Consider the following 113,428-nt stretch of genomic DNA (forward strand, 5'->3'; position numbering starts at 1 on the left):
CTGGGGCGTCAGCGAACCGGAACCGCCACTGCCGAGATCGGGCAATTGCTGCGCGGCGATCGGCGCGCGCCAGCCGTCGCCGGTGTGGCTGCCGGCACCACCGCCGCCGGTCGAGAAGCGGCTTTGCGCGCCGCCGTAGGTGCCGAACACGCCGCGCGCGATGTCGGGTGGCAGCACCGGATCGGCGTAGCTGTCGGCCGGGCCGCTGACCAGCGGCGACTCGGCGGACGGCAGGTTCGGCCCGAATCCGGTCACGCTTCCCGCTTGCGCGAACGCACCCGGCGGCGCCATCAGCGCGACGGACAACAACGCAGCGAGAAACCGTTTTGCAAGCATCACGGGGCCAGTCTGACGAAGTCGAAAAACGCCGCGTGCCGGCCGGACTAACATAGCGGACATGGGCGTCGCGGGAGATGCAGCGGGCGAAGCTCGGGTACAGCTGACGGCAATTGTAGCCAGTCGTCGTGGCGGTTCGGAAGCGGCGTGCGGGCTGTCGCGAGGCTGCGGCGAAAGCGTGGCAAAACGTCGGCGAGCGCTTTGCCGACGCGACGCCGCGCGGCTATCGCACGACCACCATAGCGGCGCTAACGCACTGCTATGATAGGCGCCCTCTGAAGGAGCCAACCATGCCAGAACTCACTCATTTCGATGCGACCGGCCACGCGCATATGGTGGACGTCGGCGGCAAGCAGGAGACCAAGCGCATCGCGGTCGCGCGCGGTTCGATCCGGATGCTGCCCGACACGTTCGCGCTGATCCGCGACGGCAACGCCAAAAAGGGCGACGTGATCGGCATCGCGCGGATCGCGGCGATCCAGGCTTCGAAGCGCACCGCCGATCTGATTCCGCTGTGCCATCCGCTCGCGCTCACGCGCGTGAAAGTCGATTTCGAACTCGATGACGCGCTGCCCGGCGTGCACTGTACGGTGCAGGTGGAAACACTCGGGCGGACCGGCGTGGAGATGGAGGCGCTGACCGCGGTGCAGATCGGACTGCTGACCGTGTACGACATGTGCAAGGCGGTCGATCGCGGGATGGTCATCACCGATGTGAAGGTGATGGAGAAGCATGGAGGGAAGTCGGGGGATTGGGTCGCGGGGAGCTAAGACATTGTTTCTTAAGTCTTAGCTTGACGCTCCACCTATCATCGCCATCTCTCGACCACCCGACGAAATCACTACAAATCTGACTTCTAGCATACGAAAGTTCGATCTTGTCCAAATTCTGTCCAAGTCGGAGACAGGAATGGCATCGATTCGAAAGAGAGGTAGCAAGTGGCAAGCACATGTGTGCCGTGCGGGATACCCGCCTGAAACCAAGTCGTTCAACATCCGCGCTGACGCGGAACGATGGGCGCGCTCCGTCGAAACCGAGATGGATCGTGGCAGCTTCATCAGTCGCAGTGAAGCCGAAGCGAACACGCCCGAAGACATCATCAACCGCTACATCACTGACGTATGTCCGACGCAACGAAGTGGCGCTGACGCAATAATTCGGCTACGTGCCACCTGTCGCAAGACACTGGCAAAACTCAGCATGGCGGCACTAACACCAAGGGTTGTAGCGGCCTACCGTGATGAGCGACTGAAGGAAGTGAAGCCCGCCACGGTGATTCGAGAACTGGCGTTCCTGTCTTCCATCATCAACCACGCCCGCCGTGAATGGGACATCAACATCACCAATCCCGTCGAGCTGATCCGAAAGCCGCCCACGCCCCAAGGCCGGGATCGGATACTCACGTCAGAGGAAGAGGCACGGCTTCTCCCGGCACTGGCCCCGACTGGTCGAACCAACGTGTGGCTGCTTCAGGCAACCGTTCTGAGCTTGGAGACGGGCATGCGACGCGGCGAACTGGTCGAACTTCGATGGTTGAACGTCAACCTCGAAGCCCAGACTGCACACTTACCCATGACCAAGAACGGGATGGCGCGGACAGTTCCGTTGTCCACGAAAGCTGTCGGCATCTTGGCTGCGCTTCCACGATCTATTGATGGTCGGGTCATCCCGGTCAAGCGTATAACGTTGCACGCGGCATTCAGGAAAGCGGGCAAGCGTGCGGGGATCCCGACTTCCACTGGCACGACCTACGGCATACGGCCATCACACGATTGGCCCAGAAGCTGCCGAACGTCATCGAACTGGCCACTGTCTCGGGCCACCGCAGCTTGGCGATGTTGAAGCGGTACTATCATCCGTCGGCAACCGAGTTGGCGCGAAAGCTAGGTTGAGACGGGTTCACGGCGGCAGCGACATAGTGCTGCCCGCACACCTTTCTGGAAATACAGGGCGCACCTCGTCAGGTCTGTCGCTTTCCAGATAGCACGTGCGCGCGGTTCATCGCATAGTCCAGCAACACGACACCATCGAAGGAAATCACGAACAGGTGCGAGAACACCCGGTCATCCACTGACCACGACGCCGATCCGCTGAATCCCTACAACACGATCAACAACCAGACCTCTTCAACACGTTTTCGGTACACCCTTGGGAAACTAGTGAGTATGGGTGTATGCTTGCACAGGCTGTTTATCCATACAGAGCTGAGAATGCAAGCAACGCTAGAAAAGCGGTTAATCAGATTCGATAATATCGAAGAAATGAGATTGCGTCCGGCCTTCCAAGATGAGATCGCCGCAGCGTCAGCGATTCTCAAAGAAGCATAGGGGTGTACCGGTTTCCGAAGGATGCGCAGGAGCAATGCGGTCTTTCAAACTGCCGAACGTCACACATGATGCCACACACGCTAAGAAGCAGTGGCGTGTGCTTTTATGACACAAGCCGCGTTGCGGCATTAAGAACAAGGGGCAGGGGTTGAGTACCGCTGACATCTTTCGGGGATTTCTTTCGAATCTTGCCGTAGATAATGCCGATCAGATAGCGTTGCGCTACGGAGAAATCACGGGTGCGCTGAATAGCGAGTTCCGGGACTTAGAGTCCAAGACCAGTAATAACCTGCAAGTCGGGTCTTATGGCCGGTGGACTGCGATTCGCGGCATCTCAGATTTAGATATGCTCTATGTCGTTCCAAGTTCCTTGTGGGACGACTACAACTGCACGGGCGGTCAGTCTCGTCTCCTGACGCGCACCAAGGACGCAATCAAAGCTCGCTACCCGCGTACCGATGTATTTGTTGACCGTCTTGTCGTCCGAGTCTTGTATAAGGATTTTCATGTCGAAGTTCAACCTGTCTTCGAGCAAAACGACGGTAGCTTCAAATACCCGGACACCTATGATGGCGGCAGTTGGAAGATAACCAAGCCTCGGGAAGAAATCAAAGCCATCAGAGAGTTTGACGAGCAAAAGAACAAAAACTTGCGACGCCTTTGCAAGATGGCCCGCGCATGGAAGAACAAGCATGGTGTTGGCATGGGCGGCTTACTCATAGACACCCTAGCCCACAATTTCTTAAAAGGCGTCACTGATTTCGACGAAAAAAGCTATCTGTACTACGACTGGCTGTGTCGTGACTTCTTCCTGTTTTTATCCGAACTGCCCGACCAAGAATATTTCGCTGCTCTTGGCAGCGGTCAACGAGTGAAGGTAAAGGATAAATTTCAGCGCAAGGCAAAGCTCGCCTACGATCTGTCGTTGAAAGCCATAGCAGAAGCGGACGAAGCAAAGCAGTGCGAGAAATGGCGGAAAATATTTGGCACACCATTCCCGGCAGCCGAAACCATTCAGAAAAGCGAAGCACGCAATATTGCCCTTGAATCGGCACGGAGCACGGAGCAGTTTATTGAACAACAATATCCGATAGACATTCGCAATGCATTGAAAATCGAATGCGATGTTTCACAAAACGGCTTCCGCGAAGCGCGGTTGAGAGAACTACTTCGCAGAGCAATGCCGCTTAGAATTAAGAAGAATTTACGCTTTTACGTCACAGACCACAACATTTCGGGTTCGTTTGAACTCCACTGGAAGGTCTTAAATCGCGGACCTGAAGCCGTAAGAAGAGATTGCATTCGCGGTCAAATCCGCCGAGACAATGGTGCGATGTCAATCAGTGAATCGACAGATTTTTCCGGTGATCACATCGTGGAATGTTATGCCGTTAAGAATGGCGTTGTGATTGCGAAGGACAGGATTCACGTACCGATCACATACTGAGACATAGAGTGCAAAAAGATAATCTTTTGAAAAATATCGCGACAACCGGCTATAACGTCGGATTTGGCGCAAAGAAGCACTTCGCGACGTATGACATAGTCGAAAAAACTCCCGGGTGGATTGGCTTTCTTTCGACGGCATTCGGTATATACGCCCTGATTTTCGACGGCTTATCAACAAAATTCTTGTCGGCCACGTTTGTCATTATCGGAATCGTGGGTCTTTATATTACATTTTACGACTCAAAAAAATCGGCATACGAAACCGCCGGAATCGAACTCACGAAGCAATTCAATAGCTTGCGCAACTTATATCGCACCGTACAGGGCAGCAACGAAACGGATTTAACACAATATATGCAACAATTGTCGGCCATTGAACAGGCTTACTTTGGTGCATGCATTAGTAAGCAGATTGCATTCAGCGACTGGTACGCGCATTACAAGTTTTTCTGGCAGCACCAGATAGATTGGATCGATGAGCAAAAGCAATTTAAGCTTTGGCGCGACAAGTTGCCACTAAGCTTCATTGCCTCCATCCTTTCAGTGATCGTGATAATTATCTACTTAGTCATGCATCCACAAGACATTTGCACATTAAAATGAAATATTCGGTACATGACCGAATATTTCCTGATTTTTACGTTGGCATGACTCGTCAGGAACATACCTAGATCACTGAATTTCTGCAATATTAGGCACGTTGCATCTTCGCCGTGCCCGCGTTGACATACACCGACAGGCCATCAAGATCAGGGAACAGGCACGAACGATCGATGCCGTAGTCCGCCAAGAGGTCCAGAATTTCGGTCTTCAACGTCGCGGGAATGTAAAGCTGCATCAAGTTCGTAAATTCACTACCAAAGCGAGACTGCTTGACATCAATCTTATGCGACGCATCGCAGTGAACCGTGAACAGCCCTTTCTGGTTGATGACGCGCGGAAAGGCAGCCTTCGGAAGATAGCCGAACACGCCGCGCTGCTCCTTCAACGTCTCTCGGGTGATCTCGTCCGTCATGATTGCGTCATCCATCTCGTACATCCAGACCGCGCCGTCCTTGCCAGCATGATCGGAACAGGCGAAATAGCACGCGACTAGCGGATTCATCGACCAATCGAGAAGCCGCGTCGCAAGGCCATGATGTTGCGCCAACGCCAGTTGTTCGAGATAGCTTGACGACAAGGACGTGTACGCGACAGCTTTCCTACCCCATGCATTGAGCCGCCCGAGGTCCCGGTTATCAGGCAGATAGAACTCGGGCCGACCAGCCTTCGGCAGCAAGTCCCAACATGCCTGACAGTATCACTGTCGTAACCGTAGCCCCGACCATTCGCGACAGTGTGACCTATAGTGACGCTACAGTGTTGCGGGCGCGACCATCTGTACAGTCTCCGGTCCTTCGGCAGCGGTGTTGTCGCGATACCGTCGCACCACCATTGCAGCGCTGCTACCATTGATCGAGCGTGTCTCTTTAGCCATACTGCTGGTCAACGACAGGCAACACAAGGCACCGGGAAATTCGCGAGATCGCCAAGCCAAGCACACGTCATTTGCCCCGGCTACCTAATTATGGGTTGGTCCGTATCGAATCATTTCGCGAGGATTCTGTGATTACGATTGACGTGACGTCACCGTCGAAGCTGTATCGATACTCAGAAAAATACTGGCTGGATAGATCACTCAATCTTGGGGAATTCCGCCTTCGCCCGGCGAGTGCTTATAAGAATGAGGAACATGATCTTGCACGAAACGACGATGAGCTAACTCGCATTCACAAATCACCTGCGAGCGATGTAACCATTACGACGGCTACTGGACTGCGAATCCAACCACGCGGCGAGGTGATCTATCGGTCGCAGGTAGGATCAAACTACCTGACCGTTTGCTTTTCGGACAGATGGGACGAAGCGCTCTTTGAGGATTTCCCCGGAACCGATGCATGTCTCGTTATTCACGACGTGAAAGAATTTAGTGAACGCTTTCATGCTGCGGCAAGTGCCCGCTTACCAACATGGATAGGGATCGACGGTCCGGTCTCATATGGTGGCCGCAGCGAGCTTGGGGCGGTTTTCTCCAAACCTCTACGCTTCATCACACAACACGAATGGCGTTTTGCTTGGCGTCCGCTGGTACCGAATGAACTGGTCGAAGCAGTGGTAGTACAACTAGGGAGCATCGCGAACATCGCCGAGATCGTCGAACGTCCGCATCATGCACCAAGCGCTTAACCCGGTTGTTGAGCGGCTGGTTCAAAGGCCGCATCTTGCTTCGTTCGTTTCACTTCACGGTAATGCGTCAACCTCGTAAAAAGATTGCGATTACCCCAAAACTCACCTAATCGCGTAAACTCGCGTCCGGCGAATGGTCCGAGATTACTGTCCAAGTCTGGTCCAAACGCTGTCGAAGTTCATTAACCAATTTGGACAGGATCGAACGCTTTGCAAACAGTAAGTCGTTGATTTGTAAGACCGTCAGCGGAAGGCTACGCACGGAAACCAGAATGTGCAAGGCGGTCGATCGCGGGATGGTCATCACCGATGTGAAGGTGATGGAGAAGCATGGGGGGAAGTCGGGGGATTGGGTCGCGCAGGGTTGAGAGCCGGTTCTATTTGCGCCGAATTAGCGCAGACTCCCGAACCATCCCGTGACGCTCAGGATAACGATATGACCCACTACGAACTGCTCGAACAGCTACTGGCGTTCCGCGAAGCGCGCGACTGGAAGCAGTTTCATACGCTGCGCAATCTGATCGTCTCGACCGGCATCGAAGCCGGCGAGCTGCTGGAGACGATTCAGTGGAAGACCGATGCGCAGATCGACACGATGCCAGGCGATCCGGAACAGATCACGAACCTGCGCCACGAATGCGCGGACGTCTTTATGTATCTGCTGCTGGTCGCGCATACCGCGGGCTTCGACCTCGTCGACGCGGCCGCGGAAAAGCTCAAGCTGAACGAGGTCCGCTATCCGGTGGATAAGGCGAAAGGGACGGCGACGAAGTATTCGGAGCTTTGATGCGGGGTTGAGGGCTGGCGGCGAAGGCCAGCCTTCCACGCTCACTCGTCGTCGCTATCCTCGTCGTCCGACTGCTCCGTGCCGGCCGCCGGCGTACCGTAACGCTTGACCAGCTCCTCCCTGAAGCCCGCGAGCGACTTCTGCTCGTCGACCAGTTGGTACAGGTAACCGAGCTGCGCCGGCCAGTCCTTCAGTTCCTCGGCAAAAATCCGCAGACGTTCGACCGTGTCGAGCGCCGCCGCGGTATCGCCGGTCAACGCCTGCAACACCGCGTAACGGCGCAGCACCGTTTCGCCCGGCAACAGCGCGATCGCGCGGCGATGCATTGCGAGCTTGCGTTGCAGGTTCAGCGGATTCATCGGCTGCAGCGTCGCGAGGCCGTAGTCGCCCCACGCGCCGAACAGGAACGACGGATCGGCGGCGTACTGCTCGGCCGGCCGCGAGCCGTAATACAGCACCTCGGCGCGCGCATAGTCGCGATACACCGGATACAGCGATGCCAGCCCGCCGAACACGACCACCGCAAACGCGCCGAGCGACACGTTCGCCGGCACCATCCGCAAGGGCCGCGTTTCGAGCAGACCGAACACGAACATCGCCGGCAGCAGGAAGAACATGTACTGCTGCGGATACTCGACCAGCGCATGCATCGTCAGCACGCCGATCAACGCGATGCCGAACACGCGAGCCGCGCTCTGCGGCGCGCGCACCACCCGCACGAGCCACGCGATCAGACCCAGCAGCACGATGCCCAGACCGATCAGACCGGTCTTCGCGAGCAGGTCGATAAAGATGTCGTGCGAGTTGTTGGCGATTTCGACGCCGCCAAGTTGCTTCACGAGTTCGAACTGATAGTTCGGGAATTCGCCCCAGCCGACGCCGATCAGCGGATGCGCCTTGAACATCGTCAGCCCGTATTTCCACAACGCGAGACGCGGCGCGATCTGGCCGGCGTCCTTGAAACGCTCGGCCGCCGACTGCCCCAGCTCGAGGTTGTAGTGCACATTGGCCCAGCGGATCAGCGCGTTGACCACGAAAAACAGCACCGCGAGCACGATCGGAATCAGCCATTCGCGGTTGCTGCGGCGCAGTTGCGCGTCGCTGCGCATCTGCGCAAACGCCATCCAGAAGCCGGCGACGACGATCACGCCCATCTGCAGCCACGGCCCGCGCGACACGGTCAGCGCGAGGCCCACCGAGAACAGCGTCGACACCAGCAGCCAGATCGGCAGCGCGATACGACGCGTTTGCACGAGATACAACGCGCCCGCCATCGCGAACGCGATATAGGTCGCGAGGTGGTTCGCCTGCGCCATGTTGCCGAACGGCCGGCGCTCGATCGTGATGTTGTACGCGACGACTAGCGGCGCGACCCGCGTCTCGAGATGAAACAGCTGGATCACCTGGCTGAACACCGCGAACAGACCGCCGACGATCAACGCCCCAGCCGCCCAGCGCAACGCGGTTTCATCGAGCTTCACGCGCGCGAAGCCGTAGCCCGCGTGCACCGCCATGAACGCGGCGAGCAGGAACCCGGCGCCGAGCCAGTTCATCGACGGCTGCTCGACCGGCAGCAAGAACGTCTGCACGACCAGCAGCAGACCGAACAGCAACGGCACCAGCGCGACCGTCGGCGACGCGAAGCTCACGCGCGGCCGCGTGGTCGCGACCAGCAGTACGACCGCGGCGCCGGTCAGCAGATACAGCGCGAGCGTGGTGAACTCGGCGTAGAAAGTCGGGATCGGGTAGGTATGGGCTGCGACCGCATAAGGCAGCACCAACGCGAGAGCCAGCAGAACGAGAGACAGGTAACGCGCGAAAGGGGTGGGCATCGAATCAACGGGTGGGCGTCAGGTAGGGTAGCCCCCCTTCCTTGCGGAAGAGGGGCCCCCTAAGAACCGTACGTGCGAGTTTCCCCGCATACGGCTCAAGCCTACATATTTCTTTTACAAAGCCCCGTCAGTGCAGCGACGGAGCCGGCTTAGTTACCACGAGTTTACCAACGTGTACCTGCCGGTGGCAGTCGGGGTGTAGCAAAACCCTGTTGGACAGAGCGTCGGTCCCACCATGCATCCGATATTCCAAATGATGGTCGTGCCAACTGGTCTCGTTCGTCAGAGCCCAGCCACAGTGCGCGCACAATCCGCCCTGTGACTTGTACAGCGCCACCCATTGCTTGCGATAGCGCATCGAGTACTCCATGCGATCTTGCCGCAATTGCTCGCTGTACTGCTCCCACAATGGATCAAATGGATTGAACTCCCCTTTGACCTTCCTGTGGCGCCTGATGTCCGTACCGCTGATCTGGTACAACTCAAGCAAACCCTTGCTGCCGTCCTCTTGAACTACGGGAACGGCGAACACCCAATGCCGATTACCAATCGAGTGAAAGTACTTCCGTCTCACCCACTCGGCGCTCTTGTGTGGATGCCTCCGTTTCGACCACCGCCAGAGTCGATAAAACACCAACGACTCCATACGGCTATATGCCTGCTTGGCAACCACGGGGCTGTGATATTGCGCCCAGCCTCGTAGCATCGGATTCAGCAATCGGATCAACTCCTCCTGCTTTACCGCCTTGTGACCGCTGATCGTATCCGCCACCTTGCGGTAGAACGTCTGCACGTTCTTCCTGCTCGGCTTGATGAGCAGCGTCCCCGAATACTTACGGAAATTCCACCCAAGGAAATCAAAGCCTTCGTCAATGTGAACGATACGGGTCTTCTCCTCCGATAGTTGCAGTCCCCGTACTTCAAGGAAGGCTTCTATCCAAGGCCGGACTTCGCGTTCCAGCATCTCTTTCGAGTCGCTGGTGATAACGAAGTCGTCCGCGTATCGCACCACATTTACTTTCAGCTTCTTCGCTTTCCCGATCCCAAATTTCGCACCAAGGTGCGCAATCAGTTCACGTTCCAGCCCGTTCAACGTCACGTTTGCCAGCGTCGGGGAGATGATGCCTCCCTGCGGCGTACCGGCCGCCGTCGCCTGTAGCTGCCCTTTGTAAATCAGGCCAGCCTTCAGCCATTTGCGGAGGATCACGCTGTCCATCGGGACATGGTTTTCCAGCCACTTATGGTTGATATGGTCAAAGCATCCCTTGATATCCGCCTCAAGTACCCATTGCGCTGAACTGCGACGGGCCATGACAACGAAAATTTGAGACATGGCATCAGCTGTCGAACGGTTGAGCCTGAACCCATAGGAGTTCGGGTCACTCGTCGACTCTGCTACCGGCTCCAAGCCCAGCAGATACAGGGCTTGCATCGCCCTGTCCCGCATGGTCGGAATGCCCAGAGGGCGCTCCTTCCCATTGGCTTTGGGGATAAAGACCCTCCGTAAAGGCAGAGGCTTATATCCATGCCGCTTCAACCTGCCGACAGCAAGCCATCGGCTTTCAGGCGAGTCCCATAGCTCGCGATCGACTCCAGCCGTTCGCGCACCCTGGTTCTGCGTAACACGTCGCACCGCATACAGCTTTGCGGACAACGTGCGGGTCAGCATCCGTTGCAAGGCTTTCACCCTGCGCCAGTTACCTTCCCGCGTCGCCTTCGCAATTCGAATCTGCATCCCTCTCACGTTCCGCTCAACTCGACGCCAATCGACGGCGTGCCAGTTGTCCGGCGCGTGGGAAAGCGCAGATCCAGTCTTCTGACCAGATACTTTCATGCTGCTCTCCTACCTTGGATTAGATCCCCGGCAGAAGGCGCATCTCCCCCAGCGGGGAAGACACACCCCGCTGGGGAACAACAGACACCTCAATATGAGCGCATGCACTCATATCTCGGACAAACTCCTCAATACGGGCGCATGCGCCCGCATCTAACCAAGTTACAGAGGGTAGTCAGCCGTCTTGCGACGGTAGACCAGACGGAAGTCTGCCCGCTTTCGCGTAGGGTGATGTTCCAACCCCTATCCGGACCGTTACAGCCCGACCTTCGCTTTTTCCGTCCTCCCATACCTGCACAATCAACAGCGTCCCTTGCGGTTCGCTTGCCAGCCTGACTGCGCTGGCAACCATACAGGCTTACCACGTTCCCGGCATGTCACACGACTGACGTAGGTTCCGCCTCTTCCCCGGTGGCTAAGTGACGACGTAATCCGACGGTTGAGCGAATTAACCAGCCACGTACCTTTTGGTTAGAGCCCAATGTTCAAGCAGCTTTGGCTCCTCAGTGCTTACGAGGTTTATCAGCAGTTCACTTACGTTAACCCTATCAGCCAGCCTAGCTCCTCAACCCCCATGCTGCTGGGAGTATCCAGATCGCTCCTCGCGGACTCGATCTGCCCGAAACATCCGAGGGCTACATTGTCAGAAGAGCTTCATACCCCACCGTTGCCAGTGACGCATGTCTTCCTAGGCTACTGCTGGTCGTACAGCAGGTTCACTTTCCTCGCCGTCCAACTGACGAGGCCAAACAATGACACACCGAGCTTTCGCTCGTATCGGTTCGCGAATCCATTGCCGCTGACGGCGCAGGAATTGCATACATCACTCCACCCTGTCGGCGGAGATGAAGCCGCTGACGGGGCGGAACCTGACGGTAATCAGGTCAATGCAATGCGAGCTCTCGGAGAATATGCTCTACCGAGACTCGTATGAACGAGACCCAGCAAACCTCTACCGGCTCTCGCTTCGCTAACAGAGATACCCCGCTTCTGAGCAGTTGCGTCGAAGGACTCGCGCCCCTTCCCGATGCTCCACGTGATATCTTCGCGACCGGTTAGGCTCATACTGACGCCTCCTTTGCCGCTAGTCGATGCCCCTTACGTTGGGGCTACCCGGACACGAGCGTGCGTGTCGCACCAACCGGCGCACTATACAAAAAATTCCTTGCGCTGTGCGCCGGCCCGGCCGAAATAGACGAAAAATCAGCCTATTAGGTGGCGGCTTCGCGTCGTTGAGTCCCCCGCTGTGCCGCCTATTGCGCGGCAGTTTCTTGCGCGTTACGCCGGCCCGTTCGTCGACTTACGAACGGCATTCGGGCGGCGCCAGATTGGCCGCGAGCGTCGGCGCTTCCGCGGGTGCGGGTCCCGCGCCTGGCGCAGGCAGCGACGACGCGCTCTTGCCGCTCACGAAGCATTCCCACGTCAGCGCGCCGCTGAGCACCGCGTCCCGGGCCAACGCAACGCGCGCAGTCGGCGCGTCCGCGCTGTCCGGCACCGACGGCACCAGCGCCAACGTGTTCGCCCCCGCCTGCGCGACGCGCGTCGTGTAGGTCACGGTGATCTGCCCGGTGTCTTCGTCGATCAGGATCGACTCGACATTGCGGGTGGCCGGCGGCGATGTGTAACCGCCGCCGAACGCATTGCCGCTCGCGGCGTTTTCGGCCACCGCAAGCCGCGCCGAGGCCGCCAGCGACAGCCCTTCGCCGACCCGGCTGCGCGCCAGATAGTCCTGGTACGCGGGAATCGCATAGGCGGCGATCACGCCGACGATCGCTAGCACGATCATCAGTTCGATCAGCGTGAAGCCGACGCCGCAGCGGCGGCACACGCGCAACAGGCGCCTTTGCCAGCCGGCGCGCCACCATGCGTGGCGCGGCGAATGCTTCGATTGGGAGTAAGGGGAATACGGCAGGGTCACGATCATCGGCAGCCTCCTGATACGAAAAACGCCTGCCCCGCGGATCGGGAACAGGCGTTTTAATCGTAGCGAGCGAGGCTCGCGCGGCACAGTCGGCCGGATGGCCAGGCTTGTGCTCGGGTGGCGTTACGAGGTAGGCGTGGAATCGATAGGCGCCGGCGCGCGATCAAACCGCCGCGCGTCGCGCATTCCGCCGCTTGAGCAGATACCCAACGAGCACCACGAACAACGCCCCCGCGACACTCATCCCATACTCGGCGACCGGCGAGTCGAGGACCGGCCAGCGATCGCCCGCCGGGTCGTTGACCATCAGCCCGCCGGCGATCCAGCCGAGCAGCGCCGCGCCGAACAGCACGACGACCGGGAAGCGATCGAGCAGCTTCAGGATCAGCTGACTGCCCCACACGATCAGCGGAATGCTGACGACGAGGCCGAAGATCACCAGCGCCAGCCGGTGCTCGTGCTCGGCGGCCTCGGCCGCGCCGGCGATCGCGATCACGTTGTCGACGCTCATCACCGCGTCCGCGACGATGATCGTCTTGATCGCCGAAATCAGCTTGTCGGCCGGCTTCACGTTGTCATGCCCGTCGTGCGCCGGCGCGAGCAGACGCACGCCGATCCACAGCAGCAGAATGCCGCCGGCGAATTTCAGGAACGGCACGTCGAGCAGCGCGACCGCGAACGCGATCAGCACCACCCGCAACAGGATCGCTCCGGCGGTGCCCCACAGCACGCCGCGCAGGCGCTGCTGCGGCGGCAGATTGCGGCATGCGAGCGCGATCACGACCGCGTTATCGCCGCCGAGCAGGATATCGATGACGATGATCTGGAACACCGCGCCCCAATGGAGCGTCGAGAAGAATTCGAGCATGAGAAACGCTTGGAAAAAGTCTGTCGGGGCGAGCGCAGCAGCGGGCGCATCCACGGCCAACCGTAGGGACGAAAAAAAGCGGGGGAGTCTGCACTCCCCCGCTTTTCGGGACCGCCCGCTCACGAAAGGACCTCGTAAGCGTATCAAAATCGCGTGCGCGGGGCACGCGAATTCGTTTTTACAGCATCGCCTTCAGAAGACGCGCCATTTCCGACGGGTTCTTCGTGACCTTGATACCGCATGCGTCCATGATTTCCAGCTTCGCGTCAGCGGTGTCAGCACCGCCCGAGATCAGCGCGCCGGCGTGGCCCATGCGCTTGCCCGGAGGCGCCGTGACGCCAGCGATGAAGCCGACCACCGGCTTCTTCATGTTGTCCTTGATCCAGTGCGCAGCGTTCGCTTCGTCCGGACCGCCGATCTCGCCGATCATGATGACGGCGTCCGTATCCGGATCGTCGTTGAACATCTTCATCACGTCGATGTGCTTCAGACCGTTGATCGGGTCGCCGCCGATACCGACTGCCGACGACTGGCCGAGGCCGATCGCGGTCAGCTGGCCGACTGCTTCATACGTCAGCGTGCCCGAACGCGACACGACGCCGATGCGGCCCTTGCGGTGGATGTGACCCGGCATGATGCCGATCTTCAGTTCGTCCGGCGTGATCGTGCCCGGGCAGTTCGGTCCGAGCAGCAGCGTCTTGCGGTTTTCGCGACGCATACGGTCCTTGATCTCGATCATGTCGCGGACGGGGATGCCTTCCGTGATACAGATTGCGAGATCCAGGTCGGCTTCGACTGCTTCCCAGATTGCAGCAGCAGCGCCTGCCGGCGGAACGTAAATCACCGACACGGTCGCGCCCGTTTCAGCCTTGGCTTCAGCGACGCTAGCGTAGATAGGAATGCCTTCGAAATCTTCGCCGGCGCGCTTCGGGTTCACGCCCGCGACGTACGCTTCGCGGCCGTTTGCGTATTCACGGCAAGCACGCGTGTGGAACTGACCGGTCTTGCCGGTGATGCCCTGCGTGATGACCTTGGTGTCTTTGTTGATCAGAATCGACATGTATTGACCTCTGTTCGTTTGGTGTCGCGCGGTGGCGCCGCGAGGCGTGCCGTTGCACGCCCGCGTCGCTCGCGCGCCACCATTCGTAGACCAGGCAAGTGAGCTGGCCGATGAGCTGGTAAACGCGCTGGGGGCTTAGGCTTACGCCTTGCCCGCTGCGGCCGCGACGACCTTCTGAGCCGCTTCTTCCATGCTGTCCGCCGAGATGATCGGCAGGCCGGATTCGGCGAGCATCTTCTTGCCCAGATCTTCGTTCGTGCCCTTCATGCGGACCACCAGCGGCACCTTCAGCGACACAGCCTTCGACGCTGCGATCACGCCTTCCGCGATCACGTCGCAGCGCATGATGCCGCCGAAGATGTTGACCAGAATCGCGGTCAGGTTCGGGTTCTTCAGCATGATCTTGAACGCTTCGGTGACCTTCTCGGTCGTCGCGCCACCGCCGACGTCGAGGAAGTTCGCCGGTTCGCCGCCGAACAGCTTGATGGTGTCCATCGTTGCCATTGCGAGGCCTGCGCCGTTCACGAGGCAGCCGATGTTGCCGTCGAGCGAGATGTACGCGAGGTCGAACTTCGAAGCTTCGACTTCAGCCGGATCTTCTTCGTCCAGATCGCGGTAAGCGACGATTTCCGGGTGACGGAACAGCGCGTTCGAGTCGAAGTTGAACTTCGCGTCGAGTGCGATGACCTTGCCGTCGCCGGTCAGGATCAGCGGGTTGATTTCCGCGAGCGATGCGTCGGTTTCCCAGAATGCCTTGTACAGGCCTTGCAGGATCGCGCGTGCTTGCGGGATCGAAGCGTCGGGCACGCCGATCTTCTTCGCGAGGTCGTCGGCTTCGGCGTCCTTCAGGCCGGTCGACGGATCGACTGCAACCTTGTGGATCAGCTCAGGCGTCTTTTCCGCGACTTCTTCGACGTCCATACCGCCTTCGCTCGATGCCATCACGACGATCTTCTGCGACACGCGATCGATCACGAGACCGACATACAGTTCCTTCTTGATGTCAGCGCCTTCTTCGATCAGCAGGCGATTCACCTTCTGGCCTTCCGGACCGGTCTGGTGCGTGACGAGCTGCATGCCGAGGATCTGGTTCGAGTATTCGCGAACCTGTTCCAGCGACTTGGCGACCTTCACGCCGCCGCCCTTGCCACGGCCACCCGCGTGGATCTGAGCCTTCACGACCCAAACCGGGCCGCCGAGCTCTTCCGCGGCCTTGACCGCATCATCCACCGAGAAGACCGGCTTGCCGCGCGGTACCGCGACGCCGAATTTCCGCAGGATTTCCTTACCCTGGTACTCGTGAATCTTCATGCGTGATTCCCTTCAGTCTGAGAGTTGGATTGAACTTCGATTCCGCCGCCGCCATTCAGGCCGACGCGCTGCCGCTTTCTTCACGAACCGGCGTCTCGCCCGACGAGGCCGCGCGTTCCGCCGGACGCGGTGCGTGGCCATACCAGCGCGGATAGAACTGTTTCACCGCCTCGCCGTCGAAACGCAGCGCATGGCAGCGTCCCAACTGGAATGGCGGTTTGTCGTTGGAATGTTCGCCTGTGCCGTCCGCCGCTGCATCCGCCGAATCCGCGTCCGCGCCCGGCTTGCTGTCACCGGTGTTCCACACGTCGCCGGCGAACGCCTGGATCGCGGCGGTCGGCAAGATTGCGCACAACTCGGTGAGATGCGTGCAACCGGCCGTGCCGGCCAGCAAACGGGCAGCATCGCGACGGAAGTTGTGGAACAGATTGAGCCCGATGAGGGCACGGTAGGCGGGATTGCTGGTCTGGCACAACCCCGGATAGGGAACCCAGTCGGACGACGCCTCGGCGTCGACGACATTGAGCTCTCGATCGATGGTGATGCGAAGCCAGAGTTCATGGATCGGCTGACCATTTGGCCGGACACCCGACGCAAGCGCCACGTCACGCGGCTTTTCGTCGGTCAGGCACGCTTCCACATCCCACAGGCCATCGGCTCGCTCAAAGGCTTCCGCTCGGATTGCGCGACGATGGCGCAACTGACGGGACACTGGCTGGGAGAGCGGCATGCGGGAAGGAAAGACCGGATTGGAAAACCTCTGGATTTTAGCATAACGGGTATTTGGGATACCCCGGATTGCGCACGACTGTGCGGCGATGCGCGGCGTGTGAATTGCCCGGCTCCTGCTGTTGCCGCAACCGCTGCGCTAGCCACCTTCCCAGAGGTCTTCGATGCCCTTCAGGATCTTGCCGATCGTCGCGCCGGAAAAGCCGCGCGACGCCAGAAAACGCGCCTGCTTAGCACGCTCGGCCGGGGTCTGGGGAAGCTGCCCGAACTTCCTGTTCCACACCGCATGCGCGCGCGTGAGTTCGGTTTCGCGCAGCTGCGCGGTGGCCTCTTCGACGAGCGTCGGGTTCAGCGCGTGTTGTTTGAGTTCGCCGAGAATGCGGCTGGTGCCGAGCCGCGATGCGCGCCGGTGGACGAGGCTTTCCGCGAAGCGTGAATCGGATAGCCAGTTTTCGGCCTCGAGTGAATCGAGCACCGTGTCGAGCGAGTCGGTTTCTTCGACGTAGGGCTTCAGCTTGCGCGCGAGTTCCGCGCGGCTGTATTCGCGGCGCGACAGATAGCCAAGTGCGCGGCCCTTCAGCGAACGGGTTGGGCGCTGGGATTTCGACGGTTCGTCGGCGGACTGGCCCGGCTTCGCTTCGCCGGGTTGGCGGCGCGAACGGGTGTAGGTGGTTTCGGCGGGAGCTTCGGAGAAATCCGCGCTTGCCGATGCGGGAGACGATCGCGAGGATGTCGACCGCGTACGCTGCGGACCACGGCCCGCGGCGCGATCGTGTGCGTCGAAAGATTCGAACGGGTCGAATGAGTCGAGGTGATCTGGCGGAGCGCCGGCGGATGAACCCCGGTCATGAGGTGATTCATCCGCCGGGTCGCGCGGGCCGCCCGGATAGCGTCCGGAACCGGACAACGGACGGCCTTTGCGTATCACGTGATGCTTACTCTTCTTCGCCCGCGATTTCTTCAGCGTCTGCGCCGTTCACGGCGTCCGCCATTGCGGTGACGCCCAGCGATTCGCGGATGCGGTTTTCGATTTCACGCGCGATCTCCGGATTTTCGCGCAGGAATTCACGCGCGTTGTCCTTGCCCTGACCGATCCGTTCGCCGTTGTAGCTGTACCATGCGCCAGCCTTGTCGACGATCTTCGCCTGCACGCCGAGGTCGATGATTTCGCCCTGACGCGAAATACCCTCGCCGTACAGGATGTCGAAAATCGCTTCGCGGAAAGGCGGCGACACCTTGTTCTTGACGACCTTCACGCGCGTTTCGTTGCCGATCACTTCGTCGTTCTTCTTGATCGAACCGATACGGCGAATGTCCAGACGCACTGATGCGTAGAACTTCAGCGCGTTACCGCCCGTGGTGGTTTCGGGGTTGCCGAACATCACGCCGATCTTCATACGGATCTGGTTGATGAAGATCACGAGGCAGTTCGTACGCTTGATCGTGCCGGTCAGCTTGCGCAGCGCCTGCGACATCAGACGTGCCTGCAGACCCGGCAGCGAGTCGCCCATTTCGCCTTCGATTTCAGCCTTCGGCACCAGCGCCGCGACCGAGTCGATCACGATCATGTCGATCGAGCCCGAGCGCACCAGCGCGTCGGCGATTTCGAGCGCCTGTTCACCGGTGTCCGGCTGCGAGACCAGCAGGTCGGCGACGTTCACGCCGAGCTTGCCCGCGTACTGGATGTCCAGCGCGTGTTCCGCGTCGATGAACGCCGCGGTGCCGCCGAGCTTCTGCATTTCGGCGATGACCTGCAGCGTCAGCGTGGTTTTACCGGACGATTCCGGACCGTAGATTTCGACCACACGGCCACGCGGCAAACCGCCGACGCCCAGTGCGATGTCGAGGCCGAGCGAACCAGTCGAGACGACCTGGATGTCTTCGACTGCCTCACCTGCGCCGAGCCGCATGACCGACCCTTTGCCGAACTGCTTTTCGATCTGCGCGAGCGCGGCGGCCAGTGCCTTGCTCTTTTCAGCAGTCAGTCCAGCCGAGCCTTTCTTGCTTTCTTCCATGAATCGTCCTTTGCTATGATGAACGGCGTCTGAGGCAGGTGTGCGCCCGGTTTTCAGCCAGATTTGGCGTGATTCTGAGGAACAGCACACGAAACGCAGACACTGTATAAAAAAACAGTAGTTTTGGCAAGCGGGATTGTCATGCGAACGCGCATTTTTGCTGTCGCGCCGCCCCAACTACTCACAATCATTGTTCGGAGACCGCTGCGCGCCGCGGCAAGCCCACGGTGCCGGCAAAGCCAGCTGGCGCATCATGCGAATTCTGATAGCCGAAGACGACAGCATACTCGCGGACGGTCTGGTTCGATCACTCCGCCAATCGGCCTATGCGGTCGATCACGTGAAAAGCGGCGTGGAAGCCGACACCGCGTTGTCAATGCAGACGTTCGACCTGCTGATCCTCGATCTGGGCCTGCCGCGCATGTCCGGACTCGAAGTGCTGCGGCGTCTGCGCGCGCGCAATTCGAACCTGCCGGTGCTGATCCTGACCGCCGCCGACAGCGTCGACGAACGCGTGAAAGGTCTCGACCTCGGCGCCGACGACTACATGGCCAAACCGTTCGCGCTGAACGAACTCGAAGCGCGCGTGCGGGCGCTAACCCGGCGCGGCGCGGGCGGCGGCCCGACCGTCACGCGGCACGGTTCGCTGTCGTTCGATCAGGTCGGCCGGATCGCGTACGTGAACGAGCAGGTGATCGATCTGTCGGCACGCGAACTCGGTCTGCTCGAAGTACTGCTGCAACGAATCGGCCGGCTGGTCTCGAAGGAGCAGCTCGTCGACCATCTGTGCGAATGGGGCGAGGAAGTCAGCAACAACGCGATCGAGGTGTACGTGCACCGGCTGCGCAAGAAAATCGAGCCGAGCGGCGTGCGCATCATCACCGTGCGGGGGCTCGGCTACTGCCTCGAAAAGGCCGCGCCGGCCTCCCCCGCCGCCGAGCCTCCTGCCACGCCGCCCGCGTCCGCCGCGATGCCGGCGAGCCACCACTATAAGTAGAGGGCCGCGATGTCCGCACGCGCAGATCGCGCCACGGCGCACGCGGCGGACCTCGACGAGGCGCGCGACGCCCGCTACGCGAACCCGTTCGCCCCACCCGACGAAACCGAAGCCGCCGCCGAGGCGCGCCCCCGCTCGCTGTTCGGCGAGATTCTCGACTGGATGCTCGCGCCGCTGCTGTTGCTGTGGCCGATGAGCCTCGCGGTCACCTATCTGGTCGCCAAATCGATCGCCAACGGGCCGTTCGACCGCGCGCTCGAAACCGATGCCTACGTGCTCGCGCGCCAGATCCATCCGGTCAACGGCGTCGCCGAGCTGACGCTGCCCGAGTCGACCCGCGACTTCCTGCGCGCGGACAACGTCGACAGCGTGTTTTTCCAGGTGCTCGGCACGCGCGGAGAGCTGGTCGCCGGCGAGCGCGACATGCCTCTGCCGCACGAGGAAGACCGGCCGCAGGCGGGGATCGTCGAATTTCGCGACGACGTGCTGCGCGGCAACGACATCCGCGTCGCGTATACGACCGTCGAGTTTCCGCAGACGCCCGGCGCGCAGCCGGTGCTGGTGCAGGTCGCCGAGACGCTCGACAAGCGCAGCGCGCTCGCCAACGACATCATCAAGGGCGTGATCCTGCCGCAGTTCGTGATCCTGCCGCTCGCGATCCTGCTGGTGTGGTTCGGCCTGTCGCGCGGGCTCGAGCCGCTGCACGCGCTGCAGGCGCACATCCGCGCGCGCCGCCCGGACGATCTGTCGCCGCTCGAAGCGCGCCGCGCGCCGCCGGAAATCGAGCCGCTGGTGACCTCATTCAACGACCTGCTCACGCGCCTCGAACAGAACATGGAGCTGCAGAAGCGCTTTATCGCCGACGCCGCGCATCAGATGAAAACTCCGCTCGCCGGCCTGCGCACCCAGGCCGAGCTGGCGCTGCGGCAGGATGCGTCGGCCGAGGTGCATCGCTCGCTCGAACAGATCGCGACCAGTTCGGAACACGCGGCGCGGCTCGTCACGCAGTTGCTCGCGCTGGCCCGCGCGGAGAACCGCCGCTCCGGGCATATCTTCACGCCGGTCGAGCTCGGCGAACTCGCGCGCAACGCGGTGCGCGAGTGGGTGCAGCCGGCGCTCGCCAAGCAGATGGACCTCGGCTACGAAGCGCCCGACGAGCCGGTCGAAGTCGACGGCAATCCGGTGATGCTGCGCGAGATGCTCGCGAATCTGATCGACAACGCGATCCGCTACACGCCCGCGGGCGGCCGCATCACCGTGCGGGTGCGGCACGATGCGCCCGCGCGACTCGTGCATCTCGAAGTCGAGGACACCGGCCTCGGCATTCCGGTTGCGGAGCGCTCGCGGGTGGTCGAGCGCTTCTACCGGATTCTCGGCCGCGAAGGTGACGGCAGCGGACTGGGTCTCGCGATCGTGCGCGAGATCGCCGCGATGCACGGCGGCGAGCTGACGATCGACGACAACGTCTACCAGGAAGCGCCGCGGCTCGCCGGCACGCTGGTGCGCGTCAGTCTGCACCAGCTCGAACGGGGACGGGACTTACCCTAACCCGGGCGGCTGTCAGTAATTCAGGACAGACAATTTTGAGATGCTTCGAAGCACGTTGCAGCACGTTCGCGGCGAATTTCGAGAAATTGTCGACCGGTTCGGCGGCATAGCGAACTACCCTGGGTCGCGCCACCGCGTCAGAACGCCGTAAGTTTCCGCTCCAATAATCGGTTGCACGGGAACGCCTGGACCGGCGTCCGTGTGCATATCAATATTGGAGACGACATATGGCTACCGTTGGCGGGCAAATCTCGCACGTGCCGATGACGCGCGATGAGAAGCGGGTGATCTTCGCATCGTCGCTGGGCACGGTTTTCGAGTGGTACGACTTTTATCTGGCCGGCTCGCTCGCGGCCTTCATCAGCAAAAGCTTCTTCTCCGGCGTGAACCCCACCGCGGGCTTCATCTTCACGCTGCTCAGCTTCGCCGCGGGCTTCGCGGTCCGGCCGTTCGGCGCGATCGTGTTCGGCCGGCTCGGCGACATGGTCGGGCGCAAGTACACGTTCCTGATCACGATCGTCATCATGGGTCTGTCGACGTTCCTCGTCGGCTTCCTGCCCGGCTATGCGACGATCGGCATCGCGGCGCCGGTGATCTTCATCGCGATGCGGCTGCTGCAGGGCCTCGCGCTCGGCGGCGAGTACGGCGGCGCCGCGACCTACGTGGCCGAACACGCGCCGGCGGGACGCCGCGGCTTCTACACCGCGTGGATCCAGACCACCGCGACGCTCGGCCTGTTCCTGTCGCTGCTGGTGATTCTCGGCGTGCGCACGGCGATGGGCGAAGACGCGTTCGGCGCATGGGGCTGGCGCATTCCGTTTATCGTGTCGATCCTGCTGCTGGCGGTGTCGGTGTGGATTCGTCTGCAACTGCATGAATCGCCGGTGTTCGAGCGTATCAAGGCCGAGGGCAAGACCTCGAAGGCGCCGCTGTCCGAAGCGTTCGGCCAGTGGAAGAACCTGAAGGTCGTGATTCTCGCGCTGATCGGCCTGACCGCCGGCCAGGCCGTGGTCTGGTACACGGGCCAGTTCTACACGCTGTTCTTCCTGACGCAGACGCTGAAGGTCGACGGCGCGAGCTCCAACATCATGATCGCGCTCGCGCTGCTGATCGGCACGCCGTTCTTCCTGTTCTTCGGCTCGCTGTCGGACCGGATCGGCCGCAAGCCGATCATCATGGCCGGCCTGCTGATCGCCGCGCTGACCTACTTCCCGCTGTTCAAGGCGCTCACGCACTACACGAACCCGGCGCTCGAAGCGGCAACCGCCAAGTCGCCGATCGTCGTGATCGCCGATCCGGCCGAGTGCTCGTTCCAGTTCAACCCGGTGGGCACCGCGAAGTTCACGAGCTCGTGCGATATCGCGAAGGGCGCGCTGTCGCGTGCCGGCCTGAACTATGACAACGTCGCGGCGCCGGCGGGCACGATGGCGCAGATTCGCGTCGGCGACACGGTGGTCAACACGTTCGACGGCCGCGCCGCCGATGCGAAGGAGCAGGGCAAGAAGTTCGAGGCGACGCTGGCCGCGACGCTGAAGGCCGCCGGCTACCCGCCGAAGGCCGATCCGGCGCAGATCAACTGGCCGATGACGATCGTGGTCCTGACGATCCTCGTGATCTACGTGACGATGGTCTATGGTCCGATCGCGGCGATGCTGGTCGAGATGTTCCCGACGCGGATCCGCTATACGTCGATGTCGCTGCCGTATCACATCGGCAACGGCTGGTTCGGCGGCTTCCTGCCGGCGACCGCGTTCGCGATCGTCGCAACGAAGGGCAACATCTACTCGGGGCTGTGGTATCCGATCGTGATCGCGCTGGTAACCTTCGTGATCGGCATGCTGTTCGTGCGGGAGACCAAGGACTCGGACATCTACGCGCAGGACTGAAACGCGGGCTGACCGAGGTGTCTTAAAAAAGATGTGCGACGGGGGTTGACAGCCCCCATCTTCACCAGCATAATCTCGCTTCTTTCGGCGAATTAGCTCAGTCGGTTAGAGCGACGGAATCATAATCCGCAGGTCCGGGGTTCGAGTCCCTGATTCGCCACCAGCATCAAGAAAAAGCCGCTGTCTCACAAGGACAGCGGCTTTTTTGTTTTTGCTCGCAGAAACGTAACTTCAAGGAGGTTCCCTGATGACGTTCCGCACCGCCGCGTTCGCCGCCACCGCTGCTGCGATCACGCTTGCCGGCACGACCGCCCTCACCGCTCAGGCCCAAACCCCGACCACCTCCAACGATCAGTGGCGCGCCGCCTCGACCACCCTCGCGACGCTGCTGCAGGACGGCTACAAGATCGTTGCTGTGGTGAACAACGGTGCGCACGGCAACGCCGCTCCCGCCGACACGATCTTCGTGCAGCGCGATCAAAGCGCGTTCAAATGCATCGACCCGCAGCAGCCCGATCCGAAAGCCAAAGCGCCGGCCTGTTACGAACTGGTGCCGCCGGGTGGCGCCGCACCGGCCTCGGAATCGAAGTAACGACCCGCAATCGAAGTAACGCGCCGCGTCAGCGATCCACCAGCCGGCTCAAATTCCCCCGCACCCGCTGCAGCATCGCGATCAACTGCGCGACCTCTTCATCGCTAAACCCGCTCAGCGCTTCGAACGCGACTTCGTCGCCGACCTTGCGCGCCTTGCCGAGCGTACGCTCCGCCTTCTCCGTCATCCGCACCTGGCGTTCGCGCCGGTCCTGCGGATTGGCGGTCCGTTCGATCCAGCCGCCCTCCTCCATCCGGTCGAGCAGCCGCCCCGCCGAGATCGGCGCGACTTCCAGCAGATCCGCGAGTCGCGCCTGATTGATGTCGCCGTAATGGCTGAGGTACGCGAGCACGCGGCACTGCGCGCGCGTCAGATCGACCGACGACTTCGCGAGATCGTCGAAACGCTTGCCCGACAGCCGGCCGACGTCGGAAATCAGGAAGCCGAAGCGTTCTTCGAATTGGGTTTTCATGCGCCGGATTATACGGAAGCACTTCGCGGAAGCACTCCGGCCTTCAACTCCACCGCACCGGCCTTAAAACCTCCGCACAACCCCCGATAGCGGAAACCCGTATCGTCGATATACTAAGCATGCTTACTATATCGACGATCCCCCGCCCTTCATGTCCTCCGCCTCCACGCCGGCCAGCGCAGCCACACCGCTCAACCGGCCGATGATCACGATCTCGATCATGCTCGCGACGCTGATCCAGACGCTCGACAGCACGATCGCCAACGTCGCGCTGCCGCACATGCAAGGCACGCTGTCCGCGTCGCAGGACGAAATCACCTGGGTGCTGACCTCCTACATCGTCGCCGCCGCGATCGCCACGCCGCTGACCGGCTGGCTGTCGGACCGGCTCAGCGTGAAGCGGCTGCTGATCATCGCGATCGGCGGCTTCACGGTGGCGTCGGCGTTGTGCGGTTTATCGGAGACGCTTACCCAGATCGTCGCGTCGCGGCTGCTGCAGGGGATCTTCGGCGCATCGCTGGTGCCGCTGTCGCAATCGATCCTGCTCGACATCAATCCGCGCGAGAAGCAAGGCCAGGCGATGGCCGTGTGGGGGATGGGCGTGATGGTCGGCCCGATCCTCGGCCCGACGCTCGGCGGCTGGCTCACCGACAGCTACAACTGGCGCTGGGTGTTCTTCATCAACGTGCCGATCGGCGCGTTCGCGCTGTTCGGCGTCGCGACCTTCCTGCCGACCCGCGAGCCGAAACACGACGTGAAGTTCGACGCGTTCGGCTTCATCTCGCTCGGTCTCGCGATCGGCGCGTTGCAGGCGATGCTCGATCGCGGCGAGCAGCTCGACTGGTTTTCATCGAACGAGATCGTGATTCAGGCGCTCGTCGCGGCGATCAGCTTCGCGTTCTTCCTCGTGCACACCGCGACGATCGGCAAGAATTCGTTCTTCAAATACCAGTTGCTGAAAGACCCGAACTTCGCGACCGGCACCTTCTTCATCTTCGTGATCGGCGCGGTCATGTATGCGACCCGCGCGCTGCTGCCGCCGATGCTGCAAAACCTGATGGGCTATCCGGTCGCCACGACCGGCCTTGTCACCGCGCCGAGCGGCGCCGGCACGATGGTCGCGATGCTGATCGCCGGGCGGCTGTTGAAGCGCGTCGATGCGCGGCTGCTGTTGCTGGCCGGCTTCCTGATTTCGGCGTTCTCGCTGTGGCAGATGATGCATTACACGATCGTGCTGTCGGCGGCGGACATCGTGTGGCCCGGCGTGATTCAGGGCTTCGGGCTCGGTCTGGTGTTCGTGCCGCTGTCCGCGCTGACCTTCTCGACGCTCGCGCCCGAACTGCGCGCGGACGGCACCGCGACGTACAGCCTGATGCGCAATATCGGCAGCAGTATCGGTATTTCGATCGTGCAGACGCTGATGACGCGCAACACGCAGATCTCGCACGCGGACCTCGCGGCAAACATCACCCCGTTCAATCCGGCGTTCCAGCCGATGCTCGCCAGCGGCTCGACCTACGACCTCGCGGCGCTGAATGCGTCGATCACGCAGCAGGCCTCGATGGTCGCGTATCTGAACGACTTCAAGCTGATGTTTCTGGCGACTCTGCTGGTGATTCCGCTGCTGCTGTTGATCCGGCCGTCGCGCAAATCGGCGGATTCGTCGGTCGCGCACGCGGCGATGGATTGAGCGCGCGGGCGCGTCAACTCGGCGCGCCGCGCCGGTTCGCCGCTGCCCAGGCTACCCCTCGATCCGCCCGCGCGTCACTCCGAGCAACGACGCCATCGCCGCATACGCGGCGTCGGCGTCGCGCGCGCTGATCGCGTCGAACACCGCGGTATGTTCGGCCAGCGATGCATTGAACACATCCGCGCGCTTCGCGTTGAGCCTCAATTGCGCCTCCAGCGTGCGCTCGATCAGCGCGCCGAGCGGAATCAGCAATTCGTTGCTGCACGCGCTCAGCACGCTCAGATGAAACTGCAGATCGGCGCGCACCCATTCATCGACATTGCGCGCCGCCACCATCGACGCATGCGCGGCCGTCAGCGCGCACAGCGTCTCCTCGGTGTACGCATCGGCCGCGAGACTGGCCGCATACGGCTCGATCATCTCGCGCATTTCCTGCAGCTTCAGCGCGAAGCCGACCGGCTCGGCGACCCGCGAGTACCAGTCGAGCAGATCGGCATCGAGCAGATTCCACGCGGACTTGCGCCGCACCCGCGTGCCGACGCGCGGCCGCGATTCGATCAAACCCTTCGACGTCAGCGTACGCAGCGCCTCGCGCAGCACCGTGCGGCTCACGCCATAGCTCTCCATCAACTCGGCTTCGCGCGGCAGGATCGATTCCGGCGCGTAATCGCCGCGCAGAATCGCGGTCGCGAGCAGTTGGGCGACTCGCCCATGCAGATCGTGCTGAATGGTTCTCTCCGGCGGGTAAGGGTGGCTATGGGGGGTGTCGGCGGGTTCGCAAAAGGGGCAGCGACCGCCGCCCTGGTCACTATGTGGCAAATAATACTATTAATAGTACTTTAAAGCCCTTTTGTTGTAGCATGTAAATCCCGAATTTTTCGCAGGCGCGCACGCCTGCTTCGCACGGATTCCGGAGCGGCCTCGAAAGCGCCAGTTCCGCCCTACCCAGGAGACGCACACCATGAAAATCACCAAGCTCGAAACCTTCATCGTCCCGCCGCGCTGGTGTTTCCTGAAGATCGAGACCGACGAGGGGATCGTCGGTTGGGGGGAGCCGGTGGTCGAAGGCCGCGCGCATACGGTCGCGGCGGCGGTCGAGGAACTGGCCGACTATCTGATCGGCAAGGATCCGCTGCTGATCGAGGACCACTGGCAGGTGATGTACCGCGCGGGCTTCTATCGCGGCGGCCCGATTACGATGAGCGCGATCGCCGGCGTCGACCAGGCGCTGTGGGACATCAAGGGCAAGCATCACGGCGTGCCGGTGCACGCGCTGCTCGGCGGCCAGGTGCGCGACAGGATCAAGGTCTATTCGTGGATCGGCGGCGACCGTCCGAGCGACGTCGCCAACAACGCGCGGGCGGTGGTCGAACGCGGCTTCAAGGCGGTCAAGATGAACGGCTCGGAAGAGCTGCAGATCATCGACACCTTCGACAAGGTCCAGGGCGTGATCAACAACGTCGCCGCGGTGCGCGAGGCGGTCGGACCGAACATCGGCATCGGCGTGGACTTCCACGGCCGCGTGCACAAGCCGATGGCCAAGGTGCTCGCGAAGGAACTCGATCCGTACAAGCTGCTGTTCATCGAAGAACCGGTGCTGTCGGAAAACGCGGAAGCGCTGCGCGACATCGTCAACCAGACCAATACGCCGATCGCGCTCGGCGAGCGCCTGTATTCGCGCTGGGACTTCAAGCACATCCTGTCGGGCGGCTACGTCGACATCATCCAGCCGGACGCGTCGCACGCGGGCGGCATCACCGAGTGCCGCAAGATCGCGTCGATGGCCGAAGCCTACGACGTCGCGCTCGCGCTGCACTGCCCGCTCGGCCCGATCGCGCTCGCAACCTGTCTGCAGATCGACGCGGTCAGCTACAACGCGTTCATCCAGGAACAGAGCCTGGGGATTCACTACAACCAGGGCAACGACCTGCTCGACTACATCAAGAACCCGGAAGTCTTCAAATACGAAGACGGCTTCGTGTCGATTCCGCAGGGCCCGGGTCTCGGCATCGAAGTGAACGAAGAGAAGGTGCGCGAGATGGCGAAGGTCGGCCATCGCTGGCGCAATCCGGTGTGGCGTCATGCGGACGGCAGCGTCGCCGAGTGGTGATCGCCAGCGTCTGAAACCACCCCGCCCGCGCGTTACGGCAACGTGACGCGTGGGGCGTCTCAGTAACGTAACATCCCGGACCGCGGCGGCTCGAACAGCCGTTCGGGCACCTCCCCGCAGCCCGGCTCATTTCCCGCCAAGCCTTGCCCAGCGCGGCTTGCGCGTCGTTTGTTCGGTATCGGACATACGCATGGCCCGCTCCTTGCTCAAATGCATGCAAAACACACATGCAACGGGGCACATGATGGGCGAATTCCTTCCCGACTATCTGATCCGCGAACAGGCGGCGGTCGGCGCGCTGGTCGCGTTCGGCGTGCTGCGCATCATCGGCGCGATGCTCGCGTACGAGCGCGGCTGGAGCATCTCGCTAGTCAGCAAGTGCTTTATCGCGGCCGCGGTGCTGTACTGCCTGCCGCAGGTGTTCGACCTGCTCACGCATATCGTCGGCTCGCGCGCGGCCGGCGCCGAACTCGAAGGCAAGGCGGCGGGCTGCGCTATCGCGCTGTTCTGCGCGCCGATTCTCGGCCACCGGCTCGGCTTCGAGTAACCCGGCCCGCTGCGCGATGCGACTGTCGATCCGCTCCCCGAAACCCGCCTTTCACGCCGGCGACGTGCTGCGACTGAAATCCGGCGGCCGCCCGATGACCGCGACATGGAGCGGCCCGGTGCTGTTCGCGCCGGGCAACTGGTTGATCTGTCAGTGGTTTAGCGATGCCGGCGAACTGCAGCAGGAGATGTTTCCCGAAGAGACCCTGATCCCGGCGCGCGACGCCGCTCTCGCCGCCTGAACCGAGCAGTAGCGGATGCGCTGGCCACCGCCAGGCGACCGTGTGTATTGCGCCGCACGTGCTTCGCAGTGCGGCGCTTTTTTATGCGGCGGGTCAGCAGCCAAGGTTGGCAAACCGGCCCGCGCCGCTCACCCCAGCGCCGCAAACGCCGGCACGCTATGCGACAGCGCCGCCGCGACGACGAACACTCCGACCATCACGAGCGCTTCCAGATACAGCACGTTGACGAAGGTATGCGCATCCATCGTCGACGCGGTGCGGCGCAGGCGCGGCAGCGCCGAGAACCGGTTCAGCCCGCCGAGCACCAGCGCGAGCGCGACCAGCACGAGCTTGAGCGTCAGCACATGACCCCAGGTGCTCACCTGAATCGCTTCGAGCGAGCCGCCCGAGCCGCGCACCGCGTTGAACACACCGGAGACCAGCACCAGCACGACCGCGACGAGCGACACGTTCGACAACTGGGTCGCGGTGCGAATCAGCATCCCGCGCGCGGTCGAGGCGCCGAGCGCCGGCAGCACCGCGAGGCCGGCGGCCACCGCGAGACCGCCCCACACGCTGGTCGCGAGCACGTGCAGCGTCTGCATGCCGAGCGCCGCCGACGCCACCCCGGCATCGGCCGCGTGACCGAGCGACGCCTTGCCGGCGGCGATCGCAAGCACCGCGAGCCACAGCAGCGCATTGCGCAGCATGCCGGTGCCGTTCGACAGCGCGGTGCCGAGCAGCACCAGCGCGCCGCCGAACGCGACGCTCCAGCCGACGCCGACATGCGTCTGCGTGAGCACGGTCGGAATCACGCTGAACGCGGCGGGCAGCGCGACGCCGCTCATCGACGCGCTCTGGTACAGCAGCCAGCCGAGATCGGCGAGCACCAGCACGACGGTGGCCGCGAGCATCGAGCGATGCGCGCGGATCCAGCCGGGCCGCGCCGGCGACACGCTTTGCCGCGCGTCCGGCGCGAGCCATGCGCCGAGCAGCGCCGAACCGACGGCGAAACCGAATGCGACATTCATGAGCGCGGCCATCGCGACCTGCCCGATCCACAATCCGTCGATGCTCATTTGACGTTGAACGCAAAGTCGCCCTGGGTTCGATGGCCGTCGGTGGCCACCGCGATCCAGTGCACCGCATAGCGGCCGCTGCTCAGCTGCGGCAGCGCGAGCCGCATCGTCTTCGGATCGCGGCCGTCCACCGTCGACGCGTCCGTGGTCGCCGGCTTACCGCTCGCATCGGTGAGCACGATCTTGCTGAACGCGGGTTCGAGCGGCTCGGTGAAATGGATCGTCAGTTCGGTCGGAGCGACGGCCTCGGCGTTCGCGGCCGGCTCGCTGGAGATCAGATGCGCATGCGCGAACGCGCCCGAGGACACCACCAGCGCCAGCGCGCCGGACATCAACGCACGCAGCGCCGAAGAGGAAAAGTCGAATAGCTTCATGTAAGGCTGATAGCGGATGAGAACGAACGGAGGGACTACCGGAACCGGGCCGCGCGGCGGCCGGCGAGCCCGGAAGTGTACGCTTCGATAGCGCGCGCGGGGATCGGTTCAACCGGGCTCGAACGAATCGGTAACAAAGCTTCCAGCCGTTGCGCGAGCAACGACCCGTCTCTGCCATCAAATTCGAGATAAAGCAAGCCAAGCGCGCAACAGATTCACCAACACACCCTGGCCCGGACTCGACGCGGCATACTGTCGCATGGCGGTCACAGCGGGAACGGTCTCTAATGCGGCAAATAGTCACCATTACCCTTCGATGATAGAATGCTGCGTCGCCGCAGCGACGGCTGTCCTTCACACCGAGCCGCTCGAAGTTCGGTCAGGTCCCCGATTCTGATGGAGTTACGCGTGTCTTCAAGACGCCTCTTCCGCCCGTTGCTTGCCCTTCTGCTGATCGGCTCCGCGGGTGTCTACAGCGCTGCGAAAGCGCAGACTCAACCGAAGGCCCCCGACACAATGGAAGCGCGCGTGCAAGGCTGCACGGCCTGCCACGGCTCGCATGGGCAAGGTACCGACAACGACTACTTCCCGCGCCTCGCGGGCAAACCGGCGGACTATCTGTACAACCAGCTGCAGAACTTCCGTGAAGGCCGTCGCAAGTACCCGCCGATGAACTACCTCGTCACGTATCTCTCGGACGACTACCTCCACAAGATCGCCACCTTCTTCTCGCAGCAGCGTCCGCCGTATCCGCCGCCGGCCAAGCCGACGGTGTCGGCCGCCACGCTCGCGCGCGGTGAGCAGATCGTGCTGCACGGCGACGCGAGCAAGCAGGTGCCGGCATGCGTGGCCTGCCACGGCAAGGCGCTGACCGGTATGGAACCGGCAATCCCGGGTCTGGTCGGTCTGCACGCGGACTACATCAGCGCGCAGCTCGGCGCATGGCGCTCGGGCACGCGTCACGCGATTGCGCCGGACTGCATGCACACGATCGCCACCCGTCTGACCGACGAAGACGTGAACGCCGCCGCGGCCTGGCTTTCCACCCAGCAGGCTCCGCAAAACCCCGTGCCGGCTCCGGCCCGCTCGTTGAAGACTCCGCTTGCCTGCGGCAGCGAACCGCAATAAGGCGCCGGGAGAGACATTCAAATGAAACGTAAGTCCCTGTTCGCCCTTTCGGCAGTCGTCGTAGCCGCGGCTGCCGCCCTCGTTCCCGTCCTGTGGTCGGGCGGCGACAATCTGCACAGCAGCGGCATGGCCGTCGCGGCCGCACCCGCCGACCACGCCGAACTGATCAAGAAGGGCGAGTATCTCGCCCGCGCCGGCGACTGTATCGCGTGCCACACGGTGCGCGGCGGCAAGCCGTTCGCCGGCGGCCTGCCGATGGCCACGCCGTTCGGCACGATGTTCACGCCGAACATCACGCCGGACGACCAGTACGGCATCGGCAAGTGGACCCAGGACGACTTCTATCGCGCGATGCACACCGGCCGCTCGAAAGACGGCAGCCTGCTGTATCCGGGCTTCCCGTTCACGAGCTACACGAAGGTCACGCGCGCCGACTCGGACGCGATCTACGCGTACCTGCGCTCGGTCGCGCCGGTCAACGTGCCGAGCCGTCCGCACGAACTGAAATTCCCGTTCAACCAGCGCAACATGCTGATCGGCTGGCGCACGCTGTTCTTCCGTGAAGGCGAGTTCAAGCCGGATCCGACCAAGTCGGTCGAGTGGAACCGCGGCGCGTATCTGGTCGAAGGTCTCGGCCACTGCGGGATGTGCCACACGTCGATCAACGCGATGGGCGGCCCGGTCAACTCGGCGGCCTTCGCCGGCGGCCTGATCCCGCTGCAGAACTGGTATGCGCCGTCGCTGACGTCGAACCGCGAAGCGGGTCTGGGCGACTGGGACCTGCAGGACATCGCCGATCTGCTGAAGACCGGCGTGTCGAACCGCGGCGCGGTGTTCGGCCCGATGGCCGAAGTCGTGCACAACAGCCTGCAGTATCTGTCGGACGAGGACATCAAGGCGATGGCCACGTACCTGAAGACGATCCCGCAGAAGAGCGAAGCACCGGAGCAGATGCAGCTGGAAACCTCGGAACAGTTCGGCGGCGAACTGTTGAAGCAGGGTCAGAAGATCTACGCTGACAACTGCGCGAAGTGCCACGCGGACAACGGTCTGGGCATGCCGCCGGCCTTCCCGCCGCTGGCGAACAACCAGTCGATCCAGATGCCGTCGGCGGTCAACCCGATCCGCATGGTGCTGAACGGCGGTTATCCGCCGAGCACGGAAGGCAACCCGCATCCGTACGGCATGCCGCCGTTCGCGCAGTCGCTGTCGAATCAGGAAGTCGCGGCGGTCGTCACGTACATCCGGATGTCCTGGGGCAACCACGGCACCGCCGTGTCGCCGCAGCAAGTGGCCAACCTGCGTTCGGCGCCGCTCGACTAAGCAGCGTCTGATGCACCCCGGGCGCGGCCAGCGAATTTCGCGGCCGCGCCCTTCGTTTTTTCAGGACCGGTATCATGTGGGCCCATTGGTGTGAATGGTCGCCCTCTCGGGACCGCGCAGGAGGATAGAGCCGTGCCCGTCGGCGAGCGTTTCAACAGCATTACCCATCTGGTCGGCGCCGTGCTGTCGGTGGTGGGGCTGGCGACGCTCGTGACGATGGGAGCCCTCGCCGGCGACGCGTACAAGGTGGTCAGCTTCAGCGTGTACGGAGCGATGCTGTTCGTGCTGTACGCGATCTCGACGCTTTATCACAGCGTGAGCCATCCGCGTCTGAAGGCGATTTTGCAGAAATGCGACCATTCGGCGATCTACCTGCTGATCGCCGGCAGCTATACGCCGTTCACGCTGGTCACGTTGCGTGGACCGTGGGGCTGGTCGCTGTTTGGCGTAAGCTGGGGGCTTGCCGCCCTCGGCATCGTGCAGGAACTGACGCTGGGGCGCCGCACCCGCAGCGTTTCGATGGTGCTGTATGTGCTGATGGGATGGCTCGCGCTCGTAGCCGTCCGCCCGCTGCTGCATGCGTTACCGGCGGCGGGTACCGCGTGGCTGGTGGCCGGCGGCGTCATTTATAGCGCCGGCATCTATTTCTTCATCAACGACGAGCGCATCCGCCATGGACACGGTATCTGGCACCTGTTCGTACTGGCGGGCAGTCTGTGCCAATTCGTCAGTGTCGCGCGCTACGTCGCATGACACGCCACGGCGGCGGATTGCAACTTAAGGCCAGTCGACGTGTCTGCATAGCGCGTTGAAACATTCGGCACCTCCTGGAGCGTGCCGCCGATTTCTCCGTGAACGGAACCGGGCTTCGGCCTCGCACATGCGCGAACGCGCATGTCGATGCCGCGCTGCTGTTGCCGCGCTGGGGTCCGCTGGGCCCCGCCGGTCACGTTCGCGAAACTGCATTGCATTGCAAAGAGCTTTTATGTCTTTTGATTCCCTCGGCTTGTCCGAACCGCTGGTCCGCGCTGTCAACGAACTGGGCTACACCAGCCCGACCCCGATCCAGACTCAGGCGATCCCCGCCGTGCTCAACGGCGGCGACCTGCTCGCCGGCGCGCAAACCGGCACCGGCAAGACCGCCGGCTTCACGCTGCCGATCCTGCAACGTCTGAACTCGATGGCGCCGGCCGCCGGCGGCAAGCGCGTGGTGCGCGCGCTGATCCTCACGCCGACCCGCGAACTCGCCGCCCAGGTCGAGGAAAGCGTGCGCCAGTACGGCAAGTATCTGAAGCTGAAGTCGACCGTGATGTTCGGCGGCGTCGGCATCAATCCGCAGATCGGCGCGCTGAGGAGCGGCGTGGATATCGTCGTCGCGACGCCGGGCCGTCTGCTCGACCACATGCAGCAGAAGACCATCGACCTGTCGCAGCTCGAAATCCTCGTGCTCGACGAAGCCGACCGCATGCTCGACATGGGCTTCATCCACGACATCAAGCGCGTGCTCGCGAAGCTGCCGCCGAAGCGCCAGAACCTGCTGTTCTCGGCGACCTTCTCGGATGAAATCAAGGCACTCGCCGACAACCTGCTCGACTCGCCGGCGCTGATCGAAGTCGCGCGTCGCAATACCACCGCCGAAACGGTTGCGCAGAAGATTCACCCGGTCGACCGCGACCGCAAGCGCGAACTGCTCACCCATCTGATCCGCCAGCACAACTGGTTCCAGGTGCTGGTGTTCACCCGCACCAAGCACGGCGCGAACCGTCTGGCCGAACAGCTGACCAAGGACGGCATCAGCGCGCTCGCGATTCACGGCAACAAGAGCCAGTCCGCGCGCACGCGTGCGCTCGCCGAGTTCAAGGACAACACGCTGCAGGTGCTGGTCGCGACCGATATCGCCGCGCGCGGCATCGATATCGATCAACTGCCGCACGTGGTCAACTTCGATCTGCCGAACGTGCCGGAAGACTACGTGCACCGCATCGGCCGCACTGGCCGCGCGGGGGCGACCGGCGAAGCGGTGTCGCTGGTGTGCGTCGATGAACTGCAGTTGCTCAAGGACATCGAGAAGCTGATCAAGCGGCCGGTTCCGCAGGAAGTGATCGCCGGTTTCGAGCCGGATCCGACCGCGAAGCCGGAGCCGATCCAGCGTCGCGGCCAGGGCGGTGGCGGCGGCGGCGGTCGTTCGCCGCGTCAGGGCCAAGGCGGCGGCCGCCGCGATGGCGCGGGCGCTGGTGCGGCGAAGCCGGCGCAAGGCGGCGGGCAACGCGCGCCGCAGGGCGCGGGCCAAGGTGCGGGTCAGCGCTCGGGGCAGCGTCCGTCGAATGGTCATGCGCCGCGCGCGCAAGGCGCGAAGCCGGCCGCGGGCAACGGCGGCCAGCCGCGCCGCGACGCGCAGCGTCACGACGACCGCCCGCGTAGCGCCGCGCATGACGGCGGCGCCGCGAATCACGCGCCGCGCAAGCCGCAGGGCAACCGCTCGCACAACGGCAATCCGGGCGCGCTGCTCGGCGGCGGCGCGAAGCCGCGCAACGATGCGCCGCGTGGCGCGCAGCCGTCGCGTAACGGCGAACGCAGCCGTTAAGCTGCTACGCTGAACTGCTTGGTCAAAGGCCCGCTGATCGCGGGCCTTTTGCTGTCTGGGGCGTTGCGTCTGCGGCCTCGCGGCCCACGGTATCGCTTCGAGTTCGCCGCCTTCTATCGCGAGCAAAACCGCGAACAACGCCGCGAGCTACAGCGCAAGCAAAACCGCGAGCCGTTCGCGGGTCGTCCCGCGAAAAACTACCGGCTGCTCGCCGCGACGGCCCGCTTCAACTGCTCCAGCTGCCGTTCCCAGCGCTCGAGCACCGCACTGCCCTCGCCCTCCAGTTCGAACGTGATGCCGCCCGTCAGGCGCGCATAACGCACGCTCTGCGCTTCCCCGGTGTCGATCGATGCAAGCAGATAGACGAGGCCCGTGTCGTCGCCGGCAGCGGCCGGCAGCGGCGCGACGCGCAACTGCACCTGATAGAACGCCGCGTCGCACACGAAGCTCAACGCGGCCCGGCCGCTTTGCGTGATCGCCCGCGTCGCGCGCGCCTGCGGCCATAACGCGATGCCGAGCGTGCGCGAATCGGGCGCGTAAAGCTCGCCGACACTGAGCAGCGACGTGCGCACGTGACCGTTCGCATCGACGCTCAGCAACGACGCGGTGAAGCCCGTCTTGTCCACGAGCGACGCGCCGTCGAACCACGCGCGCACGTTGGCCGGCCACTCGTCGAACACGTTCTGGTCGAGCGCACGCGCGGCGCCTGATGATGAAGCTGAAGAGTCGCTCATACGATGGATCCGGTTCGGGTCGGCAAAGCTCAATCATGTCTCGAAAAAAGCCAGAGCCCGCGGCGGCGGGCGCTGGCTTCAGCGTGGGGTCGAGGGTGGTTGCGCGCGCATCGAGCGGCCCCGGCGCCGCCTCAACGGAAGAACACGTGCTGGGCGATCTTCGCGAGCGGGTAATGCACGCCGGGTTGAATGCGCGCCGGCAGATCGAGCGGCTTGAGCAGCATCTTCACGCACATCTCGGCGGACAGATTGCGCCGCACCAGCTTGTTGATGCGCGCCGCGCGCTCGCCGTTATAGCCGGCATCGTTCACGCGCTCCGGATAGCGAACCGCGAACACATGCCGCAACGCGATCTCCGAGTCCTCGTTCTTGATCTCCATCACGCGGCGCAGCAGCGCGCCGAGCACCGCGAGCCGGCCGTTGCCCTCGATCTTGTTGTACTTCTTGAAGTACCTGAAAAAGTGCTTGTAGTGACGCACTTCGTCGGTGCGGATGTTGTCGGTGATCTGCTTGAGCACCGGCTCGTCCGAGCATTCGCCGATCGCGCGATACAGCGTCGCGGTACCGGTCTCGACCACGCAGCGCGCGACCATTTCGAGCGCGCGGGTCTTTTCGAAATCCTCGACCGAGCAGGTCAGCGAGTACTCGGCCATGAAGTTGGCAAACGCGGTGTCCCAGTCGAACTCCGGCCACACGTGCGCGATGTAGGTTTTCAGCGCGCGGCCATGCTGCATTTCCTCGGGCTCCCACTCGTTGTTGAGCCACGCCGAGACCTCGGGATCGCCGTTGAAAAATGTACTCAGATTGCTGGTGTACAGATCGGTGCCGCTTTCGATGAACGAAGACGCGCACAGCAACAACAGCAGGTCTTCGTTGGCGGCGGCCTTGCGCCGGTCGATCCGCGTGAGGTCGATGTCCTCGATCCGCCAGGGCATCACATGGTTCAGCTTTGTGTGCATCGTGTCTTGCTCCAATGCTGTACCGACCCGTGGAGCTGCTCGCCGCCGCCCCCGCGCTCGCGCGCCGTGATGTTTCTCCGTGCCGGATACAACGCCGTGATTAGAGTTGGGCTCTCGTACTCTGCAGGTTAGCGGGAGTTATCCGACCATGCAGATCATTGAGCACAGACCGTGCCGCTCTTGCGCAGTTCCAATTCCAAGATAGTCGAAATCTTCCAGCGTATTAAAACGGCGTGCCGACGGCAAAAAAAAGCCAGCTCGACGAGCTGGCTTGGATCCCGGTAAAGGCCGGTCGGACGAAGGCCCGGCGGCCCTGATGACGGCTACGCGGGCTGCACACGCGCTTGCGCGACCCGCCCCCGCCGCATCCGCACCGCGACGATGCTCAGCGACACGCCGGACAGCACCGCCGCAAGCAGCACGTAATAACTCGGTGCAAGTTTGTCGCCGGTCAAGTGAATGAAGGTTTCGACGATGGTCGGCGCAAAGCCGCCGAACAGCGTGACGCCCAGGCTGTACGCAATCGACAGACCGGTCGAGCGCACCTGGGTCGGGAAGATCTCCGACATCAGCGCGGGCATCGGCCCCGAGTACGCCGCCTTGAAGATGCCGGCGACGCCTTGCAGCACCAGCAGCCAGCCGATCGTCGGATGCGACTGCAGCCACGCGAACATCGGATAGATCAGCACGCCCATCAGCACCGACGTGGTCAGCATGATGCGAATCCGGCCGATCCGGTCGGACAGCGCGCCCATGATCGGCGAGAAGATGAACTGCATGCCGCCGTTGAGCACCACCACGCCGAACGACGCGGCCGCCGCCATATGCAGCTGCTTGACCGCGTACAGCGGCATATAAAGCTGCAGCACGTACACGCCGACGGTGGACTGCGCAACGATGCCCACCGCCAGCAGCAGATTGACCCACTGACTCGCGAACGACGCATCCTTCGTTTCGTCCACGGCCTTGTGCGCGCCGGCCGCTTCGCGCTGTTCACGCATCGCGACGAACTCGGGCGTCTCGTCCAGATGCGAGCGGATGTAGTAGCCGACCGGGCCGATCAGCAGACCGAACACGAACGGCACGCGCCAGCCCCAGCTGTTCAGGTGTTCGGCCGGCAGCCAGCCGGTCAGCAGCGAACCGAAGGCCGCCGCGGTGATCGCCGCAAGGCCCTGGCTCGCGAACTGCCAGCTCGCGTAATAGCCGCGTTGCGACGGGCTGTGCTCGACCATGAACGCGGTCGCGCTGCCGAACTCGCCGCCCACCGCGAAACCCTGCACGAGCCGCGCGAGCAGCACCAGCACCGGCGCGGCCAGACCGATCGACGAAAACGGCGGCATCATCGCCATCGTGAAGGTGCCGATCATCATCAGCGCGATCGCCAGCGTGAGCGCGGCTTTGCGGCCCTTGCGGTCGCCGTAGACGCCGAGCACGACCGCGCCGAGCGGGCGCATCAGGAACGAGATGCCGAAGGTCGCGATCGCGAGCAGCGTCGACAGCCATTCGTCCTGCATGGGGAAGAACTGTTTCGCGATGATCGTCGCGAAGAAGCCGTAGACGAGGAAGTCGAACCACTCGAGCGCGTTGCCGACCGACGACGAAAAAACGATCCGCCGTATCTTCGCTTTGGAAAGCGGCACGAACGGGGTATGAGGGGATGCGCTCGAGGAACTCGATGCGGGAATGGTCATGAGGGTCTCCTGCCTGTCTGATGCGTGATACGTGATTCGTGATTTCTGTGCTTAACGGCGATGCGAGGTCGCGATGCGGCGGCCGCGCGCCTGCATGGAAGCGCGGCCGCGGGCGGCGCGTGCTGCGCCGCGTGCGTCGGGTCTTGCCTGGATGCGAGCGCCGAGGGCGCCCGCCCGGAGGAACCTAGAAGCCGGCCGCGAGCCCGTCGCGGCGGCTGTCGCTTGCGGCCACATAGCCGCGCTCCGGCTCGTCGCGGTCGAGCTTCCAGATGAACTGGCCGGAGCCGAAGTCCATGTACGGATCGTCGACCGATTTGATCGTGTGGCCGAGCTTTTGCAGCGCGTCGGCGGTCTGCGGATCGAGCGTCGATTCGATGTCGATCGTGAAGTCGCGGTTGACCTTCCAGCGCGGCGCATCGCACGCGGCCTGCGGCTGCTGGCCGTAGTCGAGCATCCGCACCACGGTCTGCAGATGGCCTTGCGGCTGCATGTCGCCGCCCATCACGCCGAAGCTCATCACCGCTTCCTGCTGGCCGTTCACCTGCTGCGTGAGGAACGCCGGGATGATCGTGTGGAACGGCCGCTTGCCGCCTTCCACCACGTTCGGCGACTTCGGATCCATCGAGAAACCGCAGCCGCGGTTCTGCAGCGCGATGCCGCTGTCCGGCACCACGATGCCCGAGCCGAAGCCCATGTAGTTCGACTGGATGAAGCTGACCATCATGCCGTTCTCGTCGGCCGCCGACAGGTAGATCGTGCCGCCCGCCTTCGGCATCCCGAAGTCGAACTGCGTCGCGCGCTTCGGATCGATCAGCTTCGCGCGCGAGCTCAGGTACGCGTCGTCGAGCATCTGCTCCGGCGTGACTTCCATCGAACGCGGATCGGCGACGTAGCGGTACACGTCGGCGAACGCGAGCTTCATCGCTTCGATCTGCAGATGCTGCGATTCGACGCTGTCGATCTTCAGCGACTTCACGTCGAACTTCTCGAGAATGCCGAGCGCGATCAGCGCGGCGATCCCCTGGCCGCTCGGCGGAATCTCGTGCACGGTGTAGCCGCGATAGTCCTTGCCGATCGGCTCGACCCAGTCGGCGCGGTAGTTGCGCAGGTCGTCGGCGGTCAGCGCGGCGCCGCCTTCACGCGCGAACGCGGCGATGCGCTCGGCGATCTCGCCTTCGTAATACGCGCGCGGGCCCTGCTCGGCGAGCTGGCGCAGCGTCTTCGCGTGACCGGGGAAGCGCACCAGTTCGCTGACTTCCGGCGCGCGGCCGCGCGGCATGAAGGTCTGCGCGAAGCCCGGCTGATCCTTCAGCTCGGGCACCGCGGCCGCCCACTTGTACGCGACGATGCTCGCGACCGCGTGACCGCGCTCGGCGATCTCGATCGCCGGTTCCATCAGGTCGGCGAACGGCAGCTTGCCGAACTTCTGGTGCAGCGCTTCCCAGCCGGCGATCACGCCCGGCACCGTGACCGCGTCCCAGCCGCGCTTCGGCTGCTTCGCGAGACCGTTTTCCTCGCCGTACTTGCGCTTGAAGTAATCGACGTTCCACGCGGCCGGCGACACGCCCGACGCGTTCAGACCATGCAGCTTCTTGCCGTCCCACACCAGTGCGAACGCATCGCCGCCGAGGCCGCACGACACCGGCTCGACCACCGTAATCGCGGCGGCCGCCGCGATCGCCGCGTCGACCGCGTTGCCGCCCTTCCACAGCATGCGCAGACCGGCCTGCGCGGCGAGCGGATGGGAGGTCGAAACGATGTTGCGCGCGAATACGGGCAGACGTTGCGTCGGATAGGGGTTTTGCCAGTTGAAGCCAGTCATGTCGAACACTCTCGAAAGCGCGGTCCGGCACGAAATAGTCGCCGGACATCAAGGGAAAGGTTGTAAAGCAACTACAAAGCGGAACCCGCGATTGCAGCGCGAACCGGCATAAAAAACAAATTCATTTATCAAATGAATAAATGCGCGGCGCGCCTGAATGAGGCTTCGCGGATCGGCGGACCCCGCGCCGCGGACCGCGGCGGTTACGCGGAGCGCGGCGCCGATGGTCTTACAATAGCCGCAACCCGCGCGCCCCCCGGCCCGCGCCGGCACTGCCCCCACCCACGACAACACGAGACCCATGACACGACACCCCCGCCTGACTCTCAACGCCCGGCAACAGGAACTGCTGGAGTGGGTGCAACGCGACGGCTTCGTGACCGTGGACGACCTCGCGAGCCACTTCGACGTGACGCCGCAGACGATCCGCCGCGACGTCAACTGGCTCGCCGACATGAACCTGCTGCGCCGCTACCACGGCGGCGCGAGCCTGCCGACCAGTTCCGAGAACGTCTCCTACACCGCGCGCCAGCGGATGTTCCATGACGAGAAGCGGCGCATCGCGGCGCTAGTGGCCACTCACATTCCCGATCAGGCGTCGCTGTTCATCAACCTCGGCACCACCACCGAGGAAGTCGCGCGCGCGCTGAACCGCCATCGCGGGCTGCGCGTGATCACCAACAATCTGAACGTCGCGAGCATGATGAGCGGCTATCCGGATTGCGAGGTGCTGGTCACCGGCGGGATCGTGCGGCCGTGGGACAAGGGGATCGTCGGCGAACTGGCGATCGACTTCATCCGCCAGTTCAAGGTCGACTTCGCGATCATCGGCACGTCGAGCATCGAGACGGATGGCACGCTGCGCGATTTCGACACCCGCGAGGTGCGCGTCGCGGAAGCGATCATCGAGCACGCGCGCACCGTGTTCCTCGCCGCCGACCACTCGAAGTTCGGCCGTCCGGCGCTGGTCCGCCAGGGCCATCTCGAACAGATCGACGCGCTGTTCACCGACGCCGCCCCGCCCGCCGACATGGCCGAGATGCTGGGCGCGGTCAACTGTCAGGTCTACGTCGCCGACTAGCCGGGCGGCCGCGCCAGGCGTTCGCCGCCATGCTGCGGCGCACGCAAAACTTCGAGTGAAATCAAGGATCTGCGCGCGGCGCCAGACCGCCGCTTGGGCGGTCAATTGTCAAACGGAATATTTACGAGGGCTGGGTTGGCGTTTGATCGGTGCTCGCCTACACTCCAGTTCCCCGGCGTTGCGTGCGTGTCGCGCGCCGCGCCCGTTGTGTGAATCTGTCGTGTAAGCCGTACCTCCCGCCCCGATCCTTTAGCGGACCCCGCCCGGCCCAGCCGGCGCCTGCAAGGTTGTCCGCGATTGCCTGACATGGAGAGAACGATGCTGAGTCCGCATGAATTCGCCACGTTGTTGCTCGTCAAAGACGCCCCCAATCAGGTCGACATGGACCGCGAAGAACTCGATGCGTTGCTCGAACGCCAACTGGTGCAACTCGAACGCCTCGCATCGGGCAATGAACAGTGGAGCGTGACGGAAAGCGGCGACGATGCGCTGCGGGCCATAAAACGGTTCTCGTAACACCCCTTCTTGTTCGCTCACCTGCGTCGCCACCGGCTTGCAGGCGCTGTCCGCGCACCATGCCAGCGCGTGGCGACGAGCGTTGCGCCGCGCGCGCTTCCCCCAAGACGCTCTGCGCCGACGACATCCAGCAGTTTCGCGAAGCGATGCGGCGCGCTGCGGAAAACGCGTTCGCGACGCGCGGCGGGCAAGTAGCTCAACCGGCGCGCAACGTCGGATCGGCCGCCGCACGCCAGCCGATCGCCTTCGCGCGCTGCTGGTTGAAGAACTCGACCCACTGATTGCGCAGTTTCGGATCGCTGCTGTTCGCCTCGCTCGCGTGACGCTGCGCGATCCCCGCCTGAAACGCGCAGAAATCCTCCTTCGACAGCCGGCCGCGCCGGTTCGCCACGTACGCGTCGAAGAACGCCGTGTAGACGGCCTGCGCGTCGGGGCCGTAATCGACCGTCTGCGGCGAACACATCTGCTGCAGCGACTCGAACGACGTCGCCCCTCTCGTTCCTTCCAGACTCGGCGTGCTCACGCATCCCGCCAGCAGCGCCGCCGCGCCGATCATCAATAGTCCACGCATTCATCACCTCGAAATGGCTGCTGCCGTGAGTATCGTCCGCGGCCGCGGGTTGCGCCACTCCCGACCCGCTTCGCATCGTCCTAGTCACCGGCAAGCGAACTTTACTTTTTCGAATATGTTCATTAAAGTTCGAAAACGAACATCACTCGTTCGATTCGCTTTCCAACTTCCAGATTCGACCCAGAGGACTCAGCAGGTGACGCAAGGCTCGAAATACGATTTGCTCGTCGTCGGCGGCGGGATCAATGGCGCGGGCATCGCCCGCGACGCGGCCGGCCGCGGCCTGTCGGTGCTGCTGTGCGAGCAGGACGACCTTGCCGCGCATACGTCGTCGGCCAGCACCAAGCTGATCCACGGCGGCCTGCGCTACCTCGAATACCGCGAGTTCGGGCTGGTGCGCAAAGCGTTGCAGGAGCGCGAGACACTGCTGCGCGCGGCGCCCCACATCATGTGGCCGCTGCGTTTCGTGATGCCGCATATGCCCGACCTGCGCCCGGCGTGGCTGATCCGCGCGGGTCTGTTTCTGTACGACCACCTCGCCAAACGCGAGCTGCTGCCCGGTTCGCGCGGCATCACGATGGCCAGGCATCCGGCCGGCGCGCCGCTGGTCGATTCGATCAAACGCGGCTTCGTCTATTCGGACGGCTGGGTCAACGACGCGCGCCTCGTGGTGCTGAACGCGCTCGATGCGCACGAGCGCGGCGCGACGATCCTGACCCGCACGAAGCTCGCCGGTGCGCGCCGCGCGAACGGCGAATGGCACGCGCAACTGCGCCGCGCGGACGGCTCGACGCTCGAGGTGCGCGCCGCCGCGATCGCCAACGCGGCGGGCCCGTGGGTCGGCGAGCTGCTGAAAGGCGCGCTGGGCCGGCCGGCGACGCACAGCGTGCGGCTCGTCAAGGGCAGCCACATCGTCACGCGGCGGCTGTTCGAGCACGACCACGCGTACATCTTCCAGAACCCGGACAAGCGGATCATCTTCGCGATCCCGTACGAGCGCGACTACACGCTGATCGGCACGACCGACCTCGAATACCGCGGCGACCCGGCCAAGGTCGCGATCGACGCGAACGAAACCCAGTACCTGTGCGATTCGATCAACCGCTACTTCAAGCAGAAGATTTCGCCGGCCGACGTCCGCTGGACCTATTCGGGCGTGCGGCCGCTGCTCGAAGACGACAACGCCGATAACCCGTCGGCGGTCACGCGCGACTACTCGCTCGAACTCGACGCGCCCGCCGGCGAAGCGCCGCTGCTGTCGGTGTTCGGCGGCAAGATCACGACGTTTCGCAAGCTCGCCGAGCAGGCGGTCGATACGCTCACCCAGGCGCTGCGGCGCGACGTGTCCGCGTGGACCGTCGGCGCGCCGCTGCCGGGCGGCGATATCGCGGACGCGAACTTCGCGCGCTTTCTCGGCGAATTCGAGCGCGAGTATGCGTGGCTGCCGCCGGCGCTCGCACACCGGCTGGCGCGCGCCTATGGCACACGCGCGCGGCGCGTGATCGGCAACGCGCGTTCGCGCGCCGAGCTCGGCCACGAATTCGCACCGGGACTGTACGAAGCCGAACTGGTTTATCTGCGCGATACCGAATGGGCGCGCAGCGCGCACGACGTGCTGTGGCGGCGCTCGAAGCTCGGGCTGCACGTCGAGCCGGGCACGCTCGCGCAGGTCACGAGCGATATCGACGGCTGGTTCGCGCGCGAACCGGCGCGCCAGAGCGCGTAAGTCACACGCGACGCGCCGGCGCCCGCCGCCTCACCACCCCGCCCGCCGCGCTGGACGAGAGCCGCGCGCGCCATCACACTAGCGCGGCCCGCCGACAACAAGCCGCCGCGCCATCGCCGGCCCGCAGCCCGGCGATCCGTAACATGCATGGAGAAGAGACAATGCAGGATCAGTACATCCTGGCGCTTGACCAAGGCACCACCAGCTCGCGCGCGATGCTGTTCGACCGACGCGGCAACATCGTGTCGACCGCGCAGAAGGAATTCCAGCAGATCTATCCGCACCCGGGCTGGGTCGAGCACGACCCGCAGGAAATCTGGTCGACCCAGGCCGGCGTCGCCGCCGAAGCGGTCACGCGCGCCGGCATGAACGGCACGTCGATCGCCGCGATCGGCATCACCAACCAGCGCGAGACCACGATCGTGTGGGATCGCGAGACCGGGCAGCCGATCTACAACGCGATCGTCTGGCAGGACCACCGCACCGCCGACTTCTGCGACGAGCTGAAAGCGCAGGGGCTCGAAGCGAGCGTGCGCGCGAAGACCGGTCTGCCGATCGATTCGTACTTCTCGGCGACCAAGATCCGCTGGATTCTCGACAACGTCGCCGGCGCGCGTGAAAAAGCCCGCCAGGGCCGGCTCGCGTTCGGCACCGTCGACAGCTGGCTGGTGTGGAATTTCACCAAGGGCGCGCTGCACATCACCGACGTGACCAACGCGTCGCGCACGATGCTGTTCAACATCCACACGCTGAAGTGGGACGACGAACTGCTCGCCGCGCTCGATATTCCGCGCAGCATGCTGCCGGAAGTGCGCTCGTCGGCGGAGGTGTACGGGCCGACCGTGACCACGGTGTTCGCGTCGAAGATTCCGCTCGCGGGCATCGCCGGCGATCAGCACGCGGCGCTGTTCGGCCAGATGTGCACCGAGTCGGGCATGGTGAAGAACACCTACGGCACCGGCTGCTTCCTCGTGATGAACACCGGCGCCAAGCCGATCGAATCGCAGAACAACCTGGTCACGACGATCGCGTGGCAGATCGGCGAGCGGATCGATTACGCGCTCGAAGGCAGCATCTTTATCGGCGGCGCGGTCGTGCAGTGGCTGCGCGACGGGCTCGGCATCATCAAGCACGCGAGCGAGATCGAAACGCTCGCGCGCGGCGTCCCGCATTGCGACGGCGTCTATCTGGTGCCCGCGTTCGCCGGCCTCGGCGCGCCGCACTGGAACGCGCATGCGCGCGGCACGCTGTTCGGCGTGACGCGCGGCACCACGTCCGCGCACATCGCGCGCGCGGCGCTCGATTCGATCGCGTATCAGTCGCTCGACGTGCTGAAGGCGATGGAAGCGGACTCGGGCATCCGCATCGGCGAATTGCGGGTGGACGGCGGCGCGTGCGCGAACAATCTGCTGATGCAGTTCCAGGCCGATATTCTCGGCGTCGACGCGGTGCGCCCGAAGGTGTCGGAGACGACCGCGCTCGGCGCCGCTTATCTCGCGGGGCTCGCGGTCGGCTACTGGAAGGATATCGATGAACTGAAGAGTCAGTGGAAGCTCGAACAGCGCTTTACGCCGGCGCTGCCGCATGCGGAGGTCAAGTCGTGTCTCGAAGGATGGCAGCGCGCGATTCGAGCGGCGAAGGCCTGGGCGGATATGTGTTGAGACGGCTGCGGTGACGGGTCGTGACCCTGCCGAAAGCACGTATCATGGCACCTTTCACCGCACTTCCAGGCATGATCGATCATCTCATCTGTGACTGCGACGGCGTGCTCGTCGACAGTGAAGTCATCGCCGATCGCGTGATGTTCGACACGCTGACGGCCACCCTCCCCGGCATCGATTTCGCGCCCGTCGTCAAAACCGCGTTCGGTCAGCAGACCTCGCGCTTTCTCGCCGGCATCGAAAAGCAGTTCGGCGTCGCGTTGCCCGCCGACTTTCTCGACACGATCGAGCACAACGTCGAGCTCGCGCTGGCGTCGTCGCTGAGCCCGATCAACGGCGTGCGCGATGCGCTGCAACGTCTGACGCTGCCGGTCGCGGTCGTGTCGAACAGCCGCATGACGCGGGTCAGCGCGTCGGTGCGGCGCGCGGGCCTGCAGCAGATTTTCGGCGAGCGCGTGTTCAGCGCCGAACAGGTCGCGCGGCCCAAGCCGTTCCCGGATGTGTATCTGTTCGCCGCGCAATCGCTCGGCGTCGAGCCGGCGCGCTGCCTCGTCGTCGAAGACAGCGTGTCCGGGCTGAAAGCGGCGCGCGCGGCCGGCATGAAGACGATCGCGTTCGTCGGCGCGAGCCATATCCCGGACGGCTACGCGGATGCGCTGAGGGCAATGGGGATCACGCGGATCATGAAACACATGGACGAATTGCCGGCGCTCGTCGAGGCGGGCGTGCGCGGCGAGTTCGGCGACGTGCAGTCGTAACGCGCGCGGCTTCGTTGCGCGCTCGCGGCGCGGGTGGATAGCAAAAAGCCGGTTCTGATGAACCGGCTTTTTTGCATTCGGGCTTAGTCCGATGTCCTATCGGGCGCCGGCTCATCGCGCGTCGCGGCCGCCGCCGGCACGTCCCAGCGCGGCGGCGTTTCCGCCCGCAGCGTCACGCGAAACGCGCGCGCCTCGGTGTCGCCCGGGTTGCGCAGACTATGCGGCTGATCGGCGTCGAACACGATCGCGTCGCCGGTGGCAAGCAACTGCCGCCGGTCCTGCACGCTGACTTCGAGCGTGCCGTCGCTGACCACCAGATTCACCGTCGTGCCCGGCGCGCGACGCACCCCCGCCTCGGTATGCAGCGGCGCGATCCGCAGCTCATGAAACTCGGCGGCGACCGCTTCGTCGTCCGGATACAGCGGCCGCGCCGAATAGCGGCCGTTCGAGCTGACCACGCGCGCGGAGCGGTCGGCCGGCAGATGCTCGAAGCCGTTGGTCGCGTGACGCCGCAGGAACGCCGCCACCGACACCCGCAACGCCGCCGCGACCTTGCACAGCACCTTGATCGACGGCACGCTGCGCGCCGATTCGATCTGCGCGAGCATCGCGCGCGACACGCCCGAGGCCCGCGCCAGCGCATCGAGCGACAGTTGCCGCTCGGCGCGCAGCCGCGCGAGATTCACGCCGACCAGCTGTTCGAGCGCGTCGAATGCTTCGGGCGAGCGCGGCGTGGAATCGGTGTCTACGCCGGCGTTTGCTACGGCACCCGCCGCGCTACCGGCGGCATGATGAGCGGCGTGATGAGCAGCGGGATCGGCGGCGGGACGAACAACGCTGTCGGCAGCGGCCGACGGATCGCGCACCAGCGCGAGCGGGGAATGCATATTGGCCTCCAGAGCGCCGCCCGGCGGCGCAAGAGCAGTGAGTGGAAGCAAGATAGCATCGGCCCGCGCGCCGCCCAACGAAGTTATCTTCACACTGTTATCAGCATTGCGGAGGCAAGCATTTACGCGCGCTGCGCAAGCGATGCGGCCGGCGGCGCATCCATGCGCGCCGCGATCCACGTGAGCAGCAACGCCGCGACGCTGACCGCCGCCGCGACCCACGGCAGGCTGTCGAGCGGATGGCCGTGGCCGATCACCAGCCCGCCGAGCCACGCGCCGGCCGCATTGCCGACGTTGAACGCGCCGATATTGAGCGTCGACGCGAGATTGGGCGCGGCGGCCGCCTTCTCGACCACCCGCATCTGCAGCGGTGGCACCGTCGCGAACGCCGCGATGCCCCACACGAACACCGTGATCGCCGCCGCGACCTGCGAATGACTGGTGCGCGCGAAGATCGCCATCACGACCGCGAGCGCGGCCAGAATCGCCATCAACGACGGCATCAGCGCGCGGTCCGCGAGCTTGCCGCCGACCATATTGCCGACCGTCAGCCCGACGCCGAACAGCACGAGGATCAGCGTGACGCCGCGCGGCGAGAAACCGCTGACCTGTTCGAGGATCGGCGCGATATAGGTGAACACGACGAACACGCCGCCGAAGCCGAGCACCGTCATGCCGAGCGCGGTCCACACTTGCGGGTCCTTCAGCACGCGCACTTCATGGCCGAGACCGGCCGGGCCGCTGTCGTGACGGTTCGGCACCAGTGCGCTGACGCCCGCGAGCGACAGCACGCCGAAGCCGCTGACGATCCAGAACGCCGCGCGCCAGCCGAACTGCTGGCCGACGAAGGTGCCAAACGGCACGCCGAGCACGTTCGCGAGCGTGAGGCCGGTGAACATCAGCGCGATCGCGCTGGCGCGCTTGTCGGCCGGCACCAGCGAGGCCGCCACGACCGCGCCGATACCGAAGAACGAGCCGTGCGCGAACGAGGTCACCACGCGCGCGACCATCAGCACCGCATAACTGGGCGCAATCGCGCACAACACATTGCCGACGATGAACACGCCCATCAGCAGCTGCAACGCGAACTTGCGCGACATCCGGCTGGTGATCACCGCGAGCAGCGGCGCGCCGACCGCGACGCCGAGCGCATAGCCGCTGACCAGCAGCCCCGCCGACGGAATCGATACGGCCAGATCGCGCGCGACTTCGGGCAGCAGGCCCATGATGACGAATTCGGTCGTGCCGATCGCGAAGGCGCTGATCGCCAGCGCGAGTAAGGGGATGGGCATTTGTCCGCTCCAGGATGAAATCAGGGATGAAGGTGCAACCGCGCTGGCGTGCCCCGCATGTGAGGCGGCCGACCACGGTATTTCGACGGCTGCATTGTCGGGGCGCCGCGCCGTTTTGATAATTGGCGTAGCATTTGAAGCATTTTCAAATTCTGTTTGAAAGCGAACGATGGACAATCTCGGCGACATTCGCCTCTTCGTCGAAGCGGCGCAGCAAGGCAGCCTGTCGGCGGCGGGCCGCAAGATGGGGCTGACGCCCGCCGCGGCGAGCGCGCGGCTCGCGAAACTCGAAGCCAATCTGAAGGCGCGGCTGTTCGAGCGCACCACCCGCCAGTTGCGCCTCACCGACGAAGGCCGGCTGTACCTGAACTGCTGCCGCCAGGCGCTGCAATCGCTCGACGACGCCGAAGCCGCGCTGCAAGCCGGCCAGGGCGTGGTGCGCGGCAAGGTGCGGATCTCGACGACCTCGGACTTCGGCCGCAACCTGCTGCTGCACTGGCTAGACGACTTCAACGCGCTATACCCGGAGGTCACGTTCGCGCTGACGCTGTCGGATTCGCTCGCGAATCTGGTGCAGGAGGACATCGACCTCGCGATCCGCTTCGGCGTGCCGCAGGACAGCTCGCTGGTCGCCCGCTGGCTCGCGCCGAACCGGCGCGTGCTGTGCGCGTCGCCCGATTACATCGCGCGCAAGGGCGAGCCGAAAGATCCGCAGGATCTGGCCAGGTTCGATTGCATCGTGCTGAGCACCGCGTCCGGGCCGGCCAACGAATGGCGCTTCACGCGCGGCGACGAGGTGCAGCACTACACGGTGCCGCTCGACACGTCGCGCGAGACCAACGACGGCGCGGTCGCGCGCGAATGGGCGCTGCGCGGCTACGGAATCGCGATCAAGTCGATGTGGGATGTGGAGTCGGATCTGCGCGCGGACGGGCTGAAGAGCCTGCTGCCCGAATGGCGCTATCCCGATGCGCCACTGCACGCGCTGTATCACCGCAACCGCTTCATGGCGCCGCGCGTGCGGGTGCTGCTGGACTTTCTGAGCGAGCGTTTCGCGCAGGTTTCGGACGAACTGGAACGGCTGCTGGGGCTGCCGCCGGACGCTCCGGAGAGCGGCGCGAGGGTCAAAACCCCCGCTGCATGAAGGGCTATAATATCGAGTTACGCTGCAAAGACGCACGCGGACCGGCCTTCAGGCGCCGCGCTCCGCCCGTGCCGCGGCCCTTCTTCACTTTTTACGACGCCCCCAGGTTAACCACTGCGACCGGCGAAATTCGATGACCAAGAAAGTTTATGTAAAGACCTTTGGCTGCCAGATGAACGAGTACGACTCCGACAAGATGGTCGACGTACTCGGTGCCGCTGAAGGACTCGTCAAGACCGACACGCCGGAAGACGCCGACGTGATCCTGTTCAACACCTGCTCGGTACGTGAAAAAGCCCAGGAGAAAGTGTTCTCCGACCTCGGCCGCGTGCGCGAGCTGAAAGACGCGAATCCGAATCTGATTATCGGCGTGGGCGGTTGTGTGGCGAGCCAGGAAGGCGCGTCGATCGTCGCGCGCGCGCCGTACGTCGATCTGGTGTTCGGTCCGCAGACGCTGCACCGCCTGCCGCAGATGATCGACCAGCGCCGCGCGAGCGGCCGCGCCCAGGTCGACATCACGTTCCCCGAAATCGAGAAGTTCGATCACCTGCCGCCGGCGCGCGTCGACGGCCCGAGCGCGTTCGTGTCGATCATGGAAGGCTGCAGCAAGTACTGCAGCTACTGCGTGGTGCCGTACACCCGCGGCGAGGAAGTGTCGCGTCCGCTCGACGACGTGCTGACCGAAATCGCCGGCCTCGCCGACCAGGGCGTGCGCGAAGTCACGCTGCTCGGCCAGAACGTCAACGCTTTCCGTGGCGCGCTGACCTCCGGTTCGGCCGAGATCGCCGACTTCGCGACGCTGATCGAATACGTCGCCGATATCCCGGGCATCGAACGGATTCGTTACACGACGTCGCACCCGAAGGAATTCACGCAGCGCCTGATCGACACCTACGCGAAGGTGCCCAAGCTCGTCAGCCATCTGCACCTGCCGGTCCAGCACGGCTCGGACCGCATCCTGATGGCGATGAAGCGCGGCTACACGGTGCTCGAATACAAGTCCGTGATCCGTCGCCTGCGCGCGATCCGCCCGGACCTGTCGCTGTCGACCGACATGATCGTCGGCTTCCCCGGCGAGACCGAGGACGACTTCGCGAAGATGATGGCGCTCGTCGAAGAGATGCAGTACGACACCAGCTTCTCGTTCATCTACAGCCCGCGCCCCGGCACGCCGGCCGCGAACCTGCACGACGACACGCCGCGCGAGGTCAAGCTCAAACGTCTGCAACACCTGCAGGCAACCATCGAAGAAAACGTGCAGCGCATCAGCAATGCGATGGTCGGCAAGGTCGAGCGGATTCTGGTCGAGCGCCCGGCGCGCAAGGACCCGAACGAACTCGCCGGCCGCACCGAGAACAACCGCGTGGTCAATTTCCCGGCCCCGGTCGCCTCGCATGCGCGGCTGATCGGCCAGATGGTCGACGTGAAGATCGTCCACGCGTACCCGCACTCGCTGCGCGGCGAACTCGTGATGGTCCACGACGACAACGCGGCCACCACCCACTAAGCCACCGCGCGTACCGCCAACCGACAGGATCGACTCCCCGCCTTGAAGACCACTCAGCAGCATCTGGAATTCACCGCGCCGCACGAAGACAACGCGCGGCTCGCCAACCTCTGCGGACCGCTCGACGAAAATCTGCGGCAGATCGAGCAGGCGCTCGACGTGACCCTGCAGCGCCGCGGCCACCGCATCACGATCCGCGGACGCGGCGCGAAGCTGGCGCTCACCGCGCTCGAAAACTTCTACAACAACGCGCGCGATCCGTTGTCGGTCGACGACATCCAGCTCGCGCTGGTCGAAGTGCGGCATCCGGCGCGGCATCGGCCGAACGGCAATGGCAATGGCAACGGCACCGGGGGCGAGGACGCCGATCCGCGCTTCGCCGGCAACCCCGACCATCCGTTCGACCAGCCCGCCGACATCAACGCGAGCGAAGACGAGCTGCAGGAATACGGCCCGAAGCTCTACACGCGACGCGCCGACCTGCGCGGCCGCACGCCGGCGCAGCGCGAATACCTGAAGCAGATCGTGTCGCACGACGTGACCTTCGGCGTCGGCCCGGCCGGCACCGGCAAGACCTACCTCGCGGTGGCCTGCGCGGTCGACGCGTTAGAGCGCGATCAGGTCAAGCGCATCGTGCTGACCCGTCCGGCGGTCGAAGCGGGCGAGCGGCTCGGCTTCCTGCCGGGCGATCTCGCGCAGAAGGTCGATCCGTATCTGCGTCCGCTGTACGACGCGCTGTACGACCTGCTCGGCTTCGACAAGACCGCGAAGATGTTCGAGCGGCAGATGATCGAAATCGCGCCGCTCGCGTACATGCGCGGCCGCACGCTGAATCACGCGTTCATCATCCTCGACGAGGCGCAGAACACCACGCCCGAACAGATGAAGATGTTCCTCACGCGGATCGGCTTCGGCTCGAAGGCGGTGGTCACCGGCGACACGACCCAGGTCGACCTGCCGCGCGGCCAGAAGAGCGGGCTGATCGAAGCCCAGCAGGTGCTCGCGAACGTGCGCGGCATTGCGCTCACGCGCTTCACCAGCGCGGACGTGGTGCGCCATCCGCTGGTCGCGCGAATTGTGGAGGCGTACGATGCGCATGCGCAGAAGCCGTCGGCACCGGTCGATCCGCGCTAAACGCCCCACCCCGACGCATCCAACCGAACGCCCCGCCCGAACCGCATGAGCCGCGCCCCGAAACTCACGTTGAACCTGCAATTTCCCGCCGCCAAGGCGTGGCCCGAACACAAGGCGCTGCTGCCGCGCGCGACCGTCGCCGGCTGGATCAAGGCGGCGCTGTTCGCGGACGGCGAGCTGACGGTGCGCTTCGTCGACGCCGAGGAAGGCCGCACGCTGAACCGCACCTACCGCGGCAAGGACTACGCGACCAATGTGCTGACCTTCGCGTACGCGGAATCGGAAGACGATCCGGTGACCGGCGATCTGATCCTGTGCTGCCCGGTGGTCGAGAAAGAGGCCGCTGAGCAGGGCAAGCCGCTCGTCGCGCACTACGCGCATCTGCTGGTGCACGGCGCGCTGCATGCGCAGGGCTACGACCACGAGGTCGAAGAGGAAGCCGAGGAGATGGAGGCGATCGAAACCGAAATCCTCGGCAAACTCGGCTTTCCGGATCCCTATCAATAAAAGCCGCGGCTTCCCCCTTCTCACCCTCCTTCACGCGATCCACGACCGAACACCGTGAGCACCCCGTCCCCCGAAGCCGACACTCCCGTACGTTGCCCGGACTACCCGCCGGTACTCGGCGAATCGCGGCTTCTGACGGACGACGAACTGCGCACGTCGCTCGACTACACGCTGCGCGACTGGGACCGCAAGAGCGACCTGTGGCTGTTCGGCTATGGCTCGCTGATCTGGAACCCGGGCCTGCCGACCGTCGAGGCGCAGCGCTCGAAGGTGCATGGCTATCATCGCGGGCTGTATCTGTGGTCGCGGGTCAATCGCGGCACGCCCGAGCAACCCGGTCTCGTACTCGCGCTCGATCGCGGCGGCTCCTGCACCGGGATGGCGTTCCGGCTTGCCGCCGAGGGTTCGATGCCGCATCTCGAAGCGCTGTGGCGACGCGAAATGCCGATGGGTTCGTACCGGCCCGCGTGGCTGCCGTGCGTGCTCGCCGACGGCCGCCGCGTCGACGCGCTCGCGTTCGTGATGCGGCGCGACGTGCCGAGCTACACCGGCAAGCTGCGCGACGAGATCATCCGCACGGTGCTCGGCTGCGCGTGCGGCCGCTACGGCACGACGCTCGATTACGTGAGCCGCACCGTCCACGCGCTGCGCGAAAGCGGGATGCCGGACCGCGCGCTCGAGGCGCTGCTGGCGCGCTGCGAAGCGCAAGGCGGTGACGGCGCACAGGCGCTGGCGCCGGCTCAGGGTTTGGCGCGCTGAGTTTGGTGCGCTGAACCACCTAGCGCGACCGCGCGTTTTTACCGATAAGCATTTTCCGGGCGTAATCGGTTAGGATGGATCCACGCCTCGCCCTCGCGGCGCGGCCGCTTCACTTGGGTTTCACCCTGGCTTCACTCATCGCCGGGCCCGGCGGGACACGGTTCCGCCATCTGCCTGGTGTATTCTTAACGCTCTGTAACAGCGCGCCCAGTCTTGCCGGGCGCACTACCATGAACGACACGTATCCCAGTCGACGCCACACCGGACGCCAACTCGACAAACCGCAGGAAAAGCGCTCGCTGCTCGAACGCCTGACCGACTTCATCTCGCCCGAGCCCGACTCGCGCGCCGAACTTCTGGAAATTCTGCAGGACGCGCACGAGCGCAACCTGATCGACGCCGACTCGCTGTCGATGATCGAAGGGGTATTCCAGGTCTCGGAACTGAGCGCACGCGACATCATGGTGCCGCGCGCGCAAATGGACGCGATCAACATCGCGGACAATCCCGCCGAATTCATCCCGTACGTGCTGGAAAAGGCGCACTCGCGCTATCCGGTCTACGAGGGCAATCGCGACAACATCATCGGCGTGCTGCTCGCCAAAGACCTGCTGCGCTACTACGCGGAAGAAGAGTTCGACGTGCGCGGGATGCTGCGCCCGGCGGTCTTCATCCCCGAGTCGAAGCGGCTGAACGTGCTGCTGCACGACTTCCGCGTGAATCGCAATCACCTCGCGGTGGTGGTCGACGAATACGGCGGCGTCGCGGGCCTGATCACGATCGAAGACGTGCTCGAACAGATCGTCGGCGATATCGAGGACGAATACGATTTCGATGAGGAAAGCGGCAACATCATCGCGTCGCCGGACGGACGTTTCCGGGTGCGCGCGCTGACCGAGATCGAGCAGTTCAACGAGAGCTTCGGCACCCATTACTCGGACGAGGAAGTCGACACGATCGGCGGGCTCGTCACGCATCACTTCGGGCGGGTTCCGCATCGCGGCGAGAAGGTCCGCCTCGACGACCTGATCTTCGAGATTCTGCGCGGCGACGCCCGCCAGATTCATATGCTGCTGGTGCGCCGCGATCCGCTCGCGGGGCAGCGCGAGCGCGACGCGCAGCACGTGCAGACCTGAGGTGGGAGCGCGGGCTGAGCCGCGGATTGCGCGCGTTGCGGTGTGATGCGATGCGTTGCCGGTCCGCGTTTCGGCCCGTCTTTGCTGGCTTTGCCGGCCTGGCCCGTTTGTCTGTTTGGCCCGCTTTGCCCATGTAGTTCGCTGCTTGCCCGCCTGGTTCGCCGCTTACCTGCGCGGTTCGCTGCTAGCCCGCCTGGTCGCTGTTTTTCCGCCGGGCTCACCGTTTTTCCGCTTCCCGCGCGCTCGTGCGCGCTTTCCGTTTCTCAACTTTCGACGCCGACCGCGCAACAATGGCCGACCCGCTCACTTCCCGTTCGCGCCGCGGCGCGCCCGACCCCGCTGCAGCCTCCTCGACCGGTGCCCCCGGCACCGACGCCGCCGTCCGCAGCCGCGCGCTGCCGCGCTGGCACTATCTGGTCGCACTGGCCGCAGGCGCGCTCAACACGCTGTCGTTCGCGCCGACGCCGCACGGCGGCTGGCTGCAACTGGCGATCTTCGTATTCCTGTTCGCATGGCTCACGCGCAGCACCGGCTGGAAAAGCGCGGCGCTGACCGGCGGCGCGTTCGGCTTCGGCAATTTCGTGACCGGCGTGTGGTGGCTGTACGTCAGCATGCACTTCTACGGCGGCATGCCGGCGCCGCTCGCCGGCGCGGCGCTGGTGCTGTTTTCGCTATATCTGGCGCTCTATCCGGCACTCGCCGCGGGCATCTGGTCGTTCTGCGCGGGCCATGCGCGCAACGGCGCAAACGACAACCGCCCGCCGTTCGCACCAAGCTGGCACGGCGCGCTGGCGTTCGCGAGCGCGTGGGCGATCGGCGAATGGCTGCGCGGCACCGTATTCACCGGCTTTCCGTGGCTCGCGACCGGCTATGCGCAGGTCGACGGTCCGCTCGCCGGCTTCGCGCCGGTGGCCGGCGTGTATGGGGTCGGCTGGATGGTTGCGCTGACGGCTGCGCTGATCGTGCAGGCGTTGCTGGCGCTAATGGGTTCGCGCTCGCAGCGGCTTGCGTCTCACGCAGATGAGGCAGGCGGGGCGCGCGGCAGCGGCGTTAGCGCCAACGGAATCGCCGCCGCTAGCACCAGCACCACCGTCAACAACCCCGCCAATCGCGCCGCGCCGGCCCGCGCCGCCAGCCCCGCCCAGATCGCGGGCCCCGCCGCCGTCGCGCTCGCGCTGCTGGCGATCGGCCTGCTGCTGCCGCTCGTGCAATGGACTGCACCCGCCAACGCGCCGCTCACCGTGCGTCTGCTGCAAGGCAACGTCAAGCAGGAGATGAAGTTCGAGGAAGCCGGCCTGCGCGCGGCCGTCGACGAATACCAGCAGATGATCACCGCGAAACCGGCCGATCTGATCGTCACGCCGGAAACCGCGATTCCGGTGCTCGCGCAGCAACTGCCGCCGAATTTCGCGGCGGCGATCCGCCAGTTCTCGGATTCGACCGGCAGCGCGCTGCTGTTCGGCGCGATCGGCGGCACGATCACGCCCGAAGGCCGGGTGGTCGACTACACGAACAGCCTGTTCGGCGTCACCCCCAACTCGCACGAAATCTACCGCTACGACAAGCACCACCTGGTGCCGTTCGGCGAGTTCGTGCCGTGGGGCTTTCGCTGGTTCGTCAATCTGATGAACATTCCGCTCGGCGACTTCTTCCGCGGCGCGCCGGTGCAGAAGCCGTTCATGGTGCATAGCCAGCCCGTCGCGCTGAACATCTGCTACGAGGACATCTTCGGCGAGGAGATCGCCCGCACGCTGCGCGAGAACGCCACCCCGGCCGGCGTGCTGGTCAACTCGACCAATCTCGCGTGGTTCGGCGACACGATCGCGCTCGACCAGCATCTGCAGATCGCGCGGATGCGCTCGCTCGAAACCGGCCGGCCGATGCTGCGCGCGACCAACACCGGAATGACCGCCGCGATCGACGCGCAAGGCCGCGTGATCGGCCGTCTGACGCCGTACACGATCGGCTCGCTCGATGTGAACGTGCAAGGCACGACCGGCAACACGCCTTACGTGACGAGCGGCAACAACACGGTGCTGGCGGTGTCGGTGCTGCTGCTCGCGTTCGGTTTTGCGTTCGGGCCGAAGCTCGCGCGGCGGCGCAACGGCAAGAAGTAACCCGTCGCGGGAATCTCACCCGCGGACCCTACCCGCAAAAAAAAATGCGCCTGACTTTGCAGGCGCATTTTTCATTCAACTGTTCACCACCACCCGACTCCGCTCCGGGCCATCCATCACCCGGCCGGAGCCGCCACCTCAATTCGACGGCACCGTATCGATAAACGACTGCCGCAGCGACAGCTTCTGGAAATGCTTGTCGAGATTCGGATGCGCGTCGCGCCAGTTCAGCTCCGGCATCCGGAAATCCAGATAGCCGAGCGCGCAGCCCACCGCGATGTCGGCGAGCGTGTAGTGATTGCTCGCGCACCACGGCTTGCTGCCCAGGCCCTGCGACATCGCGACCAGCGCTTCATCGATCTTGCGCTGCTGGCGCGCGAGCCACGCGTCGTTGCGGTGCTCGGTCGGGCGCTGGGTGCCTTCCAGACGGATCAGCACCGCCGCGTCGAGCACGCCGTCGGCGAGCGCTTCCCAGCAACGCACCTCGACGCGCTCGCGCCCCGACGCCGGAATCAGCTTGCCGACCGGCGACAGCGTATCGACGTATTCGCAGATCACCCGCGAATCGAACACGGCCTCGCCGTCTTCCATCACGAGGCACGGCACCTTGCCGAGCGGATTGAAGGTATGAATCCGGGTATCCGGCGCCCACACGTTCTCGGGCACCAGTTCGTAGTCGATTCTCTTGTCGGCGAGCACGATCCGCGCTTTACGCACATACGGGCTGCCGAGCGAACCGATGAGTTTCATCATGACCATCTGCCTTTTTCTGAATCCGGCGAAAGTATAAGTGGTCTAAGGCCTTCCCGAGCACGCCGCAAGCATGTTGCAAGTCGCTCGCGGACCCTTTGTTGACGGATTGCAACATGCCCGCGGCGCCCGCACGGTCGGAATCCGCACAAAACCGCGCGGTGCGGCGCGAGATCGGATGAAACGCGGCGCTACAATCGCACGATGAACCAGCCGACCGAACCCACCATCGCCATCGACGTCTACCGCACGCGCCGCGAGCGCGTTCTCGCCGCGCTGCGCGCGGCGGGCGGCGGCGTCGCCATCGTGCCGACCGCGCCCGAAGCGCTGCGCAACCGCGACGCCGACTACCCGTATCGCCACGACAGCTACTTCTACTACCTGACCGGCTTCACCGAGCCCGAGGCGGTGCTGGTGCTGGACGCCAGCGCCGCGCCCGGCGCGCCGGCGTCGATCCTGTTCTGCCGCGAGAAGAACGTCGAGCGCGAGACGTGGGAAGGTTTCCGCTTCGGCCCCGACGGCGCGCGCGATGCGTTCGGCTTCGACGCCACGCACCCGTACACCGAACTCGACACGCAGCTGCCGCGCATCCTCGCCGACAAGCCGGCGCTGCACTACGCGCTCGGCAGCTCGGCGCGGCTCGACGAACAGGTGCGCGGCTGGCTCGACGCGGTGCGCGCGCAAAGCCGCGGCGGCGTCGCCGCGCCGGCCGCCGCGCGCGACCTGCTGCCGCTGCTCGACGAGATGCGGCTCGTCAAGGACGACCACGAACTCGCGATCATGCGGCGCGCCGGCCAGATTTCGGCGGCCGCGCATCGTCGCGCGATGGCCGCGTGCCGGCCCGGCATCCGCGAATACGAACTCGAAGCCGAGCTGCTGTACACGTTCCGCAAGTTCGGCGCGCAGGCGCCGGCCTATACGTCGATCGTCGCGGCGGGCGCGAATGCGTGCGTGCTGCACTACCCGGCCGGCAACGCGATCGCGCGCGACGGCGACCTGATCCTGATCGACGCGGCCTGCGAACTCGACGGCTATGCGTCCGACATCACCCGCACGTTCCCGGCGAGCGGCCGCTTCACGCCCGCGCAGCGCGAGCTGTACGACATCGTGCTGGCCGCGCAGCAGGCGGCGATCGACGCAACCCGCGCCGGCGCGAGCTTCGACGATCCGCACCAGGCCGCGCTGCGAGTGCTGTCGCAGGGGCTGCTGGACACCGGGATCGTGCCGCGCGAGAAATTCGCGTCGGTCGAGGACGTCATCGCCGAGCGCGCGTACGCACCGTTCTATATGCACCGCACCGGTCACTGGCTCGGCATGGACGTGCACGATTGCGGCGACTACCGCGAACGCGGCGCGCCGCGCGACGAAGCCGGCGTGCTGCCGTGGCGCACGCTGCAGGCATCGATGACGCTGACGATCGAGCCGGGTCTGTACATCCGCCCGGCCGAGGGGGTGCCCGAGCGCTACTGGAATATCGGCATCCGTATCGAGGACGACGCGATCGTCACGCCGAACGGCTGCGAGCTGATCACGCGCGAAGTGCCGGTGGCCGCCGACGAAATCGAGGCGCTGATGCAAGCGGCCCAGCCGGCAAGGACCTGAGCCGCGATGAACCAGAACTCTCAAGCAGTGGTGATCCTGAAGCCCGCCTCCCGCCAGGCGTTCGACTTCGACGTGACGATCGTCGGCGCCGGCCCGGTCGGCCTCGCGCTGGCCGGCTGGCTCGCGCGCCGCAGCGTGACCCGCGAGCTGAAGATCGCGCTGGTCGACGCGCGCGAACCGGAAGACTCGATCGCCGATCCGCGCGCGATCGCGGTGTCGCACGGCAGCCGGATGATCCTCGAGCCGCTGCGCTGGCCCGCCGAGGCGACCGCGATCGAACGCATCCACGTGTCGCAGCGCGGTCACTTCGGCCGCACGCTGATCGACCATCGCGAGCATGGGCTGCCCGCGCTCGGCTACGTGCTGCGCTACGGGGCGATCGTGCACGGCCTCGCCGACGCGGTGCGCGCGACGCCGGTCCACTGGTATCGCTCGACGTCGGCCGGCACGCCGGTCGAGGAGCGCGACGGCGTCACGCTGCCGATCGAGACGGCCGGCGTCGCGCGGCAACTGCGCACGCGAATTCTGGTGAACGCCGAGGGCGGGCTGTTCGGCGATCAGAAGCATGGCGGCGGCGCGGGCAAGGATGCGGCGCGCGGCGCGGCTGGAGGTGCGACTGGAAGCGCGGCGCAGCGCCCGGCCCAAGGCACGAGCCGAAGCAGCACCCACAGCAACGTTCAAAGCGCAAGTCAGCACACGGCTGCCGACGCCGCCTCGAACTCTGCCGCTCCGCCTGCCCGCGAAGCCGCTCAAGCCGGCAAGTCCGCACGCACCGCGATCGCCGGCTCGCGCGACTACGGCCAGACCGCGCTGGTCGGCACGGTCACCGTGTCCGCGCCGCAACCGCACGTCGCGTGGGAGCGTTTCACGTCGCAAGGCCCGATCGCGCTGCTGCCGATGGGCGGCGTGCGCAGCGCCGACTACGCGCTGGTCTGGTGCTGCTCGCCCGACGAAGCCGCGCGCCGCGCGCAACTGTCCGACGCGGAGTTCCTGCGCGAACTCGACGCCGCGTTCGGCGACCGCATGGGGCGCTTTACGCACATCACCGGCCGCGCGTCGTTCCCGCTCGGCCTCAACGCGGTCGACACCCAAGTGAACGGCCATATCGTCGCGATCGGCAATGCGGCGCAGACGCTGCACCCGGTCGCCGGCCAGGGGCTGAATCTGGGTCTGCGCGACGCGCATGCGCTCGCCGACGCGCTGTCCGCCGAAGGGCCGACCTCGCTCGCGCTGGCCGCGTTCGCGCAACGCCGCGCGCTCGACCGGCGTCTGACGATCAGCTCGACCGACACGCTCGCGCGTCTCTTTACCGTCGACTTTCCGCCGCTCGCGGTGTTGCGCGGGCTCGCGCTGACCGCGCTGGAATTCGTGCCGCCGCTGAAAACCGCGCTCGCGCGGCAGATGATGTTCGGCCAGCGCCGCTAGGCTAACGACGCTGCGCGCCCCGCCGCCGCCCGCGCGACATTCACCGCGCGGGCCCGCGATCCGGCCGTCCAACTCACCGTCTCCCCCACCCCCGCTCCGGCTTTTTCACAGCGGCCCGGCGCCGGTTCGCAGCGCGCGCCGGCTCTATGAATTCGGCGACTTTCATAAAAGATTTAATGGGTTACGAGATGCAGTTGCCGGCTCGTCGTTACCCGTTAACGCTAAAATGGCGGTTTTCCCTCGCATTTCGCGTTTGCGTCGACTGTCATTCGCCGGTCTTCGCCGCGCGCTCACGTCATGCCCACTCTCGGCTCCCACAATCTGCGCAATAACCTGTTCGTCGCCCCCATGGCCGGCGTGACCGACCGTCCGTTCCGTCAGCTGTGCAAACGGCTCGGCGCGGGCTATGCGGTGTCGGAAATGGTCGCGTCGAACGCGCAGTTGTGGAAAAGCGAAAAGACCATGCGGCGCGCGAACCACGAAGGCGAAGTCGAGCCGATCGCGGTGCAGATCGCCGGCGCCGATCCGGTCATGATGGCCGAGGCCGCCCGCTACAACGTCGCGAACGGCGCGCAGATCATCGACATCAACATGGGCTGCCCGGCCAAGAAGGTCTGCAACGTCGCGGCCGGCTCCGCGCTGCTGCAGAACGAGCCGCTCGTGCAGCGCATCGTCGAGGCGGTCGTCGGCGCGGTGGGCGTCGGCCCGGACGCGGTGCCCGTCACGCTGAAAATCCGCACTGGCTGGAATCGCGAGAACAAAAACGCGCTGAACGTCGCGCGCCTCGCCGAAGCGGCCGGCATCTCGATGCTGACCGTGCACGGCCGGACCCGCGCCGACCTGTATCACGGCGACGCCGAGTACGAGACCATCGCCGCGGTGAAAGCCGCGGTCCGCATTCCGGTCGTCGCGAACGGCGACATCACGTCGCCGCAAAAAGCCCGCGAGGTGCTCGCCGCGACCGGCGCCGACGCGATCATGATCGGCCGCGCCGCGCAGGGCCGGCCGTGGCTGTTCCGTGAAATCGAGCATTTCCTGCAAACCGGCGAGTTGCTGCCGCCGCCGCGGATCGACGAGATCCAGCAGGTGATGAACGAACATCTAGAGGATCACTACGCTTTTTACGGGGAATTTACCGGCGTGCGCACTGCGCGCAAGCACATCGGCTGGTACACTCGCGGCCTTTCCGGCGCCAACCTGTTCCGGCATCGCATGAATACGCTGGACACCACGCGCGAACAACTCCTCGCCGTCAACGAGTTCTTTGACGCGCAAAAGGCGATCTCAGACCGCCTCGTCTATGTCGACGAATCAGCCGGCACCCCCGGGCTCGACACGCAGGGCGAGGACCACACCGACAAACTAGCAGCATGAGCAAGAACAACATCGAACAATCTGTCCGCGACAGCCTGGACGTGTATTTCCAGGATCTCGACGGCTCCAATCCGCACGACGTCTACGACATGGTCATTTCATGCGTGGAAAAACCCTTGCTCGAAGTGGTGCTCGAGCAGGCCGGCGGTAACCAGTCGCTGGCCGCCGAGTATCTCGGCATCAACCGCAATACGCTGCGCAAGAAGCTGCAACAGCACGGTTTGCTGTAACCCGTTGTAGTTTCCTCGCGCTCCTGCCACGTTTCCCCTTCGGCTTTTCGTCTTCATCATGATCAAGCAAGCGCTCATCTCCGTCTCCGACAAGTCCGGCATCGTCGACTTCGCTAAATCGCTGTCGGACCTCGGCATCAAGATCCTGTCGACCGGCGGTACCGCGAAACTGCTCGCGGACGCGGGCCTGTCCGTCACCGAAGTGGCCGACTACACCGGCTTCCCGGAAATGCTCGATGGCCGCGTGAAAACGCTGCATCCGAAGGTGCACGGCGGTATTCTCGCGCGCCGCGATCTGCCGGAACACATGGCCGCGCTCGAAAAGCACGACATCCCGACGATCGACCTGCTGGTCGTGAACCTGTACCCGTTCGTGCAGACGGTGTCGAAGGAAGAGTGCTCGCTGGAAGACGCGATCGAGAACATCGACATCGGCGGCCCGACGATGCTGCGCTCGGCCGCGAAGAATCATCGCGACGTGACCGTGGTGGTCGACCCGGCTGACTACGCGGTCGTGCTCGAGGAAATGCGCGCGAACGCCAATGCGGTCTCGTACAAGACCAACTTCCGTCTCGCGACCAAGGTCTACGCGCACACCGCGCAGTACGACGGCGCGATCACGAACTATCTGACGAGCCTGACCGAAGAGCTGCAGCACGCGTCGCGCAACCAGTATCCGGCCACGCTGAACGTCGCGTACGAAAAGGTCCAGGACCTGCGCTACGGCGAGAACCCGCACCAGAGCGCGGCGTTCTACCGCGACCTGGCGGTGCCGGCCGGCGCGCTCGCGAACTACAACCAGCTGCAAGGCAAGGAACTGTCGTACAACAACATCGCCGACTCCGACGCGGCGTGGGAATGCGTGAAGACCTTCGACGTGCCGGCCTGCGTGATCGTCAAGCACGCGAATCCGTGCGGCGTCGCGATCGGCGCAAACGCGCACGAAGCGTATTCGAAGGCGTTCCAGACCGACCCGACCTCGGCGTTCGGCGGCATCATCGCGTTCAACCGCGAAGTCGATGAAACCGCTGCGCAAGCGGTCGCGAAGCAGTTCGTCGAAGTGCTGATCGCGCCGTCGTTCAGCGCCGAAGCGCGTCAGGTGTTCGCGGCCAAGCAGAACGTGCGTCTGCTCGAAATCGCGCTCGGCGAAGGCCATAACGCGTTCGATCTGAAACGCGTCGGCGGCGGCCTGCTGGTGCAGTCGCTCGATTCGAAGAACGTGCAGCCGCGCGAATTGCGCGTCGTCACCAAGCGTCACCCGACGCCGAAGGAAATGGACGATCTGCTGTTCGCATGGCGTGTCGCGAAGTACGTGAAGTCGAACGCGATCGTGTTCTGCGCGAACGGCATGACGCTCGGCGTCGGCGCGGGTCAGATGAGCCGCGTGGACTCGGCGCGCATCGCCAGCATCAAGGCGCAGAACGCCGGTCTGACGCTGAGCGGTTCGGCAGTCGCGTCGGATGCGTTCTTCCCGTTCCGCGACGGTCTCGACGTGGTGGTCGCAGCGGGCGCGACCTGCGTGATCCAGCCGGGCGGCTCGATGCGCGACGACGAAGTGGTCAGCGCGGCCGACGAGCACAACATCGCGATGGTGCTGACGGGTGTGCGTCACTTCCGTCATTGATATGGGTTTGCGGGTGACGGCCGCGGTGTAACCGACGCGGCGGTTGCCGGCATGACCGATGAACAAACGGCCCGGTGGATTTTTCCACCGGGCCGTTTGTTTTGGTGCGTTCGGTTTGGCGCTGCTGTGTGGCGACGCGGCCTGCGCTCAATCGTCCGGCTCTTTCCGCGCATAACCATCGCGCACGTCCGCATGCTGGCTGATGTATGTGGAAAGGCCCCTGCCCCGCCGCGCCAAACGCTTTAGCTCCTCGATATGCGCCGCGCCGGCACTCGCCTCTGTGTACCAATACACGACGCCAGTCCGGAATCGCACCTTGATGAAATCGGCGCCGATTTCATACGCGTCGATGCCCGACTCGCCGCTCAGATTCCGATAGCGCTCCATCGTTCGCTCACCTCCTCACACGCAGGCCCAGCAGCTTTTATTCCGCCGTTCACGCGCTGAGCGGACCGCCGCGCGCCGGGTTCGTTGTAGTATCGCAGGCACCTGGTTTTTATCGCATTCGCTGCACTACATGAGAATTCTCGGCATCGACCCCGGCCTGCGCGTGACCGGCTTCGGCGTGATCGAACAACACGGCCATACCCTGAGCTACGTCGCGAGCGGCGTGATCCGCACCGCCGACGCCGACCTGCCGTCGCGGCTGGGCACCATCTTCGCGGGCATCTCCACACTGGTCCGCGAGCACTCGCCGGATCAGGCGGCGATCGAAAAAGTCTTCGTCAACGTCAATCCGCAATCGACGCTGCTGCTCGGCCAGGCGCGCGGCGCCGCGATCTGCGGGTTGGTCGCGGGCGGCGTGCCGGTCGCCGAATACACGGCGCTGCAACTGAAGCAGGCAGTGGTCGGCTACGGCCGCGCGACCAAGGAACAGATGCAGCAGATGGTCGTGCGGCTGCTGAACCTGTCGGGTGTGCCGGGCACCGACGCGGCCGACGCGCTCGGCATGGCGATCTGCCACGCGCATGGCGGCGGCACACTGAGCACGCTCGGCGGCATCGCGCCGGCGCTCGCGAAGAAGGGTCTGCGGGTACGGCGCGGGCGCTTGGTGGGCTGAGGCCGAGATCGCCCGCAACAGCCGATACGCGCCGCCCATTCGCTACGCTACACTCGCGCATTCCCCCACGACTCTCGATACTCAATCCCCCATGATCGGTCGCATCGCCGGCGTTCTGCTGGAAAAAAACCCGCCGCATCTGCTCGTCGACTGCAACGGCGTCGGCTATGAAGTGGACGTGCCGATGAGCACGTTCTACAACCTGCCGTCGACCGGCGAGCGCATCGTGCTGCTCACGCAGATGATCGTGCGCGAGGACGCGCATCTGCTGTACGGCTTCGGCACCGCGCAGGAGCGCTCGACCTTCCGCGAGCTGCTGAAAATTTCCGGCATCGGCGCGCGGATGGCGCTCGCGGTGCTGTCCGGCATGAGCGTCGCCGAACTCGCGCAGACCGTGACGATGCAGGACGCCGCGCGCCTCACGCGCGTGCCCGGCATCGGCAAGAAAACCGCCGAGCGGCTGCTGCTCGAACTGAAGGGCAAACTCGGCGCCGACCTCGGCGCGCTGGCGGGCGCCGCGTCGCCGTCCGATCACGCATCCGACATCCTCAATGCGCTGCTCGCGCTCGGCTATTCGGAGAAGGAAGGGCTCGCCGCGATCAAGAACGTGCCGGCCGGCACCGGCGTGTCCGAGGGCATCAAGCTTGCGCTGAAGGCGCTGTCGAAGGGCTAAGCGCGCGAGCCGCGCGCGGTACAATGCCCGCATGATCGAAACCGACAAACTCGCCGCCGAGCGCATCATCGCGGCCACGCCCGCGTCGCCGAACGAAGAAGCGTTCGAGCGCGCGTTGCGGCCGCGTCAGCTCGAAGAATATGTCGGGCAGGAAAAAGTCCGCGGCCAGCTGGAAATCTTCATCGAGGCCGCCAAGCGCCGTTCCGAATCGCTCGACCACGTGCTGCTGTTCGGCCCGCCGGGCCTCGGCAAAACCACGCTCGCGCACATCATCGCGCGTGAAATGGGCGTCAGTCTGCGGCAAACGTCTGGCCCGGTGCTCGAACGCGCCGGCGACCTCGCCGCGCTGCTGACCAATCTCGAAGCCAACGACGTCCTCTTCATCGACGAAATCCACCGGCTCTCGCCGGTCGTCGAGGAAATTCTGTATCCGGCGCTCGAGGATTATCAGATCGACATCATGATCGGCGAAGGGCCGGCCGCGCGCAGCGTGAAGCTCGACCTGCAGCCGTTCACGCTGGTCGGCGCGACCACCCGCGCGGGCATGCTGACCAATCCGCTGCGCGACCGCTTCGGGATCGTCGCGCGGCTCGAGTTCTACAACGCGCAGGAACTGGCGCGGATCGTCACGCGGTCGGCGTCGCTGCTGAACGCGCAGATCCATCCGGACGGAGCGTTCGAAATCGCCCGCCGCGCGCGCGGCACGCCACGGATCGCGAACCGCCTGCTGCGGCGCGTGCGCGACTATGCGGAGGTGAAAGCCGACGGCAACATCACCGCGGAGGTCGCCGACGCCGCGCTGAGCATGCTCGACGTCGACGCGGTCGGCTTCGACCTGATGGACCGCAAGCTGCTCGAAGCGATCCTGTACAAGTTCGACGGCGGCCCGGTCGGCGTCGACAACCTCGCCGCCGCAATCGGCGAGGAGCGCGACACGATCGAAGACGTGCTCGAGCCGTATCTGATCCAGCAGGGCTTCCTGCAACGCACGCCGCGCGGCCGCGTCGCCACGCAGCTCACCTACCGCCATTTCGGGCTCGCCGTGCCGGATGCGTCGAGCGCGCTGCCGGGCATGTGGGAATCGTCGAAGTGAGTCACTAGCCGAGGCCGATCAGGATGTCCGACCAGACCCAGCGACCCGGCCCGAGCAACACCGCCCCCGTCAATCCCGCCGGCGATCCGTCCGGCAATTTCGCACAGCAACTGACCCACCGCCTGCGCTCGAAACTCGCGGCCGGCGTCACCCATCTGACGACCGGCAGCGGCCCGGTGCTCGACTACTCGTCGCCGCCGGGCGACCCTGGCCTGTTCGGCCCCGACTCGATCTGCTGGAAAGTGCATGCCGACTTCACGTCGATGATGACGGGCGGCATCAGCGCGTTGCTGCTGCAAGCGCTGCATCCGCTCGCGCTTGCCGGCGTCTGGGATCATTCGAGCTTTCGCAGCGACATTCTCGGCCGGCTGAGGCGCACCGCGACCTTTATCGCAGGGACCACGTTCGGCAGCCGTGACGACGCGCTTGCGCTGATCGAGCGCGTGAAGCGCATCCATCTCGATGTGGCCGGCGTCGCGCCGGACGGCCAGGCGTATCGCGCGAGCGAACCGGCGCTGCTCACGTGGGTGCATGTCGCGGAAGTGTCGAGCTTCATGACCGCGCATTTGCGCTATGTGAATCCGGTGCTGTCGGTTGCCGCGCAGGATCAGTATTTCGCGGAGACCGCGCGCATTGCGGAAATGCTCGGCGCGACCGACATTCCGCGCTCGCGCGCCGAGATCGAGGCGTACCTGCTCGCGATGCAGCCCGCGCTGGTGGCGAGCGAGCGCACCCGCGAGGTGGTCAGGATTCTGCTGAGCGCGCCGGCGCCGAGCGTCGCCATGCGCCCCGCCGGCACGCTGATGCTCAACGCCGGCGTCGATCTGCTGCCCGGCTGGGCGCAGACGATGCTCGGCTTCGAACGCTACGCGACGCTGCGCCGGACCTTGACGCGGCCCGGCGTACGGCTCGTTGCGCCGGTGATTCGCTGGGCGCTGGTGAATGGGGTGTCGAAGCGGGCGCGGCGGCGGGCGGCGGCGGGCAAAGAGCAGCAGTAGGAGTGGGCTTGGGGCACGCAGTGGCTTAAGCCGTATGCGGGATGCCGCGGGCCGTGTTCGGCGGGTAGCGCTTCTGCCACCGTAGTCTTGCAGCCGTATTCGGCGGGGCCGTCGTTCATCGCAGCGCAGTCCTCGGGTCGTATCCCGCGCGCTGCCCCCTGTTTCGTTGAACGCCGCCCGCTTGCCCCGCAGCGTTTACGGCGCGGGATGTTTCTTCAAACCGTCATCGTCGGCGCTGCCGGCGTCCAGATGCGCGACATCCGCCCACGACACGAGCGTCGCGCGGCCGTTATCGAAATCCACCACGTTCACGCTCGTATTGAGCAACTGATAGTCGCGCGGCGCGTCGAGCGGCAAACCGCACGCGAAGCGGCGCACGCAATCGAGCACCCCGCCATGCGCGACGCACGCGATCCGGCCGCCCGGATGCGCGGCGATCAACGGCTCGATCGCATGGACGATGCGGTGATAGAACACCCGCTGCGACTCGCCTTCGGGCGGCGCGAAGCCGGGGTCGCGCGTTTGCCATTGCGCGTATTCGTCGGGGAAACGCAGCGCGATCTCGTCGCTGTCATGCCCCTGGAACGCGCCGTACGAGCGCTCGCGCAGGTTTTCGCGCAGTTGCAGCGGCAGGCCGAGCGCGTCGCCGATCGGTTGCGCGGTCTGCTGCGCGCGAAGCAGGTCGCTCGAATAGATCGCATCGAGTCGCGCGCCCTGCTTCACTTCGCCGGCGATACGCCGCGCGAGGCGCTGGGCCTGCTCGATCCCCGTCGTCGCGAGCGGAATGTCGATGTGGCCTTGAATGCGCTTGATGCGGTTCCAGTCGGTTTCGCCGTGGCGGATAAACAGAATCTGCGTCGTCATAGGAGAAAGATGGGCGCCGTTCGCCGGTTGTGCCGAGCCGCTATTGTCGCAAAAAGCGGCGGGCTCGCCTGCGGGGTGGTGTGGGGAGGGTTGAATGCGAGGTTTTCACACCCGGAGGTGCGCGTCACCGCACTTCACAAGCAAACGCGCACAACTCGCTCGTGAGCCAACGGGCAAGCGGTTGAACGTGCACGGGTTGAACTTGCGGAGTGCGCATCAGCGATGCGTTGCAGTGAATGCGTGAGAACACGCGCCGCGGCGGCGCGCGTCAGCCCGCACTCAAGCGTTGGTCTGCAACCAGAACGTGACCGGCCCGTCGTTGACCAGCGACACCTGCATATCCGCACCGAACTCGCCGGTCTCGACGATCGGATGCTTCCCGCGTGCGGCCGCGACGAAGTAGTCGAACAGGCGCTTGCCCTCGTCGGGCGGCGCGGCCGGCGTGAAGCTCGGGCGCAGGCCGCTGTTGGTATCGGCGGCGAGCGTGAATTGCGAGACCAGCAGCAAGCCGCCCGCGCGTCCGGCGCCGTCGAGATTCTGCACCGACAGGTTCATCTTGCCGGGGGCGTCGCTGAACACCCGGTAGCCGAGCACTTTAGCGAGCAGACGGTCCGCCGCCGCCTCGGTGTCGCCGCGCTCCGCGCACACGAGCGCAAGCAGGCCCGCGTCGATCGCGCCGGTCACACGATCGGCGACCCGCACTTCGGCGCGCCGCACCCGCTGGATCAGCGCGATCATCGCGCGAACCCGCGCAACGACAGACTTCGCATCGCCGCGATACCGGCCGTCGTCATGCGAACGACGCTCACGCGCTCAACGTCACGCGCGCAAAGCGGCGCTTGCCGACCTGCACCACGTATTCGCCGGCCTCGACCTTCAGGCCCTTGTCGGACACGGTCGTGCCGTCGATCTTCACACCGCCCTGCTCGATATTGCGCAGCGCTTCGCTGGTCGACGGCACCAGGTTCGCCTGCTTCAACAGCTGACCGATCGCGAGCGGCGCGCCGGCGAGCGTGACCGCCGGAATATCGTCGGGCACACCGCCCTTCGCGCGATGGTTGAAGTCCTCGAGCGCGCGCTCGGCATCGGCCTGCGAGTGGAAGCGCGCGACGATTTCCTGGCCGAGCAGCACCTTGAAGTCGCGCGGATTGCGGCCCGCTTCGATCTCTTTCCTGAAGCCGGCGATCTCGTCCATCGGACGGAACGATAGCAGTTCGAAGTAACGCCACATCAGCGTGTCGGAGATGCTCATCAGCTTGCCGAACATGTCGGTCGGCTTTTCGCTGATACCGATGTAGTTGTTCTTCGACTTCGACATCTTCTCGACGCCGTCGAGCCCTTCGAGCAGCGGCATCGTCAGGATGCACTGCTGCTCCTGGCCGTACTGCTTCTGCAATTCGCGGCCGACCAGCAGGTTGAACTTCTGGTCGGTTCCGCCGAGCTCGAGGTCCGCATTCAGCGCGACCGAGTCGTAGCCCTGCATCAGCGGGTACAGGAATTCGTGGATCGAAATCGGCACGCCGCCCTGGAAGCGCTTGGTGAAGTCCTCGCGTTCGAGAATCCGCGCGACCGTGTAGCGCGACGCGAGCTTGATCATGCCGTCGGCGCCGAGCGGCATCGACCATTCGCTGTTGTAGCGGATCTCGGTCTTGTCGCGATCGAGCACCAGCGCGGCCTGCTCGAAATAGGTCTTCGCGTTGGATTCGATCTGCTCGCGCGTGAGCGGCGGACGAGTCGCGTTACGGCCGGACGGATCGCCGATCAACGACGTGAAATCGCCGATCAGGAAAATCACCGTATGGCCGAGGTCCTGCAGCTGACGCATCTTGTTCAGCACGACCGTGTGGCCGATGTGGATATCGGGCGCGGTCGGATCGAGACCGAGCTTGATGCGCAGCGGCTTGCCAGTCGCCGCGCTCCGCGCGAGCTTTTGCGCGAATTCGTCTTCGATCAGCAGTTCGTCGACACCGCGCTTGGTGACGGCGAGAGCGTGACGGACTTCGTCGGTGATCGGGAACGCGGGGGTGGGCTTGGTGGACTCGGTGCTCATGCTGGAAACGTGAAGTCGCGAAAAAACAGGATTGTCCCATAGATGCGCGGCGCGGCGCTTACCATCGGCCGCGCTTACCCCGATAATCTGCTACAACGAATCGCAATGAACATCGAGAGGAGCAGCGACGTGGCGCAAGACCCCGCAGACGGCATCTACATCGGATTGATGTCGGGAACGAGCATGGACGGTGTCGACGGCGTGGCCGTCCGCTTTGCCGACGGCAAACCGCCGGAGGTGCTGGCCGAAGCGTTCGTCGGCTTTTCGGCCGGCATCCGCGAAGCGCTGTTCGCGCTGCAGCAGCCGGGCGACAACGAGATCGAGCGCGAGGCGCTGGCCGCCAACGCGCTGGCGACGCGCTATACCGTCTGCTGCCATGACCTGCTGCGCGACGGCCGCGTGTCCGCCGACGAAGTGCGCGCGATCGGCGTGCATGGCCAGACGGTGCGGCATCGGCCCGAAAAGGGCTATACGCGCCAGATCAACAATCCGGCGCTGCTCGCGGAAATGCTGCACATCGACGTGGTCGCCGATTTCCGCAGCCGCGACGTCGCGGCCGGCGGCCAGGGCGCGCCGCTCGTGCCCGCTTTTCACGCGACGATCTTCGGTTCGCCTGACGAAACGCGCGTGGTCTGCAATCTCGGCGGCATCAGCAACATCACGATTCTGAACGCGACCGGCAGCGTGCGCGGCTTCGACTGCGGCCCGGCCAACGCATTGCTCGACGCGTGGGCCGAACGTCACCTCGGCAAACCATTCGACGAAAACGGCCATTTCGCGGCGAGCGGCCAGCTGAACCGCGACCTGTTGAACGCGTTGCTCGACGAACCGTTCTTCGCCGAGCAGCCGCCGAAGAGCACCGGCCGCGACCTGTTCAACCCCGCATGGCTCGACGCGAAGCTCGCGTCGTTCCCGGGCCTCGACCCCGCCGACGTGCAGGCGACGCTGGTCGGCCTGACCGCGGTGACGGTCGCCCGCGAAATCGAGCGTCATGCGTCCGACGCGCGCGCGGTCTACGTGTGCGGCGGCGGCGCGCGCAATCCGGAAATCATGAAGGCTTTGCAGCACGCGCTGGAAGACAGCGGCGTGAGCGGCGTGCCGGTCATGACGACCGACGCGCTCGGCGTGCCGCCCAGCCAGGTCGAGCCGCTCGCGTTCGCGTGGCTGGCGATGCGCTGCATCGCGCGCTTGCCGGGCAATCTGCCGGCGGTGACCGGCGCGTCGGCCGAACGCGTATTGGGCGCGATCTATCCGCGCTGACGGGAGGGGTCGTCGAGGCGCGCAGCCAATAAAAAACGGGGCCTTACAGGCCCCGTTTTCAATACTGGCTCGGTGAATGGCTCAACGAGCCGTCGCGCTCAGACCGAGAACGACGAACCGCAACCGCAGGTCGTGGTCGCGTTCGGGTTCTTGATCACGAACTGCGCGCCGTTGATGTCGTCCTTGTAGTCGATCTCGGCGCCGACCAGGTACTGGTAGCTCATCGAGTCGATCAGCAGCTGGACGCCGCTCTTGTTCATCACGGTGTCGTCTTCGTTGATCGCTTCATCGAACGTGAAACCGTATTGAAAGCCCGAGCAGCCGCCGCCCTGCACGAACACGCGCAGCTTGAGCTCCGGGTTGCCTTCTTCTTCGATCAGTTGCTTGACCTTATCAGCCGCTGCGTCGGTGAAAACGAAGGGGGCCGGCATCTCGGTCACGGGGGTGTCGGTGACTGCGTTCATTCGAACTCTCCAAAAAGCATTTAGCCGATATTGTAGGGCTGATCCCGATATCGTGCTGATGCCCACAAAATCAATGGGTTCTCTCCGGTCCGGCGAACCATAAAAAAAGCCGCCTTCGCGGGTAGCGTTGGCGGCTCTTCCTGCCGACCGGCGGCAAAGCCGGTCTGCATTCGAAACGATTAACGCTTCGAGAACTGCTTACGACGACGTGCCTTGTGGAAGCCGACCTTCTTACGTTCGACTTCACGAGCGTCACGCGTGACGAAGCCAGCGTGCGACAGTTGCGGCTTCAGCGTTGCGTCGTAGTCCATCAGCGCGCGGGTGATGCCGTGGCGAACCGCACCGGCTTGACCCGTTTCACCGCCACCCGACACGTTGACCTTGATGTCGAACGTGGTGCCGTGGTTGGTGAGTTCGAGCGGCTGACGCACGATCATCAGCGACGTTTCGCGCGAGAAGTAGTCAGCGATGGGCTTGCCGTTCACAACGATGTCGCCCTTGCCTGCCTTGATGAACACGCGTGCGACGGCGCTCTTGCGGCGGCCCGTGCCGTAATTCCAGTTACCGATCATGTGGGCTCCCCTTAGATCTCGAGCGCCTTCGGCTGTTGTGCCGAATGCGGATGCGTTGCGTCTGCGTAGACCTTCAGCTTCTTGATCATCGCGTAGCCGAGCGGGCCCTTCGGCAGCATGCCCTTGACCGCTTTCTCGAGCGCGCGGCCCGGGAAGCGTTCCTGCATCTTGCCGAACGTCGTTTCATAGATACCGCCCGGGTAGCCCGAGTGACGGTAGTACTTCTTGTCGGTAACCTTGTTGCCCGTGACCTTCAGCTTGCCGGCGTTGATAACGATGATGAAATCACCGGTGTCGACGTGGGGAGTGAATTCAGGCTTGTGCTTGCCGCGAAGACGGTGTGCCACTTCGCTGGCGACACGCCCGAGAACCTTATCCGTCGCGTCAATCACGTACCATTCGCGCGTCACCTCATGGGCTTTTGCGGAAAACGTCTTCATGATCGATCCAAAAAAATTGCTGCGCCCAATGTGTTTTTTCCTGCTTGTAGTGTGCGCATCGAGGCGCGTGCAGGCTCTCCCTGGTTCTTCCTCCGCGGGCGCGGATGCGGAAAAGCCCTGAATTATAAAGGAATTTGAGTTGGCAAGTCAAAACTTGCGGCGGCTGCCGCGCTGGCGCGCCAAAAACGGCGTCAAAACGGCGCAAAAACCGCCAGACGAAAAAAAACCCGAACGATTGGTTCGGGTTTAATCCACCAAAGGAGGAGGTGGAGGAGACAGCGGAGTTGCAAAACTGCTGCAACGATGGAAGCAATTATATGAGGCGCTCTTGTGCGACGCAAGAACATTTGCATTGCGAAATGCAAATTCATATTGTGAAATATCGTCAATTTTGAGCGCTATCGGCGAAAGCCTTTATGGATCAAGCACTAAGGATTTAAATATCCAGATCGCATCGTCGCTCGTCTAGAGTAAAACCCCTAAACATAGCAAGGGATTGCCGGATCGCCCGGCCATGCCGCAGCGCAACACAAAAGCAATCATCATGCATTTTTGAGATGAGGCAGCTGCGCGCGAATTGTCAAACAGCGGGCTACAATGCCGTCTCGATAAAGCTATGCGCGGTGGAGTGACAGCATGGAATGCAAAGTAAGCTGGATGGGGCAGGACGGGATGGCATTCGCGGCCGAGACGGGCAGCGGTCATCTGGTGGCGATGGACGGCGCGCCCGAGGGCGGCGGCCGCAACCTCGCGCCGCGGCCGATGGAAATGGTGCTGCTCGGCACCGGCGGCTGCACGGCGTACGACGTCGTGATGATCCTGAAGAAGAGCCGTCAGGAAATCGTCGACTGTTCGGTGACGCTGAAGGCCGAGCGCGCGAGCGAAGATCCGAAGGTGTTCACGAAGATCCACTTCCACTTCACGGTGACCGGCAAGAACCTGAACCCGGCGACCGTCGAACGCGCGATCAACCTGTCGCACGACAAATACTGCTCGGCGTCGATCATGATCGCGAAGACCGCCGAACTCACGCATTCGTTCGATATCGTCGCGCTCTAAGCAGGCGGCCCAAATAAAAATGCCGGCGTCCTCGCGGACGCCGGCATTTTTTTATTCAGCGGCAAAGCAGGCCGATAAGCCGGATTCTGTGCACACGCCGCGTCCGAAGACGCGCCGCGCGTGGCAGCCATTCCTCTAGGCGCGCCATTACTGACGCGCTCAAGCTTCCTACCCGCAGACGAGACGGGGGCCCCGTCCTGCATCTCGAAGATGCGCGCCTGCCTACTTGGAATTGCTCCGGGTGGAGGTTACCGTGCCGGTCTGCCTTGCGACAGCCGCGGTGCGCTCTTACCGCACCGTTTCACCCTTACCTGATCCCGGCTTGCGCCGGGCCATCGGCGGTTTGCTTTCTGTTGCCCTGTTCCGCGTGTTGCCACGGATGGCCGTTAGCCATCACCCTGCCCTGTGGAGTCCGGACTTTCCTCGCCCTCTCCGGCCGAAACCGTCGAGGCCGCGACTGCCTGGCCTGCTTTGCTGGCGCGGATTTTAACACCGAACGAGGGATAGGCTGATGCGATGCGTTGGGGCTTGCAGACTTCGGCGTGAAATAGACGACTCGCGCGGCCAACGCCACCGTTGTCGCGCCTAGCCCTTGCGGCGCCCGGCGCGAAATACCGTGGTGTCGTCGTAAAACGCGGGCGCTTCGTTATCCGGCCACCAGCCCGGAATGCCGAGCACCGGCAGCGGCGCGAACAGCCGGCTGGTCAATTCGTCGGTGCCGAGCAGCGCCGCGCTGACCGCTTCGTCGAGCCACGCGTTGCGCGCGGCGCTGTCCCACGCAAAGTATTCGGCCGGCACGTCGACGATCCACGCATGCCCGGTGCAGCCCTTGAACGGCGCGATCAGCTTTTCCAGCAACGCATGACCGAAGCAGCGCACTTCACAACTACGCCCCCACGCGTCGCGTCGCGCGACGAACAGCGTGCGCCAGTCGAAGCCGCGCAGCGCGGCGCTTAACGCCGGATCCGCGCACGCGAACAGCAGCGCGTTTTCGTCGAACAGGGTCAGCATGTCGCGCACGCCGCCGCGCGTCGGGCCGACGCCGAGCACGTCGAGTTCCGCCGACTGCCGCGCGTTCAGCGCCGCCTTGATGCGCGGAAACGCGAACCACATCGAACCGTTGAAGAAATCGTGCAGGTTATGGCGCGTCGGCACGCACCCGGTCGATGCGATGTGCGCCTCGTACGCGGCGCCGGGCGGCAGATCGTCCTGAGCGATGAACGCGAGCGGGTGGCCGCGGCCGGTGGTCTGGCCCATTTGCGCCGCGTCGGCATTCATCGCGGCGAGCAGGTCCGGGTAGCCCGCGAGCGCGGCGCGCTGCCAGCGCTCGCCGCGCGGTCCCAACTGCGCGAACCACGGCAGCGACCAGTCGATCGCGGCAAACGGAGATGGCGGCGCTTGATGCGCGGTTGCATCCGTCCCCTCTCCTGCCACAGCGCACTCGCGCATCTACCGCGACCTCAGACCAGCCGCCAGCCGATCGACTCGCCGCCGCGCAGCGGCACGACCGGCGTATCGCCAACGGGCAATTCCGCCGGCAGCGTCCATTCCTCGCGACGCAGCGTGACCTTCTCCGTATTGCGCGGCAGACCGTAGAAATCCGCGCCGTGGAAGCTCGCGAAGCCTTCGAGTTTGTCGAGCGCGCCGGCTTTGTCGAATGCTTCGGTGTACAGCTCGAGCGCATGCAGCGCCGTGTAGCAGCCCGCGCAGCCGCACGCGTGCTCCTTCAAACCCTTCGGATGCGGCGCGCTGTCGGTGCCGAGGAAGAAGCGCGGATTGCCGGACGTCGCCGCCTCGACCAGCGCGACGCGGTGCGTCTCGCGCTTGAGCACCGGCAGGCAGTAGTAATGCGGACGGATGCCGCCCTGGAAGATCGCGTTGCGGTTGTACAGCAGATGGTGCGCGGTGATCGTCGCGCCGAGCAGCTCGGGCGGCGCACCCGCGTCGCGGATGTAATCGACCGCGTCCTTGGTCGTGATGTGTTCGAACACCACCTTCAGCGCCGGAAACTCGCGGCGCACCGGCGCCAGCACGCGGTCGATGAAGACCTTCTCGCGATCGAACAGATCGATATCCGAATCGGTCACCTCGCCGTGCACGAGCAGCGGCATGCCGACTTCCTGCATCGCTTCCAGCGTCTTCGCGCACTTCATCAGGTCGGTGACGCCCGCGTCCGAGTTGGTCGTCGCGCCCGCCGGATACAGCTTCACGCCGTGCACGAAGCCGCTTTCGCGCGCGCGGCGGATTTCTTCGGGCGGCGTGTTGTCGGTCAGGTACAGCGTCATCAGCGGCTCGAACTTCGCGCCCGCGGGGATCGCGGCGACGATCCGCTCGCGATACGCCCGCGCCAGCTCGGTCGTCGTGACCGGCGGCTTCAGGTTCGGCATGATGATCGCGCGGCCGAACTGGCGCGCGGTATCCGGCAGCACCGCCGCCAGCATCGCGCCGTCGCGCACGTGCAGATGCCAGTCGTCCGGGCGGACCAGCGTGATGGAATCGGGGGAAACGTTGGAAGCGGTCATGGCAAGGGGGCTTCGAGACTTCGCGCGGATAGCCGATCGACCCGGTCAAACCGCGCTGTTGCGGCCCGAACACACGTCAATTTCGCTATTTGGCGGCTCCGGCTCGGTGATATGCTTGGAAAATCATCATTGTAACGGCTCGTTCCGTTCACAGGCTCACCTGCAACATGTGCCAACTTCTTGGAATGAACTGCGCCGCGCCGACGGACGTCACCTTCTCGTTCACCGGTTTCGCGGCGCGCGGCGGCGTCACCGATCACCACGCCGACGGCTGGGGGATCGCCTTCTTCGAAGACAAGGCCTGCCGCCTGTTCATCGATCATCAATCGTCGGCCACCTCGCCGATCGCCGAGATGGTCAAGCGCTACCCGATCAAATCGAAAAACACGATCGCGCACATCCGCAAGGCGACGCAGGGGCACATCCTGCTCGAAAACTGCCACCCGTTCATGCGCGAACTGTGGGGACGTCACTGGATCTTCGCGCACAACGGCGACCTGCAAGGCTATGCGCCCGAGTTGACCGGCGTCTATCAGCCGGTCGGTACGACCGATAGCGAACTCGCGTTCTGCGCGCTGCTGCAAGGTTTGCGCAAGGCGTTTCCGGGCGCGCAGCCGCCGCTCGAAGAACTGTTCGCGACGCTCGAAACGCTGACGCGCGAAATCACCCGCTACGGCGTGTTCAATTTCCTGATGTCGAACGGCCAGGCGCTGTTCGCGCATTGCTCGACGCATCTGCACTACCTGGTGCGCAGCTGGCCGTTTTCGACCGCGCATCTGGTCGACGCGGACGTATCGATCGACTTCGCCAAATACACGACGCCAGAAGACCGCGTCGCGGTGATCGCGACCAAGCCGCTGACCGACAACGAAGTGTGGACCGCGTTCGCGCCGGGCGATCTGCTGATGTTCCAGCATGGCGACGTGATCGGCCGCGCCAACATTCCGGTGCCGGCCGCGGTGCTCGAAAAGCTGCGTAATCCGGCGCTCGATGCGTCGGCATCGGCGACGACGATCGCGGCATCGAACGGCGCGCAGGCTGTCGCCGCGACCGCAGCCGCAGCCTCGTCCGGCGGCAGCGAAACCGATCTCGAAGCCGCGGACGACGCGGCCGCGTTCGAATCGTAAGCGAACAAACGGCGCCGCCAGACTCCGCTCAAAAACAAAAAAGCCGCTCCACAGAGCGGCTTTTTCGTATCCCGCGCCAACCTCGCAACGAGGTCAGCGCGAGCCCACACAGCAAACCTCAGTGCAGGATCTTCGCCAGAAAATCCTTCGCGCGATCCGACTTCGGATTCGCGAAGAAGTCTTCCTTGCGGTCGTCTTCGACGATCAAGCCCTTGTCCATGAAGATCACGCGATGCGCGACTTTCTTCGCAAAGCCCATTTCGTGCGTGACGCACATCATCGTCATGCCTTCCTGCGCGAGTTCGACCATCACGTCGAGCACTTCGTTGATCATCTCCGGGTCGAGCGCCGAGGTCGGCTCGTCGAACAGCATCGCGATCGGGTCCATCGACAGCGCGCGCGCAATCGCGACACGCTGCTGCTGGCCGCCCGACAACTGCCCCGGATATTTGTCCGCATGCGCGCGCAGCCCGACGCGGTCGAGCAGCTTCAGGCCCTTCGCGGTCGCTTCGTCGCTCGAGCGGCCGAGCACCTTGATCTGCGCGAGCGTCAGGTTCTGCACGATCGACAGATGCGGGAACAGCTCGAAGTGCTGGAACACCATGCCGACTTTCGAGCGCAGCTTCGACAGATTGGTTTTCTTGTCGGTCAGCGACTGGCCGTTGATCACGATCTCGCCTTTCTGAAACGGCTCGAGACCGTTGACGGTCTTGATCAACGTGGACTTGCCCGAACCGGACGGCCCGCACACCACCACCACTTCGCCTTTTTTGACTTCCGTCGTGCAGTCGGTCAGCACCTGAAACTGGCCGTACCACTTAGAAACATTCTTGATAGAGATCATCTTGCGACCTTTTTCTGAAGACCTTTGACAAGGCTCGACGCGATCACACAGATCACGAAATAACACGCGCCCGCGAACAGTACCATTTCGACACTCGTGCCGTCACGGTCGCCGATATTCGTGGCGGTGCGGAAGAAGTCGGCCAGGCTGATCACGTAGACGAGCGACGTGTCCTGGAACAGCACGATACCCTGCGTGAGCAGCAGCGGCACCATCGCGCGGAATGCCTGCGGCAGCACGATCAGGCGCATCGCCTGACCGTAGGTCATACCGAGCGCGAACGCCGCGTTGACCTGGCCGCGCGGCACCGCCTGGATGCCGGCGCGGATGATCTCCGAGTAGTACGCGGCCTCGAACAGCGAGAACGCGACCATCGCCGACGCGAGCCGGATGTCGATATCCGGCGACAAACCGAGCACGCTTTGCAGCACCTGCGGCACGATCAGGAAGAACCACAGCAGCACCATCACCAGCGGGATCGAACGGAACAGCGTCACGTAGAGCTTGGCGAACCATTCGAGCGGCTTGATCGACGACAGCCGGAACATCGCGAGAATGGTGCCCCAGACGATGCCGAACACGATCGCGATCAGCGTGATCTTGAAGGTGACGATGGCGCCGGTCCACAACGTAGGCAGCGCGCCCGGAATACCGCTCCAGTCGAAATGATGCATCACTTGCCTCCGATATAGCCGGGCAGCCGGGTCTTCGCTTCGACCCAGCGCATCAGTTGCATCACGATCAGGTTGATCAGCATGTACGCGACCGTGACCGCGATGAACGACTCATAAGTCTGCGCCGTATAGTCGACCAGCTGGCGCGCCTGCGCGGACAGGTCGAGCAGACCGATCGTCGAGGCGACCGCGGAGTTCTTGAAGATATTCAGAAACTCGGAGGTCAGCGGCGGGACGATGATCCGGTACGCGACCGGCAGCAGCACGTAGCGGTACGTCTGCCATTGCGTGAAGCCGACCGCGAGACCCGCGGCGCGCTGGCCGCGCGGCAGCGCGTTGATGCCCGAGCGCACCTGCTCGCACACCCGCGCGGCGGTAAACAGCCCCAGACAGATGATCGACGACGAGAAGAACTGCGCGGCCGGCGGCAACTGTTTGAACCAGGTACCGATCGACACGGGCAGCAACTCCGGTATCACCAGATACCAGACGAAAAACTGAACGATCAGCGGGACGTTGCGGAAAATCGCGACGTAGACGGTGCCGATGCCCGACGCCCATTTGTTCGGCAGCGTACGCAGCACGCCGAAAAACGAACCGACGATCAGCGCGATCACCCATGCCGACAGCGACACGGTGACGGTGACCCATAGCCCCGACACCAGCCAGCCCAGATAGGTGGTCGGCTCGCCGGTGGAGACGGGACTCAGCAAAATGCCCCAGTTCCAGTGATATGACATGACCAAGACTCCGGCAAAAAGAAACGGAAGAAGCGCGTGGCCCCTTCCGTTCCGTTAAGCGTTTTCGAAAGTGTCGAAAAAGCAGCTAGCGTTTAATCGATTGCCTTGTCGTTCGGATTCTTGAACAGCGCCCGCATATCGTCGCTCATCGGGAAGTTCAGGTTCAGCCCCTTCGGCGGGATCGGCGATTCGAACCAGCGCTTGTAGATCTGCTCGCCTTCGCTCGAAGTTTGCACCTTCGCGATCGCGTCGTCGGCGACCTTCTTGAACTCCGGATCGTTCTTGCGCAGCATGCAGCCGTAAGCTTCACGCGATTGCGGCGTACCGACGATCACGAAATCGCCCGGGTTGTTCGACTTCGCGCGCTCGCCGGCGAGCAGCGCGTCGTCCATCATGAACGCGGCGGCACGGCCGGTGGACAGCGTGAGGAACGACTCGCCGTGGTCCTTCGCGCTGATGATGTTCATGCCCATGCTCTTGTCCTGGTTCATCTTGCGAAGCAGGCGCTCGGAGGTGGTGCCGGCGGTCGTCACGACCGTCTTGCCCTTCAGGTCGGCGAAATCCTTGATGCCGGAATCTTTCTTGGTCATCAGGCGCGTGCCGATCACGAAGATCGTGTTCGAGAACGCGGCCTGTTGCTGGCGCTCGAGGTTATTCGTGGTCGAGCCGCATTCGATGTCCACGGTGCCGTTCTGCACCAGCGGAATGCGGTTCTGCGACGTGATCGGAACAAGCTTCACCTTCAGGTTCGGCATGTTCAGCTTCTGCTTGACGCCCTCGACGATCTTCATCGCGTAATCCTGCGAATAGCCGATCACGTTCTGCTTGTCGTCGTAATAGGAAAACGGAATCGACGATTCGCGGTGCCCCAGCGAAATCACGCCCGTGTCCTTGATCTTTTTCAGCGTCCCCGAGTCTTGCGCGTGCGCGCCGACCGTGAACAGTCCCAGAGTCGCGAGCAGCAGCGCAGCCTTATTAACCTTCATCTTGGATCTCCTTGGCAAGAATCGGCGCCAGTTTAGCAAAGTAATTTTTCTGAAAGTATTGCTATTAACCATGTTGTTGCGCGCACGCCGCGACCGCCGTGCGACAAGGCCGCGCGCGCTTCACACGGACATGCGAAGGCGGGCGGCATCGCTCGATACCGCCCGCCGGTCCAACCCGCGCTCTCGTGGAGCGCGGCAGTGCATCAAAACCCGGCGGCCGCCCCGGCGTGGCCGTAAGCCGCGCCGCACAACCGCCATCTCAGACAGGGTAGTCCAAGATCGATCAGGGGTACAAACCACGCAGTTCGCGTGCCTGCAAAATCCGCTTGCACGCGACGATGAACGCCGCGGTCCGCACCGACACGTTCTGCTCGCTCGACACCTGCCAGACCGCCGCGAACGCCTCGCGCATCACCCGCTCCAGACGCTCGTTGATCTCCTCCTCGGTCCAGAAGAAGCTCGAGAAGTCCTGCACCCACTCGAAATATGACACTGTCACACCGCCCGCATTGGCGACCACGTCCGGAATCACGAGGATGCCGCGCTCGTGCAGGATGTCGTCGGCCGCGGTGGTGGTCGGGCCGTTCGCGCCTTCCACGATGATCCGGGTCTTGATCTTGCCGGCGTTCTTCTCGGTGATCTGGTTTTCCAGCGCGGCCGGGATCAGGATGTCCGATTCGACGGTCCAGAATTCTTCGTTGGTGATCGCGTCGGCTTCGACGAAACCGCCGACGCCGCCCGTCCTCGCGACATGATCGAGCAGCGCGACCGCGTCGATACCGGTCGACTTATACACCGAGCCGGTGTGATCCTGCACCGCGACGACCTTCGCGCCCGCTTCCTGGAAGAGGCGCGCGGCGATTCCGCCGACGTTGCCGAAACCCTGCACCGCGATGCGCGCGCCTTCGATGTCGAAGCCGATCCGGCGAGCCGCTTCGCAGCCCACCACGAACACGCCGCGGCCGGTCGCCTCGCGGCGGCCGAGCGAACCGCCGAGCGTGATCGGCTTGCCGGTCACGACGCCGGTGGCCGTCTGGCCCTGGTTCATCGAGTAGGTGTCCATCATCCACGCCATGATCTGCTCGTTCGTGTTCACGTCCGGCGCGGGAATATCGGTGTTCGGTCCGATGATGATGCCGATTTCGCTGGTGTAGCGGCGCGTGACGCGCTCGAGCTCGCCGCGCGACAGCGTGCGCGGATCGACCCGGATGCCACCCTTCGCGCCGCCGTACGGCACGTTGACCGCCGCGTTCTTCACCGACATCCACGCGGACAGCGCCATCACTTCGGACAACGTCACATCCTGGTGATAACGCACGCCGCCCTTGCCCGGACCGCGCGACACGTTGTGCTGCACGCGGTAACCCTCGAAGTGCGCGACGGTGCCGTTATCGAGTTCGATCGGCACGTCGACGACCAGAATGCGCTTCGGGCGCTTCAGCGTTTCGAGCCAGCGGGACAGCGAACCGAGGTACGGCGCGACGCGGTCGACCTGGCGCAGGTAGTTGCCCCAGGGGCCGAGATCGTCGCGATTAAGGTAGGAGGGAACGGACTGAAGGGTTGCTGCGGCTTGTACGGCTTCTTGCTGGGAAGACATGAACGCTCCGGCGTTGATCGAGTAGTGGCATTGTGGAAAAACGCCGTTTCGAAATCCAATGCCGTTTCCTTATCCGATTATGTTTTTTTTGCATAACGTTCGGAAAGCCGCAAATTCGCGTCGCGGTCGCGCAGATTCGGCAGCGACGCTCAGGCGGCGCCCTGCTTCAGTTCCTCCGACACCACGTCCCACAGCTGCCGCACGAGAATCTGGCGCGCGTCGTCGCTTTTCGCGGCAAGCTTGTCGCGGTACAGACGAATTTCCATGCTTAGCGTCAACTGCCCTTCCGGCGTGCCGCGCGTCGCTCGATCCAGACGGATCAGCCGGCCCTCGGCGACCGCGTCTTCGACCGCGCTGTGCGGCAGGAACGCGATCCCGTGACCGGCCAGCGCCATCGCCTTGAGCCCCTCGGCCATGTCGGTTTCGTACAGCCGGTCCAGATACAGGCGCTCCGGCGCGTTGGCGAGAATCACCTCGGTCATCCGGCCGAGGTACGCGTTCGGCGTGTACGACAGATACGGCGACGGCGCCTCGGGCGTGCCCGGCAGCGTATGGCGCGGGCGGCCCGCGCGGGCCGGCACCGAGAACGGGCTGATCGGCTCGTGGCCGAGCGTCAGCATGTCGTAGCGGCCGGGGTCGAGCGCGACCGGATGGCTCGGATGGTGGTAGCCCATCATCAGATCGCAGCCGCCCTCCACCAGCGACAACGCCGCGTCGTGCACGTTCAGCGCGCGCAGCCGGGTGTGGATCGGGCCCATCTGCGCCTCGATCCGCTGCAGCCAGCGCGGAAAATACGTGAGCGACAGCGTGTGCGGCACCGCGAATTCGATCGTCGCCTGCGGCGTCGCGGTATGGCCGCGCAGCAGCGCGCGCGCCTCGTGGAATTGCGACAGCATCGCGAGCGCCTGCTCGTTGAACACCTGGCCGGCCGCGGTGAGGCGGGTCGGATACACCGAGCGGTCGATCAGCTCGGTGCCGAGCCACGCTTCGAGCGCCTGGATGCGGCGCGAGAAAGCCGGCTGCGTGACGTGGCGCAATTCGGCCGAGCGGCTGAAGCTACGCGTTTCCGCGAGCGAAATGAAGTCTTCGAGCCATTTCAGTTCCATGCGAGTGCGCTTGCCGGCGGGAGGGAGGAAGTCTGCATTCTAGCGGCGCGCGTGGCGGCCGACGGCGCCGGCCAGCGGCCACGGCGCTCGCCACCCGCGACCGGAGACGAACCGCCTCGACGCCACCCGCACGCCACCTGCGCGCCATCCGCGCGCCGGCCCGCCGCCCGCACGGTGGTAAAATGCGCGGTTCCCCCCGTTTCCGATCCGCTCCCTGAGCGCTCATCACGTCCCACACGTCCCATCATGTCCGACACCCGCCCCGACACCCTGTTCGCGCTGAACGCGCTCTCCCCGCTCGACGGCCGCTACGCCGCCAAAACCGAAGCCCTGCGCGACTGGCTCTCGGAAGCCGCTTTCATGCGCAATCGCGTGACGGTCGAGATCCACTGGCTGATCGCGCTGTCGCGCGCCGGCTTCGCCGAAGTGCCGCGTTTCTCCGAAGCGTCCGAGCAATTCCTGCTGCAACTGGCCGAGCGCTTCACCGCGCACGACGCCGCCCGCATCAAGGAAATCGAGCGCGTGACCAATCACGACGTGAAGGCGGTCGAGTACTGGCTGAAGGAATCGGTCAAGGGCCAGGAAGAGCTGGAGCGCGCGAGCGAGTTCATCCACTTCGCGTGCACGTCGGAAGACATCAACAACACGTCGCACGGCCTGATGCTCGCCGGCGCTCGTGAACACGTGATCCTGCCGGCGCTGCGTTCGGTGCATCAGCGCCTCGTCGCGCTCGCGCACGCGCATGCCGAACAGCCGATGCTGTCGCGCACGCACGGCCAGCCGGCCAGCCCGACCACGCTCGGCAAGGAAATGGCCAACGTCGCCGCGCGTCTGGCGCGCGCGATCGAGCGCATCGCCAAGGTCGAACTGCTCGGCAAGATGAACGGCGCGGTCGGCAACTTCAACGCGCACCTGTCCGCGTATCCGCAGTTCGACTGGGAAGCGTTCTCGAAGGACGTGGTCGAAAACCGCCTGAAGCTCACCTTCAACCCGTACACGATCCAGATCGAACCGCACGACTACATGGCCGAGCTGTTCGACGCGATCTCGCGCGCCAACACGATCCTGCTGGATCTGGACCGCGACGTATGGGGCTACATCTCGCTCGGTTACTTCAAGCAGCGCACCAAGGCCGGCGAAATCGGTTCGTCGACGATGCCGCACAAGGTCAACCCGATCGACTTCGAAAACTCGGAAGGCAACCTCGGTCTCGCGAACGCGACGCTGCGCCACCTCGCCGACAAGCTGCCGGTGTCGCGCTGGCAGCGCGACCTGACCGACTCGACGGTGCTGCGCAACATCGGCGTCGCGTTCGGTTACTCGCTGCTGTCGTACGACTCGCTGATCCGCGGTCTCGACAAGCTCGAAGTGAACGCGCAGCGTCTGAACGAAGACCTCGACAACTGCTGGGAAGTGCTGGCCGAGCCGGTGCAGACCGTGATGCGCCGTTACGGCATCGAGAATCCGTACGAGCAGCTGAAGGAACTGACGCGCGGCAAGGGCATTACGCGCGAGGCGCTGCAAAGCTTCGTCGGCGGTCTGGCGATTCCGCAGGACGCGAAGGACCTTCTGCTCGCGATGACGCCGGCGTCGTACATCGGCAAGGCGGTTGAACTGGCCAAGCGGATCAGCTGAGCCATTCGCTGAACTGACCGTTTGCGTCGCGGCCTCAAGCAGCCGCGACCGCGCAATAAAAAAGCCGCTCCAGGGAGCGGCTTTTTTTCGTCCTGAGCGGTGGCGCGGGCCACCTGCCCAACGATCGGTCAACGCTGTTCGAGCTGCTTCAACACTTCGTCGACGATCTGTTCCGGGGTGAGGTCGATGCTGACCGTGATCGCTTCGTCGTCGCCCGGCTCTTCGAGTGTGTCGAGCTGGCTTTGCAGCAGCGACGGATCGAAGAAGTGCCCGGTGCGATGCCCGAGGCGCTCCGACAGCACCTCGCGCGAACCCTGCAGGTAGACGAAGCAAACATCCTTGTCGCCGGCGCGCAGCACGTCGCGATACGAGCGCTTCAGCGACGAGCAGGTGAACACCGCCGTCTCACCCGCCTGCTGCTTTTCCTCGATCGCCGCACGGATCGTTTTCAGCCACGGCCACCGGTCTTCGTCGGTGAGCGGGATGCCGTGGTGCATCTTTTCCTTGTTGGCGGCGCTGTGAAACGCGTCGCCGTCGGTGAACGTACAGTGCAGGCGTTCGGCCAGCAGTTCGCCGATCAGCGACTTGCCCGCGCCCGACACGCCCATTGCGATCAGAATCATGTGAATCTCCTTACAGGACCGCCGCGAGCGCGAAGGTCAGGCCCAGCCCCATCACCGAAATGATGGTTTCGAGGAGCGACCACGTTTTGAAGGTCTGCCCCACCGTCATGCCGAAATACTCTTTGATCAGCCAGAAGCCGCCGTCGTTCACGTGCGAGAAGATCAGCGAGCCCGAGCCGGTCGCGAGGACCATCAGCTCCGGCTTCACCTGCACCGCGCCGGCCGCCGCGATCGGCGCGACGATCCCGCAGGCGGTCGTCATCGCGACCGTGGCCGAACCGGTTGCCAGACGGATCATCGCCGCGACCAGCCAGCCGAACATCAGCGGCGACAGATGCACCGCGGTCGCGACGTTGGTGATTTCCTTCGAGATGCCGCTATCCATCAGCACCCGGCCGAAACCGCCGCCCGCGCCGACGATCAGCGTAATGCCGGCGATCGGCGCCAGACATTCGCCGCAGAACTTCTGGATCTGCTCGCGATTGAAGCCGCGGCTCGCGCCGAAGGTCCAGAAGCTGACCAGCACGGCCGTCAGCAGCGCGACGTCGGTGTTGCCGAAGAAGCGCAGCAGATCGTTCGGCAGCGTCTTCGGCTCGAACACCAGGTCGGCCCAGCTGCCGACCAGCATCAGGATCACCGGCAGCAGAATCGTGAACAGCGTGATGCCGAAACCGGGCAGATCACGCTGCGGCGCGTTCGCTCGCACGCCGTTGCCGACGTTATCGCCACCTGCGTCGCTGCCGAGAAACTGCGCGGCCAGCGGGTTGTCTTTCGGCAGTTTGATGTGGCGGCTGATCAGCAGCGCGAACAGCGGACCGGCGACGATCGCGCACGGAATGCCGACGATCAGACCATACGCAATCGTCTTGCCGATATCCGCGTGATACGCCTGCACCGCGAGCAGCGCGGCCGGGTGCGGAGGAATCAGCCCGTGCACGACGGACAGACCGGCGACCATCGGCAGGCCGACCAGCAGCAGCGATTTATTGGTGCGTTTGGCGACGTTGAACGCGATCGGAATCAGCAGCACGAAACCGACTTCGAAAAACACCGGCAAGCCGACGATGATCGCGACGACCATCATCGCCCAGTGAATATGCTTCTCGCCGAACCAGTTGATCAGTGTGGTCGCGATCCGCTCGGCGCCGCCCGATTCGGCCATCATCTTGCCGAGCATCGTGCCGAGACCGACCACGATCGCGATGTGACCGAGGGTGTTGCCGTTACCCGTTTCGAACGACTTGACGATAGTCTGCATCGGCATGCCGGCGACGAGGCCGAGCAGCAGCGAGACGATGATCAGGACGAGGAACGGATAGACCTTGAAGCGCGTGATCATCAGGATCAGCAAGGCGATCGCGATCAGCGCGTAAATGAGCAGCATGCTGCCGTGGGCTTCCATGAAGCTCCTCCTTTTGAGTTATTGATTTGAGTGCGGAACACGGGCCGCACTTCGTCTCACGGCAACCTGCGCGATGCCTGAAAACCCGGCTGGCCGCGCGGACGCTGAATTTTACAGTTTGTGTCGTGGAAACGCCCGCCAATCCAGTACGCATCACACGCAAAAAAAGAGTCCCGGCGCGACAGCCGTGGCGGCTGTATCGACGAGACTCGTATATCGGACCGGTTACGCTCGTGGCCGTCCGCTAGACGCTCAATGCGCGGGCGCGGCCAGCTGGCTCGCGGCGCGCGCGAGGCGCGTGACTTCTTCCCAGTTCTGCGCGGCGAGCGCCGACTTCGGCGTGAGCCACGAACCGCCGACACACACCACGTTCGGCAGCGCGAGGAAATGCGGCGCGCTTTCCGCGGTGATGCCGCCGGTCGGGCAGAACTTCAGCGCCGGGAACGGGCCGTGAAACGCCTGCAGCATCGGCACGCCGCCGGCCTGCTGGGCCGGGAAGAACTTGACGATGTCGTAGCCGAGTTCGAGCGCGAGGATGATGTCCGACGGCGTCATCACGCCCGGCAGCAGCGGCAGACCCGCGTCCTGCGCGGCCTGGTGCAACTCTTTCGTGAGACCCGGCGACACGCCGAACTGCGCGCCCGCCTTCTTCGCCTGCGCGCAATGCTCGGGCTTCGTGAGCGTGCCGACGCCGACCACGATGTCGTCGGCCAGCCCGCACGCACGCTCGATCGCGCCGAGGCCGGCCGGCGTGCGCAACGTGATTTCGAGCACCTTCACGCCGCCCGCATGCAATGCGCGCGACACCTGTTCGCCCTGTTCGACCGTATCGAATGCGAGCACCGGAATCACCGGGCCGAGGCGCACGATATCGCTTACTGTTTTCGCCGTCATAGTCAGACTCCTTGTTTCTGCAGCGCCGCGCCGGTTTGCGCGGTGCTCCTGTGTTGGTCGCCGTGCTGCTGGCCGTGCTGTGCGGGCGTGCCGTGGCCGCCTTCGCCGACCATCGGGCCGAAAACCGATGCGCCCTGCTCGGCCGGCGCCGCCGCCGCGCGAAATACGCCGAACAGCTCGCGGCCGAAGCCGACTTCGTTCTCCGCCTGATGCCGCGATTGTTCGCACTGGCGCGCCGCCCATTCGGCCGCGTCGATCTCGATGTCGAGCACGCCCGCTTCGGCGTCGATCACCAGCATGTCGCCGGTGCGAACCTTGCCGATCGGCCCTTGCAGCAGCGCTTCCGGCGACAGGTGAATCACCGCCGGCACCTTACCCGATGCGCCCGACATCCGGCCGTCGGTGACCAGCGCGACATGGAAACCCTGATCCTGCAACACACCCAGCAGCGGCGTCAAACGATGCAGCTCGGGCATGCCGTTTGCGCGCGCGCCCTGGAAGCGCACCACCGCGATGAAGTCGCGCTTCAGCTCGCCGTTATCGAACGCTTCCTGCACCGCTTCCTGCGAATCGAACACGATCGCCGGCGCCTTCACCTTGCGATGCGCGGCGGCAACCGCCGAAATCTTGATCACGCCGCGGCCGAGCTTGCCCTGCATCAGGCGCAGGCCGCCGTCCGGCTGGAACGGTTCCTTGATGCCGCGCAGCACCGCGGTGTCCGCGCTCGCTTCGACACCCGCGACCCATTGCAGCTTGCCGTCGAGCAGCTTCGGCTCTTCGGTGTAGTGCGTGAGGCCCTTGCCCGCGACGGTGTTCACGTCTTCGTGCAGCAGCCCCGCTTCGAGCAGGTTGCGCACGAGGAACGCGACGCCGCCGGCCGCGTGGAAGTGATTCACGTCGGCCTTGCCGTTCGGATAGATCTTCGCGAGCAGCGGCACCGCCTGCGACAGCTCGTCGAAATCGTCCCAGTCGATCACGATGCCGGCCGCGCGCGCGATCGCGACGAGGTGCAACGTGTGATTGGTCGAGCCGCCGGTCGCCAGCAGCGCGACGATGCCGTTGACGATCGCCTTCTCGTCGATCACGTGGCCGATCGGCATGTAGTTGCCGCGCTCGACCGTCAGATCGAGCACGCGGCGCGCGGCCTGCGCGGTCAGCGCGTCGCGCAGCGGCGTGTGCGGATGCACGAAGGCCGAGCCCGGCAGGTGCAGGCCCATCACTTCCATCAGCATCTGGTTGCTGTTCGCGGTGCCGTAGAACGTGCAGGTGCCGTGGCCGTGATACGCGGCCGCTTCCGCTTCGAGCAACGCGTCGCGCCCGCACTGGCCGGTCGCGAACTGCTGGCGCGTCTTGGCTTTGTCGTCGTTGGACAGGCCGCTCGTCATCGGGCCGGCCGGCACGAAGATGGTCGGCAGATGGCCGAATTGCAGCGCGCCGATCAGCAGGCCCGGCACGATCTTGTCGCAGATCCCGAGGCACAGCGCCGCGTCGAACATGTTATGGGTCAGCGCGACCGCGGTGCCCATCGCGATCACTTCGCGCGAGAACAGCGACAGCTCCATCCCCGCGTTGCCCTGGGTGATGCCGTCGCACATCGCCGGCACGCCGCCCGCGAATTGCGCGACGCCGCCGTTTTCACGCGCGGCCTGCTTGATGATGTCCGGGTAGTTTTTGTACGGCGCGTGGGCCGACAACATTTCGTTGTACGACGAAACGATGCCGATGTTCGGCTCGCGAATCTGCTTGATCTTGAGTTTGTCGTTGCCTTCCAGACCCGCGAAACCGTGTGCGAGGTTCGCGCACGACAGCGCGCCGCGCGCCGGGAAACGCCCCTGCGCATGCTGGATACGGGCCAGATACGCTGCGCGCGTGGGCTTGCTGCGCTCGATCACGCGTTGCGTGACCTTCGACAATTGCGAATGCGGGGAAACCATCGGAGCTCCTTCGTCGCCGGCGGCGGGCAAGCGTGACGCCTGGCGGTATCGCGGGGTGGTCGCGGGTTGGGTCGGGACGTTGCGGTTGTGCTTTCGAACGACGCCATCTTAGTAGAAAAACTACACGATCGCAACGACGAAACCTGCTGCAGCGCCGCATCGCCGATCACGCTGTTTCGCTTGACTGGCGGCACATCAAGGTAAAACAAGCAAAACCTAGGGATAACACTTAGACGCAATATGTAGTTTTTGTACCTGCCTTTTGTCGGATATCGACCAATCGGCTATAGTCCACGGATTCTTCAGCATAGTGCGAGTTTTCCGATGATGCTGTCCCAGGTGGAAGAGATGCGCGACCAGTTGCGCCCGTCCGAGCGCAAGCTGGCCGATTACGTGATCGAAGCGCCGCGCGAGGTGCTCGATCTGTCGATGACCGAAGTCGCCGCGCGCGCGGGCGTGAGTCAGCCGACCATCGCGCGGTTCTGCCACGCGCTCGGCTTTTCCGGCTTTCGCGAGTTCAAGATCCGGCTCGCGCAGGGGATCGCCGCCGAGGTGCCGGCCGTCTATCGCGACGTGCGCCCCGACGAGCCGACGCCCGGGGTCGCCGCGAAGGTGCTGGACCGCACGATCGGTGCGCTGATCCAGGTGCGCAACAACCTGTCGTCCGACAGCGTCGCCGCCGCGATCGAAATCCTTGCGCAGGCGCGGCGCATCGAGTTCTACGGCGCGGGCGGTTCCGGGATCGCCGCGCTCGACATGCAGCACAAGTTCTTCCGCCTCGGCATGCCGAGCGTCGCGTATTCGGACCCGCACACGTTTCTGATGTCGTCGGCGCTGCTCGGCGCGGGCGACGTGGTGGTCGCGATCTCGAACACCGGCCGCACGCGCGACATCATCGATGCGGCGAAGGCCGCGTTGAACGCCGGCGCGAAGGTGATCGCGATCACGCACGGCAACTCGCCGCTCGCGCGGCTCGCGACGGTCGGCCTGTTCGCGAACGTCGACGAAGACACCGACATCTTTTCGCCGATGACCTCGCGGGTCTCGCATCTGGCGATCGGCGACATTCTGGCGGTCGGGGTCGCGCTCAGCCGCGGGCCGGAACTGGTGGAGAAACTCGCGCAGACGAAGGAAGTGATTCACCGGCGGCGGGTGGATTCGCAGGGGTGACGCAGGCGTCGCAAATCGCAAACGCGCGCCCGCCGAAAACAAAAGGGCGGTGTGCCAGTTATCCGGCACACCGCCCTTTTGTTTTTTCCAGCAACGCGGCGCGCTACTGCAACCGCAACCGCTACCGCACGCTCAAAACGGCTTGATCACCACCAGCGCGACCGCCGCTAGCATCCCGAGCACCGGCAGCTCGTTGAACATCCGATACCACTTGTCCGTGCGCCGGTTCTCGCCGCGCTCGAAGCGTCGCAGCAGCACGCCGCAATACGCGTGATAAACGATCAGCAACACCACCACGCCGACCTTCGCGTGAATCCAGCCCTGCCCGCTGCCGATCCCGATCACGAGCCACAGCCACAGCCCGCACGCGAGCGCCGGCACCGCGATGATGGTCATGAAGCGGAACAGCTTGCGCGCCATCAGCAGCAGACGCGCGGTCGCCGCGGGTTCCGTTTCCATCGCCAGATTGACGAAGATGCGCGGCAGGTAGAACAGGCCGGCAAACCAGGAGGCAATCAAGACGATGTGAAACGTTTTAACCCAAAGCATCGGCGGTCCTTTGTTGTTGTGGGGTACAGCTTTACAGCTACTGCTAAAGCTACAGTTCAAGCACCGCGCTTACTGGCGGCCCTCGCCGTGCCCCAGCACGACGTACTTCAGCGAGGTCAGCCCGTCGAGGCCGACCGGCCCGCGCGCGTGCAGCTTGTCGTTCGAAATGCCGATCTCCGCGCCCAGACCGAACTCGAAGCCGTCGGCGAAACGCGTCGATGCGTTGACCATCACGCTCGCCGAGTCGACTTCGCGCAGGAAGCGCATCGCGCGGTCGTGGTCTTCGGTGACGATCGCGTCGGTGTGCTGCGAGCTGTAGGTGTTGATGTGCTCGATCGCCGCGTCGAGATTGTCGACCACCTTGATCGCCAGCACCGGCGCGAGATATTCCGTGCGCCAGTCTTCCTCGGTCGCGTCGACCAGCGGGCCGACGCCCGCGTCGGCGAGCACCGCGCGCGCCGCCGCGTCGACACGCAGCTCGACGTCTTTCGCGCGATACAGCTTGCCGAGCGGCGGCAGCACCGCGGCCGCGATGCCGCGCGCGACCAGCAGCGTTTCCATCGTGTTGCAGGTGCCGTAGCGGTGCGTCTTCGCGTTGTCGCAGACGTTCAGCGCCTTGGTCAGATCCGCGCGATCGTCGACGTACACGTGGCAGATGCCGTCCAGGTGCTTGATCATCGGCACGCGCGCTTCGTTCATCAGACGCTCGATCAGGCTCTTGCCGCCGCGCGGCACGATCACGTCGACGTATTCGGTCATCGTGATCAGCTTGCCGACCGCCGCGCGGTCCGCGGTCGCGACGACCTGCACCGCGTCCTGCGGCAGCCCGGCCGCCTCGAGCCCTTCGCCGATCAGCTTCGCGAGCGCGGTATTGCATTCGAGCGCCTCGGAGCCGCCGCGCAGGATCGTCGCGTTGCCGGACTTCAGGCACAGCGCGGCAGCGTCGATCGTCACGTTCGGGCGCGATTCGTAGATGATGCCGATCACGCCCAGCGGCACGCGCATCTGGCCGACCTGGATGCCGCTCGGCCGGTACTTCAGATTGCTGATCTCGCCGATCGGATCGGCGAGCGCCGCGACCTGGCGCAGCCCTTCGACCATCGTCGCGAGCGCCTTGTCCGACAGCGTCAGGCGATCGATGAACGCGGCGTCGTGGCCCTTCTCGCGCGCGCGTTCGAGGTCGCGTGCATTGGCCGCCTTCAGCAGGTCGGCGTCGCGCTCGATCGCTTCGGCGACGGCCGCGAGCGCGGCGTTCTTCGCGGCGGTCGACGCTCGCGCCATCGCGCGCGAAGCCTGGCGGGCGCGCTGGCCGAGGTCGGTCATGTACTGGTCGATATCCATGGTCATTCTCGTGATGCCGCGCACGCTGCGGTGCGGCGGTCTGGCGGGATTAGCGAAAGATCAAGCGATTGTAAGTCGGGTCGTGGGGCGGCGCTTGCGGCGGCGGAGCGCAGCAGTGCCGGGCTTGCCGCCGTTGCCACCGTTGCCACTCTTTGGCGCCCCTGGCGCGCGTCAGACTGGACGGCGGGGCGGCGGGGCGGCGGCGGTACGCGGTCGTGGCGGCACCGGCGCGCCGGCTGCTGGCGCACCGGCCGCCGGTCTGGGCGCGGCTACCGTCATCGCGAGGTCGAACAGGCCGTCCCACGGATCGGGCGGCGGAGCATTGCGACGATTGCCGGGCGTGCCGCCCGACAGCCCCTTCACCTGGCGGTCGAGCCGCGCCGCCAGCTCGAGCGCCTGTTCCAGCGCCGCCTCATTGACGCGCGACAGCGCCGGTCCGATCAGCCGTTCGCGCGGCCCCCACACACGGTTCTCGCGGGTCAGCATCGCGAGCGGCTTGCCGGCCGCGACACCGCGCTTGATGCGCAGCAGCGTGCGCACTTCCTCGACGACCGCCCACAGCACCAGCACCGCGGCCTCGCCCTCGCCGCGCAGCCCGTCGAGCATGCGCGCGAGACGGCCGACGTCGCCCGCCAGCATCGCCTCGTTGAGCTTGAACACGTCGTAACGCGCGACGTTCAGCACCGCGTCCTGCACCTGGTCGAAGCTGAGCGAGCCCTGCGGATACAGCAGCCCGAGTTTCTGGATTTCCTGATGCGCGGCGAGCAGATTGCCCTCGACGCGCTCGGCGATAAACGCGAGCGCGCGCCGCCCTTCTTCGCCGGCGGCAACCCGCTGGCCTTGCGCCGCGAGCCGCTGGCCGACCCAGTTCGGCAATTGCGCGCGCTCGACCGGATCGATCTTCAGCGCGACGCCCGCGTCCGCCAGCGCGCTGAACCACGCGGACTTCTGCGTGGTTGCATCGAGACGCGGCAGCGTGATCATCGTCAGTACGTCGTCGTTGACGGCGGCCGCGAGCGCCTTCAGCGCGTCGGCGCCTTCCTTGCCCGGCTTGCCCGACGGAATCCGCAGCTCGACCAGCTGGCGGTCGCCGAACAGCGACATCGACTGGCTCGCGCCGAGCAGCGAACTCCAGTCGAAGCCGCGCTCGACCGTGAACACCGAACGGTCGGTGAAGCCCGCCGCGCGCGCGGCCGCGCGGATGCGGTCGCAGGCCTCCTGCGCGAGCAGGTGCTCGTCGCCGTACACGACGTACAGTCCGGCGAGGCCCTTGGCGAGATGCGCTTCGAGCGCGTCAGGTCGCAGTTGCATGGCTAGCGGTCAGAATGGTCCGGCCGCTCACAGCGGCGGCGGCGGCAGCGGCGCGCGCGGCACGAGCGGCTGCACCACTTCGCCCGGCGCCGGATGCATCGAGCGCACCGCGCCGAGGCGGCGCACCAGCTGATCGATCGCGTCGTTTTCCATGTCCGCGAACAGGATGTCGGACTCGGCGGCCTTCGCCTGCGAGAACTGGTCGCTATAGGTCATCGCGCGGTTCAGCGCGATCACGCTGCTCGGAATCAGCACCGTGCCGTCCTTGCCGGTCAGCGTATAGGTCATCTGCAGATTCAGCTGATATTCCGCGACCACGCCCAGCGAATTGAGCGTCAGCGTGCTGATGCCGCGGCCCTGCGTGATCTGCAGCAGCGCGTCGGCATTGGCCGGTGAGCTGACCACCACGGTGTCGCTGCCGCCCTGCACGATGCGCGTAAAGCGCGCGACGGCCGCGGGCGAGCCGCCCGACACGTACAGCCGCTTGAACGGGTAGTCCTGCTGGCCGCGCAACTGGAAGCCGCAGGCCGACAACATCATTACGCTGCAAGCGAGCGTCAAAAACGATCTGCGAGTCACATTCGCTCCCGGTTCGCAGTGGATTCGCGGTGCCGGCGAACGCCGCCGCCGACGGGCGGCGTCCGTTCAACCGGCGCGATGGCGTGGTCCGTCAAACGACCACGTTCACGAGACGGCCCGGCACCACGATGATCTTCTTCGGCGCCTTGCCTTCGCTGAACTTCGCGACCATTTCGTGCGCGGCCGCGAGTTGCTCGATCGCTTCGCGCGACGCGTCCTTCGCGACCGTCAGCGCACCGCGCACCTTGCCGTTCACCTGCAGCACGAGTTCGATCTCGGCTTGTTCGAGGGCCTTTTCGTCGACCTTCGGCCACGGCGCGTCGAGCAGCGAGCCGTATTCGTCCGCGTAGCCGAGTTCCTGCCACAGCTGGAACGTCAGGTGCGGGACGACCGGGTACAGCACGCGCAGCATCACGCTGTAGGTTTCGCGCAGCACGGCCGGCTGCGCGCCCTTCGCGCCGTCGAGCGCGTTGAGCATCTTCATCGCCGCCGACACCACCGTGTTGTACTGCAGACGCTGGTAGTCGAAATCGGCCTGCTTCAGCACGCTGTAGATCTCGCGACGCAGCACCTTGTCGACTTCGGCAAGTTGCGCGGCGTCGAACTGGCCGCCGGCGCGCAGCGCGGTTTCGTTCGCGTGACCGAAATTCCACACCCGGCGCAGGAAGCGGCTCGCGCCGTCGACGCCCGAACCCGACCACTCGAGCTGCTGCTCGGGCGGCGCGGCGAACATCACGAACAGACGCGCGGTGTCGGCGCCGTGCTGGTCGATCAGCATCTGCGGGTCGACGCCGTTGTTCTTCGACTTCGACATCTTCTCGACGCCGCCGAGCACGACCGGCTGGCCGTCCGCGTTCAGGATCGCGCCGACCGGGCGGCCCTTGTCGTCGAACGACACGGTCACGTCGGCCGGGTTGTACCAGGTCTTCTTGCCCGCGTCGCTTTCGCGGTAATACGTTTCATTGAGCACCATGCCCTGGGTGAGCAGGTTCTTGGCCGGCTCGCCGAACTTCACGAGACCGAGGTCGCGCATCACCTTGGCCCAGAAGCGCGAGTACAGCAGGTGCAGGATCGCGTGCTCGATGCCGCCGATGTACTGGTCCATCGGCGCCCAGTAGTCGGTACGCTCGTCGACCATGGTCTTCGCGTCCGGCGATGCGTAGCGGTAGAAGTACCACGACGAATCGACGAAGGTGTCCATCGTGTCGGTTTCGCGCTTGGCCGCGCCGCCGCAGGTCGGGCAGCTGCAATTCAGGAATGCTTCGGACTTCGCGAGCGGATTGCCGGTACCGTCCGGCACCAGGTCTTCCGGCAGCACGACCGGCAGGTCTTTCTCCGGCACCGGCACGTCGCCGCACTTCGGGCAGTGGATGATCGGAATCGGCGTGCCCCAGTAGCGCTGGCGCGACACGCCCCAGTCGCGCAGACGCCAGGTGATCTGCTTGTCGCCGAGACCGAGTTCCTTCAGGTCCGCGGCGATGCGGTCCACCGCTTCGTCGTACGCGAGGCCGTCGTACTTGCCGCTGTTGACCAGCGTGCCGGACTTCTCGCCGTACCACTCTTCCCATGCGGCGGTCGAGAACGTCTGGCCTTCGACGGCCACCACCTGCTTGATCGGCAGACCGTATTTCTTCACGAACGCGAAGTCGCGCTCGTCGTGCGCCGGCACGCCCATCACCGCGCCTTCGCCGTAGCTCATCAGCACGTAGTTGCCGATCCACACCTCGACCTTTTCCTGGGTCAGCGGATGTGTGACGTAGAAGCCGGTCGCCATGCCCTTCTTTTCCATCGTCGCGACGTCGGCTTCGGCGACGCCGCCGCGCTTGCATTCGTCGATGAATGCCTGCAGCTCCGGATGGTCTTTCGCGAGACGCGTGGCGAGCGGATGTTCGGCGGCGATCGCGCAGAACGTGACGCCCATGATCGTGTCGGCGCGCGTGGTGAATACGCGCAGCAGCTTCTGTTCGCCGTCGATTTCATACGGGAAACCGAAGTTCACGCCGAAGCTCTTGCCGATCCAGTTCTGCTGCATGATCTTCACGCGCTCGGGCCAGCCGAGGCCGTCGAGATCGTTCAGCAGTTCGTCCGCGTACTGCGTGATGCGCATGTAGTACATCGGGATTTCGCGCTTTTCGACCAGCGCGCCCGAGCGCCAGCCGCGCCCGTCGATCACCTGCTCGTTCGCGAGCACGGTCTGGTCGACCGGGTCCCAGTTCACGGTGCCGGTCTTCTTGTACGCGATGCCCTTTTCGAGCATCTTCAGGAACAGCCACTGGTTCCACTTGTAGTAGTCCGGGCTGCAGGTCGCGACTTCGCGCGACCAGTCGATCGCGAGGCCCATCGACTGCATCTGCTTCTTCATGTAAGCGATGTTGTCGTAGGTCCACTGCGCGGGCGGCACGTTGTTGGCCATCGCGGCGTTTTCCGCCGGCATCCCGAACGCGTCCCAGCCCATCGGCATCAGCACGTTGTAGCCGTTCATCCGCAGATAGCGGTACATCACGTCGTTGATCGTGTAGTTGCGCACGTGCCCCATGTGCAGCTTGCCCGACGGATACGGCAGCATCGAAACGCAGTAGAACTTGGGCTTGTCGGTGGTTTCCGTCGTCTTGTACGCGTCGATGGCGCGCCATTGCCCTTGCGCGGCGGCTTCGACGTCGGAGGGAACGTATTTTTCGTGCATGGTGTGATGGGATCGCTAGGTTCGGTGCTTTCGCACCGGCCTTGGTGCTCTGCAGGATGTGGATGCTTTGTTTCCCCGTTGGCGGGGAAAGCGTCGATTATACCGTTCGCGGACGGGTGCGCCGCGCGGCGTGGCGCGGGGTTTGGCTCGCGGCGCGGCTCGCGGTCCGGCGCGCGGCGCGGCGGTTCAGGGTTGCGCGGCGGGCGGCGGCGGGTCGGTGACGAAGCCGAGCCGTTCGAGCCCCGCCTGCTGCGCGGCGCCCATCACCTGGGCGATCACTTCGTAGCGGGTCGAGCGCTCCGCGCGCAGCTGGATTTCGGGTTGCTCGGACTGCTTGCCGGCTTCGGCGAAGCGCTCGCGCAGCTGCGCGAGCGTCAGCGGCTGGCCATTCCAGTAGAGCCGGCCGGCGCCGTCGATCGACAGCGCGATGGTCTGCGGGGTCTGGCGCGCGGGCGCCGCGGCGACCTTCGGCAGATCGAGCCGGATTGCGTGCGAGAACAGCGGCGCGGTGATGATGAAAATCACCAGCAGCACCAGCATCACGTCGATCAACGGCGTCATGTTGATCTCGGCCATCGGCGCGGCCGTCTGCTTTTTCTCGAGTCCGCCGAATGCCATGTCGCCTCCTTGCGTCCGGGCGTGCCGGTGTCAGCGCTGCGTCTCGCGCGCCGCCATCGGCTGCGTACGCGGCGGCGCCGGCGCGTGCTCGGCCGGCGCGCACACATAGGCGTGCAGATCGTGCGCGAAGCCGTCGAGTTCCTCGGACAATTGCCGTACCAGCCGCCCGAGCACGTTGTACGCGAGCACCGCCGGAATCGCGACCACCAGGCCGAACGCGGTCATGATCAGCGCCTCGCCGACCGGGCCGGCGACGTTCTCGATCTGCGCCTGGCCGCTCGCCGCGATGCTGCCGAGCGCGTGATAGATGCCCCACACGGTGCCGAGCAGCCCGACGAACGGCGCGGTGCTGCCGACCGATGCAAGCAGCACCTGGCCGAATTCGAGCCGCCGTTGCGAGGCGTTGAGCGCCTGGCGCAGCGCGCGCAGCACCCGTTCGCTACGTTCGACGCGCGCGAGCAGCGCGCCCGGAATCTCGACCTCGGCCGCATGCAGCGCCGCTTCGGCGAGCGGTGCAAAAACGCGCTCGCGGTCCGTGCGCCTGAGCGTGGCGACGCCCTCGGCAAGAGTCGGCGCTTGCCAGAACCTCGCGATCGCGCGCGCCGCCTGGCGTTTCGCGCGCGTCAATATCCAGCTCTTGACGATCAGAAAGCACCAGCTCGCAATCGACATGGCCAGCAGCACATACGCGACGCCATGCGTGATCGCGTCGCTGGTTTGCAGGTAATGGATGATGCCGCTGCTGCCTGCCATCTGACCTCGCCGTCGGAAAGTGACTTCGGGATGACTTCAGGAGCGAGGGCGCGCGCCGCGCGGCCCCCGTGCGTAACCCGTCTGCGCTCAACGCAGACCGAGCACGTCCTGCATGTCGAAGAAGCCGGTGTTGTGGCCTTCGAGGAAGCGTACAGCACGCAGCGCGCCTTGTGCATACGACAGACGGCTCGCCGACTTGTGGGTGATCTCGATGCGCTCGCCGATGCCCGCGAACAGCACCGTGTGATCGCCGACGATATCGCCGCCGCGAATCGCCGAGAAGCCGATCGTGGACGGATCGCGCTCGCCGGTCACGCCTTCGCGGCCGTACACCGCGCAGTCGTCGAGATTACGGCCGAGCGCGTCGGCGATCACCTCGCCCATCGTCAGCGCGGTGCCGGACGGCGCGTCGACCTTGTGGCGATGGTGCGCTTCGATGATCTCGATGTCGTAGCCGGTCGCGAACTGGCGCGCCGCGTATTCGAGCAGCTTCAGCGTGACGTTCACGCCAACGCTCATGTTCGACGCGAACACCACGCCGATTTTCTCCGACGCCGCGCGCAGCTGCGCCTTCTGCTCGCTGTCGAAGCCGGTCGTGCCGATCACCATTTTCACGTTGTGGCGCTGCGCGGCTTCGAGATGCTGGAGCGTCGCGTCCGGACGCGTGAAGTCGATCAGGTAGTCGGAGTCGGCGAACACGCGCTCGATGTCGCCGGAAAGCAGCACACCGGTCTGCTTGCCGAGGAACGCGCCGGCGTCCTGGCCGAGCTGCGCGGCGCCGGTACGGCAGAGCGCGCCGGACAGCGTCGCGCCGGCATCGTTGAGAACGGTTTCGATCAGCATGCGGCCCATACGGCCCGATGCGCCAGCAATGGCAATTTTCATGACGGTGAGGATTCGAAAAGACACAGCCGGAAATGGCTTCCGGCAAACGCGACCCGGCAGATGCGCCGGCACGGATGGTTGGGCGCGCGCGCCCGGCGAAATTCGGTTCGAACGGCGAGCGGCGCTGGCAGCACACACGCCCACGTCGCGCGAGCGGTTCGCCCGGTGGGACCGAGCCGCATCGCGCGGTAGGACCAACCCAAAACCCAACTTCGGCGGGCGTCGCGCGGCACGCGCCACCCGCCTCACAACAACGACAGCAGGCTTACTCGCCCGTGCCCGAACCCGACGGCGAGCCGGTCAGCGGCGCGTTCAGCGTCGGACCGCTGCTTTGCGAACCGTTCGGGCCGACCGGATTGCTGTTGTCCGACGGCGCCGCCGGCGGCGGCGGACGGTGGAACTGGAATTGCGGCTGGCCGCCGCTGGTCGGGCCTTGCGTCGGGATCCCGCCGGCGTTCGCACGCGGCGCGGAAGCCCGCGCGCTCGACGTACCGTTCGACGTCGTCACCGCGCTGGTTGCGCGATTGGCGGCCTGGGCGGCTTCCGCGTTGGCGTCCGTGGACGGCGCGGCAACCTGCGCGGCGCCTTCCACCGACGGCGAGCGGGTCGTGTCGATGGTCGGCGCGCCGCCGGCAACCGCCGCGCTCGCGGCGGCGGCGTCGCTGGCGGCCACCGCGTTGGCGGCCTCGGCCGCGCTCGTCGCGCGCACCGGCGCCGCGTTCGGCCGGCGGCCGCTGCGGTCGCCGTCGATTTCGGCCAGCAGTTCGAGATTGCTCGGCAGATCCTCGCCGCCCGTCCAATGGGTCACGAGGTCGCCGGAGAAGTACACGACGAAGTCGCGCTGCTGCACGATCGACGTGTTACCGCGCTTGAAATAGAACACGTAATCCCAGCGATCCGCGTGGAACATGTCGGTCAACAGCGGCGTGCCGAGCACCTGGCGCGCCTGCGCGCGGGTCATGCCAACCTTCATCTGGCCGGCCATTTCCTGCGACACGAAGTTACCTTGCACCACCGTAATGCGATACGGCGTGATGTGCTGGGCAAAGCGCTGGGTCAGGCTGTCGTAGGTGGAACATCCGGCAAGTACCGCGACAGTCGCAACAGCGATCAAGGTACCCCGCATGCGGCTCCCCCGGTAAATCAATTGAGATTTAGAAATCATTTCACTCACCGTGCGGGCCCTCTGGCGGGCCGCGCTCATTCCATCGAAGATGACCAGAACGGCAAAAACACATTACTATGAGAGCCCAGCATTGTACTCTAGGGATCCCTTGTCATGACCAATCCAACCGATCTCAAGAATATCGGGCTCAAGGCGACCCTTCCGCGCCTCAAAATCCTTGAGATTTTCCAGCACAGTCCGGTGCGTCACCTGACCGCCGAAGACGTGTACCGCAACCTCCTGCACGAGGAACTCGATATCGGTCTCGCGACCGTGTATCGCGTGCTGACGCAATTCGAGCAGGCCGGCCTGCTCTCGCGCAGCAACTTCGAGTCGGGCAAGGCGGTGTTCGAACTGAACGAGGGGTCGCACCACGACCACCTCGTGTGCCTCGATTGCGGGCTGGTCGAAGAATTTTTCGACTCCGAAATCGAAAGCCGTCAGCAGTCCATCGCGAAGGAACGCGGCTTCAAACTGCAGGAACACGCACTGGCACTGTATGGAGCGTGTACGAAGGAGAATTGCCCGCATCGCAAGCATTAAGTGCTGATGCGTCGTGGGCCGCGTGGAAGTAAGCGGCCCGGCAAGTCGACGAAAAAAAGCCCGGCCGATGAGAATCGGCCGGGCTTTTTCATTGTCGCGGCGTAAATGGCTTGCGTCCCCGCCGCCGTGCGTCCCGATGCGTCAGGCGGCCAGCTCGGCGCTCGCCTCGAACGCCAGCCGCCACGGGTGAGCCAGCTGCAACTCATCGCAATTGGGCCCCTCGCCGCCACGATCGACGACGACGAAATCGCTGACCCGGTCGAGCGCGAGCAGCGAATGGTGCCAGACCCCTTTCGCATAATTGACGCCCTGCCACGCATCGGTCCAGAACGCGCGCATCTGCGCCGGATCGAACTCGCCGGCCGGCGCGACCACCACCAGATAGCGGCCCGCGTGTAATGGAATGAAAGCCTGGCTGCCGAGCGGATGCCGCTCCATCATCGTGATCTCGACCGGCAGCGCGCGCGGCTGCGCGCGAAACAGGTTGATCAGCGTGCGGCCGCCGCCGTCCGTCACGTCGACGCGCGCGAGGTCGTGAAAGCGCTCGGTCGTGCCGCCGTTGATCGGAAAATGCCGCGCGCCATCGAGTTCGATCACGTCGCCGAACGGGGCGAACGCCGCGCGCGTCAAACGCTCCACTTGCAGGGTCTTCATAAGCGCCGCTCCATCACGTTGCGTTAAACGACCTCGCCCCACAGACGCAGACGCGATACGCCGCCGTCGGGGAAGATATTGAAACGCACGTGCGTGACCGCCCCGAGCGCCGCGAGGTCGCTGAACGTATGCACGTGATCCATCTGCAGTTTCTGCTCGCCGAGCAGCACCGGCCAGAACATCGCCTGGGTGACCAGCGAGTCGTCGGTGCCGCCCGTCACCGAGGCCGCCTGCAGCGAGCAGCGGTCCGGGAAATTGCCCTTGAAGTGCGCGGTGTCCACTTCGATCTTGCGGATCACGCCCGGCCGCGCGAGCGCGACGATCGCCCAGTCGTTGCCCGGCTCGCGCCGGCGCCGGGTTTCCCAGCCGTCGCCCATGTTGACGCCGCGGCCCGGCATCAGCATCTGCGAGGCCGGCCCGAAATGCTGGTTGTTCGCGGCGACGAGGTACGCGCCGTTTTCGACCGCGGCGAGGTCGAGCAGCGTGCCGGGCTCGACCCGCGACCAGTCGCGCTGCGGCTGGCCGTACACGCGCAGCCGCGCGAGCCCGCCGTCCGGATACAGATTCACGCGCAGATGGGTGAACGGGCGCGCGTCGTTCACTTCCACGTAGTGATGCTGGTTGCCCTGCAGCGTGGTGGCCGGCACCAGCGTCTGCCAGTCGGTCTGCTCGGGCGGCGTCTCGGCGTCGCTGTAGCAGCCGTCGATCGATGCGGCCGGCGGGAAATTGCCGGTGAAGTGGCTGGTATCGAGATCGACGCCGTGCACGACGCCCGGCCGCGCCAACCGGATCACGCAAAAGTCGTGGCCGGTGGTGCGCTTGCGGCGGGTTTCCCAGCCGTCCATCCACTTGCCGTGGTCGTCGTACTTGCCGGGGATGAACACCGCCGGCTGCGGCTCGAGCATGCGCTCCTTCGGCGCGAAGAATTCATCGCTCGCGAACAGCGCTTTCGCGCCGAGCCGCGGGTCGGCGAGGTTCATGTAGCGGCGCGTGAAGGCGGGAGCGTTGGGATCGAGAATCGGATTGGCCATGATGTCGGTCGGTATCGGTAAGGGACAGGAACGAAGCAAGGAAGCTGGAAGCGCCGGCTCAGTGAGTCTCAGTGAGGGAGAAGCTTCGCCGGCGCGGTGAGCGCGCCGCTGCGGCGCGCGAAAACATCGGTAACGGAAAGCGGACAACAGCGGGTGGTTGGTCCGGTCAGGCCGGCCCACCCGCCCTTCGATCAGACAGCCGGCGCATGCTCGCCGCCGACCGCATCGGCGTCGTCGACCGCCGGCACATAGCGCAGCGCGTCGTCGCGGTTCAGCACGCGATGCGCGCGGGCCTTGTCGATATCGTTCTCCCACACGGCGACCACCACGGTGGCGACGCAGTTGCCGATCAGGTTGGTCAGCGCGCGGGCGATGCCGACGAACCAGTCGACCGGCAGAATCAGCACGAGGCCGAGCACGGGGATTGCCGGAATCGCGGATAGCGTCGCGGCGAGAATCACGATCGCCGAACCCGGAATGCCGTGCGCGCCCTTCGACGTGACCAGCGACACCAGCACCACGACGATCAGATCGTGCGTCGACAGCGGCGTGTTGGTCGCCTGCGCGATAAAGATCACCGCGAGCGTCAGATAGATCGAGAAGCCGTCGAGGTTGAACGAGTAGCCGGTCGGAATCACGAGACCGACTGTCGAGTCCTTCACGCCCATCCATTCGAGCTTGCGCATGATCTGCGGCAGCACGGCGTCGGACGATGCGGTGCCGAGCACGATCGACAGTTCCTCGCGCAGGTAGCGGATCAGCTTGAAGATGCTGAAGCCGGCGAGCCGCATCACGATGCCGAGCACGACCACCACGAACACCACGCAGCTCGCGTAGAACACCAGCACCAGCATGCCGAGCTGCTTCAGCGATTCGACGCCGTAGGTGCCGGTGGTGAACGCGATCGCGCCGAGCACGCCGAGCGGCGCGAGCTTGATGATGAAACCCATCACGCGGAAGAACACCTGCGAGAGTTCGTCGATCAGCCCGCTGACGCGCTGCGCGCGCTTGCCGAGCAGCGACAGCGCCGAGCCGAACATCACCGAGAACACGAGGATCTGCAGGATGTCGCCGGTCGCGAACGCGTTGAACGCGGTCTCCGGGATGATCTTCAGCAGGAAGCCGGCGGTGTCCTTCAGGCTCTTCGCGTGCTCGGTGTAGTTCGTGAGCGAGGCCGCGTCGAGCGAACTCAGATTGATGTTCATGCCGACGCCGGGCCGCGTCATGTACGCGAGCACCGCGCCGATCAGGAGCGCGATCGTCGTCATCACCTCGAAGTAGACCACCGCCTTCAGGCCGACCCGGCCGACCTTGCGCAGGTCGCCGGCGTGCGCCATCCCGCTCACGACCACGCAGAACACGATCGGCCCGATCACCATCTTGATCAGCTTGAGGAAACCGTCGCCGAGCGGACGGAGCGACTGCGCGAAATGCGGAAAGACGGCACCGAGCACGATACCGAGCACGAGCGCGATGACGACCCGCCCGAATAGCGAATTGAAGAACTTCAACACGGCTTCCTCCTGGTGACAGATGTCTCTGGACTACCTCTGTTCAGACTGGTCTGACCAGTACTGTTATGGGCAATAGTAGGAAGCCGATATAGTCGAGTCAAGGACGCGTCGAATAGTGTTTACCCGTTGTTTTGCTTCGTATTTTCGGGACGGATGGCAGAGCGGCTACGCCACGCGGTGCATTCGCGCACGGCGCGTATTAAAATTCTGGTCAGACCACGCCCACGAGTGAGCACTCATGAAAAACGTCCCGCATACCGTCACCGACGCGGCGATCGCGACCATCCGCGAGCGCATCGAAGCGGGCGTCTATCCGGTCGGCAGCCTGCTGCCCGCACAGCGCCAGCTGTCCGACGAACTGTCGATCAGCCGCGCGTCGCTGCGCGAGGCGCTGTCCACGCTCGAAGCGCTGGGGCTGCTGGTGATCCGCCCCGGCAAGGGCGTGTATGTGGAAAGCGCGCAGGCGAAAAACGCGCAGGCGTGGCGCTTCGCCGAGCAGTCGTCGCTGCCCGACACCTATCAGATGCGTTACGCGCTCGAAGGCTTCGTCGCGCGCATGGCGGTGCTGGCGGTCAGCGACGCCGACCTCGCGTGGCTCGAGGACAACGTCACCGCGATGCAGAGCGCGCTCGCCTGCGACGAACTCGACGAAGCCGCGCGCTACGACTACGAGTTCCATATGCGCATCGTCAGCATCGCCGGCAATGCGGCGATCGAGTCGATCCTGCGCAGCAGCGCGGAAATCATGAAGGAAAGCCAGCGGATGCCGTTCTACCGGCGCGAGCGGGTGCTGTCCACCTACACCGAGCATCGTGCGATTCTCGATGCGCTGAAGGCGCGCGATTCGCTCGCCGCCGGCAAGGCGATCGAGACGCATATCGCGAACGCCGCGCAGCGCGCGGGGGTTTATTTCCCGACGCCGTAAAGGCAACGCGGCGCCCGGCCGCAGACGAAAAAAAGCCGCTCCGAAGAGCGGCTTTTTGCTACTGCGAGCGTCGCGCCGGCGGCATCGGAAACCTTGCCACCGGGCGCCTGCGCCCTGCTGCTTACTTCGCGTTCGCGAGCGCCACAGCCGTGTCCAGCATGCGGTTCGAGAAGCCCCACTCGTTGTCGTACCAGCTCGACACCTTCACCAGACGGCCCGACACCTTCGTCAGCGTCGCGTCGAACGTCGACGAAGCCGGGTTGTGGTTGAAGTCGATCGACACCAGCGGTGCGTCGTTGTAGCCGAGGATGCCCTTGAGCGAGCCCTGCGATGCTTCCTTCATGATCGCGTTGACTTCTTCGACCGTCGTGTCGCGCTTGGCGATGAACGACAGATCGACGACCGACACATTGATGGTCGGCACGCGAATCGCGTAGCCGTCCAGCTTGCCGTTCAGTTCCGGCAGCACGAGGCCGACCGCGGCGGCTGCGCCGGTCTTGGTCGGGATCTGGCTGTGGGTGGCCGAACGCGCGCGGCGCAGGTCTTCGTGGTACACGTCGGTCAGCACCTGGTCGTTCGTGTACGCGTGGATCGTCGTCATCAGACCGGTTTCGAGGCCGATCTTGTCGTTCAGCGGCTTGACCAGCGGTGCGAGGCAGTTGGTCGTGCACGATGCGTTCGAGATCACCGTGTCCGATGCCTTGAGCACATTGTGGTTCACGCCGTAGACGATCGTCGCGTCGACGTCCTTACCGCCCGGCGCCGAGATGATCACCTTCTTCGCGCCGCCCTTGATGTGCGCGCTAGCCTTTTCCTTGGTCGTGAAAAAGCCGGTGCACTCGAGCACGACGTCGACGCCCAGCTCGCCCCACGGCAGTTCGGCCGGGTTGCGGTTGGCCAGCACGCGGATCTTGTCGCCGTTCACGACGAGGTAGTCGCCGTCCACCGACACTTCGCCCGGGAACTTGCCGTGCGCGGTGTCGTACTGCGTCAGGTGAGCGTTGGTCTTCGCATCGCCCAGGTCGTTGATGGCCACGATTTCGAGATCGTGCTTCTTGCCGTTTTCATAGAAGGCGCGCAGGGTGTTGCGGCCGATCCGGCCGTAGCCGTTGATTGCGACGCGAATCGTCATGACTTATCTCCTGATGGCTAAAAAAACCTTTCTATTCGTCCGACCGGTGGCGTTGCCGCCCCGCATGAAGCGCTCTGCGTGAGCGGCGCGGATGCGTACGGCAACGCGTGAACCGGTCAGTCGAGGGCGGCCTTCGCCGTCGCGACCACGTTCTCGACGGTGAAACCGAAATGCTTGAACAGCACGCCAGCCGGGGCCGATTCGCCGAACGTGTCGATGCCGACCACGCCGCCTTCCAGACCCACGTACTTGCGCCAGAAATCCGTCACGCCCGCTTCGATCGCGACGCGGCGCACGCCGTGCGGCAGCACGCGTTCGCGGTACTCGGCGTCCTGCTTGTCGAACACGGTGGTCGACGGCATCGACACGACGCGGGCAGCGATGCCTTCGCGCGCGAGCGGCTCGACCGCCTTCATTGCGAGTTCGACTTCCGAGCCGGTCGCGATCAGGATGATCTTGCGCGCGACGATCTCTTCGTCCCAGTCGCGCAGCACGTAACCGCCCTTCTCGATGTTGGCGATCTGCGCGTCGGTGCGCTCGTTGAACGGCAGGTTCTGACGGCTGAAGATCAGGCACGACGGGCCTTCATGCGCGATCGCATGGGTCCAGGCCACCGCGGTTTCGACCGTGTCGGCCGGACGCCACGTTTGCAGATTCGGGATCAGGCGCAGGCTCGCGACGTGCTCGATCGACTGGTGGGTCGGGCCGTCTTCGCCGAGGCCGATCGAGTCGTGCGTGAACACGAAGATCGACTGCGACTTCATCAGCGCGGCGACGCGCAGCGCGTTGCGGCTGTAGTCCGAGAACGTCAGGAAGGTACCGCCGAACGCCTTGTAGCCGCCATGCAGCGCGACGCCGTTGATCGCCGCGCTCATGCCGAATTCGCGCACGCCGTAGTTCACGTAGTTGCCGGCGGCACGGCCTTCGGCATTCACGCGCACCGGCTTGGCGGCCTTCCAGTTGGTCAGGTTCGAACCGGTCAGGTCGGCGGAGCCGCCGAGCAGTTCCGGCAGCACGGCCGACAGAGCCTCGATCGCCTGCTGCGAAGCCTTACGCGTCGCGACGGTTTCCGCGCGCTCGTTCGCGCCGGCGATGATCGCCTTGGCCTTTTCTTTCCAGTCGGCCGGCAGCTGCTTGTCGCTGCGGCGCTTGAATTCGGCCGCTTCCTGCGGGTACTTGGCCGCATAGGCCGCGAACGCCTTGTCCCACTCCGACTCGTTGCGCGCGCCCGCTTCCTTCGCATCCCATGCCGCGTAGACTTCCTGCGGAATCACGAACGGCTCCCACTTCCAGCCGATCGCCTCGCGGGTCGCCGCGATTTCCTTGTCACCGAGCGGCGAGCCGTGCGAATCGTGCGAGCCGGCCTTGGTCGGCGCGCCTTCGCCGATCACGGTCTTGCAGCAGATCAGCGTCGGCTTGTCCGACTGCTTGGCCTGCTTGATCGCCGCGTCGACCGCGTCGACGTCATGGCCGACCACGTTCGGGATCACGTTCCAGCCGTACGCCTCGAACCGCTTCGGGGTGTCGTCGTGGAACCAGTGCACCACTTCGCCGTCGATCGAGATGCCGTTGTCGTCGTAGAACGCGATCAGCTTGTTCAGCTTCAGCACGCCGGCGAGCGAGCAGGCTTCGTGCGAGATGCCTTCCATCAGGCAGCCGTCGCCGACGAACACGTACGTGTGGTGATCGACGATCTTCGCGTCAGGCTTGTTGAATTCGGTCGCGAGCAGCGACTCGGCGAGCGCCATGCCGACCGCGTTCGCCAGACCCTGGCCGAGCGGGCCGGTGGTGGTCTCAACGCCCGGCGTGATGCCGTATTCCGGGTGACCCGGGGTCTTCGAATGCAGTTGGCGGAAATTCTTCAGCTCTTCGATCGGCAGATCGTAGCCGGTCAGGTGCAGCAGCGAATACAGCAGCATCGAGCCGTGGCCGTTCGACAGGATGAAGCGGTCGCGGTCCGCCCAGTGCGGGTTCGTCGGGTTATGGCGCAGATGACGCGACCACAGCGCGACGCCGATTTCGGCCATGCCCATCGGCATGCCGGGGTGGCCGGAATTCGCCTTTTGAACGGCGTCCATGGACAACGCGCGGATTGCGTTGGCCATCAGGGAAGTGGGTGCGGGAGACGGGGTCGTCATGTCGAGTCCGGAGACAGAGTCAGAAAGCGGGGCGCGCTTGAGGCCCGGAAGCTCGGCGGCCAGCTCGCTGCGGCGCACGATGCGGCGCCACCAGACGCGAAACGGGCAGAGCAATCGGACAAGGCTGAAAGCGTCACATTCTAGCAGAAGGTTTACCCCGAGCCGCCCGCAAAGCCGCCCGGACGCGCGGTCCAATTCACCCGCGCCGGCGCGGGCACGCCGCCTGCCACTACAATTCGGGCAACCGCTCCCGCCACGCTCACCGAACGAGTCCCGCCGCCGTGAACGCACCGCTGATGTTCCAGCCGAATGCCGATGCCGTCTATGGGTTTGCGCACGCGCGGCTGATAGAAAGTGTCAAATCGCACTATCAGCGCATCGAAATCTGGGACACGCCGCAGCTCGGCGCGCTGTTCACGCTCGACGGCCGGCCGATGACCTCCGCCGGCGACGAATTCATCTATCACGAATGCATGGTGCACCCGGCCGCGCTCGCCCATCCGGCGCCGCGCGCGGCGCTGGTGCTCGGCGGCGGCGATGGCGGCGCGGCGCGGCAGTTGCTCAGGCACCCGGGGATCGAGCGGATCGTCGTCGCGGAACTGGATGCCGAGGTGGTGCGGCTCACGCGCGAGCATCTGCCGAGCGTGCATGGCGGGGCGTTCGAGGATCCGCGCGTCGAGCTGGTGATCGGGGACGCGGCGGATTATGTTGCAGCGGCGGGTGCGGGTGCGGCGGCCGACGCCAACAAGTTCGATCTAGTGATCTTCGACCTGACGCCGCCCGACTCCCCCGCCGCCGGTCTCTACACGCCCGCCTTCTACGCGCAACTGAAGCGCGTGCTGCGCCCCGGCGCCGCGCTATCGCTGCATCTCGGCTCGCCCTATTTCCACGCGCCGCGTATCGCCGCGCTGCTCGCCGATCTGCGCGCCGCCTTCGCCCAGGTGCGCACGCTCGGCACCTTCGTGCCGCTGTACGGCTCGCTGTGGATGATGGCGATCGCCAGCGACACCCTCGACCCCGCCGCGCTGAGCACCGACACGCTGACCGAGCGCCTCGCCGCGCGCGGCATCGATTCGCTGCGCCACTACGAACCGGCCCTGCACGCAGGGCTATTCTCGGCGCTACGGTCGGTGCGCGATAAACTGGGCCCCTTGCCGCAGCAATCCAGTTGACGCGCGATGCCGCGACGCAAGCGTCGAACGCGAATCGCAGCCGCTGTTGCGCCCACCCACCCCATACGGAGAACTCCATGACCGCCCCCCGCCCCGCCGGTGTGCCCTGGCTGACCCCCTATCTGACGGTGCGCGACGCGCGCGCGTCGACGGCGTTTTTTTCGGCGGCGTTCGGTTTCGAAGTGCGTGACAGCGTGCAGGACGACGGCGCCGTGATGCACGTCGAGATGACCTATCAAGGCCAGTTGATCGTGATGTTCGCGCCCGAAGGCGCGTTCGGCTCGACCGCGCAGACGCCGAAGAGCGCGAACACGATCGCGCCGCAATCGTTCTATGTGTACGTCGAGGACGTCGATGCGGTCTACCAGCGCGCGCTCGCGGCCGGCGCGAAATCGCTGAGCGAACCGCAAGACCAGTTCTGGGGCGATCGCTTCGCGCAGGTCGAGGATATCGACGGTTACCGCTGGGCGCTCGCGCGCCATCTTTCCTGAGTTAATGAGTCTTTCGTCGATGCCCCGTTTTTTTGTTGCCGCTCCCCTTTATCCCGATGATGTGATCGCGTTGCCCGACGATGTCGTGCGCCACGTGCTGGTGCTGCGCCTGCAGCCCGGCGATTCGCTCGTGCTGTTCAACGGCGAGGGCGGCGAGTACGACGCCGAGCTGGTCGAAGTCGAACGGCGCTCGGCGCGCGTGAGGATTCGCGAATTCCGTGAAGTCGAAGTCGAGCCGCCGTATCGGCTGACGCTCGCGCAGGGGATTGCCGGCGGCGACAAGATGGACTGGCTGATCGAGAAGGCAGTCGAACTGGGCGCGGCGGGCTTCGTGCCGCTCGCGACCGCGCGCAGTGTCGTGCGTCTTGCCGGCGAACGCGCGCAGCGGCGCCAGCAGCATTGGCAAGGGGTGGTGCGGGCATCGTGCGAGCAGTGCGGGCGCAACCGCTTGCCGGAAGTGCAACCGGTGCAGGAGTTCGACGCGTGGCTCGACCGCTCGCCGCGCGAGCCGGCGGCGGGCGAGTTGCGTCTGCTGCTGTCGCCGCGTGCGAGCATCGGTTTTACCGCGCTGCCCGAGACGCCGCCGCCCGGCGGAGTCACGCTGCTGATCGGTCCCGAAGGCGGCCTGTCCGCCGATGAGGAAGCCGCGGCCGTCGAGCGCGGTTTCACCGCGGTTGGCCTAGGCCCCCGGGTGCTGCGCACGGAAACCGCCGGGATCGCGGTACTGGCTGCGCTCGCCGCGCGCTGGGGCGGCTGGTAAAGCGGCTAACGAAGAAAGCGACTGACCAAGCAAAAGGCCCGCCAATTGGCGGGCCTTTTGCCGACCTTACACGAAGTTCGCGAGCGGATCGGGCTGTCAGTGCCCGCTCAGGCTAAATCACACGAACGAATAGAAGACCCGGAACGCGACCTTGCGCTCGGCCCAGAACTCGGCCGCCTCGCGGAACACGTCGAGCAGCGTTTCGCGCCCTTCTTTATCGAATTTCTGCGCGATTGGCAGATGTTCGAGCACGATCACGAAGCCCGGCTGCGCGCCCGCCTTGTGCACGAGGTCGGTCAGGCAGTCGTACAGCGCGTCGTAATTCTTGCCGAAGTGCTTCGGAAACAGGAACGAGGTCGCGATCGTCTCGAGAACTTCCTGTTTCGACGCCGCATTCGCGCAGTACGCATACAGAAAGTGCTGACCGAGCTGGTTCGCTTCGTCGGCGAGATCCTGCACGCGGAACGCGCGGATCGATTGCACGATGTTCGGTCGCACGGTCCTGAAAAGGCTCATGGGCTCCTCGTTCGATGAAACCACGCCAGCCTCGCTCTGATTGTCGCGACCCTGCTCGTCGGCGCGCATCTTCATGACGCGTTGGAACAAATTGCCTTCGCCGGCCGCGAAAAGATCCGTCGCGACTGCGGAATCGTGCGCGTAGATGTTGTCGCTCATGCCGTTCATCCCGATGTCATTCAACAATTCGATTAAAACTGGTGTAGTGGTCGTCCGAGTAATAACAGTTGTCGGTCCGCTGCAGCGGACCTCCGCAGACGATGCGGCGCGCCCCGCGATTACGCGCGTGAGGCGTGGGAACGGTGTATTCGTGGTAATAACCGCGCCGGTGGGCGGGTAGCACCCGTTCGTAGTTACCGAATACGACGCCGTCTTTCTGATACGGATAAGGCCCGCCGGCGCCTATCAGGTTCAACGTATTGACTGCCTCGCGTGGCAATTGCGCCAGCGCGATGGTGCCCGTCTGCACGTTGGCCGCAGCCGGCGCCGAATAGTCTCGCGCCAGCGCCTGCGGCACGGAACTCGACAGCGCGACGAGCGCGGCGGCACCAACCAGCACGCCTTTGACGCCCACCCAGTTGCGTGCCATGTATCAGGGTTCCCCGCTGTCAGATCACGAGTTTGACGAC

The 113,428-nt window shown here is 64.7% G+C and carries 106 protein-coding genes, 1 tRNA gene, 1 other RNA gene and 2 pseudogenes (1 of these 110 only partly in view); 51 read left to right on the forward strand and 59 right to left on the reverse strand.

Going from position 1 to position 113,428, the window contains the following annotated elements:
- On the reverse strand, window positions 1-336 hold the 5' portion of the coding sequence (locus tag BTH42_RS20200) for a M48 family metalloprotease (RefSeq protein ID WP_075302668.1). 1,389 nt of this gene lie to the left of the window's left edge; only the first 336 of its 1,725 coding nucleotides appear in the window; it begins with the start codon at window positions 334-336; its stop codon lies beyond the left edge, outside the window.
- Between the two features lie 290 nt (window positions 337-626).
- Here BTH42_RS20200 and moaC (BTH42_RS20205) point away from each other — a divergent pair, with 290 nt between their 5' ends.
- From moaC (BTH42_RS20205) to BTH42_RS20220, 4 genes and pseudogenes are all read left to right on the forward strand, one after another.
- The gene (gene moaC, locus BTH42_RS20205) at window positions 627-1,106 is read left to right on the forward strand and encodes a cyclic pyranopterin monophosphate synthase MoaC (protein WP_075302670.1); all 480 of its coding nucleotides are present in this window, start codon (window positions 627-629) and stop codon (window positions 1,104-1,106) included.
- A gap of 430 nt (window positions 1,107-1,536) precedes the next feature.
- Window positions 1,537-2,228, forward strand: a pseudogene (locus tag BTH42_RS36475) (tyrosine-type recombinase/integrase).
- A 583-nt stretch (window positions 2,229-2,811) separates the two neighbouring features.
- Entirely contained in the window at window positions 2,812-4,110 is a 1,299-nt protein-coding gene (locus tag BTH42_RS20215) for a nucleotidyltransferase (RefSeq protein ID WP_075302672.1), read from the forward strand.
- A gap of 8 nt (window positions 4,111-4,118) precedes the next feature.
- On the forward strand, window positions 4,119-4,715 hold the full coding sequence (locus tag BTH42_RS20220) for an SLATT domain-containing protein (protein WP_075302674.1): 597 nt from the start codon (window positions 4,119-4,121) through the stop codon (window positions 4,713-4,715).
- An 88-nt stretch (window positions 4,716-4,803) separates the two neighbouring features.
- Here BTH42_RS20220 and BTH42_RS20225 read toward each other — a convergent pair whose 3' ends face one another.
- Window positions 4,804-5,391 carry an FRG domain-containing protein gene (locus BTH42_RS20225; protein WP_075302676.1) on the reverse strand — a complete coding sequence of 196 codons (588 nt, stop codon included), beginning with the start codon at window positions 5,389-5,391 and terminating at the stop codon, window positions 4,804-4,806.
- 326 nt (window positions 5,392-5,717) lie between these two features.
- Between BTH42_RS20225 and BTH42_RS34910 the strand changes: the two genes are divergently transcribed.
- The 3 genes and pseudogenes from BTH42_RS34910 to BTH42_RS20240 all read left to right on the forward strand — a co-directional run bounded on the left by BTH42_RS34910 (window position 5,718) and on the right by BTH42_RS20240 (window position 7,125).
- A complete protein-coding gene (locus BTH42_RS34910; RefSeq protein ID WP_143752139.1) occupies window positions 5,718-6,338 on the forward strand; it encodes a hypothetical protein in 621 nt (206 codons plus the stop codon).
- Between the two features lie 254 nt (window positions 6,339-6,592).
- A pseudogene (moaC, locus tag BTH42_RS20235) lies at window positions 6,593-6,706 on the forward strand (cyclic pyranopterin monophosphate synthase MoaC); the annotation flags it as partial.
- A 68-nt stretch (window positions 6,707-6,774) separates the two neighbouring features.
- Window positions 6,775-7,125: a nucleotide pyrophosphohydrolase gene (locus BTH42_RS20240; RefSeq protein WP_075302678.1), complete on the forward strand. Its 351-nt coding sequence runs from the start codon at window positions 6,775-6,777 to the stop codon at window positions 7,123-7,125.
- A 41-nt stretch (window positions 7,126-7,166) separates the two neighbouring features.
- Here the strand turns inward: BTH42_RS20240 and BTH42_RS20245 are convergent, their stop codons facing one another.
- The 9 genes from BTH42_RS20245 to recA form a co-directional block, all read right to left on the reverse strand.
- Entirely contained in the window at window positions 7,167-8,957 is a 1,791-nt protein-coding gene (locus BTH42_RS20245; RefSeq protein ID WP_075302680.1) for a Wzy polymerase domain-containing protein, read from the reverse strand.
- Between the two features lie 127 nt (window positions 8,958-9,084).
- Window positions 9,085-10,791 (reverse strand): group II intron reverse transcriptase/maturase, encoded by a 1,707-nt coding sequence (ltrA, locus tag BTH42_RS20250; RefSeq protein WP_075302682.1) that lies wholly within the window; start codon window positions 10,789-10,791, stop codon window positions 9,085-9,087.
- Between the two features lie 1,300 nt (window positions 10,792-12,091).
- Window positions 12,092-12,715 (reverse strand): pilin, encoded by a 624-nt coding sequence (locus BTH42_RS20260; protein ID WP_075302684.1) that lies wholly within the window; start codon window positions 12,713-12,715, stop codon window positions 12,092-12,094.
- Between the two features lie 160 nt (window positions 12,716-12,875).
- Window positions 12,876-13,580, reverse strand: coding sequence for a TerC family protein (locus BTH42_RS20265; protein WP_075302686.1), 705 nt, complete (start codon window positions 13,578-13,580; stop codon window positions 12,876-12,878).
- A 178-nt stretch (window positions 13,581-13,758) separates the two neighbouring features.
- The gene (gene sucD, locus BTH42_RS20270) at window positions 13,759-14,640 is read right to left on the reverse strand and encodes a succinate--CoA ligase subunit alpha (protein ID WP_075302688.1); all 882 of its coding nucleotides are present in this window, start codon (window positions 14,638-14,640) and stop codon (window positions 13,759-13,761) included.
- Window positions 14,641-14,781: 141 nt separating this feature from the next.
- A complete protein-coding gene (sucC, locus tag BTH42_RS20275; RefSeq protein WP_075302690.1) occupies window positions 14,782-15,951 on the reverse strand; it encodes an ADP-forming succinate--CoA ligase subunit beta in 1,170 nt (389 codons plus the stop codon).
- A gap of 55 nt (window positions 15,952-16,006) precedes the next feature.
- Window positions 16,007-16,681, reverse strand: a complete 675-nt coding sequence (locus tag BTH42_RS20280; RefSeq protein ID WP_083654855.1) for a DUF2889 domain-containing protein — start codon at window positions 16,679-16,681, stop codon at window positions 16,007-16,009.
- Window positions 16,682-16,819: 138 nt separating this feature from the next.
- The gene (recX, locus tag BTH42_RS20285; protein WP_075302692.1) at window positions 16,820-17,608 is read right to left on the reverse strand and encodes a recombination regulator RecX; all 789 of its coding nucleotides are present in this window, start codon (window positions 17,606-17,608) and stop codon (window positions 16,820-16,822) included.
- Window positions 17,609-17,615: 7 nt separating this feature from the next.
- On the reverse strand, window positions 17,616-18,695 hold the full coding sequence (gene recA, locus BTH42_RS20290; protein WP_075302694.1) for a recombinase RecA: 1,080 nt from the start codon (window positions 18,693-18,695) through the stop codon (window positions 17,616-17,618).
- Between the two features lie 253 nt (window positions 18,696-18,948).
- On the opposite strand from recA, the gene BTH42_RS20295 reads away from it, so the two are divergent.
- The 5 genes from BTH42_RS20295 to BTH42_RS20315 all read left to right on the forward strand — a co-directional run bounded on the left by BTH42_RS20295 (window position 18,949) and on the right by BTH42_RS20315 (window position 23,718).
- A complete protein-coding gene (locus BTH42_RS20295) occupies window positions 18,949-19,692 on the forward strand; it encodes a response regulator transcription factor (RefSeq protein ID WP_075302696.1) in 744 nt (247 codons plus the stop codon).
- A 9-nt stretch (window positions 19,693-19,701) separates the two neighbouring features.
- Window positions 19,702-21,240: a sensor histidine kinase gene (locus BTH42_RS20300; protein WP_075302698.1), complete on the forward strand. Its 1,539-nt coding sequence runs from the start codon at window positions 19,702-19,704 to the stop codon at window positions 21,238-21,240.
- 227 nt (window positions 21,241-21,467) lie between these two features.
- Entirely contained in the window at window positions 21,468-23,126 is a 1,659-nt protein-coding gene (locus BTH42_RS20305) for an MFS transporter (RefSeq protein WP_075302700.1), read from the forward strand.
- Between the two features lie 86 nt (window positions 23,127-23,212).
- Window positions 23,213-23,289 (forward strand) — tRNA-Met (locus BTH42_RS20310).
- An 84-nt stretch (window positions 23,290-23,373) separates the two neighbouring features.
- Window positions 23,374-23,718, forward strand: coding sequence for a hypothetical protein (locus tag BTH42_RS20315; protein ID WP_075302702.1), 345 nt, complete (start codon window positions 23,374-23,376; stop codon window positions 23,716-23,718).
- A 28-nt stretch (window positions 23,719-23,746) separates the two neighbouring features.
- Here the strand turns inward: BTH42_RS20315 and BTH42_RS20320 are convergent, their stop codons facing one another.
- A complete protein-coding gene (locus BTH42_RS20320; protein WP_075302704.1) occupies window positions 23,747-24,190 on the reverse strand; it encodes a MarR family winged helix-turn-helix transcriptional regulator in 444 nt (147 codons plus the stop codon).
- Between the two features lie 151 nt (window positions 24,191-24,341).
- On the opposite strand from BTH42_RS20320, the gene BTH42_RS20325 reads away from it, so the two are divergent.
- The gene (locus BTH42_RS20325; RefSeq protein ID WP_075302706.1) at window positions 24,342-25,880 is read left to right on the forward strand and encodes a DHA2 family efflux MFS transporter permease subunit; all 1,539 of its coding nucleotides are present in this window, start codon (window positions 24,342-24,344) and stop codon (window positions 25,878-25,880) included.
- Between the two features lie 51 nt (window positions 25,881-25,931).
- Here the strand turns inward: BTH42_RS20325 and BTH42_RS20330 are convergent, their stop codons facing one another.
- The gene (locus BTH42_RS20330; RefSeq protein WP_075303016.1) at window positions 25,932-26,609 is read right to left on the reverse strand and encodes a FadR/GntR family transcriptional regulator; all 678 of its coding nucleotides are present in this window, start codon (window positions 26,607-26,609) and stop codon (window positions 25,932-25,934) included.
- 232 nt (window positions 26,610-26,841) lie between these two features.
- Here BTH42_RS20330 and dgoD point away from each other — a divergent pair, with 232 nt between their 5' ends.
- From dgoD to BTH42_RS20345, 3 genes are all read left to right on the forward strand, one after another.
- Complete coding sequence (gene dgoD, locus BTH42_RS20335) at window positions 26,842-27,990, forward strand: galactonate dehydratase (RefSeq protein WP_075302708.1); 1,149 nt, start codon at window positions 26,842-26,844, stop codon at window positions 27,988-27,990.
- Between the two features lie 244 nt (window positions 27,991-28,234).
- A complete protein-coding gene (locus BTH42_RS20340) occupies window positions 28,235-28,537 on the forward strand; it encodes a hypothetical protein (protein ID WP_075303018.1) in 303 nt (100 codons plus the stop codon).
- A 16-nt stretch (window positions 28,538-28,553) separates the two neighbouring features.
- Window positions 28,554-28,778 carry a YodC family protein gene (locus tag BTH42_RS20345; RefSeq protein WP_083654856.1) on the forward strand — a complete coding sequence of 75 codons (225 nt, stop codon included), beginning with the start codon at window positions 28,554-28,556 and terminating at the stop codon, window positions 28,776-28,778.
- A gap of 128 nt (window positions 28,779-28,906) precedes the next feature.
- Here the strand turns inward: BTH42_RS20345 and BTH42_RS20350 are convergent, their stop codons facing one another.
- On the reverse strand, window positions 28,907-29,836 hold the full coding sequence (locus tag BTH42_RS20350) for a CopD family protein (protein WP_075302710.1): 930 nt from the start codon (window positions 29,834-29,836) through the stop codon (window positions 28,907-28,909).
- Complete coding sequence (gene copC / locus BTH42_RS20355; RefSeq protein ID WP_075302712.1) at window positions 29,833-30,210, reverse strand: copper homeostasis periplasmic binding protein CopC; 378 nt, start codon at window positions 30,208-30,210, stop codon at window positions 29,833-29,835. Before copC ends, BTH42_RS20350 begins: the two co-directional genes overlap by 4 nt.
- A gap of 396 nt (window positions 30,211-30,606) precedes the next feature.
- Here copC and BTH42_RS20360 point away from each other — a divergent pair, with 396 nt between their 5' ends.
- From BTH42_RS20360 to BTH42_RS20375, 4 genes are all read left to right on the forward strand, one after another.
- Window positions 30,607-31,338 (forward strand): c-type cytochrome, encoded by a 732-nt coding sequence (locus BTH42_RS20360; RefSeq protein WP_075302714.1) that lies wholly within the window; start codon window positions 30,607-30,609, stop codon window positions 31,336-31,338.
- 21 nt (window positions 31,339-31,359) lie between these two features.
- The gene (locus BTH42_RS20365; protein ID WP_075302716.1) at window positions 31,360-32,661 is read left to right on the forward strand and encodes a cytochrome c; all 1,302 of its coding nucleotides are present in this window, start codon (window positions 31,360-31,362) and stop codon (window positions 32,659-32,661) included.
- 132 nt (window positions 32,662-32,793) lie between these two features.
- Window positions 32,794-33,414, forward strand: a complete 621-nt coding sequence (locus BTH42_RS20370) for a hemolysin III family protein (RefSeq protein ID WP_075302718.1) — start codon at window positions 32,794-32,796, stop codon at window positions 33,412-33,414.
- A 232-nt stretch (window positions 33,415-33,646) separates the two neighbouring features.
- Entirely contained in the window at window positions 33,647-35,245 is a 1,599-nt protein-coding gene (locus BTH42_RS20375; RefSeq protein WP_075302720.1) for a DEAD/DEAH box helicase, read from the forward strand.
- A 197-nt stretch (window positions 35,246-35,442) separates the two neighbouring features.
- Here BTH42_RS20375 and BTH42_RS20380 read toward each other — a convergent pair whose 3' ends face one another.
- The 4 genes from BTH42_RS20380 to ggt form a co-directional block, all read right to left on the reverse strand.
- Window positions 35,443-35,979, reverse strand: a complete 537-nt coding sequence (locus BTH42_RS20380; protein ID WP_075302722.1) for a hypothetical protein — start codon at window positions 35,977-35,979, stop codon at window positions 35,443-35,445.
- A gap of 131 nt (window positions 35,980-36,110) precedes the next feature.
- Window positions 36,111-36,938 carry a ferritin-like domain-containing protein gene (locus BTH42_RS20385; RefSeq protein WP_075302724.1) on the reverse strand — a complete coding sequence of 276 codons (828 nt, stop codon included), beginning with the start codon at window positions 36,936-36,938 and terminating at the stop codon, window positions 36,111-36,113.
- Between the two features lie 323 nt (window positions 36,939-37,261).
- Window positions 37,262-38,629: an MFS transporter gene (locus BTH42_RS20390; RefSeq protein WP_075302726.1), complete on the reverse strand. Its 1,368-nt coding sequence runs from the start codon at window positions 38,627-38,629 to the stop codon at window positions 37,262-37,264.
- Between the two features lie 184 nt (window positions 38,630-38,813).
- Window positions 38,814-40,451: a gamma-glutamyltransferase gene (gene ggt, locus BTH42_RS20395; protein ID WP_075303022.1), complete on the reverse strand. Its 1,638-nt coding sequence runs from the start codon at window positions 40,449-40,451 to the stop codon at window positions 38,814-38,816.
- Between the two features lie 301 nt (window positions 40,452-40,752).
- Between ggt and BTH42_RS20400 the strand changes: the two genes are divergently transcribed.
- Together BTH42_RS20400 and BTH42_RS20405 are read left to right on the forward strand one after the other, a co-directional pair.
- Window positions 40,753-41,532: a DeoR/GlpR family DNA-binding transcription regulator gene (locus BTH42_RS20400; RefSeq protein ID WP_075302728.1), complete on the forward strand. Its 780-nt coding sequence runs from the start codon at window positions 40,753-40,755 to the stop codon at window positions 41,530-41,532.
- Between the two features lie 318 nt (window positions 41,533-41,850).
- Window positions 41,851-42,048: a hypothetical protein gene (locus BTH42_RS20405; RefSeq protein ID WP_075302730.1), complete on the forward strand. Its 198-nt coding sequence runs from the start codon at window positions 41,851-41,853 to the stop codon at window positions 42,046-42,048.
- Between the two features lie 196 nt (window positions 42,049-42,244).
- Here the strand turns inward: BTH42_RS20405 and BTH42_RS20410 are convergent, their stop codons facing one another.
- The gene (locus BTH42_RS20410; protein ID WP_178392203.1) at window positions 42,245-42,619 is read right to left on the reverse strand and encodes a hypothetical protein; all 375 of its coding nucleotides are present in this window, start codon (window positions 42,617-42,619) and stop codon (window positions 42,245-42,247) included.
- 196 nt (window positions 42,620-42,815) lie between these two features.
- Between BTH42_RS20410 and glpD the strand changes: the two genes are divergently transcribed.
- The 3 genes from glpD (at window position 42,816) to BTH42_RS20425 (ending at window position 46,764) form a co-directional block, all read left to right on the forward strand.
- A complete protein-coding gene (glpD, locus tag BTH42_RS20415) occupies window positions 42,816-44,345 on the forward strand; it encodes a glycerol-3-phosphate dehydrogenase (protein WP_075302734.1) in 1,530 nt (509 codons plus the stop codon).
- Between the two features lie 161 nt (window positions 44,346-44,506).
- Window positions 44,507-46,006 (forward strand): glycerol kinase GlpK, encoded by a 1,500-nt coding sequence (glpK, locus tag BTH42_RS20420; protein WP_075302736.1) that lies wholly within the window; start codon window positions 44,507-44,509, stop codon window positions 46,004-46,006.
- 71 nt (window positions 46,007-46,077) lie between these two features.
- Entirely contained in the window at window positions 46,078-46,764 is a 687-nt protein-coding gene (locus BTH42_RS20425) for an HAD family phosphatase (RefSeq protein WP_075302738.1), read from the forward strand.
- Window positions 46,765-46,847: 83 nt separating this feature from the next.
- Here the strand turns inward: BTH42_RS20425 and BTH42_RS20430 are convergent, their stop codons facing one another.
- Together BTH42_RS20430 and BTH42_RS20435 are read right to left on the reverse strand one after the other, a co-directional pair.
- On the reverse strand, window positions 46,848-47,651 hold the full coding sequence (locus BTH42_RS20430; protein ID WP_075302740.1) for a helix-turn-helix domain-containing protein: 804 nt from the start codon (window positions 47,649-47,651) through the stop codon (window positions 46,848-46,850).
- A gap of 122 nt (window positions 47,652-47,773) precedes the next feature.
- A complete protein-coding gene (locus BTH42_RS20435) occupies window positions 47,774-48,943 on the reverse strand; it encodes an MFS transporter (protein WP_075302742.1) in 1,170 nt (389 codons plus the stop codon).
- 169 nt (window positions 48,944-49,112) lie between these two features.
- On the opposite strand from BTH42_RS20435, the gene BTH42_RS20440 reads away from it, so the two are divergent.
- The 7 genes from BTH42_RS20440 to lnt all read left to right on the forward strand — a co-directional run bounded on the left by BTH42_RS20440 (window position 49,113) and on the right by lnt (window position 57,247).
- A complete protein-coding gene (locus BTH42_RS20440; RefSeq protein ID WP_075302744.1) occupies window positions 49,113-50,087 on the forward strand; it encodes a LysR family transcriptional regulator in 975 nt (324 codons plus the stop codon).
- A gap of 133 nt (window positions 50,088-50,220) precedes the next feature.
- Window positions 50,221-51,594 (forward strand): tRNA (N6-isopentenyl adenosine(37)-C2)-methylthiotransferase MiaB, encoded by a 1,374-nt coding sequence (gene miaB / locus BTH42_RS20445; protein ID WP_075302746.1) that lies wholly within the window; start codon window positions 50,221-50,223, stop codon window positions 51,592-51,594.
- Window positions 51,595-51,636: 42 nt separating this feature from the next.
- Window positions 51,637-52,728 carry a PhoH family protein gene (locus tag BTH42_RS20450; protein ID WP_075302748.1) on the forward strand — a complete coding sequence of 364 codons (1,092 nt, stop codon included), beginning with the start codon at window positions 51,637-51,639 and terminating at the stop codon, window positions 52,726-52,728.
- Between the two features lie 45 nt (window positions 52,729-52,773).
- Complete coding sequence (ybeY, locus tag BTH42_RS20455; protein ID WP_075302750.1) at window positions 52,774-53,235, forward strand: rRNA maturation RNase YbeY; 462 nt, start codon at window positions 52,774-52,776, stop codon at window positions 53,233-53,235.
- Between the two features lie 54 nt (window positions 53,236-53,289).
- Window positions 53,290-53,994 carry a gamma-glutamylcyclotransferase gene (locus tag BTH42_RS20460; RefSeq protein ID WP_075302752.1) on the forward strand — a complete coding sequence of 235 codons (705 nt, stop codon included), beginning with the start codon at window positions 53,290-53,292 and terminating at the stop codon, window positions 53,992-53,994.
- 230 nt (window positions 53,995-54,224) lie between these two features.
- On the forward strand, window positions 54,225-55,130 hold the full coding sequence (locus BTH42_RS20465) for an HlyC/CorC family transporter (RefSeq protein WP_075302754.1): 906 nt from the start codon (window positions 54,225-54,227) through the stop codon (window positions 55,128-55,130).
- 290 nt (window positions 55,131-55,420) lie between these two features.
- Window positions 55,421-57,247: an apolipoprotein N-acyltransferase gene (gene lnt, locus BTH42_RS20470; RefSeq protein WP_075302756.1), complete on the forward strand. Its 1,827-nt coding sequence runs from the start codon at window positions 55,421-55,423 to the stop codon at window positions 57,245-57,247.
- Between the two features lie 138 nt (window positions 57,248-57,385).
- Here the strand turns inward: lnt and BTH42_RS20475 are convergent, their stop codons facing one another.
- The gene (locus BTH42_RS20475; protein ID WP_075302758.1) at window positions 57,386-58,006 is read right to left on the reverse strand and encodes a glutathione S-transferase N-terminal domain-containing protein; all 621 of its coding nucleotides are present in this window, start codon (window positions 58,004-58,006) and stop codon (window positions 57,386-57,388) included.
- Between the two features lie 195 nt (window positions 58,007-58,201).
- Here BTH42_RS20475 and BTH42_RS20480 point away from each other — a divergent pair, with 195 nt between their 5' ends.
- From BTH42_RS20480 to purH, 5 genes are all read left to right on the forward strand, one after another.
- Window positions 58,202-59,599 (forward strand): aminopeptidase P N-terminal domain-containing protein, encoded by a 1,398-nt coding sequence (locus BTH42_RS20480; protein WP_075302760.1) that lies wholly within the window; start codon window positions 58,202-58,204, stop codon window positions 59,597-59,599.
- Between the two features lie 6 nt (window positions 59,600-59,605).
- Window positions 59,606-61,024 (forward strand): UbiH/UbiF/VisC/COQ6 family ubiquinone biosynthesis hydroxylase, encoded by a 1,419-nt coding sequence (locus BTH42_RS20485; protein WP_075302762.1) that lies wholly within the window; start codon window positions 59,606-59,608, stop codon window positions 61,022-61,024.
- 297 nt (window positions 61,025-61,321) lie between these two features.
- Window positions 61,322-62,398, forward strand: a complete 1,077-nt coding sequence (dusB, locus tag BTH42_RS20490) for a tRNA dihydrouridine synthase DusB (RefSeq protein WP_075302764.1) — start codon at window positions 61,322-61,324, stop codon at window positions 62,396-62,398.
- Window positions 62,395-62,628, forward strand: a complete 234-nt coding sequence (locus BTH42_RS20495; protein WP_008919619.1) for a Fis family transcriptional regulator — start codon at window positions 62,395-62,397, stop codon at window positions 62,626-62,628. The genes dusB and BTH42_RS20495 overlap by 4 nt, the downstream gene beginning before the upstream one ends.
- A gap of 58 nt (window positions 62,629-62,686) precedes the next feature.
- Window positions 62,687-64,252 (forward strand): bifunctional phosphoribosylaminoimidazolecarboxamide formyltransferase/IMP cyclohydrolase, encoded by a 1,566-nt coding sequence (gene purH / locus BTH42_RS20500; RefSeq protein WP_075302766.1) that lies wholly within the window; start codon window positions 62,687-62,689, stop codon window positions 64,250-64,252.
- Window positions 64,253-64,399: 147 nt separating this feature from the next.
- On the opposite strand, the gene BTH42_RS20505 is transcribed toward purH, so the two are convergent.
- Entirely contained in the window at window positions 64,400-64,639 is a 240-nt protein-coding gene (locus tag BTH42_RS20505) for a hypothetical protein (protein WP_075302768.1), read from the reverse strand.
- A gap of 130 nt (window positions 64,640-64,769) precedes the next feature.
- Here BTH42_RS20505 and ruvC point away from each other — a divergent pair, with 130 nt between their 5' ends.
- The 4 genes from ruvC (at window position 64,770) to BTH42_RS20525 (ending at window position 68,076) form a co-directional block, all read left to right on the forward strand.
- On the forward strand, window positions 64,770-65,312 hold the full coding sequence (ruvC, locus tag BTH42_RS20510; RefSeq protein WP_075302770.1) for a crossover junction endodeoxyribonuclease RuvC: 543 nt from the start codon (window positions 64,770-64,772) through the stop codon (window positions 65,310-65,312).
- A gap of 91 nt (window positions 65,313-65,403) precedes the next feature.
- Window positions 65,404-65,985: a Holliday junction branch migration protein RuvA gene (ruvA, locus tag BTH42_RS20515; RefSeq protein ID WP_075302771.1), complete on the forward strand. Its 582-nt coding sequence runs from the start codon at window positions 65,404-65,406 to the stop codon at window positions 65,983-65,985.
- Window positions 65,986-66,016: 31 nt separating this feature from the next.
- Window positions 66,017-67,078: a Holliday junction branch migration DNA helicase RuvB gene (ruvB, locus tag BTH42_RS20520; protein WP_075302772.1), complete on the forward strand. Its 1,062-nt coding sequence runs from the start codon at window positions 66,017-66,019 to the stop codon at window positions 67,076-67,078.
- Between the two features lie 23 nt (window positions 67,079-67,101).
- Entirely contained in the window at window positions 67,102-68,076 is a 975-nt protein-coding gene (locus BTH42_RS20525; protein WP_075302773.1) for an oxygenase MpaB family protein, read from the forward strand.
- Window positions 68,077-68,271: 195 nt separating this feature from the next.
- On the opposite strand, the gene BTH42_RS20530 is transcribed toward BTH42_RS20525, so the two are convergent.
- The 3 genes from BTH42_RS20530 to tyrS all read right to left on the reverse strand — a co-directional run bounded on the left by BTH42_RS20530 (window position 68,272) and on the right by tyrS (window position 70,990).
- Window positions 68,272-68,940 carry a histidine phosphatase family protein gene (locus BTH42_RS20530; RefSeq protein ID WP_075302774.1) on the reverse strand — a complete coding sequence of 223 codons (669 nt, stop codon included), beginning with the start codon at window positions 68,938-68,940 and terminating at the stop codon, window positions 68,272-68,274.
- A 279-nt stretch (window positions 68,941-69,219) separates the two neighbouring features.
- Window positions 69,220-69,678, reverse strand: a complete 459-nt coding sequence (dtd, locus tag BTH42_RS20535; protein ID WP_075302775.1) for a D-aminoacyl-tRNA deacylase — start codon at window positions 69,676-69,678, stop codon at window positions 69,220-69,222.
- A gap of 67 nt (window positions 69,679-69,745) precedes the next feature.
- Entirely contained in the window at window positions 69,746-70,990 is a 1,245-nt protein-coding gene (gene tyrS, locus BTH42_RS20540; RefSeq protein ID WP_075302776.1) for a tyrosine--tRNA ligase, read from the reverse strand.
- A 129-nt stretch (window positions 70,991-71,119) separates the two neighbouring features.
- On the opposite strand from tyrS, the gene BTH42_RS20545 reads away from it, so the two are divergent.
- Complete coding sequence (locus BTH42_RS20545) at window positions 71,120-72,250, forward strand: anhydro-N-acetylmuramic acid kinase (RefSeq protein WP_178392206.1); 1,131 nt, start codon at window positions 71,120-71,122, stop codon at window positions 72,248-72,250.
- Window positions 72,251-72,348: 98 nt separating this feature from the next.
- On the opposite strand, the gene erpA is transcribed toward BTH42_RS20545, so the two are convergent.
- The 3 genes from erpA to rplM form a co-directional block, all read right to left on the reverse strand.
- Window positions 72,349-72,714: an iron-sulfur cluster insertion protein ErpA gene (gene erpA, locus BTH42_RS20550; RefSeq protein ID WP_075302778.1), complete on the reverse strand. Its 366-nt coding sequence runs from the start codon at window positions 72,712-72,714 to the stop codon at window positions 72,349-72,351.
- 179 nt (window positions 72,715-72,893) lie between these two features.
- Window positions 72,894-73,286, reverse strand: coding sequence for a 30S ribosomal protein S9 (gene rpsI / locus BTH42_RS20555; RefSeq protein ID WP_075302779.1), 393 nt, complete (start codon window positions 73,284-73,286; stop codon window positions 72,894-72,896).
- Window positions 73,287-73,297: 11 nt separating this feature from the next.
- Complete coding sequence (gene rplM / locus BTH42_RS20560) at window positions 73,298-73,726, reverse strand: 50S ribosomal protein L13 (protein ID WP_013090508.1); 429 nt, start codon at window positions 73,724-73,726, stop codon at window positions 73,298-73,300.
- 636 nt (window positions 73,727-74,362) lie between these two features.
- On the opposite strand from rplM, the gene BTH42_RS20565 reads away from it, so the two are divergent.
- Complete coding sequence (locus tag BTH42_RS20565) at window positions 74,363-74,785, forward strand: OsmC family protein (RefSeq protein WP_075302780.1); 423 nt, start codon at window positions 74,363-74,365, stop codon at window positions 74,783-74,785.
- A gap of 59 nt (window positions 74,786-74,844) precedes the next feature.
- Here BTH42_RS20565 and rnpB read toward each other — a convergent pair.
- The 3 genes from rnpB to pyrC all read right to left on the reverse strand — a co-directional run bounded on the left by rnpB (window position 74,845) and on the right by pyrC (window position 77,307).
- Window positions 74,845-75,258, reverse strand: an RNA gene (gene rnpB / locus BTH42_RS20570) — RNase P RNA component class A.
- Window positions 75,259-75,370: 112 nt separating this feature from the next.
- The gene (locus tag BTH42_RS20575; protein ID WP_256702103.1) at window positions 75,371-76,219 is read right to left on the reverse strand and encodes a DUF3025 domain-containing protein; all 849 of its coding nucleotides are present in this window, start codon (window positions 76,217-76,219) and stop codon (window positions 75,371-75,373) included.
- A gap of 26 nt (window positions 76,220-76,245) precedes the next feature.
- A complete protein-coding gene (gene pyrC, locus BTH42_RS20580; protein ID WP_075302782.1) occupies window positions 76,246-77,307 on the reverse strand; it encodes a dihydroorotase in 1,062 nt (353 codons plus the stop codon).
- A gap of 167 nt (window positions 77,308-77,474) precedes the next feature.
- On the opposite strand from pyrC, the gene BTH42_RS20585 reads away from it, so the two are divergent.
- Entirely contained in the window at window positions 77,475-78,434 is a 960-nt protein-coding gene (locus BTH42_RS20585) for a class II glutamine amidotransferase (RefSeq protein WP_075302783.1), read from the forward strand.
- A gap of 118 nt (window positions 78,435-78,552) precedes the next feature.
- On the opposite strand, the gene BTH42_RS20590 is transcribed toward BTH42_RS20585, so the two are convergent.
- From BTH42_RS20590 to BTH42_RS20615, 6 genes are all read right to left on the reverse strand, one after another.
- Window positions 78,553-79,278: an amino acid ABC transporter ATP-binding protein gene (locus BTH42_RS20590; RefSeq protein ID WP_075302784.1), complete on the reverse strand. Its 726-nt coding sequence runs from the start codon at window positions 79,276-79,278 to the stop codon at window positions 78,553-78,555.
- Window positions 79,275-79,952, reverse strand: coding sequence for a glutamate/aspartate ABC transporter permease GltK (gene gltK, locus BTH42_RS20595; RefSeq protein ID WP_075302785.1), 678 nt, complete (start codon window positions 79,950-79,952; stop codon window positions 79,275-79,277). Before gltK ends, BTH42_RS20590 begins: the two co-directional genes overlap by 4 nt.
- Entirely contained in the window at window positions 79,952-80,692 is a 741-nt protein-coding gene (locus BTH42_RS20600) for an amino acid ABC transporter permease (protein WP_075302786.1), read from the reverse strand. Before BTH42_RS20600 ends, gltK begins: the two co-directional genes overlap by 1 nt.
- Window positions 80,693-80,784: 92 nt before the next feature.
- On the reverse strand, window positions 80,785-81,678 hold the full coding sequence (locus BTH42_RS20605; protein ID WP_075302788.1) for a glutamate/aspartate ABC transporter substrate-binding protein: 894 nt from the start codon (window positions 81,676-81,678) through the stop codon (window positions 80,785-80,787).
- Between the two features lie 283 nt (window positions 81,679-81,961).
- Window positions 81,962-83,275, reverse strand: a complete 1,314-nt coding sequence (locus BTH42_RS20610; protein ID WP_075302790.1) for a Glu/Leu/Phe/Val dehydrogenase — start codon at window positions 83,273-83,275, stop codon at window positions 81,962-81,964.
- Window positions 83,276-83,424: 149 nt separating this feature from the next.
- Window positions 83,425-84,381, reverse strand: coding sequence for a LysR family transcriptional regulator (locus tag BTH42_RS20615; RefSeq protein WP_075302792.1), 957 nt, complete (start codon window positions 84,379-84,381; stop codon window positions 83,425-83,427).
- A gap of 246 nt (window positions 84,382-84,627) precedes the next feature.
- On the opposite strand from BTH42_RS20615, the gene purB reads away from it, so the two are divergent.
- The gene (purB, locus tag BTH42_RS20620) at window positions 84,628-86,016 is read left to right on the forward strand and encodes an adenylosuccinate lyase (RefSeq protein WP_075302794.1); all 1,389 of its coding nucleotides are present in this window, start codon (window positions 84,628-84,630) and stop codon (window positions 86,014-86,016) included.
- A 128-nt stretch (window positions 86,017-86,144) separates the two neighbouring features.
- Here the strand turns inward: purB and BTH42_RS20625 are convergent, their stop codons facing one another.
- The 4 genes from BTH42_RS20625 to edd all read right to left on the reverse strand — a co-directional run bounded on the left by BTH42_RS20625 (window position 86,145) and on the right by edd (window position 90,869).
- Window positions 86,145-86,639, reverse strand: coding sequence for a gluconokinase (locus BTH42_RS20625; RefSeq protein ID WP_075302796.1), 495 nt, complete (start codon window positions 86,637-86,639; stop codon window positions 86,145-86,147).
- A 10-nt stretch (window positions 86,640-86,649) separates the two neighbouring features.
- Window positions 86,650-88,041 (reverse strand): gluconate:H+ symporter, encoded by a 1,392-nt coding sequence (locus tag BTH42_RS20630; RefSeq protein ID WP_075302798.1) that lies wholly within the window; start codon window positions 88,039-88,041, stop codon window positions 86,650-86,652.
- Between the two features lie 252 nt (window positions 88,042-88,293).
- Window positions 88,294-88,935 (reverse strand): bifunctional 4-hydroxy-2-oxoglutarate aldolase/2-dehydro-3-deoxy-phosphogluconate aldolase, encoded by a 642-nt coding sequence (gene eda / locus BTH42_RS20635; RefSeq protein ID WP_075302800.1) that lies wholly within the window; start codon window positions 88,933-88,935, stop codon window positions 88,294-88,296.
- 2 nt (window positions 88,936-88,937) lie between these two features.
- Window positions 88,938-90,869, reverse strand: coding sequence for a phosphogluconate dehydratase (gene edd / locus BTH42_RS20640; protein ID WP_075302802.1), 1,932 nt, complete (start codon window positions 90,867-90,869; stop codon window positions 88,938-88,940).
- A gap of 324 nt (window positions 90,870-91,193) precedes the next feature.
- Here edd and BTH42_RS20645 point away from each other — a divergent pair, with 324 nt between their 5' ends.
- The gene (locus BTH42_RS20645) at window positions 91,194-92,039 is read left to right on the forward strand and encodes a MurR/RpiR family transcriptional regulator (RefSeq protein WP_075302804.1); all 846 of its coding nucleotides are present in this window, start codon (window positions 91,194-91,196) and stop codon (window positions 92,037-92,039) included.
- A 132-nt stretch (window positions 92,040-92,171) separates the two neighbouring features.
- On the opposite strand, the gene BTH42_RS20650 is transcribed toward BTH42_RS20645, so the two are convergent.
- The 9 genes from BTH42_RS20650 to BTH42_RS20690 form a co-directional block, all read right to left on the reverse strand.
- A complete protein-coding gene (locus tag BTH42_RS20650; protein ID WP_075302806.1) occupies window positions 92,172-92,588 on the reverse strand; it encodes a CopD family protein in 417 nt (138 codons plus the stop codon).
- 69 nt (window positions 92,589-92,657) lie between these two features.
- Window positions 92,658-93,929, reverse strand: a complete 1,272-nt coding sequence (locus tag BTH42_RS20655; RefSeq protein ID WP_075302808.1) for a glutamate-5-semialdehyde dehydrogenase — start codon at window positions 93,927-93,929, stop codon at window positions 92,658-92,660.
- Between the two features lie 171 nt (window positions 93,930-94,100).
- The gene (holA, locus tag BTH42_RS20660; protein ID WP_075302810.1) at window positions 94,101-95,240 is read right to left on the reverse strand and encodes a DNA polymerase III subunit delta; all 1,140 of its coding nucleotides are present in this window, start codon (window positions 95,238-95,240) and stop codon (window positions 94,101-94,103) included.
- 27 nt (window positions 95,241-95,267) lie between these two features.
- On the reverse strand, window positions 95,268-95,819 hold the full coding sequence (gene lptE, locus BTH42_RS20665; protein ID WP_178392204.1) for an LPS assembly lipoprotein LptE: 552 nt from the start codon (window positions 95,817-95,819) through the stop codon (window positions 95,268-95,270).
- A gap of 91 nt (window positions 95,820-95,910) precedes the next feature.
- Entirely contained in the window at window positions 95,911-98,502 is a 2,592-nt protein-coding gene (gene leuS / locus BTH42_RS20670) for a leucine--tRNA ligase (protein ID WP_075302814.1), read from the reverse strand.
- A gap of 186 nt (window positions 98,503-98,688) precedes the next feature.
- Entirely contained in the window at window positions 98,689-99,120 is a 432-nt protein-coding gene (locus BTH42_RS20675; protein ID WP_075302816.1) for a biopolymer transporter ExbD, read from the reverse strand.
- A gap of 30 nt (window positions 99,121-99,150) precedes the next feature.
- Window positions 99,151-99,873 (reverse strand): MotA/TolQ/ExbB proton channel family protein, encoded by a 723-nt coding sequence (locus BTH42_RS20680; protein ID WP_075302818.1) that lies wholly within the window; start codon window positions 99,871-99,873, stop codon window positions 99,151-99,153.
- An 87-nt stretch (window positions 99,874-99,960) separates the two neighbouring features.
- Window positions 99,961-100,758 carry a 4-hydroxy-tetrahydrodipicolinate reductase gene (dapB, locus tag BTH42_RS20685; RefSeq protein WP_075302820.1) on the reverse strand — a complete coding sequence of 266 codons (798 nt, stop codon included), beginning with the start codon at window positions 100,756-100,758 and terminating at the stop codon, window positions 99,961-99,963.
- A gap of 265 nt (window positions 100,759-101,023) precedes the next feature.
- Entirely contained in the window at window positions 101,024-101,884 is an 861-nt protein-coding gene (locus BTH42_RS20690; protein ID WP_075302822.1) for an outer membrane protein assembly factor BamE, read from the reverse strand.
- Between the two features lie 153 nt (window positions 101,885-102,037).
- Between BTH42_RS20690 and fur the strand changes: the two genes are divergently transcribed.
- Entirely contained in the window at window positions 102,038-102,466 is a 429-nt protein-coding gene (gene fur, locus BTH42_RS20695; protein WP_012434340.1) for a ferric iron uptake transcriptional regulator, read from the forward strand.
- A 141-nt stretch (window positions 102,467-102,607) separates the two neighbouring features.
- On the opposite strand, the gene BTH42_RS20700 is transcribed toward fur, so the two are convergent.
- From BTH42_RS20700 to BTH42_RS20710, 3 genes are all read right to left on the reverse strand, one after another.
- On the reverse strand, window positions 102,608-103,120 hold the full coding sequence (locus BTH42_RS20700) for an ureidoglycolate lyase (RefSeq protein WP_075302824.1): 513 nt from the start codon (window positions 103,118-103,120) through the stop codon (window positions 102,608-102,610).
- A gap of 23 nt (window positions 103,121-103,143) precedes the next feature.
- Complete coding sequence (gene alc / locus BTH42_RS20705) at window positions 103,144-104,151, reverse strand: allantoicase (protein ID WP_075302826.1); 1,008 nt, start codon at window positions 104,149-104,151, stop codon at window positions 103,144-103,146.
- Window positions 104,152-104,342: 191 nt separating this feature from the next.
- Window positions 104,343-105,665 carry a C4-dicarboxylate transporter DctA gene (locus tag BTH42_RS20710; RefSeq protein WP_075302828.1) on the reverse strand — a complete coding sequence of 441 codons (1,323 nt, stop codon included), beginning with the start codon at window positions 105,663-105,665 and terminating at the stop codon, window positions 104,343-104,345.
- A gap of 238 nt (window positions 105,666-105,903) precedes the next feature.
- On the opposite strand from BTH42_RS20710, the gene BTH42_RS20715 reads away from it, so the two are divergent.
- Entirely contained in the window at window positions 105,904-106,590 is a 687-nt protein-coding gene (locus tag BTH42_RS20715) for a FadR/GntR family transcriptional regulator (RefSeq protein WP_075302830.1), read from the forward strand.
- 121 nt (window positions 106,591-106,711) lie between these two features.
- Here the strand turns inward: BTH42_RS20715 and gap are convergent, their stop codons facing one another.
- Window positions 106,712-107,722 carry a type I glyceraldehyde-3-phosphate dehydrogenase gene (gene gap / locus BTH42_RS20720; protein WP_075302832.1) on the reverse strand — a complete coding sequence of 337 codons (1,011 nt, stop codon included), beginning with the start codon at window positions 107,720-107,722 and terminating at the stop codon, window positions 106,712-106,714.
- 116 nt (window positions 107,723-107,838) lie between these two features.
- Window positions 107,839-109,860 (reverse strand): transketolase, encoded by a 2,022-nt coding sequence (tkt, locus tag BTH42_RS20725; RefSeq protein ID WP_075302834.1) that lies wholly within the window; start codon window positions 109,858-109,860, stop codon window positions 107,839-107,841.
- Between the two features lie 281 nt (window positions 109,861-110,141).
- On the opposite strand from tkt, the gene speE reads away from it, so the two are divergent.
- The 3 genes from speE (at window position 110,142) to BTH42_RS20740 (ending at window position 112,283) form a co-directional block, all read left to right on the forward strand.
- Window positions 110,142-111,032 (forward strand): polyamine aminopropyltransferase, encoded by an 891-nt coding sequence (gene speE / locus BTH42_RS20730; protein WP_075302836.1) that lies wholly within the window; start codon window positions 110,142-110,144, stop codon window positions 111,030-111,032.
- 77 nt (window positions 111,033-111,109) lie between these two features.
- Window positions 111,110-111,523 carry a glyoxalase/bleomycin resistance/extradiol dioxygenase family protein gene (locus tag BTH42_RS20735; RefSeq protein ID WP_075302838.1) on the forward strand — a complete coding sequence of 138 codons (414 nt, stop codon included), beginning with the start codon at window positions 111,110-111,112 and terminating at the stop codon, window positions 111,521-111,523.
- Between the two features lie 19 nt (window positions 111,524-111,542).
- Window positions 111,543-112,283: a 16S rRNA (uracil(1498)-N(3))-methyltransferase gene (locus BTH42_RS20740; protein WP_075302840.1), complete on the forward strand. Its 741-nt coding sequence runs from the start codon at window positions 111,543-111,545 to the stop codon at window positions 112,281-112,283.
- A gap of 117 nt (window positions 112,284-112,400) precedes the next feature.
- On the opposite strand, the gene BTH42_RS20745 is transcribed toward BTH42_RS20740, so the two are convergent.
- Entirely contained in the window at window positions 112,401-112,958 is a 558-nt protein-coding gene (locus BTH42_RS20745; RefSeq protein ID WP_075303024.1) for a barstar family protein, read from the reverse strand.
- A 16-nt stretch (window positions 112,959-112,974) separates the two neighbouring features.
- Entirely contained in the window at window positions 112,975-113,388 is a 414-nt protein-coding gene (locus BTH42_RS20750) for a ribonuclease (protein WP_075302842.1), read from the reverse strand.
- Window positions 113,389-113,428: the final 40 nt, after the last annotated feature.

The sequence above is a fragment of the Burkholderia sp. SRS-W-2-2016 genome (assembly GCF_001931485.1).
GTDB lineage: Bacteria > Pseudomonadota > Gammaproteobacteria > Burkholderiales > Burkholderiaceae > Paraburkholderia.

Coding starts and splice junctions, on each gene's coding strand:
- BTH42_RS20485 (WP_075302762.1), top strand. CDS start 59,606: ATGAACCAGAACTCTCAAGCAGTGGTGATCCTGAAGCCCGCCTCCCGC.
- BTH42_RS20495 (WP_008919619.1), top strand. CDS start 62,395: ATGAGCAAGAACAACATCGAACAATCTGTCCGCGACAGCCTGGACGTG.
- BTH42_RS20305 (WP_075302700.1), top strand. CDS start 21,468: ATGGCTACCGTTGGCGGGCAAATCTCGCACGTGCCGATGACGCGCGAT.
- BTH42_RS20280 (WP_083654855.1), bottom strand. CDS start 16,681: ATGCCGCTCTCCCAGCCAGTGTCCCGTCAGTTGCGCCATCGTCGCGCA.
- BTH42_RS20365 (WP_075302716.1), top strand. CDS start 31,360: ATGAAACGTAAGTCCCTGTTCGCCCTTTCGGCAGTCGTCGTAGCCGCG.
- BTH42_RS20435 (WP_075302742.1), bottom strand. CDS start 48,943: ATGCCCATCCCCTTACTCGCGCTGGCGATCAGCGCCTTCGCGATCGGC.
- BTH42_RS20745 (WP_075303024.1), bottom strand. CDS start 112,958: ATGAGCGACAACATCTACGCGCACGATTCCGCAGTCGCGACGGATCTT.
- BTH42_RS20715 (WP_075302830.1), top strand. CDS start 105,904: ATGAAAAACGTCCCGCATACCGTCACCGACGCGGCGATCGCGACCATC.
- ruvB (WP_075302772.1), top strand. CDS start 66,017: ATGATCGAAACCGACAAACTCGCCGCCGAGCGCATCATCGCGGCCACG.
- BTH42_RS20325 (WP_075302706.1), top strand. CDS start 24,342: ATGTCCTCCGCCTCCACGCCGGCCAGCGCAGCCACACCGCTCAACCGG.
- BTH42_RS20480 (WP_075302760.1), top strand. CDS start 58,202: ATGAACCAGCCGACCGAACCCACCATCGCCATCGACGTCTACCGCACG.
- BTH42_RS20630 (WP_075302798.1), bottom strand. CDS start 88,041: ATGGAAGCCCACGGCAGCATGCTGCTCATTTACGCGCTGATCGCGATC.
- BTH42_RS20590 (WP_075302784.1), bottom strand. CDS start 79,278: ATGATCTCTATCAAGAATGTTTCTAAGTGGTACGGCCAGTTTCAGGTG.
- ybeY (WP_075302750.1), top strand. CDS start 52,774: ATGAGCCGCGCCCCGAAACTCACGTTGAACCTGCAATTTCCCGCCGCC.
- dtd (WP_075302775.1), bottom strand. CDS start 69,678: ATGATCGCGCTGATCCAGCGGGTGCGGCGCGCCGAAGTGCGGGTCGCC.
- BTH42_RS20605 (WP_075302788.1), bottom strand. CDS start 81,678: ATGAAGGTTAATAAGGCTGCGCTGCTGCTCGCGACTCTGGGACTGTTC.
- glpK (WP_075302736.1), top strand. CDS start 44,507: ATGCAGGATCAGTACATCCTGGCGCTTGACCAAGGCACCACCAGCTCG.
- lnt (WP_075302756.1), top strand. CDS start 55,421: ATGGCCGACCCGCTCACTTCCCGTTCGCGCCGCGGCGCGCCCGACCCC.
- BTH42_RS20430 (WP_075302740.1), bottom strand. CDS start 47,651: ATGCATTCCCCGCTCGCGCTGGTGCGCGATCCGTCGGCCGCTGCCGAC.
- BTH42_RS20375 (WP_075302720.1), top strand. CDS start 33,647: ATGTCTTTTGATTCCCTCGGCTTGTCCGAACCGCTGGTCCGCGCTGTC.
- BTH42_RS20440 (WP_075302744.1), top strand. CDS start 49,113: ATGGACAATCTCGGCGACATTCGCCTCTTCGTCGAAGCGGCGCAGCAA.
- BTH42_RS20385 (WP_075302724.1), bottom strand. CDS start 36,938: ATGCACACAAAGCTGAACCATGTGATGCCCTGGCGGATCGAGGACATC.
- BTH42_RS20405 (WP_075302730.1), top strand. CDS start 41,851: ATGCTGAGTCCGCATGAATTCGCCACGTTGTTGCTCGTCAAAGACGCC.
- BTH42_RS20315 (WP_075302702.1), top strand. CDS start 23,374: ATGACGTTCCGCACCGCCGCGTTCGCCGCCACCGCTGCTGCGATCACG.
- BTH42_RS20530 (WP_075302774.1), bottom strand. CDS start 68,940: ATGACGACGCAGATTCTGTTTATCCGCCACGGCGAAACCGACTGGAAC.
- holA (WP_075302810.1), bottom strand. CDS start 95,240: ATGCAACTGCGACCTGACGCGCTCGAAGCGCATCTCGCCAAGGGCCTC.
- BTH42_RS20610 (WP_075302790.1), bottom strand. CDS start 83,275: ATGTCTTCCCAGCAAGAAGCCGTACAAGCCGCAGCAACCCTTCAGTCC.
- BTH42_RS20525 (WP_075302773.1), top strand. CDS start 67,102: ATGTCCGACCAGACCCAGCGACCCGGCCCGAGCAACACCGCCCCCGTC.
- BTH42_RS20680 (WP_075302818.1), bottom strand. CDS start 99,873: ATGGCAGGCAGCAGCGGCATCATCCATTACCTGCAAACCAGCGACGCG.
- BTH42_RS20295 (WP_075302696.1), top strand. CDS start 18,949: ATGCGAATTCTGATAGCCGAAGACGACAGCATACTCGCGGACGGTCTG.
- eda (WP_075302800.1), bottom strand. CDS start 88,935: ATGACGGCGAAAACAGTAAGCGATATCGTGCGCCTCGGCCCGGTGATT.
- BTH42_RS20740 (WP_075302840.1), top strand. CDS start 111,543: ATGCCCCGTTTTTTTGTTGCCGCTCCCCTTTATCCCGATGATGTGATC.
- tkt (WP_075302834.1), bottom strand. CDS start 109,860: ATGACGACCCCGTCTCCCGCACCCACTTCCCTGATGGCCAACGCAATC.
- dgoD (WP_075302708.1), top strand. CDS start 26,842: ATGAAAATCACCAAGCTCGAAACCTTCATCGTCCCGCCGCGCTGGTGT.
- rplM (WP_013090508.1), bottom strand. CDS start 73,726: ATGAAGACGTTTTCCGCAAAAGCCCATGAGGTGACGCGCGAATGGTAC.
- gltK (WP_075302785.1), bottom strand. CDS start 79,952: ATGCATCATTTCGACTGGAGCGGTATTCCGGGCGCGCTGCCTACGTTG.
- BTH42_RS20475 (WP_075302758.1), bottom strand. CDS start 58,006: ATGGTCATGATGAAACTCATCGGTTCGCTCGGCAGCCCGTATGTGCGT.
- leuS (WP_075302814.1), bottom strand. CDS start 98,502: ATGCACGAAAAATACGTTCCCTCCGACGTCGAAGCCGCCGCGCAAGGG.
- BTH42_RS20600 (WP_075302786.1), bottom strand. CDS start 80,692: ATGTCATATCACTGGAACTGGGGCATTTTGCTGAGTCCCGTCTCCACC.
- ruvA (WP_075302771.1), top strand. CDS start 65,404: ATGATCGGTCGCATCGCCGGCGTTCTGCTGGAAAAAAACCCGCCGCAT.
- BTH42_RS20675 (WP_075302816.1), bottom strand. CDS start 99,120: ATGGCATTCGGCGGACTCGAGAAAAAGCAGACGGCCGCGCCGATGGCC.
- BTH42_RS20245 (WP_075302680.1), bottom strand. CDS start 8,957: ATGCCCACCCCTTTCGCGCGTTACCTGTCTCTCGTTCTGCTGGCTCTC.
- BTH42_RS20350 (WP_075302710.1), bottom strand. CDS start 29,836: ATGAGCATCGACGGATTGTGGATCGGGCAGGTCGCGATGGCCGCGCTC.
- gap (WP_075302832.1), bottom strand. CDS start 107,722: ATGACGATTCGCGTCGCAATCAACGGCTACGGCCGGATCGGCCGCAAC.
- BTH42_RS20565 (WP_075302780.1), top strand. CDS start 74,363: ATGGAATGCAAAGTAAGCTGGATGGGGCAGGACGGGATGGCATTCGCG.
- BTH42_RS20505 (WP_075302768.1), bottom strand. CDS start 64,639: ATGGAGCGCTATCGGAATCTGAGCGGCGAGTCGGGCATCGACGCGTAT.
- BTH42_RS20390 (WP_075302726.1), bottom strand. CDS start 38,629: ATGACCATTCCCGCATCGAGTTCCTCGAGCGCATCCCCTCATACCCCG.
- BTH42_RS20735 (WP_075302838.1), top strand. CDS start 111,110: ATGACCGCCCCCCGCCCCGCCGGTGTGCCCTGGCTGACCCCCTATCTG.
- BTH42_RS20240 (WP_075302678.1), top strand. CDS start 6,775: ATGACCCACTACGAACTGCTCGAACAGCTACTGGCGTTCCGCGAAGCG.
- sucD (WP_075302688.1), bottom strand. CDS start 14,640: ATGTCGATTCTGATCAACAAAGACACCAAGGTCATCACGCAGGGCATC.
- rpsI (WP_075302779.1), bottom strand. CDS start 73,286: ATGATCGGTAACTGGAATTACGGCACGGGCCGCCGCAAGAGCGCCGTC.
- BTH42_RS20655 (WP_075302808.1), bottom strand. CDS start 93,929: ATGGATATCGACCAGTACATGACCGACCTCGGCCAGCGCGCCCGCCAG.
- copC (WP_075302712.1), bottom strand. CDS start 30,210: ATGAAGCTATTCGACTTTTCCTCTTCGGCGCTGCGTGCGTTGATGTCC.
- erpA (WP_075302778.1), bottom strand. CDS start 72,714: ATGAACGCAGTCACCGACACCCCCGTGACCGAGATGCCGGCCCCCTTC.
- BTH42_RS20700 (WP_075302824.1), bottom strand. CDS start 103,120: ATGAAGACCCTGCAAGTGGAGCGTTTGACGCGCGCGGCGTTCGCCCCG.
- BTH42_RS20300 (WP_075302698.1), top strand. CDS start 19,702: ATGTCCGCACGCGCAGATCGCGCCACGGCGCACGCGGCGGACCTCGAC.
- BTH42_RS20425 (WP_075302738.1), top strand. CDS start 46,078: ATGATCGATCATCTCATCTGTGACTGCGACGGCGTGCTCGTCGACAGT.
- dusB (WP_075302764.1), top strand. CDS start 61,322: ATGCCCACTCTCGGCTCCCACAATCTGCGCAATAACCTGTTCGTCGCC.
- BTH42_RS20465 (WP_075302754.1), top strand. CDS start 54,225: ATGAACGACACGTATCCCAGTCGACGCCACACCGGACGCCAACTCGAC.
- BTH42_RS20340 (WP_075303018.1), top strand. CDS start 28,235: ATGGGCGAATTCCTTCCCGACTATCTGATCCGCGAACAGGCGGCGGTC.
- tyrS (WP_075302776.1), bottom strand. CDS start 70,990: ATGAGCACCGAGTCCACCAAGCCCACCCCCGCGTTCCCGATCACCGAC.
- BTH42_RS20750 (WP_075302842.1), bottom strand. CDS start 113,388: ATGGCACGCAACTGGGTGGGCGTCAAAGGCGTGCTGGTTGGTGCCGCC.
- BTH42_RS20360 (WP_075302714.1), top strand. CDS start 30,607: ATGGAGTTACGCGTGTCTTCAAGACGCCTCTTCCGCCCGTTGCTTGCC.
- purH (WP_075302766.1), top strand. CDS start 62,687: ATGATCAAGCAAGCGCTCATCTCCGTCTCCGACAAGTCCGGCATCGTC.
- BTH42_RS20260 (WP_075302684.1), bottom strand. CDS start 12,715: ATGATCGTGACCCTGCCGTATTCCCCTTACTCCCAATCGAAGCATTCG.
- purB (WP_075302794.1), top strand. CDS start 84,628: ATGTCCGACACCCGCCCCGACACCCTGTTCGCGCTGAACGCGCTCTCC.
- ruvC (WP_075302770.1), top strand. CDS start 64,770: ATGAGAATTCTCGGCATCGACCCCGGCCTGCGCGTGACCGGCTTCGGC.
- BTH42_RS20690 (WP_075302822.1), bottom strand. CDS start 101,884: ATGCGGGGTACCTTGATCGCTGTTGCGACTGTCGCGGTACTTGCCGGA.
- dapB (WP_075302820.1), bottom strand. CDS start 100,758: ATGAAAATTGCCATTGCTGGCGCATCGGGCCGTATGGGCCGCATGCTG.
- BTH42_RS20265 (WP_075302686.1), bottom strand. CDS start 13,580: ATGCTCGAATTCTTCTCGACGCTCCATTGGGGCGCGGTGTTCCAGATC.
- sucC (WP_075302690.1), bottom strand. CDS start 15,951: ATGAAGATTCACGAGTACCAGGGTAAGGAAATCCTGCGGAAATTCGGC.
- BTH42_RS20410 (WP_178392203.1), bottom strand. CDS start 42,619: ATGCGTGGACTATTGATGATCGGCGCGGCGGCGCTGCTGGCGGGATGC.
- moaC (WP_075302670.1), top strand. CDS start 627: ATGCCAGAACTCACTCATTTCGATGCGACCGGCCACGCGCATATGGTG.
- BTH42_RS20645 (WP_075302804.1), top strand. CDS start 91,194: ATGATGCTGTCCCAGGTGGAAGAGATGCGCGACCAGTTGCGCCCGTCC.
- BTH42_RS20400 (WP_075302728.1), top strand. CDS start 40,753: ATGACACGACACCCCCGCCTGACTCTCAACGCCCGGCAACAGGAACTG.
- pyrC (WP_075302782.1), bottom strand. CDS start 77,307: ATGACCGCTTCCAACGTTTCCCCCGATTCCATCACGCTGGTCCGCCCG.
- miaB (WP_075302746.1), top strand. CDS start 50,221: ATGACCAAGAAAGTTTATGTAAAGACCTTTGGCTGCCAGATGAACGAG.
- BTH42_RS20345 (WP_083654856.1), top strand. CDS start 28,554: ATGCGACTGTCGATCCGCTCCCCGAAACCCGCCTTTCACGCCGGCGAC.
- BTH42_RS20650 (WP_075302806.1), bottom strand. CDS start 92,588: ATGCTTTGGGTTAAAACGTTTCACATCGTCTTGATTGCCTCCTGGTTT.
- BTH42_RS20585 (WP_075302783.1), top strand. CDS start 77,475: ATGTGCCAACTTCTTGGAATGAACTGCGCCGCGCCGACGGACGTCACC.
- ltrA (WP_075302682.1), bottom strand. CDS start 10,791: ATGAAAGTATCTGGTCAGAAGACTGGATCTGCGCTTTCCCACGCGCCG.
- edd (WP_075302802.1), bottom strand. CDS start 90,869: ATGGTTTCCCCGCATTCGCAATTGTCGAAGGTCACGCAACGCGTGATC.
- recA (WP_075302694.1), bottom strand. CDS start 18,695: ATGGAAGAAAGCAAGAAAGGCTCGGCTGGACTGACTGCTGAAAAGAGC.
- BTH42_RS20615 (WP_075302792.1), bottom strand. CDS start 84,381: ATGGAACTGAAATGGCTCGAAGACTTCATTTCGCTCGCGGAAACGCGT.
- ggt (WP_075303022.1), bottom strand. CDS start 40,451: ATGACTGGCTTCAACTGGCAAAACCCCTATCCGACGCAACGTCTGCCC.
- alc (WP_075302826.1), bottom strand. CDS start 104,151: ATGGCCAATCCGATTCTCGATCCCAACGCTCCCGCCTTCACGCGCCGC.
- BTH42_RS20380 (WP_075302722.1), bottom strand. CDS start 35,979: ATGAGCGACTCTTCAGCTTCATCATCAGGCGCCGCGCGTGCGCTCGAC.
- BTH42_RS20625 (WP_075302796.1), bottom strand. CDS start 86,639: ATGATTCTGATCGCAATGGGCGTGTCGGGCGCGGGCAAGTCGCTGATC.
- BTH42_RS20320 (WP_075302704.1), bottom strand. CDS start 24,190: ATGAAAACCCAATTCGAAGAACGCTTCGGCTTCCTGATTTCCGACGTC.
- fur (WP_012434340.1), top strand. CDS start 102,038: ATGACCAATCCAACCGATCTCAAGAATATCGGGCTCAAGGCGACCCTT.